General features: G+C 72.8%; 80 protein-coding genes (1 of these 80 only partly in view). 35 read left to right on the top strand and 45 right to left on the bottom strand.

The genetic code is table 11. The annotated features are described in order from the left end of the window. Positions 1-34: 34 nt before the first annotated feature. Entirely contained in the window at positions 35-1,087 is a 1,053-nt protein-coding gene (locus E0F75_RS04405; protein ID WP_187621136.1) for an iron-siderophore ABC transporter substrate-binding protein, read from the bottom strand. Between the two features lie 182 nt (positions 1,088-1,269). Next, positions 1,270-1,860, bottom strand: a complete 591-nt coding sequence (locus E0F75_RS04400; RefSeq protein WP_187621135.1) for a TetR/AcrR family transcriptional regulator — start codon at positions 1,858-1,860, stop codon at positions 1,270-1,272. A gap of 74 nt (positions 1,861-1,934) precedes the next feature. Between E0F75_RS04400 and E0F75_RS04395 the strand changes: the two genes are divergently transcribed. Then, on the top strand, positions 1,935-3,731 hold the full coding sequence (locus tag E0F75_RS04395) for an ABC transporter ATP-binding protein (protein WP_187621134.1): 1,797 nt from the start codon (positions 1,935-1,937) through the stop codon (positions 3,729-3,731). 148 nt (positions 3,732-3,879) lie between these two features. Next, positions 3,880-4,383 carry a GNAT family N-acetyltransferase gene (locus E0F75_RS04390; protein WP_229312496.1) on the top strand — a complete coding sequence of 168 codons (504 nt, stop codon included), beginning with the start codon at positions 3,880-3,882 and terminating at the stop codon, positions 4,381-4,383. A 227-nt stretch (positions 4,384-4,610) separates the two neighbouring features. On the opposite strand, the gene E0F75_RS04385 is transcribed toward E0F75_RS04390, so the two are convergent. Both E0F75_RS04385 and E0F75_RS04380 read right to left on the bottom strand, forming a co-directional pair. Further along, positions 4,611-5,354 (bottom strand): MarR family winged helix-turn-helix transcriptional regulator, encoded by a 744-nt coding sequence (locus E0F75_RS04385; protein WP_187621132.1) that lies wholly within the window; start codon positions 5,352-5,354, stop codon positions 4,611-4,613. Between the two features lie 148 nt (positions 5,355-5,502). After that, positions 5,503-6,450: a methionyl-tRNA formyltransferase gene (locus E0F75_RS04380; protein WP_187621131.1), complete on the bottom strand. Its 948-nt coding sequence runs from the start codon at positions 6,448-6,450 to the stop codon at positions 5,503-5,505. A gap of 241 nt (positions 6,451-6,691) precedes the next feature. On the opposite strand from E0F75_RS04380, the gene E0F75_RS04375 reads away from it, so the two are divergent. The 4 genes from E0F75_RS04375 (at position 6,692) to E0F75_RS04360 (ending at position 23,942) form a co-directional block, all read left to right on the top strand. After that, on the top strand, positions 6,692-8,077 hold the full coding sequence (locus tag E0F75_RS04375) for a lysine N(6)-hydroxylase/L-ornithine N(5)-oxygenase family protein (RefSeq protein WP_187621130.1): 1,386 nt from the start codon (positions 6,692-6,694) through the stop codon (positions 8,075-8,077). Positions 8,078-8,180: 103 nt separating this feature from the next. After that, positions 8,181-9,242, top strand: coding sequence for an iron-siderophore ABC transporter substrate-binding protein (locus E0F75_RS04370; protein WP_187621129.1), 1,062 nt, complete (start codon positions 8,181-8,183; stop codon positions 9,240-9,242). Positions 9,243-9,372: 130 nt separating this feature from the next. Further along, complete coding sequence (locus tag E0F75_RS04365; protein WP_187621128.1) at positions 9,373-23,736, top strand: non-ribosomal peptide synthetase; 14,364 nt, start codon at positions 9,373-9,375, stop codon at positions 23,734-23,736. Then, positions 23,733-23,942, top strand: a complete 210-nt coding sequence (locus E0F75_RS04360; RefSeq protein ID WP_187621127.1) for an MbtH family protein — start codon at positions 23,733-23,735, stop codon at positions 23,940-23,942. Before E0F75_RS04365 ends, E0F75_RS04360 begins: the two co-directional genes overlap by 4 nt. A gap of 209 nt (positions 23,943-24,151) precedes the next feature. Here the strand turns inward: E0F75_RS04360 and E0F75_RS04355 are convergent, their stop codons facing one another. After that, positions 24,152-25,981, bottom strand: coding sequence for an ABC transporter ATP-binding protein (locus E0F75_RS04355; RefSeq protein ID WP_229312495.1), 1,830 nt, complete (start codon positions 25,979-25,981; stop codon positions 24,152-24,154). Positions 25,982-26,055: 74 nt separating this feature from the next. Then, positions 26,056-27,753, bottom strand: coding sequence for an ABC transporter ATP-binding protein (locus E0F75_RS04350; protein ID WP_187621125.1), 1,698 nt, complete (start codon positions 27,751-27,753; stop codon positions 26,056-26,058). Positions 27,754-27,980: 227 nt separating this feature from the next. Between E0F75_RS04350 and E0F75_RS04345 the strand changes: the two genes are divergently transcribed. The 4 genes from E0F75_RS04345 to E0F75_RS04330 are packed head-to-tail and all read left to right on the top strand — an operon-like array spanning position 27,981 to position 32,726. Next, positions 27,981-29,078 carry an iron ABC transporter permease gene (locus E0F75_RS04345; RefSeq protein ID WP_206706113.1) on the top strand — a complete coding sequence of 366 codons (1,098 nt, stop codon included), beginning with the start codon at positions 27,981-27,983 and terminating at the stop codon, positions 29,076-29,078. Then, positions 29,075-30,205 (top strand): iron chelate uptake ABC transporter family permease subunit, encoded by a 1,131-nt coding sequence (locus E0F75_RS04340; protein ID WP_187621124.1) that lies wholly within the window; start codon positions 29,075-29,077, stop codon positions 30,203-30,205. Before E0F75_RS04345 ends, E0F75_RS04340 begins: the two co-directional genes overlap by 4 nt. Continuing rightward, a complete protein-coding gene (locus E0F75_RS04335; protein WP_229312494.1) occupies positions 30,202-31,119 on the top strand; it encodes an ABC transporter ATP-binding protein in 918 nt (305 codons plus the stop codon). The genes E0F75_RS04340 and E0F75_RS04335 overlap by 4 nt, the downstream gene beginning before the upstream one ends. Before the next feature lie 32 nt (positions 31,120-31,151). Continuing rightward, on the top strand, positions 31,152-32,726 hold the full coding sequence (locus E0F75_RS04330; RefSeq protein ID WP_187621123.1) for an amidohydrolase: 1,575 nt from the start codon (positions 31,152-31,154) through the stop codon (positions 32,724-32,726). A gap of 72 nt (positions 32,727-32,798) precedes the next feature. Here the strand turns inward: E0F75_RS04330 and E0F75_RS04325 are convergent, their stop codons facing one another. The 6 genes from E0F75_RS04325 to E0F75_RS04300 form a co-directional block, all read right to left on the bottom strand. Then, complete coding sequence (locus E0F75_RS04325) at positions 32,799-33,977, bottom strand: acetylornithine transaminase (RefSeq protein ID WP_187621122.1); 1,179 nt, start codon at positions 33,975-33,977, stop codon at positions 32,799-32,801. Further along, entirely contained in the window at positions 33,974-35,005 is a 1,032-nt protein-coding gene (gene argB, locus E0F75_RS04320) for an acetylglutamate kinase (RefSeq protein ID WP_267499329.1), read from the bottom strand. Before argB ends, E0F75_RS04325 begins: the two co-directional genes overlap by 4 nt. A 17-nt stretch (positions 35,006-35,022) precedes the next feature. Next, positions 35,023-36,174 (bottom strand): bifunctional glutamate N-acetyltransferase/amino-acid acetyltransferase ArgJ, encoded by a 1,152-nt coding sequence (gene argJ / locus E0F75_RS04315; RefSeq protein WP_187621121.1) that lies wholly within the window; start codon positions 36,172-36,174, stop codon positions 35,023-35,025. Then, complete coding sequence (gene argC, locus E0F75_RS04310; protein WP_187621120.1) at positions 36,171-37,208, bottom strand: N-acetyl-gamma-glutamyl-phosphate reductase; 1,038 nt, start codon at positions 37,206-37,208, stop codon at positions 36,171-36,173. Before argC ends, argJ begins: the two co-directional genes overlap by 4 nt. 208 nt (positions 37,209-37,416) lie before the next feature. Beyond that, the gene (locus tag E0F75_RS04305) at positions 37,417-38,151 is read right to left on the bottom strand and encodes a hypothetical protein (protein ID WP_187621119.1); all 735 of its coding nucleotides are present in this window, start codon (positions 38,149-38,151) and stop codon (positions 37,417-37,419) included. Between the two features lie 177 nt (positions 38,152-38,328). Then, positions 38,329-38,967 carry a beta-glucanase gene (locus E0F75_RS04300; RefSeq protein ID WP_187621569.1) on the bottom strand — a complete coding sequence of 213 codons (639 nt, stop codon included), beginning with the start codon at positions 38,965-38,967 and terminating at the stop codon, positions 38,329-38,331. A 276-nt stretch (positions 38,968-39,243) separates the two neighbouring features. On the opposite strand from E0F75_RS04300, the gene E0F75_RS04295 reads away from it, so the two are divergent. The 6 genes from E0F75_RS04295 to E0F75_RS04270 all read left to right on the top strand — a co-directional run bounded on the left by E0F75_RS04295 (position 39,244) and on the right by E0F75_RS04270 (position 45,245). Beyond that, positions 39,244-39,885 (top strand): TetR family transcriptional regulator, encoded by a 642-nt coding sequence (locus tag E0F75_RS04295; RefSeq protein WP_187621118.1) that lies wholly within the window; start codon positions 39,244-39,246, stop codon positions 39,883-39,885. A gap of 9 nt (positions 39,886-39,894) precedes the next feature. Beyond that, on the top strand, positions 39,895-40,698 hold the full coding sequence (locus tag E0F75_RS04290) for an SDR family NAD(P)-dependent oxidoreductase (RefSeq protein WP_187621117.1): 804 nt from the start codon (positions 39,895-39,897) through the stop codon (positions 40,696-40,698). A gap of 47 nt (positions 40,699-40,745) precedes the next feature. Further along, the gene (locus E0F75_RS04285) at positions 40,746-41,786 is read left to right on the top strand and encodes an NAD(P)-dependent alcohol dehydrogenase (protein WP_187621116.1); all 1,041 of its coding nucleotides are present in this window, start codon (positions 40,746-40,748) and stop codon (positions 41,784-41,786) included. A 176-nt stretch (positions 41,787-41,962) separates the two neighbouring features. Next, positions 41,963-43,555: an FAD-dependent monooxygenase gene (locus tag E0F75_RS04280; RefSeq protein ID WP_187621115.1), complete on the top strand. Its 1,593-nt coding sequence runs from the start codon at positions 41,963-41,965 to the stop codon at positions 43,553-43,555. Between the two features lie 92 nt (positions 43,556-43,647). After that, positions 43,648-44,436, top strand: coding sequence for a TetR/AcrR family transcriptional regulator (locus E0F75_RS04275; RefSeq protein ID WP_229312493.1), 789 nt, complete (start codon positions 43,648-43,650; stop codon positions 44,434-44,436). 116 nt (positions 44,437-44,552) lie between these two features. After that, positions 44,553-45,245 carry a hypothetical protein gene (locus E0F75_RS04270; protein ID WP_187621113.1) on the top strand — a complete coding sequence of 231 codons (693 nt, stop codon included), beginning with the start codon at positions 44,553-44,555 and terminating at the stop codon, positions 45,243-45,245. 127 nt (positions 45,246-45,372) lie between these two features. Here E0F75_RS04270 and E0F75_RS04265 read toward each other — a convergent pair whose 3' ends face one another. Then, positions 45,373-46,938 carry a polysaccharide lyase family 1 protein gene (locus tag E0F75_RS04265; RefSeq protein WP_187621112.1) on the bottom strand — a complete coding sequence of 522 codons (1,566 nt, stop codon included), beginning with the start codon at positions 46,936-46,938 and terminating at the stop codon, positions 45,373-45,375. A 477-nt stretch (positions 46,939-47,415) separates the two neighbouring features. Between E0F75_RS04265 and E0F75_RS04260 the strand changes: the two genes are divergently transcribed. After that, positions 47,416-47,790, top strand: coding sequence for a VOC family protein (locus E0F75_RS04260; RefSeq protein ID WP_187621111.1), 375 nt, complete (start codon positions 47,416-47,418; stop codon positions 47,788-47,790). Positions 47,791-47,847: 57 nt separating this feature from the next. On the opposite strand, the gene E0F75_RS04255 is transcribed toward E0F75_RS04260, so the two are convergent. The 3 genes from E0F75_RS04255 to E0F75_RS04245 form a co-directional block, all read right to left on the bottom strand. Next, positions 47,848-49,218 (bottom strand): amidohydrolase family protein, encoded by a 1,371-nt coding sequence (locus E0F75_RS04255; protein ID WP_187621110.1) that lies wholly within the window; start codon positions 49,216-49,218, stop codon positions 47,848-47,850. 141 nt (positions 49,219-49,359) lie between these two features. Then, on the bottom strand, positions 49,360-50,658 hold the full coding sequence (locus tag E0F75_RS04250; RefSeq protein WP_187621109.1) for an amidohydrolase family protein: 1,299 nt from the start codon (positions 50,656-50,658) through the stop codon (positions 49,360-49,362). Positions 50,659-50,862: 204 nt separating this feature from the next. Further along, positions 50,863-51,492 carry a GntR family transcriptional regulator gene (locus E0F75_RS04245; protein WP_187621568.1) on the bottom strand — a complete coding sequence of 210 codons (630 nt, stop codon included), beginning with the start codon at positions 51,490-51,492 and terminating at the stop codon, positions 50,863-50,865. Positions 51,493-51,834: 342 nt separating this feature from the next. Here E0F75_RS04245 and E0F75_RS04240 point away from each other — a divergent pair, with 342 nt between their 5' ends. After that, positions 51,835-53,568, top strand: a complete 1,734-nt coding sequence (locus tag E0F75_RS04240; RefSeq protein ID WP_374115367.1) for a BCCT family transporter — start codon at positions 51,835-51,837, stop codon at positions 53,566-53,568. Positions 53,569-53,673: 105 nt separating this feature from the next. On the opposite strand, the gene E0F75_RS04235 is transcribed toward E0F75_RS04240, so the two are convergent. The 3 genes from E0F75_RS04235 to E0F75_RS04225 form a co-directional block, all read right to left on the bottom strand. Then, positions 53,674-54,963 (bottom strand): sugar ABC transporter permease, encoded by a 1,290-nt coding sequence (locus tag E0F75_RS04235; protein WP_187621108.1) that lies wholly within the window; start codon positions 54,961-54,963, stop codon positions 53,674-53,676. Then, positions 54,960-55,745: an ATP-binding cassette domain-containing protein gene (locus E0F75_RS04230; RefSeq protein ID WP_187621107.1), complete on the bottom strand. Its 786-nt coding sequence runs from the start codon at positions 55,743-55,745 to the stop codon at positions 54,960-54,962. Before E0F75_RS04230 ends, E0F75_RS04235 begins: the two co-directional genes overlap by 4 nt. 111 nt (positions 55,746-55,856) lie before the next feature. Continuing rightward, positions 55,857-56,945: a substrate-binding domain-containing protein gene (locus E0F75_RS04225; protein ID WP_187621106.1), complete on the bottom strand. Its 1,089-nt coding sequence runs from the start codon at positions 56,943-56,945 to the stop codon at positions 55,857-55,859. Positions 56,946-57,220: 275 nt separating this feature from the next. Here E0F75_RS04225 and E0F75_RS04220 point away from each other — a divergent pair, with 275 nt between their 5' ends. Next, a complete protein-coding gene (locus tag E0F75_RS04220; RefSeq protein WP_187621105.1) occupies positions 57,221-57,985 on the top strand; it encodes an ankyrin repeat domain-containing protein in 765 nt (254 codons plus the stop codon). Between the two features lie 51 nt (positions 57,986-58,036). Here E0F75_RS04220 and E0F75_RS04215 read toward each other — a convergent pair whose 3' ends face one another. The 5 genes from E0F75_RS04215 to E0F75_RS04195 all read right to left on the bottom strand — a co-directional run bounded on the left by E0F75_RS04215 (position 58,037) and on the right by E0F75_RS04195 (position 66,941). Then, the gene (locus E0F75_RS04215; RefSeq protein ID WP_194480167.1) at positions 58,037-62,116 is read right to left on the bottom strand and encodes a bifunctional nitrate reductase/sulfite reductase flavoprotein subunit alpha; all 4,080 of its coding nucleotides are present in this window, start codon (positions 62,114-62,116) and stop codon (positions 58,037-58,039) included. A 341-nt stretch (positions 62,117-62,457) separates the two neighbouring features. Beyond that, positions 62,458-63,222, bottom strand: a complete 765-nt coding sequence (locus E0F75_RS04210; RefSeq protein ID WP_187621103.1) for a hypothetical protein — start codon at positions 63,220-63,222, stop codon at positions 62,458-62,460. A gap of 166 nt (positions 63,223-63,388) precedes the next feature. Next, on the bottom strand, positions 63,389-64,639 hold the full coding sequence (locus tag E0F75_RS04205; RefSeq protein ID WP_187621102.1) for a serine hydrolase: 1,251 nt from the start codon (positions 64,637-64,639) through the stop codon (positions 63,389-63,391). Between the two features lie 144 nt (positions 64,640-64,783). Then, the gene (locus tag E0F75_RS04200; protein WP_187621101.1) at positions 64,784-65,665 is read right to left on the bottom strand and encodes a DUF4436 domain-containing protein; all 882 of its coding nucleotides are present in this window, start codon (positions 65,663-65,665) and stop codon (positions 64,784-64,786) included. Between the two features lie 91 nt (positions 65,666-65,756). Next, entirely contained in the window at positions 65,757-66,941 is a 1,185-nt protein-coding gene (locus E0F75_RS04195; RefSeq protein ID WP_187621100.1) for an agmatine/peptidylarginine deiminase, read from the bottom strand. 384 nt (positions 66,942-67,325) lie between these two features. Between E0F75_RS04195 and E0F75_RS04190 the strand changes: the two genes are divergently transcribed. The 5 genes from E0F75_RS04190 (at position 67,326) to E0F75_RS04170 (ending at position 71,051) form a co-directional block, all read left to right on the top strand. Continuing rightward, on the top strand, positions 67,326-67,907 hold the full coding sequence (locus E0F75_RS04190; protein WP_187621099.1) for a TetR/AcrR family transcriptional regulator: 582 nt from the start codon (positions 67,326-67,328) through the stop codon (positions 67,905-67,907). 271 nt (positions 67,908-68,178) lie between these two features. Then, positions 68,179-68,667 carry a DUF1269 domain-containing protein gene (locus E0F75_RS04185; protein ID WP_187621098.1) on the top strand — a complete coding sequence of 163 codons (489 nt, stop codon included), beginning with the start codon at positions 68,179-68,181 and terminating at the stop codon, positions 68,665-68,667. A 49-nt stretch (positions 68,668-68,716) separates the two neighbouring features. Further along, entirely contained in the window at positions 68,717-69,811 is a 1,095-nt protein-coding gene (locus E0F75_RS04180; RefSeq protein WP_187621097.1) for a chemotaxis protein, read from the top strand. Positions 69,812-69,876: 65 nt separating this feature from the next. Then, the gene (locus E0F75_RS04175; RefSeq protein WP_187621096.1) at positions 69,877-70,518 is read left to right on the top strand and encodes an FxLYD domain-containing protein; all 642 of its coding nucleotides are present in this window, start codon (positions 69,877-69,879) and stop codon (positions 70,516-70,518) included. A 29-nt stretch (positions 70,519-70,547) separates the two neighbouring features. Next, entirely contained in the window at positions 70,548-71,051 is a 504-nt protein-coding gene (locus E0F75_RS04170) for a DUF1269 domain-containing protein (RefSeq protein WP_187621095.1), read from the top strand. A 64-nt stretch (positions 71,052-71,115) separates the two neighbouring features. On the opposite strand, the gene E0F75_RS04165 is transcribed toward E0F75_RS04170, so the two are convergent. From E0F75_RS04165 to E0F75_RS40665, 3 genes are read right to left on the bottom strand one after another with little or no spacing between them, the layout of a single operon-like run. Beyond that, positions 71,116-72,378 carry an arginine deiminase gene (locus E0F75_RS04165; protein ID WP_187621094.1) on the bottom strand — a complete coding sequence of 421 codons (1,263 nt, stop codon included), beginning with the start codon at positions 72,376-72,378 and terminating at the stop codon, positions 71,116-71,118. 59 nt (positions 72,379-72,437) lie between these two features. Then, positions 72,438-73,898 carry a basic amino acid/polyamine antiporter gene (locus E0F75_RS04160; RefSeq protein ID WP_187621093.1) on the bottom strand — a complete coding sequence of 487 codons (1,461 nt, stop codon included), beginning with the start codon at positions 73,896-73,898 and terminating at the stop codon, positions 72,438-72,440. 3 nt (positions 73,899-73,901) lie between these two features. Further along, positions 73,902-74,129: a Na+/H+ antiporter NhaC family protein gene (locus E0F75_RS40665; protein ID WP_374115374.1), complete on the bottom strand. Its 228-nt coding sequence runs from the start codon at positions 74,127-74,129 to the stop codon at positions 73,902-73,904. Between the two features lie 447 nt (positions 74,130-74,576). Here E0F75_RS40665 and E0F75_RS04155 point away from each other — a divergent pair, with 447 nt between their 5' ends. The 3 genes from E0F75_RS04155 to E0F75_RS04145 all read left to right on the top strand — a co-directional run bounded on the left by E0F75_RS04155 (position 74,577) and on the right by E0F75_RS04145 (position 78,442). Next, positions 74,577-75,986 (top strand): family 2B encapsulin nanocompartment shell protein, encoded by a 1,410-nt coding sequence (locus tag E0F75_RS04155; RefSeq protein WP_187621092.1) that lies wholly within the window; start codon positions 74,577-74,579, stop codon positions 75,984-75,986. 180 nt (positions 75,987-76,166) lie between these two features. Then, on the top strand, positions 76,167-77,543 hold the full coding sequence (locus tag E0F75_RS04150) for a family 2 encapsulin nanocompartment cargo protein terpene cyclase (RefSeq protein WP_229312492.1): 1,377 nt from the start codon (positions 76,167-76,169) through the stop codon (positions 77,541-77,543). A 14-nt stretch (positions 77,544-77,557) separates the two neighbouring features. Further along, complete coding sequence (locus E0F75_RS04145) at positions 77,558-78,442, top strand: geranyl diphosphate 2-C-methyltransferase (RefSeq protein WP_187621091.1); 885 nt, start codon at positions 77,558-77,560, stop codon at positions 78,440-78,442. Positions 78,443-78,515: 73 nt separating this feature from the next. Here the strand turns inward: E0F75_RS04145 and E0F75_RS04140 are convergent, their stop codons facing one another. Beyond that, positions 78,516-79,424 carry an adenosine kinase gene (locus E0F75_RS04140; protein WP_187621090.1) on the bottom strand — a complete coding sequence of 303 codons (909 nt, stop codon included), beginning with the start codon at positions 79,422-79,424 and terminating at the stop codon, positions 78,516-78,518. A gap of 248 nt (positions 79,425-79,672) precedes the next feature. On the opposite strand from E0F75_RS04140, the gene E0F75_RS04135 reads away from it, so the two are divergent. The 3 genes from E0F75_RS04135 to E0F75_RS04125 all read left to right on the top strand — a co-directional run bounded on the left by E0F75_RS04135 (position 79,673) and on the right by E0F75_RS04125 (position 83,248). Then, positions 79,673-80,812 (top strand): S1 family peptidase, encoded by a 1,140-nt coding sequence (locus E0F75_RS04135; protein ID WP_187621089.1) that lies wholly within the window; start codon positions 79,673-79,675, stop codon positions 80,810-80,812. Between the two features lie 124 nt (positions 80,813-80,936). Then, positions 80,937-82,025, top strand: a complete 1,089-nt coding sequence (locus tag E0F75_RS04130; RefSeq protein WP_187621088.1) for a chitinase — start codon at positions 80,937-80,939, stop codon at positions 82,023-82,025. Positions 82,026-82,384: 359 nt separating this feature from the next. Then, complete coding sequence (locus E0F75_RS04125; protein WP_187621087.1) at positions 82,385-83,248, top strand: DUF1684 domain-containing protein; 864 nt, start codon at positions 82,385-82,387, stop codon at positions 83,246-83,248. Here the strand turns inward: E0F75_RS04125 and E0F75_RS04120 are convergent. Beyond that, a complete protein-coding gene (locus tag E0F75_RS04120; RefSeq protein WP_187621086.1) occupies positions 83,238-84,545 on the bottom strand; it encodes an amidohydrolase in 1,308 nt (435 codons plus the stop codon). The two genes, E0F75_RS04125 and E0F75_RS04120, sit on opposite strands and share 11 nt — an antisense overlap. 155 nt (positions 84,546-84,700) lie before the next feature. Here E0F75_RS04120 and E0F75_RS04115 point away from each other — a divergent pair, with 155 nt between their 5' ends. Then, positions 84,701-84,871 carry a thiazolylpeptide-type bacteriocin gene (locus tag E0F75_RS04115; protein WP_030757923.1) on the top strand — a complete coding sequence of 57 codons (171 nt, stop codon included), beginning with the start codon at positions 84,701-84,703 and terminating at the stop codon, positions 84,869-84,871. Positions 84,872-84,968: 97 nt separating this feature from the next. Here E0F75_RS04115 and E0F75_RS04110 read toward each other — a convergent pair whose 3' ends face one another. The 10 genes from E0F75_RS04110 to E0F75_RS04065 all read right to left on the bottom strand — a co-directional run bounded on the left by E0F75_RS04110 (position 84,969) and on the right by E0F75_RS04065 (position 102,008). Then, on the bottom strand, positions 84,969-86,939 hold the full coding sequence (locus tag E0F75_RS04110) for a TOMM precursor leader peptide-binding protein (RefSeq protein WP_229312491.1): 1,971 nt from the start codon (positions 86,937-86,939) through the stop codon (positions 84,969-84,971). Then, positions 86,936-87,691 (bottom strand): ABC transporter permease, encoded by a 756-nt coding sequence (locus E0F75_RS04105; RefSeq protein WP_187621084.1) that lies wholly within the window; start codon positions 87,689-87,691, stop codon positions 86,936-86,938. The genes E0F75_RS04110 and E0F75_RS04105 overlap by 4 nt, the downstream gene beginning before the upstream one ends. A gap of 2 nt (positions 87,692-87,693) precedes the next feature. Then, positions 87,694-88,665, bottom strand: a complete 972-nt coding sequence (locus tag E0F75_RS04100) for an ABC transporter ATP-binding protein (protein ID WP_374115366.1) — start codon at positions 88,663-88,665, stop codon at positions 87,694-87,696. Between the two features lie 39 nt (positions 88,666-88,704). Then, entirely contained in the window at positions 88,705-89,811 is a 1,107-nt protein-coding gene (locus tag E0F75_RS04095) for a metalloprotease (protein WP_187621082.1), read from the bottom strand. Then, positions 89,808-90,992 carry a lantibiotic dehydratase C-terminal domain-containing protein gene (locus E0F75_RS04090; RefSeq protein ID WP_187621081.1) on the bottom strand — a complete coding sequence of 395 codons (1,185 nt, stop codon included), beginning with the start codon at positions 90,990-90,992 and terminating at the stop codon, positions 89,808-89,810. The genes E0F75_RS04095 and E0F75_RS04090 overlap by 4 nt, the downstream gene beginning before the upstream one ends. Beyond that, on the bottom strand, positions 90,980-93,808 hold the full coding sequence (locus E0F75_RS04085) for a lantibiotic dehydratase (protein ID WP_187621080.1): 2,829 nt from the start codon (positions 93,806-93,808) through the stop codon (positions 90,980-90,982). Before E0F75_RS04085 ends, E0F75_RS04090 begins: the two co-directional genes overlap by 13 nt. A gap of 12 nt (positions 93,809-93,820) precedes the next feature. After that, on the bottom strand, positions 93,821-95,542 hold the full coding sequence (locus E0F75_RS04080) for a nitroreductase family protein (RefSeq protein WP_187621079.1): 1,722 nt from the start codon (positions 95,540-95,542) through the stop codon (positions 93,821-93,823). 41 nt (positions 95,543-95,583) lie between these two features. Further along, on the bottom strand, positions 95,584-97,626 hold the full coding sequence (locus tag E0F75_RS04075; protein ID WP_187621078.1) for a TOMM precursor leader peptide-binding protein: 2,043 nt from the start codon (positions 97,624-97,626) through the stop codon (positions 95,584-95,586). Next, positions 97,616-99,871 (bottom strand): TOMM precursor leader peptide-binding protein, encoded by a 2,256-nt coding sequence (locus tag E0F75_RS04070; RefSeq protein ID WP_187621077.1) that lies wholly within the window; start codon positions 99,869-99,871, stop codon positions 97,616-97,618. Before E0F75_RS04070 ends, E0F75_RS04075 begins: the two co-directional genes overlap by 11 nt. Before the next feature lie 214 nt (positions 99,872-100,085). Further along, on the bottom strand, positions 100,086-102,008 hold the full coding sequence (locus E0F75_RS04065) for an AfsR/SARP family transcriptional regulator (RefSeq protein ID WP_187621076.1): 1,923 nt from the start codon (positions 102,006-102,008) through the stop codon (positions 100,086-100,088). Between the two features lie 889 nt (positions 102,009-102,897). On the opposite strand from E0F75_RS04065, the gene E0F75_RS04060 reads away from it, so the two are divergent. From E0F75_RS04060 to E0F75_RS04045, 4 genes are all read left to right on the top strand, one after another. Then, positions 102,898-103,374, top strand: coding sequence for a hypothetical protein (locus E0F75_RS04060; protein WP_187621075.1), 477 nt, complete (start codon positions 102,898-102,900; stop codon positions 103,372-103,374). A gap of 79 nt (positions 103,375-103,453) precedes the next feature. Then, a complete protein-coding gene (locus tag E0F75_RS04055; RefSeq protein WP_187621074.1) occupies positions 103,454-104,035 on the top strand; it encodes an RNA polymerase sigma factor in 582 nt (193 codons plus the stop codon). Positions 104,036-104,039: 4 nt separating this feature from the next. Further along, the gene (locus E0F75_RS04050; RefSeq protein WP_187621073.1) at positions 104,040-104,816 is read left to right on the top strand and encodes a hypothetical protein; all 777 of its coding nucleotides are present in this window, start codon (positions 104,040-104,042) and stop codon (positions 104,814-104,816) included. A gap of 197 nt (positions 104,817-105,013) precedes the next feature. Continuing rightward, positions 105,014-106,207, top strand: coding sequence for an MFS transporter (locus tag E0F75_RS04045; protein ID WP_187621566.1), 1,194 nt, complete (start codon positions 105,014-105,016; stop codon positions 106,205-106,207). A gap of 37 nt (positions 106,208-106,244) precedes the next feature. Here the strand turns inward: E0F75_RS04045 and E0F75_RS04040 are convergent, their stop codons facing one another. The 6 genes from E0F75_RS04040 to E0F75_RS04015 form a co-directional block, all read right to left on the bottom strand. Then, positions 106,245-106,637 (bottom strand): hypothetical protein, encoded by a 393-nt coding sequence (locus E0F75_RS04040; RefSeq protein WP_187621072.1) that lies wholly within the window; start codon positions 106,635-106,637, stop codon positions 106,245-106,247. 141 nt (positions 106,638-106,778) lie between these two features. Then, positions 106,779-108,401 carry an RICIN domain-containing protein gene (locus E0F75_RS04035; protein ID WP_187621071.1) on the bottom strand — a complete coding sequence of 541 codons (1,623 nt, stop codon included), beginning with the start codon at positions 108,399-108,401 and terminating at the stop codon, positions 106,779-106,781. A gap of 63 nt (positions 108,402-108,464) precedes the next feature. Continuing rightward, positions 108,465-110,402 (bottom strand): DUF2264 domain-containing protein, encoded by a 1,938-nt coding sequence (locus E0F75_RS04030; protein WP_374115365.1) that lies wholly within the window; start codon positions 110,400-110,402, stop codon positions 108,465-108,467. A 26-nt stretch (positions 110,403-110,428) separates the two neighbouring features. Next, the gene (locus tag E0F75_RS04025) at positions 110,429-112,885 is read right to left on the bottom strand and encodes a polysaccharide lyase 8 family protein (protein WP_187621070.1); all 2,457 of its coding nucleotides are present in this window, start codon (positions 112,883-112,885) and stop codon (positions 110,429-110,431) included. A 72-nt stretch (positions 112,886-112,957) separates the two neighbouring features. Then, positions 112,958-114,322, bottom strand: coding sequence for a M60 family metallopeptidase (locus E0F75_RS04020; RefSeq protein ID WP_187621069.1), 1,365 nt, complete (start codon positions 114,320-114,322; stop codon positions 112,958-112,960). 210 nt (positions 114,323-114,532) lie between these two features. Next, a protein-coding gene (locus E0F75_RS04015) for a LacI family DNA-binding transcriptional regulator (RefSeq protein WP_030312923.1) crosses the window boundary here: on the bottom strand, positions 114,533-115,343 show its 3' portion. 287 nt of this gene lie beyond the right edge of the window; the window shows 811 of its 1,098 coding nt (coding positions 288-1,098); the start codon falls outside the window, past its right edge — the gene reads right to left on this strand; its stop codon occupies positions 114,533-114,535.

Raw genomic sequence — 115,343 nt, 5'->3', positions numbered from 1 at the left:
TCTGGGAAAGAGTGGTCACGCTGGGGACCCGTGGTTACTTCCCGGCCTTGGCGACGGCCTTGTCGATCATCGGGAGGTAGCGCTCGATGCTGTACGGCACCGTCAGCGGGTTGATCATCGAGGAGGCGGTGACGAAGGGCGTGTCGTGGCTGTAGACGAGCGCGTTCTTCTTCACGGCGGGGATGGCCGCGTACAGCGGCTGGGCCTCGACGGTCTTGCGGGACTTCTCGTCCATGTAGAACGTGAAGGCGATGTCGCTCTTCGCCAGCTTGTTGGCGTTCTCCAGGCCGATGAGGGCGGAGTCGGTGCCCTCGGTCTCCGGGAAGGTGTTCACGATCGGGTCGACCTTGAGGCCCAGCTTGGAGACCATCGCGACGCGCTGCTCCTCGGGCTTGAAGACGCCGAGGGTGCCGGGGCCGGTGTTGTAGATGTACGAGAACGTGACGTTCTTGTAGTGGGGGCGGGAGGCGGCCGCGTCGGCGAGCTGCGACTCGATCTTCGACTCGAGCTCCTTGGCCTTCTCCGGCTGACCGAGCGCCTTGGCGATGATCTCGATCTGCTGGTCCCAGTTCGTGCTCCACGCCTTCTCGGGGTAGGCGACGGTGGGCGCGATGTCCTTCAGGATGTCGTACTGCTTCTGCGTCAGACCGGACCACGGGGCGAGGATGACGTCGGGCTCGAGCTCGGTGATGGCCTCGATGTCGAGCTCCTCGCCGCCCTTGAACTGCTTGGGCAGCGTGGCGCCGGACTTCTTCACCGCGTCGTGGATCCAGGGGAGGTAGCCGCTCTTGTCGCTGCCCCAGGGGTACTCCTCGATGCCGACCGGGACGTTGCCGAGGGCGATGGCGGTCTCCGCCGAGCCCTGACCGAGGGTCACCACGCGCTTGGGCTTGTCCTTGATGACGGCCGAACCGAGGGCGCTCTTGATGGTCACGGGGAAGGCGCCCGCCGGGGCCTTGCCCGCCGGCCCTGCCGCGTCGTCCTTCTTGTCGTCCGAGCCGCACCCGGTCACCATCAGGCCGAGCGAGAGCGCGGCGGCGCCCGCCACGAGAACGCGACGGCGAAGGGGGGTGAACACAGAAGGCATGGTGGATCCTTGTCTCCGGGCAGGGGGATGTACGACGCCCGGACTGACGGCCCCACAGACGGATGTCCGCGGGGCAACGATCAGCTCGGCGCTTGTTAGGTGAGCCTAACCTATTCCCGCCTGGGCTTGGGTGCCAGGGGGTTCGATCCCGATGTGATCAACACGGCACCCGGCCGGAGTCGCTACGGCGCGACGGCCTTCCGCAGGGTCCGCAGGCACAGGGAGAGGGCCGTGTGCTTGGGGGTGCCCTGGTCGCGCGCCTGCATCCAGGCGGCGTAGAGCAGTGCCCACATGACGTCCTGGAGCCAGCTGACGTCGACCTCGGGGTCGAGCGTCCCGTCCTTCTGTCCCCGCCGGATGAGGGCGAGCAGGGCCAGGTCGGTCGCGGACTCCTCCTCGATGCCGGACCACGCGACGAACTGCGGTACGTCGTACAACAGCAGCAAACGGTCGCCGAGTTCGAAGTACTCCAGACAGAGCCGCTCCAAGGCCTCGGGCGCCGGCCCGTCGTCGAGCCGCGCGCGGTCGGCCGCCGCGGCGACCCGGTCCCGCACGTCCGTGCCGATCGCGGCGAGCAGGTCGGAGCGCTCGGGGAAGTAACGGTGGACGGTGGTCCGCCCCACCCCGGCCGCCTCGGCGACATCGCCGAGCGAGGCGCTGTGGTCGGCCGTGAGCACGGAGACGGCGGCGTCGAGGATCGCACGCCGGGTGCGGGCGCGGGTGGCGCTCTCGCGGGTGGCCGCGCCGTGCGCGGGAGTGTCGTCGGACCCCATGCGCACACGGTAACCCCTCGTGCCGTTTGGGAAACCCTTTGACCTTTCTGGAACAGAGGTGTTCCATTGTGGGTATGTCATCCTCCGTTGCGCCTCGCCTGAGCGTCCTGTGGTCCTTCGCCCGCCCGCACCGGCGCACCCTGGTCAAGGGACTCGCCCTCGCCCTGGTCGCCTCCGCCCTGGGCCTCGCCACGCCCATGGTCACCAAGCACGTGCTCGACGCACTGGGCAGCGCGTCCTCCCTCACGGGACCCGTGGCGGCGCTCGTCGTGCTGCTCGTCGTCGGCGCCGGGGTGTCCTACTGGCAGTGGACCCTGCTCGGGGCGCTGGGGGAGCGGGTGGTCCTCGACGCCCGCGAGTCGATCGTGCGGCGCTTCCTGCGCGCCACCGTGCCCGGCGTCACCCGCAGCCCCACCGGTGAACTCGTCACCCGTGTCACCTCCGACACCGTGCTGCTCCGCGAGGCCGCCGCCTCCTCCTTCGTCGGCCTGATCAACGGGGCGGTGATGCTGGTGGGCAGCCTCGTCCTCATGGGCTTCCTCGACCTGGTGCTGCTCGCCACCACGATCGTCGCCGTCGCCCTGGTCGGCGTGGTCTTCGGGCTCCTCATGCCCGGCATCGCCCGGTCGCAGAAGCAGGCCCAGGAGCACGTGGGACGGCTCGGCGGCGTCCTCGAAGGCACGCTGCGGGCGATCCGTACCGTCAAGGTCAACCGCGCCGAGGAGCGCATGACCGAGCGGATCCTCACCGACGCGCGCGCCTCGGCCGAGTACGGGATCCGGGCCGTCCGCCGCGAGGCGCTGGCCTGGACGACCGCCTGGTCGGGCGTCAACCTGGCCATCATCGCGATCCTCGCCGTCGGCGCCTGGCGCGTCGGCGAGGGCCGGCTCGAGGTGTCCGGCCTGATCGCCTTCCTCCTCTACACCTTCGCCCTCATGGACCCGATCACCGAACTCAGCCAGAACGTGACCGCCCTCCAGTCCGGCATCGCCGCCGCCGAACGCATCCGGCAGGCCGACGCCCTGCCGTCCGAGGAGACCTCACCGTCCGCGGGGGCCGACGCCGGCGCACGTGTCCGGGAACCCCGGGAGCTCCAGGAACCCCACGAACTCCGGGACGACGTGCCCGTCCTGGAGCTGCGGAACGTCACCGCGGCCTACGGCCCGGACGCCGAGGCGGCCGTACGGGACATCGACCTCGTCATCCCCCGGCGCGGCCACACCGCCGTCGTCGGTCCCTCGGGAGCGGGCAAGACCACCCTGCTCTCCCTGGTCCTGCGGTTCCTGGAGCCGACCGGCGGCGAACTGCTCCTCGACGGGCGGCCGTACCGCGACCACGCCCATGCCGACATCCGGGCCCGCCTCGCCTACGTCGAGCAGGACACCCCCGTCGTCCCCGGCACCATCCGCGACAACCTGCTGCTCGCCCGACCCGACGCCACCACGGAGGACCTGCGGCGCGTCCTGCACGACGTACGGCTCACGGAGAAGGTCGACGCCCTGGAGGAGGGACTGGACACGCCCCTCGCCACCGCGAACGTGTCGGGCGGGGAGCGGCAGCGCATCGCCCTGGCACGGGCGCTGCTCGCCACCCCCGACGTGCTGCTCCTCGACGAGGCCACCGCCCAGCTCGACGGTCTGACCGAGGCGGCCGTGCAGGAGTGCGTCCGCTCCCGTGCGGACACCGGAGCCGTGGTGACGATCGCGCACCGTCTGTCGACGGTGATCGACGCGGACACCATCGTCGTCATGGAGGCGGGCCGGGTCAGGGCGCAGGGCCGGCACGAGGAACTGCTCGTGTCGGACACCCTCTACCGCGACCTGGTCGAGTCCCTGCGGATCGCCGCCGTCACCGGCGCCCCCGTGAACTGAGCGCCCCCGCCTGAGGTGATGCGAATGCTGCGATGAGACAAGTCTAGTTAGGGAAGGCTTACCTGACTCAAATATGGTGTGGTGGAGTCGAGCGACGGCGGCCCCCCGATGGGCCCGTCGCCTCCAACCCCACGGGAGTGAGAAGCCGTTGACCACAGCCACGCCCCGCCCGGGCATCCGGTCGGAGTCCGTCGCCGTCGTCCGCCCCGCCGGGCGGTCGGACGCCGCCGCCGTGCACCGGCTGTCCGTGCCGTTCGTGCGCGAGGGGGCGCTGCGGGACCGTCCCGTGAGCCGGTACGCCCGTGACGCGGCGGACTTCCTCGTCGCCGAGACCGCGGACGGAGGCCTGGCGGGATGTGTCGCACTGCACCGTCGGCAGGACGCGCGCGGCAGGGCGGCCGCCGTGCTCTACAACTTCTGTGTGGCGGCCGGGAATCAGGGGCGCGGCATCGGCTCCGCGCTCCTGCGGGCCGTGCTCGCCGAGGCGGCGACCCAGGGTGTGTCCCGGGTCTTCACTGCGACCGCCGGCAGCGGGCTGCTCTTCCTGCGCCACGGATTCGTCGTGGGCGGCGAGGATGAGGCGCCCCCGGAGTGGCGCGCCCGCCTCGACCCGGCGCGGGGCTCCCGAGTCCTGGTGCGCGCCCTGAACTGAGCGTGGGTGGGGCCGGTACGGACGCGGTCCGCACCGGCACGGTGCGACGCGCACGAGCGGCTGCACGAGCTGACGGACCTGGCCCCCGGGTACGCGATCCGGACGGCCGTCACGCTGGGTCTGTTCGACCTGGTCGACGCCGGGGTGCGTGAGCGCCCGGAGCGCCTGTGCCCCCTCGCCCGGAAGGGCGAGGGGGCACAGGTCGTCGTGGTGGATCCCGGCGGTGGTCAGGACCCGGTGCGCGGAGCCGGCGTACCGTATCCGCGCCCGCGCGCCACACCGGCCGGGGGCCGTTCGAGGTGGCCGTGTACGCGGCGCAGCAGGGAGCCGAGCTGTTCGCGTTCCGCCGCGTCGAGCGGGGCCAGGATCTCGTCGTCGGCGGAGGCGATCTCCGCGCTGAGGCCGGCGAGGTACGTCCGGCCCTCCGCGGTGAGCTCCACGACGACTCGGCGCCGGTCCGTCCGGTCGCGGACGCAGTCCACCTGCCCGATGCGGGCGAGGTCGTTGACGATCTTCACCAGGTCACTGGCGTTCATGTCGAGCCGCGACGCCAGGGCCGTCTTCATCTGGGGGCCGAGGTCCGCGAGCAGGGTCATCACGGTGAGATGCCACAGCCGCAGCCCACGGGCCTCCAGTCGCTCCGTGAGCTTCCGGCGCGCGACCTTGCCGAGCGCGTACATGAGGTACGCGTTGAGGTTCAGGACACTGGGGGGAGTCATGCTCATGGAGGGCGGGGGGACGGCGGCGGGAGTGTCGCCGCGGTCCGTTCCGCCGGCGGCCGCCTCGGCGACGGCGCGCAGCAGGGCCGGTTCGCCACCGCTGCGGCCCGCGGCCGCGTCGAGCGTCAGGTCGGTGTTGGCGAGGGAGCTGAAGACCTTCGCCCAGTCGGTCGGCATGTTCGATATGCCGATGACGGCGAACGTCGCCCCCGAGGCGTCGCACGCCACACCGTTGACGATCGGCTGTTCCATCGCTGTGCCTCACTGTCCGAGCGGTCGGTCACCAACCGCCGGGCCTCACCGATAGGTTGGGTTAACCTACCCAGATCTGACACGGGGGCCGCCATGCTGCTCGGGCGGGACCGACGACCCCCGTCGACGTGCTCGGAGCCCATGCCCGTCAGGGACGGGCGACGAGGTAGCCGCCCATGGACGTGAAGTACTCGGTCGCCGGGAGCTCGCGGCCGTCCTCCGTCCGGACGCGGGTGATCGCCAGGCCGTGGTTGCGGCCCGTGCGCGCGTCGGCGCCGGCGACGATCACGACACCCTCGCCCTCGCGGTAGAAGATGCGGCCCGGTGTGCCGCCGTACCGTCCCTCGGAGACGACAGCGGAGAGGACTTCGAGCCGCTTGCCCCGGTGGAAGGTGAAGGCGCTCGGGTAGGGCGCGGACTGGGCGCGGACCAGCCGCTCCAGAACGTCGGCGGGCCAGTTCCAGTCGATCCGGATGTCCTCCTCGGCCCGCTTGTGGAAGAAGCTGGCCCGGGAGCGGTCCTGCTGGGTGAACTCGGCCTGTCCGGAGGCGATCTGGTCGAGTGCGCCGATCGTGACCGGGGCGATGAGGTCGACCGTCTTGTGGAAGAGGTCGGTCGTCGTGTCCTTCGGCCCGACGGGGACCGCGTGCTGCTGGACGATGTCGCCGGCGTCGAGCACCTCGTCCATCATGTGGGCGGTGACGCCGACTTCGGACTCGCCGTTGATGAGGGCCCAGATGAGCGGCGAGAAGCCGGCGTACTTGGGCAGCAGCGAGTCGTGGATGTTCAGCGTGCCGTGGCGGGGCAGGTTGTAGATGTGCGGCGGGATCCACGTACGCCAGTTGTTGGCGACGATGATGTCCGGGTCCGCCTCCTTGAGGCGCGCGAACAGCTCCTCGTCGTCGGGCCGGTTGCGGATCACGACCGGGACGCCGTGCTCCTCCGCCAGGTCGGCGACCGAGTCGCTCCAGATCTTCTCGTAGGCGTGCTCGCTCTTGGGGTGCGTCACGACGAGCACCACGTCGTGTTCGGAGTCCAGGAGCGCTTGGAGGGTGCGGTGGCCCCAGGTCTGATAGCCGAACATGACGACCCGCATATGGGGTTCCTCCTCAGAAGAGCGATTGACCGTCAGCAAGTAAAGCAAGGCTTACCTAACAGTGCAACTGGCTTGATTTGTGCGGTCGTTCATGGGGTGACCTTCACCCCTTGTCCGTTTCGCCCGGTCGACAGTCGCGCTTAATCAGGTTAGCTTTACCTAAGTTACGCAGGGCCGCCGGTGACACCGGTGTGCTCGATGCCCCCGTTCCCCAGCTTCTTTCCCGCACGATGGGAGTGACATGTCGCAGGGTTCTCCTGGTGACGCACCTCTGGTCCACGACCTCATCGGTATCGGCTTCGGGCCGTCCAATGTGGCCATGGCGATAGCGCTCAGCGAGCACAACGCACGCGTCGGAAGAGCGGAAGCGGTCACCGCCCACTTCTTCGAGCGCCAGCCGCAGTTCGGCTGGCACCGCGGCATGCTGATCGACGACGCGACCATGCAGGTGTCCTTCCTCAAGGACCTGGTGACGCTGCGCAATCCGACCAGCGAGTACAGCTTCCTCTGCTACCTGCAGAGCAAGGGCCGGCTGATCGACTTCGTCAACCACAAGAACCTCTTCCCCCTGCGCGTCGAGTTCCACGACTACTTCGAGTGGGCCGCGTCCAAGGTCGACGACATGGTCTCCTACGGCCACGAGATCGTCTCGGTGGAGCCGGTCGAGCGGGACGGTGTCGTCGAGTACCTCGACGTGACCGCCCGCGCCGGGGACGAGCTCGTCGTCCACCGCGCCCGAAACCTCGTCCTCGGCACGGGACTTCGCCCGAAGATGCCGGAGGGCGTCGAGCGCAGCGACCGCGTCTGGCACAACTCCGACCTGCTCCGCAAGGTCGAGGGCCTGGAGGGCACGAACCCCCGGCGGATCGTCGTCGTCGGTGCCGGCCAGAGCGCCGCCGAGAACGTGGCCTATCTGCACCGCCGCTTCCCCGAGGCCGAGATCTGCGCCGTCTTCTCGCGGTACGGCTACAGCCCCGCCGACGACAGCGCCTTCGCCAACCGGATCTTCGACCCCGACGCCGTCGACGAGTACTTCACGGCTCCCGACGACATCAAGCGCAAGCTGATGGACTATCACGGGAACACCAACTACTCCGTGGTGGACATCGACCTCATCGACGACCTGTACCGGCAGGCGTACCAGGAGAAGGTCCTCGGCACCGAGCGACTGCGCTTCATCAACATCTCCCGGCTCACCGGCGTCGAGGACGGCCCGGACAAGGTCCGCGCCTTCGTCACCTCCCTCGTCACCGGCGAGGAGACCGTGCTCGAGGCCGACGTCGTCGTCTACGCCACGGGGTACACGCCCGCCGAGCCCCTCGGCCTCCTCGGCCCGGTCGGCGACCGCTGCCACCGCGACGACCAGGGCCGGGTCCGCGTCGAGCGGGACTACCGGCTGGCCACCGACCCCGAACTGCGCTGCGGCATCTACCTCCAGGGCGGCACGGAGCACACCCACGGCATCACCTCGTCGCTGCTCTCCAACACCGCGATCAGGGTCGGCGAGATCCTCGACTCGGTCCTCGACCGGGCCCCCGCTCCGGCCGACCCCTCCGCCTCCGTCCCCGCCCCGCCCTCCGCCGACGAGGTCAGGTCCGTGGTCGACGGCGTGGGCACGGCGCGCTAGCGTCCCCCGCTCCACCCCCCACGCGCCAATCGCCACTCCCGTCGCGCGGTTTCCCGTGCCCCGGCGGGCGTGGCAGCACTGTGAATCCCCGAAAGGAACGTCCGTGTCCGCTGGTGCACGTCCCGCTCTGGCGCGGTTCGCCAGATCCGCTCCCCGCGTAGCCGTTCTCGCCGTGGCGGCCCTCGCCCTCTCCGCCTGTGGCGGCGGGGCCGAGAAGTCCGACTCGCCGTCCCCTTCCACCACTTCGGCCGCCGCCGACGGGGGAGCCAAGCCCGCCGCGTTCCCCGTCACGGTCGAGCACAAGTACGGCTCCACGACCATCGACAAGGAGCCGAAGACGATCGTCACCCTCGGCCTCTCCGACCAGGACGCGGTGCTCGCGCTCGGCGTCACGCCGGCCGGCTCGGTCGACTGGTTCAAGGAGAAGCCGTACGGCAAGTGGCCCTGGACCAAGGAGAAGTGGGGCACGAACACCCCGCAGATCGTCGGTGAGCGCGACGAGTACAACATCGAGAAGATCGCGGCCCTCAAGCCCGACCTCGTGATCGCCCAGTACTCGGGGATGAAGAAGGAGCAGTACGACACGCTCTCCAAGTTCACCAAGGTCGTCGCCCAGCCCAAGGACCACCCGGACTACGGCGCCCCCTGGCAGCTGATGACCCAGCAGATCGGCAAGTCGCTGGGCAAGGACGCCGAGGCCGCCAAGCTGATCTCGGACATCGACGCCCGCTTCAAGGCCGCCCGCGAGAAGCACCCCGAGTGGGCCACCAAGACGCTCGCCGTCGCCGACAGCTTCGAGGCCGGCAAGTACTCGGCGTTCACGAAGATCGACCCCAAGTCGATCTTCTTCCAGGAGCTGGGCTTCAAGCTCAAGCCGGAGATCGACACGCTGTCCAAGCCGGGATTCAACGTCGCCGAGCTCAGCGCGGAGAAGCTCAACGTCCTCGACGTCGACCGGCTCGTCTGGGTCACCTCCAGCACCGAGGCCAACGACCGGATCAAGGCCGAGCCGCTCTACAAGAAGCTGAAGGTCAACCAGGAGAAGCGCGACCTGTTCGTGCCGTACCAGGACCCGGACATCGGCGCCGCGTTCTCCTTCAACACCGTTCTGTCGATCCCGTACGCCATCGACCAGATCGAGCCGCTCCTCGCGGCTGTCAAGTGACGCACGCCAGCTGACGTGCCACCAGCCAGCAGCTGACCCGACCGACGGCGTGGCGGAACTCTCGCCACGCCGTCGGCGCTTGTGCCGTCACCGTCTGCCACGCACCTCCAGGGAAAGGCCACTTCGTACGATGTTTGACGTCGAGCCGTCGGACCGGAACACCCCCTCCGGCCTCCCCGTCACCGGCGGGCAATCCGGCATCTGGCTGGCCCAGCAGATCGAACCGGACAGCTCCGCCTACAACATCGTCTTCGCGCTGCACCTCCGCGGCGCCATCGACCTCGACCGCCTGACCGCCGCCGTCCGCCAGGCCGTCGAAGAGGCCGAGTGCCTGCACGTACGGGTCACCCCCGGAGACGACGGGCCGCGCCAGACGCCCCGTACCCGCACCCTCCCCGTCGACCTCACCGTCGTGGACCTGCGCGAGGCCGCCGACCCCGACGAGGCCGCCGCCGCGTGGGTGGACGCCGACCGGGACCGGCCCGTCAACCTCGCGCTCGACCCGCTCTTCGCCCACGCACTGCTGCGGCTCGCCGACGACCGCGTCCTGTGGTGCCAGCGCTACCACCACATCGTGATGGACGGGATGGGCGTCGCGCTCGTCACCCGGCGGGCCGGCGAGCTCTACACCGCGGGCGACAAGGCGTCCGAGCCCCGCGACTGGTCGCTCTCCCGGCTCGTCGCCGCCGACCGCGCGTACCGCGCCTCCGACCGGCACGCCGCCGACCGCGCCTGGTGGCTGGAGCGGATGGCGGGCCGGACCGAGCCCGTACGGCTCGTCGACCGCGCCGCCACCCTCATGACCCGACGCCTGCGGCGGACCGCCGAGCTGTCCCCCGAGACCGTCGAGCGGCTGAACGCCGCCGCCCGGACCGCGGGCGTACGACCGTCCCGGATCCTGCTCGCGGCCGTCGCCGCCCATCTGCACCGCGCCGGCGGCGAACAGGACCTCGTCCTCGGCCTGCCGGTCGCCGCCCGCGAGGACGAGGTCTCCGCGGCCGTCCCCGGCATGGTGTCCAACATCGTCCCGCTGCGCCTCGCCGTCCACCCCGGCACGACCGGCGCCGCCCTCGTCGCCCAGGTGCGCGAGACCGTCGCCGACGCCGTCGCCCACGGGCGCTACCGCGCCGAGGACCTGGCCAGGGAACTCGGCCTCGTCGACGGCGTGCCGGAGCTCGTCGGACCGACCGTCAACATCCTGCCCCGCTCCGAGGACCTCCGCTTCGCCGGCCACCGGGCCGAACTCCGCCCGGAATGGCTCGGCCCGGTCAGCGACCTGGCGTTCAGCTTCGCCGAGGGCGCGGACGGCCGCGGATACACCGTCCACCTCGACGTGGACGCCGACGTCTGCGACGCGGCCACCCTCGCCGACCACGAGCGCCGCTTCCTCGCCCTCATCGACGCCTTCGCCGCCGACCTGGACCGCCCCGTCGGCCGCATCGAACTCACCTCGGAGGCCGAACGCGCGCGCCTCCTCGACGAGTTCGGCGTCGCACCCCGCGAGGTCCCGGAGCTCTCCTGGCCCGCCGCGTTCGAGCGACAGGTCCGCCGGAGCCCCGAGGCCGTCGCGCTCGTCTGCGAGGACCGGGAGCTGACGTACGCCGCACTCGACGAAGCCGCCGACCGGCTCGCCCGGCTGCTCCGCTCCCGGGGCGTCGGCGCCGAGGACGTGGTGGGCGTGGCCCTGCCCCGCTCACCGGAGCTTGTGGTGGCCCTGCTCGCCGTGATGAAGGCCGGCGCCGCCTATCTGCCGCTGGACGCGGACCACCCGCAGGACCGCATCGCCTACATGCTGTCCGACGCCGGTGCCCGCACCGTCGTCACCGTGCGCGACCTCGCCGGCGACCTCCCGGAGACGGCGGGCGTCGGTCATCTGCTGCTCGACGACCCGGCCACCGAGGCCGCCCTCGCCGCCGCGACCGACCCCGGCCCGGGACCGGCCGTCGCCCTCGACCAGGCCGCGTACGTCATCTACACCTCGGGCTCCACGGGCCGCCCCAAGGGCGTCGTCGTCTCGCACGACGGCGTCGGCAGCCTCATCGCCACCGCCACCGACCGGATCGGCATCACCGCCGAGAGCCGGGTCGTCCAGTTCGCCTCCGTCGGCTTCGACGTGACGGTCTGGGACCTGATCATGTCGCTGTGCGTCGGCGGCCGGATCATCGTGGTCCCCGCCGAGCGCCGTGTCGCGGGCCCCGCGCTCACCGAGTACATCGCCCGCCACCGTGCCACCCACATGATCCTGCCGCCCTCGCTGGTCTCCGCGCTCCCGCAGGAGTGCGAACTCCCGCAGGGCGCCGTCCTCGTCGTCGGCACCGAGGCGGTCCCCAGCGAGCTGATCGCCCGCTGGGGCGGCCGGCTCCGGGTCGTCGTCGCGTACGGACTCACCGAGGCCACCGTCAACTCCACGCTCTGGCTCGCCGACCCCGACCGCCCGGGACCCGCGCCGATCGGCCGGCCGGACCCCAACACGCGCGCGTACGTCCTCGACACGGCGCTCCGGCCCGTCCCCGTCGGCGCGGAGGGCGAGCTGTACGTCTCCGGGCGCGGCCTCGCACGCGGCTACCTGGGCCGCCACGGGCTGACCTCGGAGCGGTTCGTCGCCGATCCGTACGGGCCTCCCGGCACCCGCATGTACCGCACGGGCGACCGGGTCCGCTGGGGCGCCGACGGCAACCTGGAGTTCCTCGGCCGCGCCGACGGCCAGATCAAGATCCGCGGTCACCGCGTGGAGCCGGGCGAGATCGAGAGCGCCTTCATGGCCTGCGAGGGCATCGCCCAGGCCGCCGTCCTGGCCCGCGAGGACCACCGCGGAGTGAAGCGGCTGGTCGCGTACCTGGTCCCGGAGGCAGCGGCGGACGGGCGCGGCGAGGCGGCCGTGACCGCCGCACGCGCCCGCGTGACCGACGCCCTGCCCGACTACATGGTGCCCTCCGGCGTCGTCGTCCTCGACGGACCGCTGCCGCTGACCCCCAACGGCAAGCTCGACGCCAAGGCCCTGCCCGAGCCCCGCTGGACCTCCCTGACCGGCACCGACACCCCGGGCACCCCCGCCGAGACCGCGCTCGCCGCGCTGTTCGCCGACGTCCTCGGCCTGCCCACGGTCGGCGTCCACGACAGCTTCTTCGAACTCGGCGGCGACAGCATCGTCGCCATCCAGCTGGTGAACCGCGCCCGAGAGGCCGGGCTCGCGATCACCCCGCGCGACGTGTTCCGCAGCCGGACCGTGGCCGCCCTCGCCCGCACCGCCGGAGAGACCGGCGCCGCACCGGCGCGGCCGCAGGTGGAGCTCGACACGGACGCGCTGCCGGTCTCCCCGCTCCAGGAAGGTTTCTTCTTCCACGCGGAGTTCGACCACCGGGCCGCCGACCTCTACTTCGTCCAGGAAGTCCTCGACCTCGCCGGGCCCGTCGACCCCGACCGGCTCCGCCGTGCGCTCCAGCTGCTCCTCGACCGGCACCCGCTGCTGCGGGCCTCGTTCCGGCAGCTCCCCGGCGGCGAGGTCGTCCAGCGGCTCGCCGACCACGTGACCCTCCCGTGGCGCGAGGCAGACACCGCCGAGACCGGCCTCGACGACATCCTCCGCGCCGACCGCGCCGAACGGTTCGCCCTCGACCGGCCGCCGCTCCTGCGCGCCACCCTCGTCAAGGACGGCCGGCGCCACCGGCTCCTCCTGACCCTCCACCACATCGTCGCCGACGGCTGGTCGGTCTCCGTCCTGCTGCGGGAACTGACCGACGCCTACCGGGGCGCCGCACTGCCGGAGCCCGCGGCCCCGGAGCCGTACCTCTCCTGGCTCGCCGGCCGCGACCGCGACGCCGCACGCGAGGCGTGGCGGCAGGCACTCGCCGGCCTCGAAGGACCGACGCGGCTCCCCGCGCTCACCGCCCCGGGGGACGAGGCCGAAGGCCCCGCCCGCCCCGAGCACGTCGACACCCGCCTGCCCCATGACCTCACCGAAGCGCTGACCACGTACGCCAGGACCCGCGGACTCACCCTGAGCAGCGTCTTCCACGGCGTGTGGGGACTGCTGCTCGGCGCCCTCACCGGCGGCCGGGACGTCGTCTTCGGCACCACCGTCTCCGGGCGGACCACCGAGGTCGCGGGCCTGGACTCCGCCGTCGGCCTGTTCATCAACACCGTCCCCGCCCGGGTGACCCTCCGCCCCGACGAGACGCTGACCGAGCTGCTCCGACGCGTCCAGGACGAGCACGCGGCCCTCCTCGACCACCAGCACCTCGGGCTCGCCGACATCCAGCGGATCGCGGGCGGCGGCGAACTCTTCGACACCCTCGTGGTGTTCGAGAACCACCCCGGCGCCGAGGGAGGACCGGGCGCCCCGGAGCCCCTCGTCACCGGTGCCGAGGTGTTCGACGCCGTGCACTACCCGCTCGCGCTCGTCGTCGAGCCCACCGCCGACGGCCTGCTGCTGCGGTTCAAGCACCACGCCGCCCGGCTCGACCAGGTGGCCGTGGCCGTCCTCGCCAACCGGTTCACCGCCCTGCTGCGGACCGTGGTGGCCGAGCCCGACCGTCTCGTCGCCCGGACCGACCTGCTGTCCGGCCGCGAGCGCGCGCACCTCACCGACCTCAACGCCACCGCCCGTCCCGTCGCCGAAGCGACGCTCACCTCGCTCTTCGCCGACCGGGCGGCCCGTACTCCGCACGCCCCGGCCGTCGTCTTCGACGACACCACCCTCAGCTACGCCGAACTCGACCGCCGGGCCGAGGCCCTGGCCCGGCGACTCCGGGAGCGGGGCGCGGGCCCCGAGCGGTACGTGGCCGTGGCCGTCCCGCGCTCGGCCGAGCTGATGGTCGCGCTGCTCGGCGTCCTCAAGGCGGGCGCCGCCTATCTGCCCGTCGACCTCGACTACCCCGCCGACCGGGTGGCGTTCATGCTCGCCGACTCGGGCGCGCGGCTCGTCGTGACCACGGAGGAGGCCGCCGGGCGGCTGCCCGCCGTACCGGACCTCGACCACGTCGTCGTCGGCGCGGCGTCCTCGGGGGAGGAGCCGCACGCCCCCGAGGCCGCGCCCGGACGGGCCGCCGCGCCGGGCCGGGCCGCCGCCCCCGACCACCCCGCCTACCTCATCTACACCTCCGGCTCCACCGGCCGCCCCAAGGGCGTCGCCGTCACCCACCGCGCCATCGTCAACCGGCTCGCCTGGATGCAGGGCGCGTACGGGCTCACCGCCGACGACCGGGTCCTCCAGAAGACCCCGTCCAGCTTCGACGTGTCGGTGTGGGAGTTCTTCTGGGCGCTGACCGAGGGCGCGACCGTCGTCCTCGCCCGCCCGGACGGCCACCGCGACCCGGAGTACCTGGCCCGTCTCATCGCCGAACGGGCCGTCACCACCACGCACTTCGTACCGTCGATGCTGGCCGCGTTCGTCCAGGTCATGGAGTCGACCCCGGACGCTCCGGACTGGGCGGCGAGCCTGCGCCGGGTGTTCTGCAGCGGTGAGGCCCTTACCGGAGCCGACGCCCGCCGCTGGTGGGAGCTGACCTCACGCGCCGGGCGCACGCCCGTACCGCTGCACAATCTGTACGGCCCCACGGAGGCGGCCGTCGACGTCACCTTCTTCCCCTACGAGGGAGGCACCGAGGCGGCCGTCCCCATCGGCCGGCCCGTCTGGAACACCCGGCTCCACGTGCTGGACCCGTTCCTGCGCCCCGTGCCCGACGGAGTGCCCGGCGAGCTCTACCTCGCCGGCGTCCAGCTGGCCCGCGCCTACCACGACCGCCCCGGCCTCACCGCCGAACGGTTCGTCGCCGACCCGTTCGGGTCGCCGGGGGAGCGGATGTACCGCACCGGCGACCTTGTGCGCCGCCGCGCCGACGGCGCCGTCGAGTACCTCGGCCGCACCGACCGCCAGGTCAAGATCCGCGGCAACCGCGTCGAGCTGGGCGAGATCGAGACCGCCCTGGCCGCGCTCACCGGCGTGGCCCGCGCGGCCGTGGTCGTCCGCGAAGGCGCCCTCGTCGGCTACGCCGTCCCCGCCACCGGCGCCACTCCCGCCTCCGAGGCCCTGCACGCGGCCCTCACCGAGGCGCTGCCCGCCGCGATGGTGCCGAGCGCCGTCGTCGTCCTCGCCGAACTCCCGCTGACGCCCAGCGGCAAGCTCGACCAGAACGCCCTGCCCGCACCCGAGACCGCGCCCCGGACCGCCGGCCGCGCGCCGCGCGACGAGCGCGAGCGCGCCCTGTGCGCGATCTTCGACGAGGTCCTCGGCGTCCCCGGAACCGGCATCGACGACGACTTCTTCGTCCTCGGCGGCGACAGCCTCAGCTCCATCGCCGTCGCCACGCGGGCGCGTGAGCAGGGCCTGACCCTCAGCCCCCGCGACGTGTTCGAGCACCGCACCCCCGCCGCCCTCGCCGCGGCCGCAGCCACCCACGGGGACGCCGAGGCGCCCCCGACCGCCGACTCCACCGAGGTACCCGTGCACTCCGACGGCGTGACCGTCTCCGCCTCCGACGCCGGGCAGGCAGCCGCCGCCCTCCAGGCCGTCCTCGCCCTCCAGCAGCAGTCCGGCGCCGCCGTCGACCCCGCACTGCGGGCCCTCCTCGACCAGCTGACCGCCGCCGCGCCGCCCCCGGCCCCGGAACCCCCGGCCCCCGCGCCGCTCGCCGGACCGGAGCTCACCCCGGAGGAGACCGCCCGCGTCCACGCCGCCGCCGGGCTGCCCGTCGCGGACATCTGGCCGCTCTCCCCGCTCCAGGAGGGCATGTACTTCCACGCCACCTACGACGCGGGCGACGCGCTCGACGTCTACCAGTCCCAGGAGACCCTGGACCTCGACGGCCGGATCGACGCCGACCGGCTGCGCGCCGCCTGCCGCACCCTCCTCGACCGCAACACCGGCCTCCGCGCCGGATTCACCAGCGACGGCCTGCCCAGCCCCGTCCAGTTCATCGTGGACGGCGCCGAGATCCCGCTCGTCGAGGCCGACCTCTCGGGGCTGCCCGCCGACGAGCAGCGGACCCGGACCGAGGAACTCCTCGCCGCCGACCGCAGGCGCCGCTTCGACCTCTCCGCCGCGCCCCTCTGCCGACTGCTCCTCATCCGCCTCGGCGACGGCCGGGACAAGCTCGTCGTCACCCACCACCTCATCCTCTGGGACGGCTGGTCCGCCTGGCTGTTCCTGGAGGAGCTGTTCACGCTGTACGAGCGGGCCGGTGACCCCACGGGCCTCCCGCTGCCCGGCTCGTACCGCGACCACCTCGCCTGGCTGGACGCCCAGGACACCTCCGTCGCCCTCGACGCCTGGCGCGGGGCCCTCGCGGGCTTCGACGAGCCGACGCTGCTCGCCCCGTCCGGGCGCGACACCGGGCCCGTCATCCCGGTGGACTTCGACGCCCACCTCACCCAGGAGGCCGGCGACCGGCTCCGTACCGTCGCCCGCCGGCACGGACTCACCCTGAACACCGTCCTCAACGCGGCCTGGGCCCTGGTGCTCTCGGCCATGACCGGCCGCGCCGACGTCGCCTTCGGCACGGCCGTCGCCGGACGCCCGGCGGACGTCCCCAACGTGGCCGGCATCATCGGCATGTTCCTGAACACGATCCCCGCCCGGGTCGCCTTCACCCCGGACGAGCCCCTGCTCGACGTGCTGCGCCGCATGCAGTCCGAGCGCGCCGCCGTCATGCCGTACGAGTACGTGGGCCTGGGCACGCTCCAGCAGGAGTCCGGCCACCGCCGCCTCTTCGACACCCTCTTCGTGCTCCGCTCGGCCGACGGAGAGGACCGCGCCGCGGCCCTCCGCGAACGCCACGGCATCACCGACGTGTCGAACGTGGACGGCACCCACTTCCCGCTCACGCTGATCGTCACCCCCGGCGCACGCCTGAAGGTCACCCTGGCCGCCCGGCCCGACCTCTTCGACGCCGACGCCGCGGGCACGATCCTCGCCCGGTTCACCACGGTCCTCGACCGCCTCGGCGAGGCCCTCGCGGGGCCCGCCGTCGCCTCCGCGCGCACCGTCGGCGTGGACCTGCTGCTCCCGGAGGAGAGCGCCGCCCTGCGCACCGCCCGGGAGTCGGGGCGCGAGCCGGTGCCGGACGAGACCGTCGCCGACATGCTCACCGCCCAGGTCGCCCGTACTCCCGACGCGGTCGCGCTGGTCTTCGGCGAGCGCGCCCTCACGTACGCCGCACTCGACGAGCAGGTCAACCGGCTGGCCCGGCTGCTGCTCGCCCGGGGCGCCGGGCCCGAGAAGGTCGTGGCGCTCGCGCTGCCCCGGTCCATCGAGATGGTCGCCGCGCTGTTCGCGGTCCTGCGGACCGGCGCCGCCTACCTGCCGCTCGACCTCGATCACCCCGCCGACCGGCTGCGGCTGATGGCCGAGGACACCGGGCCGCTCTGCCTGGTGTCCACCACCGCCGTCGCCCCGACGCTGCGGCGCGAGGACGGTCCCGTCGCCCTCGAAGTCCTCCTCGACGACGAGGCCGTGCTCGGCGAGCTCGCCGCGCTGTCCGGGGACGGGATCACCGACGCCGAGCGCCCCGCGTTCGCCCACGGGGTGCCCGACCGCCTGGAGTCCCCGGCGTACGTCATCTACACCTCCGGCTCCACCGGCCGCCCCAAGGGTGTCGTCACCCCCTACCGGGGCCTGACGAACATGCAGCTCAACCACCAGAAGGAGATCTTCGACCCGGCCATCGCCTCCGCCGGCGGCCGACGCCTGCGCATCGCGCACACCGTGTCCTTCGCCTTCGACATGTCGTGGGAGGAGCTGCTCTGGCTCGTCGAGGGCCACGAGGTGCACGTCTGCGACGAGGAACTCCGCCGCGACGCCGAAGCACTGGTCGCCTACTGCGACGAGCACCGCGTCGACGTCGTCAACGTGACGCCCACCTACGCCCAGCTCCTCATCGAGGAGGGCCTCCTCGACCAGGACGAGGCCGAGGGCAAGCACCGGCCGGCGCTCGTCCTGCTCGGCGGCGAGGCCGTCTCCGACACCGTGTGGACGCAGCTGCGCCGCACCGAGGGCACGTACGGGTACAACCTCTACGGCCCCACCGAGTACACGATCAACACCCTCGGCGGCTCCACCACCGAGAGCGCCACCCCGACCGTCGGCCGGCCCATCCGCAACACCCGCGCCCATGTCCTCGACACGATGCTGCGGCCCGTCCCGCCGGGCTGCCCCGGCGAGCTGTACATCGCCGGCACCGGCCTCGCCCGCGGCTACCACGACCGGGCCGCGCTGAACGCCGAGCGGTTCGTGGCCGACCCCTTCGGGGAGCCCGGCGAGCGCATGTACCGCACGGGCGACCTCGTCCGGCAGCGCCCCGACGGACTGCTCGACTTCCTCGGCCGCACCGACGACCAGGTCAAGATCCGCGGCTACCGCATCGAGCTCGGCGAGATCTCCACGGCCCTGTCCGCCCATCCCGAGGTCGCCCACGCGGCCGTCGTCGTCCACGAGACCGCCGGAACGAAGCGCCTCGTCGGCTACTTCGTACGGGAGGACGGCACGGTCGCAACGGAGGACGGCACGCTCGTACGCGAGGACACCACCTCCGGCGGCGAGGACGTCGACGACCTCGTCCAGCGGCTCCGCGAGCACCTCAAGTCCCGCCTCCCCGACTACATGGTCCCGTCGGCCCTGGTCCCCGTCGCCACCCTGCCGCTGACCGTCAACGGCAAGCTCGACGTCAAGGCCCTGCCCGCCCCCGACCTCACCGGCACGGGCCGGAGCCGCGCCCCGCGCACCCCGCGGGAGGAGACCCTGTGCGGGCTCTTCGCAGAGGTCCTCGGCCTGGCCGCGGGCAGCGTCGGAATCGACAGCGACTTCTTCGACCTCGGCGGACACTCGCTCCTCGCCACCCGGCTCGTCAGCCGGGCCCGTACCGCCCTCGACGCCGAGCTGGCGATCCGCGACCTGTTCGAGGCGCCGACCGTCGCCGAACTCGTCGAGCGGGCGGCCGCCTCGCGCGGCGCCGCCCGCCCGGCGCTCGTCGCGGCCGAGCGCCCCGACGAACTGCCGCTCTCGCACGCCCAGCAGCGCCTGTGGGTCATCCAGCAGATCGAGTGCACCTCCGCCGCGTACAACTTCCCCCTGGTCATGCGAGTGCGCGGCACCTTCGACCGCGCGGCGTGGAGCGCCGCCCTCACCGATGTGACCGACCGTCACGAGGCCCTGCGGACGCTCTTCGCCGAGCGCGAGAGCGACGGCCAGGCGTACCAGCGGATCCTGCCCGCCGGTACGGCCGCCCCGGTCGTGGAGCATCTGCGCGCCACCGAGGACGAGGTGCCCGGCATCGTGGACGCCGCCGTGCGGCGGCCGTTCGACCTCGCCTCCGAGCTGCCGATCCGTGCCACCGTCGTGGAGGTGGCGCCCGACGAGCACGTCGTCGTCCTGCTGCTCCACCACATCACCACCGACGAGTGGTCCGACCGCCCCTTCCTGCGGGACCTCACGACCGCCTACACCGCCCGCCTCGCGGCCGCCGCGCCGGACTGGGAGCCGCTGCCCGTCCAGTACGCCGACTACGCCCTCTGGCAGCAGAAGCTCCTGGGCGACCCGGCCGACCCCGAAAGCCTCGCCGCCCGGCAGCTGGAGCACTGGCGCACAACCCTGGCCGGCGCCCCCGAGGAACTGGAACTCCCCACCGACCGGCCGCGGCCCGCGCGCCCGGCCTTCACCGGCGCCGAACTCGACATCACCTTCGACCGCACCGTCCACGAGGGCCTGCGGCGGCTCGCCCGCGACACCGGCGCCAGCATGTTCATGGTCGCCCACGCGGCGGTGGCCGCCCTGCTCCACCGCCTCGGCGCCGGCACCGACATCCCCCTCGGCGCGCCGATCGCGGGCCGCGGCGACGAGGCCCTGGACGAGCTCGTCGGCTTCTTCGTCAACACCCTGGTGCTCCGCACCGACCTCGGCGGAGACCCGTCCTTCACCGAACTCCTCGGCCGGGTCCGGGAGGCCGACCTCGCCGCGTTCTCCCACGCGGACGTGCCCTTCGAGTCGGTCGTGGAGAAGCTCAACCCGACCCGCTCGCTCTCCCGGAACCCGCTGTTCCAGGTGATGGTCGGATACCACGCCCGTACGGACGAGGCCCTGCGACTGCCGGGACTCGAGGCCGGCTACCTGCCGCACCGGATCGGCACCGCCAAGTTCGACCTCGTGTTCAGCTTCACCGAGCACACCTCGGCGGACGGCGCCGCCGACTCCCTCGGCTGCCGCCTGGAGTTCGCCACCGAACTCTTCGACCAGCAGACCGCCGAGAGCATCGGCGACCGCCTCGGCAGGCTGGTCGCGACCCTGGTCGCGGCCCCCGACCGGCCGCTTTCCGAGGCCGGGATCCTCACCGACGAGGAGCACCGCCTCGTCCTCGAAGGCTTCAACGGCCTGCCCCGCGAGGTCGACGAGGAGACCCTGCCGGCGCTCTTCGCCCGGTGGGTGGCCGAGCGCCCCGACGCCGTCGCCGTCGTCGAGCGCTCCCGCTCGGTGACGTACGCGCAGCTCGACGCCCGCGCCAACCGGCTCGCCCGGCTGCTCGCCGACCGCGGTGTCGGCGCCGAGAGCGTCGTCGGCGTGGCCGTCCCCCGCTCGGTCGACATGATCGCCACGGTCGTCGCCGCCCTGAAGCTCGGGGCCGCGTTCCTGCCGCTCGACCTCGTCCACCCCGGCGACCGCCTCAGCTACATGATCGAGAACTCCGGGGCCGCAGTCGTGGTCGGCACCGAGCCCGTCGCCGGGAAGATCCCCGGCGTCGACGGAGTCCCGGTGCTGCTGCTCGACGCCCCGGACGTCGCCGCCGAGCTCGACGCCCTGCCCGCGACCCCGCCCGCCGGTGGTCCGGCGGGCCTCGACCAGGCCGCGTACGTGATCTACACCTCCGGCTCCACCGGCCGCCCCAAGGGCGTCGTCGTCCCGCACGAGGGCATCGCCAGCCTGGTCGCCACGGCGGTCGACCGGATGGGCCTGGAACACGACAGCCGGGTCCTCCAGTTCGCCTCCATCGGCTTCGACGTCTTCGCGTTCGAACTGGCCATGGCCCTCTGCCACGGCGGACGGCTCGTCCTCATCACCGACGAGGCCCGGGTCGCAGGACCCGCCCTCACCGACTTCCTCGAAGACCAGCGGATCACCCACATGATCCTGCCGCCGTCGCTGGTGTCGGCCCTGCCGCCCGGCTGCCGACTGCCCGAAGGGTCGACCGTCCTGGTCGGCACCGAGACCGTGCCGCCGGACCTCTTCGAGCGCTTCGGCGCCACCGCGAACCTGATCTGCGCGTACGGGCTCACCGAGGCGACCGTCAACTCCACCCTGTGGCCCGCCAACGAGCACGGCGGCCGCGCCGGCGGCCGGGTGCCCATCGGCCGCCCGGACCCCAACACCCGCTGCTACGTCCTCGACGAGCACCTCCGGCCCGTCCCGCCGGGAGTGATCGGCGAGCTGTACGTGGCCGGGCGCGGTCTCGCCCGGGGCTACCTCGGGCAGGCCGGGCTCAGCTCGGAACGGTTCGTCGCCGACCCGTACGGCGCCCCCGGCAGCCGTATGTACCGCACCGGCGACCGGGCCCGCTGGCGGGCCGACGGCAACCTGGACTTCCTCGGCCGGGTCGACACCCAGGTCAAGATCCGGGGCTTCCGCATCGAGCTGGGCGAGATCGAGGCCGCCCTCGCCGGGCACCCGTCGGTCGCCCAGGCCGCCGTCCTGCCCGACCGCGACGGCGACATCGTCCGGCTCGTCGGCTACGCCGTACCCGAACCGGGCGCGGACCTCGCGCTGGACGCGCAGGAACTCCGCGCCCACGTCGCCGCGGTCCTGCCCGAGTACATGGTCCCCGCCCTCGTCGTCCCGCTCGACGGCCCGCTGCCGCTCACCCCGAACGGCAAGCTGGACCACAAGGCGCTGCCCGCTCCGGACTGGTCGGCGATGACCGGTGACGCCGCTCCCGCGACCGAGACGCAGGCGCGGATCGCGGAGCTGTTCTGCGAGATCCTCAAGCTGGACGCCGTCGGCGTGCACGACAGCTTCTTCGCCCTCGGCGGCCACTCCATGGCCTCCATGCGTCTCCTGGGCCGCATCCGCGCCGAGTTCGGCGTCGAGCTGAGCATCCGCGACGTCTTCGACGCACTCACCGTCGCCGGCATCGCGGGCAAGCTGGAGGGCGCGAGCGCGGCACGTCCCGCCCTGCGCCCGGCCGAGCCCGGGGCCGCCGACGGCACGGAGCCGCCGGTGGCGCCCGTACAGCGGTGGCAGTGGCAGGCCTACCGGCGCAACCCCGGCTTCGACCACGCACTCGTCCTGCGTTCGCCCGGCGGCCTGGACACCGACGCGCTCGCCGCGGCGCTCGCCGACGTGACCGCCCGCCACGAACCGCTCCGCACCGCCTTCACCGACCGCGACGGAACCCTGGCCCGCCGGGCCGTCGAGGCGCCGGACCTGGCCGTGGAGCGGTGCGCGGACCTCGACGTACGGCTCGGCGAACTCGCGGCCGCCGCACCGGACCTGGAGCGGGAGGCCCCGCTGCGGGCCCGGCTCCTCACCGGCGCCGACGGCGCCCAGGCGGTGCTGCTCACCCTGCACTACCTGGCCGTCGACGAGTGGTCGGTGGTCCCGCTGTTCCGCGACCTCACCACCGCCTACGGGGCGCGGACGGCCGGGCGCACGCCCGACTGGCAGCCGCTGCCCGTGAGTTACGGCGACTACGCCCGCTGGGCCCGCGACGTCCTCGGCGATCCGGCCGACCCCGAAAGCCGGGGCGGACGCCAACTGGCGTACTGGCGACGGACGCTCGCCGACGCGCCGCGCGAGCTGGCCCTGCCGACGGAGGCCCGGGCCGCCGTGCCCGCACAGCGGGGGAGCCGGACCGCCGGAGTCGTCGAGTTCACGCTCGACGATCGGCTGCACGCGGACGTGGACCGGCTCGCGCAGGCCACCGGCACCAGCATGTTCATGGTGCTGCACGCGGCCCTCGCCGCCCTGCTCACCAGCCACGGGGCGGGCACCGACCTGCCCATCGGCACGATGGTCGCCGGGCGCGGCGACGACCAGCTCGCCGACCTCGTCGGCTGCTTCTTCAACACGGTCGTGCTGCGCACCGACACGGCGGGCGACCCCTCCTTCGCGGAGCTCCTGACCCGCGTGCGGGAGACCACGCTGAGTGCCCTCGACCGCCAGGACGTGCCCTTCGACGAGGTCGTCCGCACCGCCGGCCTGCGGCCGGAGGGCCCCCAGGTGATGGTGATCCACCACGAGCAGGCAGACCTGGAGCGCCTCCAGGGGGGTGTCGGCGACCTGATCGCCGTGCCGACCGGATCCACCCGCGCGGAGCTGACCCTCAGCTTCTACGAGCCCCGCGGCGAAGGGCCCGTGCACTGCGGCCTGATCCACGCGACGGAGCGGCTCGGGGCGGAGAAGGCGCGACGGCTCGCCGAGGAACTCCAGACCCTGCTGCGCACCGTGACAGACGACTCCGAACAGCCCCTGTCCCAGCTGTTCGGCGTGACACACAAGAGGAGTGAGAACGCATGAGCACCAACCCGTTCGAGGACCCGCAGGGCCGCTTCCTGGTTCTGGTCAACGACGAGAACCAGCACTCGCTGTGGCCCTCCTTCGCCGAGGTCCCCGCCGGGTGGCGGACCGTCTTCGGCGAGGACACCCGCGAGGGGTGCCTGGCCTACGTGGAGACCCACTGGACCGATCTGCGCCCGGCGAGCCTCATCGCCGTCCAGGACTGACCCGGCGCCACCGGCCCTGACACCGACCGCCGCCCGCGGGGGAGTTCCCCTCGCGGGCGGCGGTGTGCGTGGGCCCGGGGCCGCCCGTAGCACCCCCGGACGACGGGGACCGGGCACGGCGCGGGGAGCACGAAGGGGGCAGCACGAAGGGGGGCAGCACGAAGGGGGCGGTACGACTCTCGTCGTACCGCCCCCTTCGGCCGGTCGTCTCAGACGACCGCTGAGGCCTGGGCGTCGGGGTCCGGAGCCGGCCGCGGCACCTGCTCCCCGGGCTCCTGGCGGCTGGCCGACCACGCGGCCCACAGGACGGCGTACCGGCCGCCCGCCGCCACCAGTTCCTCGTGCGTGCCGGTCTCCACGACGCGGCCCTGGTCGAGGACGACCACCCGGTCGGCGGCCGCGGCCTGCGGCAGCCGGTGCGCGACGAGCAGCCCCGTGCGGCCCTCCAGGGCCCGCGCCGCCGCCTCCTCCAGGACGCGCGCGCCGGCGCTGCCCGCGTCGGCGGTGGCCTCGTCGAGGATCGCGATCGGCGGGTCCGCAAGGACCAGCCGGGCCAGGGCCAGGTGCTGCGCCTGCGTCACCGTCAGCCGGTGGCCGCCCTCCCCGACGACCGTGGCGAGGCCCTCGGGCAGCGCCTCGGCCCACTCCAGCGCGTCGACGCGGTCGAGCGCCGCGCGAAGCTGCTCGTCGTCGGCCTCGGGCCGGGCGAGGCGCAGGTCGTCGGCGAGGGTTCCGGCGAAGACGTGCACCTCCTGGCTGATGAGCGCCACCGAGCGGCGCACCCCGGCCGGGCCCAGGTCCCCGGTGTCGACTCCGCCGAGGGCGATCGAGCCCCCGGTGGGGCTGTGGACGCCGGCGATGAGCTTGGCCAGGGTGGTCTTGCCGGCGCCGCTCGCGCCCACCAGGGCCACCCGCTCCCCGCTCCGTACCCGCAGGTCGACCTCGTGCAGGACCGGTGCGCCGGAGCCGTACGCGTGACTGAGCCCGGACACCTCGACCGAGCCGTCGGCGAGGGCGTGCGCCTCGCTCTCGGCGCGCTCCGCCGGAAGGTTCGAGACGCCGACGAGGCGGGCGAAGCTCGCGCCCGCCGACTGGGCGTCGTCCAGGAGGTACAGGGTCGCGTTGATCGGGTTGAAGAGGCTGTGGAAGTACAGCGCGGCCGCCGTGGCCGTACCGATGCTGACCGAGCCGTTGTCGACCAGGACGAACCCGGTCGCGAGCATCGCGGCGAGGCCGATGAACTCGGCGAGGTTGAGGCGGGAGAAGAACCCGGTGACGATGTGGATGCCCCGCAGGCCCAGGTCGCGGGCGGCCGCGGACCGCTTCTCCAGCAGGTCGGTGTGGGTGTCGTCGAGGCGGAACGCCCGTACGGTCCGGACGCCGCCGACGCTGTCGAGCAGCTGGTGCTGCAGGGCCCCGGTGGCGACGCGGTGCTCGCCGTACACGGGCGCGGCCCGGCGCATGTACCAGCGCACCGAGACCACCTGGACCGGGGACGCGAGGAGCGCCGCGATCAGGAAGCGCCAGTCGAGTACGGCGAGTCCGACGAAGGTGAGCAGGATCGTCAGGGCGGAGCGGCTGAACTCCGGCAGGGCCTGACGCACCGACTTGCCGATCACCGACACGTCGCTGGTGACCCGGGAGACCAGGTCGCCCGAGCCGGCCGCCTCGACCCGGTCGAGCGGCAGCCGCAGCGCCCGCTCGATGAACTGCTCGCGCAGCGCGGCCAGGACGGTCTCGCCCAGCCGGGCCACGAGGGTGCTGCCGACGGCCGCCGCCGCGCCCCGCGCGACGGCGACGACGACGAGCAGGACCAGGGGGAGGGTGAGTGCCGCCGCGCCCTTCTTGTCGACCACGAGGTCCACGATGTGTCCGAGCAGGGGAGCGGTGAGCAGTCCGACCGCGGTGCCGACGACGAGGACGGCGATCGCCGCCACGGCGAGGAGGCGGTGGCCGTGCAGCATGGTGCGGAGCGCCGCGACGGACTCGGCGCCGGTGGCGGTCGGCAGGAGCACGCGGTCCGGGCTGGTTCCGCTCATGGTCTGTTCCGTCTCTCTCGTCCGTCCTTCGTCCCGCTGCGGCCGGCTGTCGGTCCGTGTCTCGTCGGCGAGTGTCATGCGAGCACCGCCGCACGGTACGCCGCGTCGGCCGCGAGGAGATCGGTGTGGCGCCCGGTCGCCTGTACGGCGCCGTCCTCCAGGACGATCACGCGGTCGGTCACGGCGAGGAGAGCGGGGCTGGTGGTGACCAGGATCGTGGTGCGGTCGCGGCGGACCTCACGCAGCCGGGCGGCGATGTGGGACTCGGTGACGGTGTCCACCGCGGTCGTCGGGTCGTGCAGCACGAGGACGGGCCGGTCGGCGGCGAGCGCGCGGGCGAGGGCGACGCGCTGGCGCTGACCGCCGGAGAGCGAGCGGCCGCGTTCGGCGAGGAGGGTGTCCCCGCCGTCCGGGAGGAGCCGGGCGACGTCGTCGGCGGCCGATGCCGTGAGCGCCCGCTCGACGGCCGAGGTGTCGTCGGCGGCCCCGGCCCGGACGTTGTCGAGCAGCGTGCTCTCGAACAGGTCGGCGTCGTGGTGGGCGACCAGGACGACCCGGCGCAGCGCGTCGGGGTCGAGCGAGGTCAGCGGCGTGCCGTCGAGCTCGACGGCGCCCTCGGAGGGGTCCGCCTCGCGGGCCAGGCAGACGAGGAGGTCGTTGGCGGCGGCAGCGTCCCGGGCGACGATCCCGGTCAGGCTGCCCGCCGGGAGTTCGAGGTCGACGCCCCGGAGCGCGCCGAGCGTCACCCCGCGCAGGGCCACGTGTCCGGCCGTTCCGTCGGCGGGCACGTCGTGTCCGGTCCCGACGGCCTCGGGCGAGGCGAGTACTTCGGCGATCCGTTTGGCCGAGGCGCGGCCCTGGGCGAGCTCGGCGTTCACGTAGCCGAGCAGCTGGAAGGGGCCGAGGAGGAACTGCGCGAGACCGACGGCGGCGACCAGGTCGCCGACGCTGATGCTGCCGTCCATGGCGAGGTACGCGCCGACCACGCCGATGACGGCGATGAAGACGCCGGTCAGGGCGAGGACGGCGCCCTCGTGTCCGGCCCGGCTGCGCGCGGCGCGCAGGGCGGCGGACAGCGAGTCCTGGCTCGTGGTGCGGTAGCGGGCCACGGCCGCCGACTCGGCGCCCATGCCCTTGAGGACGCGGAGTCCGGAGACGAGGTCGGCGGCGACGCCCGAGGCGTGGGCGGCCCGCTCCTGCTCGGCCTCGCTGCGCTGTTCGAGCGGCCGGCTGATGCGGTGCCCGAGCCACAGCAGCGGCGGGATGCCGAGGAGGACGAGCAGGCCGAGGGGGACGGAGATCCTGAGGAGTGCGACGGCGCTGATCACGAGGGCGGCGACCGCCGACACCCCGTACGCGATGACGGTGGCCACCGAGCCCACGCGGCGGGCGTCGTTGGTGGCGATGCTGGTCAGCGCGCCGGGAAGGCGGTTCGCGTCGGCGCCGCCGCGGGGGTCGAGCACCCGGGTGGCCAGGTCGAGCCGGAGCCGGTGCGCGGCGAGTTCGCCGCTGCCCTCGGTGATCCGCGCGCTGATGCGGTAACAGGTCGACAGGACCAGGAAGAGCACGGCGAGGACGATGAGCAGGCGCAGCAGCGCCGAGGAGGAGCCGGTGGCGACCGCCGTGTCGATGGTGGCGCCGATGACCACCGGCACCAGGGCCTCGCAGCCCTGGTGGGTCATACCGAGCAGAGATGCCGTGATCACTCGGCGGCGTTGTCCTCTGATCGCCTGGCGGAGGACAAGTCCCCCCGTCGGTCCGCCCGTTGGCATGAGACTCCTTCACGGAGGTAGATGGTTGGTTAGGTAAGCCTACTCTGAGTTCGGCCGGGGTCGGGGCGGGTCACGGGGAGGTCCGGGGGCCCCGGGCGAGGTGTCGGACGCGTCCTGTTCCGCGCGTTGACCTCAAGACACGGTTCGGTTAGCCTCACCTAAGTCGTGATCCTTCGGTCTCGCGCCGCCAGGTTCCCGCCGTACATCTGTACCGCCGCCAGGGGGAGTTGTCGTTGTCCGTCGAATCCCGGGTGGTGCAGGGACAGCAGCCCCAGGAGCAACCCGCGGAGAAGACCACGGGTCCCGGCGCGCGCGGGTCGGGCCGCACCGGGGCCGCGTTCCGGGGACTGGGACTGGTCGCCGGCCTCGCCGCCCTCGTCCTGGTCGGACTGCTCAGCGTCTGGGTGGGCACCCGGGGCATCCCCTTCACCGCCACCTGGGACGCCCTGTGGAACCCCGACGGGTCGGAGACGTCGGTCATCATCCATGACTACCGCATCCCCCGTACCCTCCTCGGCATCCTCGTCGGCCTCGCCCTCGGCCTGGCCGGCGCCCTGATGCAGGCCCTGACACGCAATCCGCTCGCCGACCCCGGCATGCTCGGCGTCAACCTCGGCGCCTCCGCCGGCGTCGTCGTGGCCATCGCCTTCTTCGGCGTCGCGGCCCCGCTCGGCTACGTGTGGTTCGCCCTCGCCGGCGCCGCCGCCGCGTCCGTCGGCGTCTATCTGCTCGGCTCCTCCGGCCGGAAGCTCGCCTCGCCCGAGCGGCTCGTCGTCGCAGGCGCCGCCGTGACCGCCGTGCTGTACGCCTTCAACTGGGCGGTCCTGCTGCTCAACCCGAGGGCCTTCGACCAGTTCCGCTTCTGGACCGTCGGCTCCCTCGCCGGCCGCTACTACGACATCGTCGTGATGGCCCTGCCCTTCATCGGCATCGGCCTCGTCCTCGCCCTCGTCCTCGCCCCCTCGCTCAACGCCCTGGCCATGGGCGACCAGATGGGCCGGGCCCTCGGCGTGAACGTCGGCCGGACCCGTGCCCTGGGCGCCGTCGCCGTGATGCTCCTGTGCGGAGCCGCCACCGCCGCCGCCGGACCGATCGGCTTCGTGGGTCTCGCCGTACCGCACATCGCCCGGTTCGTCGTCGGACCCGACCAGCGTTGGGTGTTCGCGTACTCGATGCTGATCGCCCCCGTCCTGCTCCTGGGCTCGGACGTCCTCGGCCGGGTGCTCGGCGCCCCCGGCGAACTCCAGGTCGGCATCGTCACCGCGTTCATCGGCGCCCCCCTGTTCATCGCCCTGTGCCGCCGCCGGAAGCTGGTCATGCTGTGACTGCCGTACGGGAGGCGAAGCCCTCCGCGCCCGACCCGACGCCCCGCAAGGGGCCCGGCGCGGCGACCGTGCCGCAGCTGCCCCGTGTCATCACCGGCCGGGTCGTCCGTACCCGCTCAGGACGCGTCTCCCTGCGCGTCCAGGGCCGTACCGTCGCCGCCACCGCGGCCCTCCTCGTCGCCCTCCTCCTCGTCGCCGGCATCACCCTGACCACCGGCGACTTCGACCTCTCCGTCGGCGAGGTCGTCCAGGCGCTCACCGGAAACGGGACCGGGATCGCCGACTTCGTCGTCAACACCCTCCGCATGCCGCGCCTCGTGACCGCGCTGTGCGTCGGCGCGGCCCTCGCCGTCAGCGGCGCCATCCTGCAGAGCATCACGGGCAACCCCCTGGGCAGCCCCGACATCATCGGCTTCACCAACGGCTCCGCCGTCGGCGCACTCGTCGTCATCGTCATGCTGCACGGCAGCATGACCGAGATCGCGCTCGGCGCCCTCGCCGGCGGCCTCGCCACCGCCCTCGCCGTCCATCTCCTCATGATCGGCCGCGGCATCCAGGGCTTCCGCCTCGTCGTCGTCGGCATCGGCGTCAGCGCCCTGCTCCTCGCCGTCAACTCCTACCTGATCACCCGCGCCACCTTCCAGGAGGCCCTGGAGGCCCAGTCCTGGCTGATCGGCAGCCTGGGCAACCGGCTCTGGATCCACGCCCAGGCCATCGGCATCGCCGTCGCCGTGCTGCTGCCCCTCGCCTTCTTCCTCTCCCGCCGCCTCTCCATGGTCGAGATGGGCGACACCACCGCCAAGGCCCTCGGCGTCAACGTCCCCCGCACCCGCACCGTCCTGCTCGTGATCAGCGTCGCCCTGGCCGCGTTCGCCACCGCCGTGACCGGACCCATCTGGTTCGTCGCCCTGGCCGCGCCCCAGGTGGCCCGCAAGATCACCGGCTCCTCCGGGCCCGCCCTGCTGCCGTCCGCCCTCATGGGCGCCGTCATGCTCGCCCTGAGCGACCTCGCCGTGCAGCGCCTCTTCGCCCCCGCGCTCCTCCCGGTGGGCACGGCGACCGGCTGCGTCGGCGGGCTCTACCTCATCTGGCTACTGGTCACCGAGTCGCGAAAGAGCCGCGCATGACAGCAACGAACCGTCCGGCCTCCCGCCTGCGCGCCGAGAACCTGACCCTCTCCTACGACCAGCGGACGGTGGCGACCGACCTCGACGTCGAGATTCCCGACCGCTCCTTCACGGTCGTCATCGGACCCAACGCCTGCGGCAAGTCCACCCTCCTCACCGCCCTCGCCCGGATGCTCAAGCCGCGCGCCGGACAGGTCTACCTGGACGGCGCCGCCATCGCCTCGTACCGCTCCCGCGAGGTCGCCCGCCGGCTCGGACTGCTCCCGCAGTCCTCCACCGCACCCGGCGGCATCACGGTGGGCGACCTCGTGGCCCGGGGCCGCTACCCCCACCAGGGCCTCCTGAAGCAGTGGTCCGCCGACGACGAGGCGGCCGTGGTCGAGGCGATGCGGCAGACCGGCGTGCTCGAACTCGCCGACCGCCCCGTCGACGACCTCTCCGGCGGCCAGCGCCAGCGCGTCTGGCTCTCCATGGTCCTGGCGCAGCAGACCGAGATCCTGCTCCTCGACGAGCCGACCACCTTCCTCGACATCGCCCACCAGGTCGAGGTCCTCGACCTGTGCGCCGAACTCCACGCCCGCCGCGGCCACACGATCGTGGCCGTCCTGCACGACCTCAACCAGGCCTGCCGGTACGCCACCCACCTCATCGTGATGCGCCCGGGCGGCATCGTCGCGGCCGAGGGCGACCCGTCGACCGTCATGACCGCCGAGCTGGTCGAGGACGTCTTCGGCCTGCCCTGCCGGATCATCCCCGACCCCGAGACCGGCACACCGCTCATGGTGCCCGCCGCACCCAAGGGGTATGCCCGGGCCGAGGAGACGGGCACGACCGATGCCGACGCGGACGCCGAAGGGAAGGCGAGCGGGAACGGGCCGGCCACGGCCGACACCGTGATGGCCAAGACCTCCTGACGACAGCGACAGCGACCGGGAACGGACTGCCCATGCTCTGTACGAGGCTGACGAACGCGCGCATTCTCACCATGGACCCGGACCACCCCGTCGCCCACGACCTCGGCATCTGGCGCGGGCGGATCGTGGGCCTGGACGAGGCCGTGACCTCGCTCCCCGCCCGCGAGGTCGTCGACCTCCAGGACGCCACCGTGCTGCCCGGCTTCATCGACAGCCACGTCCACCTGGCATGGGCGGGACTGAAAGCCGACACCCCGAGCATCGCCCCCTGCGAGCGGATCGAGGACGTCCTCGCCGTCATCGGGGAGGCCGCCTCCCGGAAGGCCGAGCCCGGCGCCTGGGTCGACGTCGCCGGCTACGACCAGCGGGCCCTGGGACGCCATCTCACCGCCGCCGAGATCGACCGGGTCAGCCAGGGCCGCAAGATCTTCCTCATGCACGACTCCGGACACGCCTGCGTCGTCAACAGCGCGGTCCTCGACCTCCTTCCGGCCGACGTGCCGCACCAGGACGGCTTCCTCGCCGAGAGCGCCATGACCGCCGTACGGCGACTCCGGCTGCCGTACTCACAGGAGGAGATCGCCGACGCCGTCGAGCGCGCCGGCCGCACCTGCCTCGCCGAGGGAATCACCGCCTGCGCCGAGGCCGGCATCGGCGGCGGCCTCCTCGGACACAGCCCCGTCGAACTCGGCGCGTACCAACTCCTCAGGGACCAGGGCCGACTGCCCCTCCGCGTCCAGCTCATGGCCGCGGGCGACACCCTCCGCCCGCGCGCCGCGCACCGGGACGACGGCATCCCGCGCGCCCTCGACCTCGGGCTGCGCACCGGCTTCGGCGACGACTGGCTCTCCCTCGGAGCCCTCAAGATCTACACCGACGGCGGCATGATGGCCCGTACCGCGGCGCTCACCGACCCGTACGAGGGCATGTCCCACACCGGACAGTTCCAGGACGAGCCCGAGCGGATCGCGGACCTCATCGTCGACGGCCACCTCGCCGGATGGCAGCTCGCCGTCCACGCCATCGGCGACCGCGCCGCCGACCTCGCCCTGGACGCCCTGGAACGCGCGCAGCGGCTCCGGCCCCGCCCGGCCGCCCGGCACCGCGTGGAGCACGCGGGCCTGATCCGCCCGGACCAGCTGCCGCGCTTCGCCCGGCTCGGCGTCAGCGCCGTGATCCAGCCCAACTTCCTCCGCTACTTCGGCGACGACTACGCGGACGTCATGGGGGAGCGGCGGGCGCCCTGGATGTACCGGGGCCGGGGCTTCCTCGACCACGGCGTCACCCTCGTCGGCAGCTCCGACCGGCCGGTCACGGACGGCTCGCCGCTCCGCGCGATCCAGTTCATGGTCGAACGCGCCTCCACCTCCGGCCGGGCGATCGGCCCGGACGAGGGCATCACCGTCGACGAGGCCCTGCACGCCTACACGGCGGCCGGCGCGTACGCCTGCCACTGGGACGACAGCGCGGGCAGCCTCACGCCCGGCAAGCGCGCCGACCTGGTGGTCCTCGGGGACGATCCACGGGCCGTCGAGACCTCGCGGATCGGGGACATCGAGGTCGTGGCGACGTACGTCGACGGGCGGACCGAGCCGGGGAAGGAGTGACCCCCGAAACGGCCGGCCGGTGAGGCGAACTCGTCGGCCGGCCGTTTCGGGGGGACATGAGCCGCTCCCGAGCTAGCGCGGGTCCAGGATCCCCGGCAACGCCGCCACCAGTTCCTCGACCTGACGTGCCGACACGGTCAGCGCCGGAGCCAGGCGTACGGTCCCGGGGCCGGCGGCATTGACGAGGAACCCGGCCTCCTGCGCCGCCTCCTGGACCCGCACGGCGACCGGCTCGGTCAGGACGACGCCGAGCAGCAGCCCCGCGCCCCGGACCTCGGCCACCAGGGGGTGCTTCAGTGCCTCCACCCCCGTCCGCAGGAGCTCACCCATCCGTACGGTGTGCTCCAGGAGGCCCTCCGCCGCGATGGTCTCGAGGACGGCCGAACCCGCCGCACAGGCCACCGGATTGCCGCCGAAGGTCGACCCGTGGTGGCCGGGGCCGAGCAGCTCGCCGGCCGCTCCGAACGCCACCGTGGCACCGATCGGAAGACCGCCCCCCAGCCCCTTGGCCAGCGTCACCACGTCCGGGTCCACCCCCGGCTCGGCCTGGTGCGCGAACCAGTGACCGGTCCGGCCGATCCCGGTCTGCACCTCGTCGAGGACGAGCAGGCTGCCCGCGGCGCGGGTGATCGCCCGGGCGGCCCGCAGATACCCGTCGGGCGCGGGGATCACGCCCGCCTCGCCCTGCACGGGTTCGACGAAGACCGCCGCCGTGTCCTCCGAGACCGCCGCGCGCAGGGCGTCGACGTCGCCGAACGGCACGTGCGTCACGTCCCCGGGCAGCGGGAGGAACGGCTCGCGCTTCGCCGGCTGGCCCGTGACCGCCAGGGCGCCCATGGTGCGGCCGTGGAAGCCGCCCTCCATCGCGACGACCCGCGGGCGCCCGGTCCGCCGGGCGGCCTTGAAGGCCGCCTCGACGGCCTCCGCGCCGGAGTTGGAGAAGAAGACCCGGCCGCCCGGCCTGCCGAAGAGCCCGAGGAGCCGTTCCGCGAGCGCCACCGGGGGCTCGGCGACGAACAGGTTCGAGACATGCCCGAGCCGTGCGACCTGGTCGGTGACGGCCGCGACCACGGCGGGGTGGGCGTGCCCGAGGGTGTTGACCGCGATCCCGCCGGTGAAGTCCGTGTACGCACGGCCGGCCTCGTCCCAGACGGTGCAGCCCTCGCCACGGACCAGGGCCAGCGGGGGAGTGCCGTAGTTGTTCATCATCACGGCACGCCAGCGGTTCCTGAGGGGAACGGTCACGGTCATGCGGGGGTCTCCTCCTCGTGCGGCGCGGCGGCCGGGGCGGCGCCCCGCGTGCTCTCCCCCGCCTCGTCGGGCAGGACCGTGGTGCCGGGGTTCTCCTCCGTGAGGACGCCCCGGAGGACGGCGTGCGGCGTACGCCCGTCGAGGACGTGCACCCGTCCGACTCCCGACCGGACCGCCCGCAGACAGCCCTCCATCTTGGGCAGCATCCCGCCCGCGAGCCCGGGGAGCAGCGTCTCCAGTTCTTCGGCCGTCAGCAGGGGGATCACCTCGGTGCTCCGCGGCCAGTCCGCGTACAGGCCGGGGACGTCGGTGAGCATCACGAGCCGGTCGGCGCCGAGGGCGACGGCCAGGGCCGAGGCCGCGAGATCGGCGTTCACGTTGTAGATCTGCCCGTCGGCACCGCGCGCGACGGGGGACACGACCGGGATACGGCCGCCGGCGAGGAGGTTCCGAACGGTGTCCGGGGCGACGTCCACGATGTCGCCGACGAGACCGATGTCGACGGGCCGGCCGTCCACCCAGGCCGGTCGGCGTACGGCGGTCAGGGTGTGGGCGTCCTCGCCCGACATGCCGACGGCGAAGGGCCCGTGGGCGTTGATGGCGCCGACCAGGTCCCGCTGGACCTGCCCGGTCAGCACCATGCGGACCACGTCCATGGCCTCCGGGGTGGTCACCCGCATGCCCGCCTCGAACCGGACCTCCAGGGCGAGGCGGTCGAGCATCGAGCTGATCTGGGGACCGCCGCCGTGCACCACGACCGGGTGCAGGCCCGCCTGCCACAGTTCGACGACGTCCTGGGCGAACGACCGCCGGAGCGCGGGGTCCTCCAGGGTGCTGCCACCGCACTTGACGACGACGGTCCGGCCCTGGAGCTCCTCGGACCACGGAACGTCCGTGGCCGGGAGGCCGACGGTGCCCACACCTGCTCGGGCGCTCACACTCCTGGCGGCGCCCACGCGCTGCACGACGTCCGCCCGCTGTACGGCGTCCAGGCCTCCCACGGCGGGCTGCTCGCCGAGCGTCCTCATTCTCGTACTCCCTCGGCTCATGAGCTGTAGGCGCTGTTCTCGTGCACGTACTCGGCGGTCAGGTCGTTGGTCCAGATCTCCGCGGACGCCTCTCCGGCGCGCAGGTCGACCGTCACGGTGATCCGGCGGCCGGACATGTCGACCTTCTCCCGGGGCTCCCCGGCCGCGCCGTCCCGGCAGACCCACACGCCGTTGATGGCCACGTCCAGGTGGTCGGGGTCGAACTCCGCGTCGGTGGTGCCGATCGCCGACAGCACCCGGCCCCAGTTCGGGTCCTCGCCGTGCAGGGCGCACTTGAGGAGGTTGTTCCTGGCGATCGAGCGGCCCACGGTCACGGCGTCGTCCTCGGACGCGGCGCCGACGACGGCCACCTCGATCTCCTTCGACGCGCCCTCGGCGTCCGCGACGAGCTGGCGGGCGAGGTCGAGGCAGACGGCGTGCACCGCCTCGGCGAGGTCTCCGTCCTCCGGGGTCATCCCGGAGGCGCCCGAGGCGAGCAGCAGCACGGTGTCGTTGGTGGACATGCAGCCGTCGGAGTCCACCCGGTCGAAGGTGGTCCGTACGGCCGCGCGCAGCGCGGAGTCGAGCGACGGGTCGGCCGCCACGGCGTCGGTGGTGAGGACCACGAGCATGGTGGCGAGACCGGGCGCGAGCATGCCGGCGCCCTTCGCCATGCCGCCGACGGTCCAGCCGTCCCGGGCCACGACGGCGGTCTTGTGCACGGAGTCGGTGGTCTTGATCGCGACGGCCGCGTCCTCGCCGCCGTCGGAGGTGAGCTGTTCCGCCGCGCGGGCGATGCCGGCGGTGACCCGCTCCATGGGCAGGGGTACACCGATGAGTCCGGTGGAGCAGACGGCTACGTTGCCCGGGGTCGCCCCGATCGCCACGGCGGTCCGCTCGGCCATCGTCCGCGCGTCGTGGGCGCCGGAGGGGCCCGTACACGCGTTGGCGCCGCCGGAGTTGAGGACGACCGCGGAGACCCGGCCGTCGGCGAGGGCCCGCCGCGACCAGCGGACCGGTGCGGCCTGGATCCGGTTGGAGGTGAAGACTCCCGCGGCGGCCGGTACGGGGCCCTGGTTCACCACCAGGGCGAGATCGGGATCGCCGGACGCCTTGATGCCGGCGGCCACCCCGCTGGCGAGGAATCCTCGGGCGGCGGTCACGGTCACGGAGCCACTCCATTCATGGGCAGGCCGAGCCCTTCGGGCAGGCCGAGGGCGACGTTCATGCTCTGCACCGCGCCACCGGCGGTGCCCTTCGTCAGGTTGTCGATCGCGCTCACGCAGATGAGGCGGCGGGCGGCCGGATCGAGCGCCACCTGCACCTGCACCGTGTTGGATCCGAGCACCGAGGCCGTGGACGGCCACTGGCCCTGCGGTAGCAGCCGGACGAACGGTTCGGTCGCGTACGCGGCCTCGAAGACCTCACGGACCTCGTCGAGACCCCCGTCGGCCACGTCCGGGCGCAGCCGGGCGGAGCAGGTGGCGAGGATGCCGCGGGGCATCGGGGCGAGGGTGGGGGTGAAGGACACGGTCACCGGCTCGCCCGCCACGAGGGACAGGTTCTGGGTGAGCTCGGGGGTGTGCCGGTGACCGCCGCCGACGCCGTACGGGGTCATGGACCCCATCACCTCGGAGCCGAGCAGATGCGGCTTGGCCGCGCGGCCGGCCCCCGAGGTCCCGCTGGCCGCCACGACGACGACCTCGGGTTCCACGAGGCGGGCGGCGTGTGCGGGGTAGAGCGCGAGGGTGACGGCGGTCGGGTAGCACCCCGGGACGGCGATCCGCGTGGCCCCCTTCAGGTCGTCCCGGGCGCCGGGCATCTCGGGGAGCCCGTACGGCCAGGTGCCCGCGTGCTCGGAGCCGTAGAAACGTTTCCACTCGACCGGGTCGCGCAGGCGGAAGTCCGCCCCGCAGTCGACGACCAGGGTGTCGCCGCCCAACTCCCGGGCGAGCGCGCCCGACTGCCCGTGCGGCAGTGCCAGGAACACGACGTCGTGTCCGGCGAGTGCCTCCGCCGACGTCTCCGTGAGCACCCGGTCGGCGAGCGAGGTCAGCTGGGGCTGCACCTGGCCGAGGGTGCGTCCGGCACTGCTGTGCGCGGTCAGGATGCCGACTTCGACTTCGGGATGAGAGGCGAGCAGGCGGAGGATCTCCCCGCCGGCATAGCCACTGGCGCCGGCCACCGCGACCCGTGTGGTCATGTTCTTCCGTCTCTCCTGACGCGTGGGGGACGTCGGTACACCGGCGGGGTGACACCCCAGGTCGGCACACCGAAACTTAACTTAGCCTAACCTAAGTAGTCCTGTCGGCGGAATCGCGGATGTGTGGCGCCGCATCAGGTGAGAGGTTTTCAACGGCTCTGCCTTGGAGCCGAGTTGGAGGGGCTGTGGGAAGGGAGCAGCCCCGTCGTCAGGCCGGCGACCCCCACGCCGTCGTCAGCCCGTCCAGCCAGGCCGGCGGGAGTTCGGCCGCGTCCCATTCCTCGTGCAGGGCCGACGGCGTCTCGGCCAGGCGCTCCAGCACGGCCACGCTGGTGGGGGAGTGGACGAGGGAGTAGCGGCCGTGGATCGCGATCGGGCTGCCCGGGCCGTACTCCGCGTACAGCCGCTCCAGGTGCGCGTGGTGGGCGGACGCGAACTGCGTCAGCCGCCCCGGATATCCGGCCCGTTGCCGCGGGCTCATCGTGCGCAGCACGGCGCCCAGCACCTGCTCGGTGACCTCCGGGTCGAGGTCGGAGACATCGGCGAACGAGAGGTAGAGCGGTGTGACGGCCACCTTGGCCCGCTCCATCTCCGCCCGTCCGACGGGGGAACGCTCGTCGGGGGAGTCGGCCGACGGGCCGGTGGTGACCGCGCGGATCAGCGCCCGCTCGGCGACGGCGCCGAGGTCGTCGGTGACGGCCAGGGCGCCGTCGGACCAGCCCGACGCGTAGGCCTCCCCCTTCTCCTGCGGAGCGCTGCTCCGGGCTTCGGTGATCTCCGTGTGCGCGAGGGCGAGCGCGCCGGCCTCGACGAGCCCGATGAGTTCCTCCGCGTCGCCGGTGTAGACCCCCGCCCGGGCGAGAAGCTGGAGGAGGGTGGTCTTCGCGTTGAGCACGCTGGCCACGTCCAGCTGCTGCTGCCGTCCCTCGTCGGCGGTGTTCATGGGAGGGTCCTCCTCGTCGTACGGGCGGCGCGGTGCGGGCGCGCGGAACGCTCTGTTCGAGCCTACGCAACGCCCGTTCCTCGGGGGCGCGCATCCCCCCTCCTCCCGCGCGCGTCGCCGACGACCCCGTGGTTCACGAGCCGTCACGACCCGTCTCACCGGCCCCGTGTGGCGGGGTCAGTCCCGGTATACGCGCAACTGCGCCACCTCGTACGACATCTCCGACACCCCGGGGTCCGGCGCGGGGTGGTAGCGGCCCGCGCAGACCGACAGGTTCACGATGAGGTGCGCCCGCCAGGAACGCCCCACCCCGCGGCGGTCGTCGAAGACCCGCGCGCCGTTCACCCACCACACCACGTTGCGGGCGCCGAACTCGACCCGTAGGTCGACCCAGGCCCCCGGACGGATCGCCGCGTTCCGGTAGTACAGGTGGCGTCCCCTGATCCGGTTCGACAGTTCCAGGAGGTCGGGATTGTCGGGGTGGTACTCGAAGACGTCGATCTCCTGCCCGCCGTCGAGCCAGGTCCAGACGGCCGGCCACGCACCCGTCTCCACGGGCAGACGCACCCGCGCCTCCAGGACGTCGTCGGCCTGCACCAGGAAGGCCTCCGCGCTGCCCTCCGTCGTGAGCAGTCCCGCGTCCCAGTTGCCGTCGGGCCGACGGGTCGCCCGGAAGGCCCCGGTCCTGCTGTAGGAGGGATCCTCCACGAGATGGTCGAGCTTGTTGTCGCCCGGATTGGTCGGCCCGCCGCCGGGATAGGCCCAGGAGTGGCCGGCGACCCACTGCTCGGCCGAGGAGAAGTCGGCGTCGAGCACGACCGTCCCCGGTGTGCGCGCGGGTCCTCGGGGGCCCGTCCCCGGGCGGCCGTAGGAGCCGCGGCGTCTGAACAGCCGGTCGAAGAGGTCGGACAGCACGGCACACCCCTCTCGCGTGGGCGCGGTCGGCCCGCGAACGATCTGCCCCGCCCAGCTCAGTCCATGCGGGGAATAAGGCCTATTGGCGATAAGTCGTCACAAGAGCCGGTGTGCCGTGTGACACCGGAATCCGCTCTGAATGTCCCACTGGGACAATAATAGGTGTACGGTGCAGGTATGAGTACGGAGCGAGGAAGCCGCATCCCGCGGCGCGGCTCGAAGGGGACGCGGACCCGTGAGGCGCTCAGCGAGGCCGCACTGTGGCTCGTCCTCGAACGGGGACCGGCCGGAGTCTCCGTCGAGGACGTCACCGACGCCGTCGGCGTCTCCCGGCGAACCTTCAGCCGGTACTTCGGCTCCAAGGAGGAGGCCGTCCTCGACGGCTTCCGTGCCGACTGTGAACGCATCAACGCGGCGCTCGCCGCGCGCCCGGCGAGCGAGACCCCGCTGACCGCCTACCGGGCGGCTGTGCGGAGCTGGCTCGCGGACCCGGTCTCCCCGGCCTGGCACCGCCGCGACGGGGTACGCGAGGTCCTCCGCCTCGCCGAGGCAGAGGCCCCTCTCCGCGCCGTCCTCCGTCGCGTCCTCCTGGAAGGCGAGGCGGCGTCGGTCCGGCTGGTCGCGGCCCGCATCGGCACCGACCCGGAACACGATCTGCGGCCCGCCGTCGCCGTCGGGTCGGGCGCCGCCACGCTCCTGGCCGCCACCCGCGCCTGGGTGCTCGGCGGCCCCCGGGAGGCCCTTCCCGCCCTCGTGGAGGAGGCCTTCGGCCTGCTGGCGACGGAACCGCCGCCGGTGGAAACCCGTACAACCGTCTGAGGAACCACCATGACGCACCCCCGCACTCCCGACGCCCACACCTCCCACGCCCGGACCGCCGACTCCCAGGAGTTCGCCGGCAGGGCCGCCCTCGTCACCGGCGGCGCCTCCGGCATCGGACTCGCCGTCGCCCGCCACCTCGCGTACGCCGGTGCCGCCGTGGCGGTCGCCGACTTCGACGCCGACCGCGCGGCCGCCGCCGTCACCGAGCTGACCGAGCGCGGTGCCAAGGCAGTCGCCGTACGGATGGACGTCACCGACGACAGCTCCGTCCGGCAGGGCGTCGAGGCCACGGTCGCCGCCTTCGGCGGCCTCCACCTGGCGGTCAACAACGCGGGCGTCGCCGGTGCGCGGGTCCCGATCGCCGAGACCCCGGCCGAGGAGTGGCGGCGCGTCGTCTCCACCAACCTGGACGGCGTGTTCCACTCGCTCCGCCACGAACTCCCCGCGATCCTCGCCTCCGGCGGCGGCGCGGTCGTGAACATGTCCTCCATCCTCGGGACCAACGGCTCCGCCGGCAGCGCCGCCTACGTCGCGGCCAAGCACGGCGTCGTCGGTCTCACCAAGACGGCCGCACTCGAGTACGCCTCCCAGGGGGTACGTATCAACGCCGTCGGCCCCGGCTACATCGACACACCGCTCCTCTCCGGCATCGGGCAGGAGGCGTACGACGCCCTGGTCGCCCTCCACCCGGCGGGCCGGCTCGGCCGCGCCGAGGAGGTCGCCGAGCTCGTCGCCTTCCTGCTCTCGGAGCGTGCGTCCTTCGTCCACGGCAGCTACCACCTTGTCGACGGCGCCTACGCCGCCCGCTGAGTCACGCGGCCGCGGGTGAAGGAAAAGGAACTCGAAAGGAAAACGTCATGAAGGCACTGCAGTACCGCACGGTGGGTGCCCCGCCGGAGGTCGTCACCGTCCCCGACCCGGAACCCGGCCCCGGTCAGGTGCTCCTGAAGGTCACCGCCGCCGGTGTCTGTCACTCCGACATCGCGGTCATGAGCTGGTCCGCCGACCAGCTGCCCTTCCCGCTGCCGCTGACCCTCGGCCACGAAGGCGTGGGCACGGTGGCGGCCCTCGGTGCCGGCGCCGAGGGCTTCGCCGTCGGTGACGCCGTCGCCGTCTACGGTCCCTGGGGCTGCGGCAGCTGCTCCAGGTGCGCCCAGGGCAAGGAGAACTACTGTCTGCGGGCCGCCGAACTCGGCATCAGGCCGCCGGGACTCGGCGCCCCCGGCGCCATCGCCGAGTACATGATCGTCGACAGCCCCCGTCACCTCGTCCCGCTCGGCGGCCTCGACCCCGTCCAGGCCGTACCGCTCACGGACGCCGGCCTCACTCCGTACCACGCGGTCAAGCGCTCCCTCCCCAAGCTGGTTCCCGGGAGCACCGCCGTCGTCATCGGTACGGGTGGGCTCGGCCACGTCGCCATCCAGCTGCTGCGCGCCATGACCGCGGCCAGGGTCGTGGCCCTGGACGTCACGGAGGACAAGCTGGCCCTGGCTCGCGCCGTGGGCGCGCACGAGACGGTGCTGTCGGATGCCGCGTCGGCCGCCGCGGTCCGCGAACTGACGGGCGGACGCGGCGCCGAGGTGGTCCTCGACTTCGTGGGCGTCCAGCCGACCGTGACGGCCGCCGGTGCGATGGTCGCGGTCGAGGGCGACGTCACCATCGTCGGTCTCGGCGGCGGCACCCTGCCCGTCGGATTCGGCGCCCTCCCGTACGAGGTGTCGGTCACGTCCCCGTACTGGGGAACCCGGGCCGAGCTGATCGAGGTGCTCGACCTGGCCCGTGCCGGCGGGGTCGACGTCCACACCGAGACGTACAGCCTGGACGAGGCTCCGAAGGCCTACGAGCGGCTGCACGAGGGGCGCGTCGACGGGCGAGCGGTCATCCTCCCGAACGGCTGAGCCGAGCCGAGCCGAGCCGAGCCGGGTCGAGCCGCGTCGAGCCGCGTCGGGCCGGGTCGAGCCGCGTCGAGCCGCGTCGGGCCGGGGACCCTCGTTTCGGATACGCTGTATCCGAAACGGTCGATCGAGGTGCGCGTACCCGTTCGCGCACCCGGGGGCGGCGAGGAGCATCGGACATGCCGGAATCGAACGACACAGGCAAGGCGGCGGGCGCGGTCGACACCGCCGTCACCGTCATCGGCGCGGGGCCCGTGGGCCTCGCGCTCACACTCGACCTGGCCCGCCGAGGGGTCCCGGTACGCGTGGTCGAGCGCGACGAGAGGCGCTTCGAGGGCTCACGGGCCAAGGGCATCCAGCCCCGCACGCTCGAAGTCCTCGACGATCTGGGCCTGGCCGACGCCGCCCGCGCGGCAGGCGGTGCCTACCCGCCGATGGGTCTCCATGTCGGTCCGTTCACCAAGGCCTGGCAGATGCACGCCACCGCCCCGGCGGGCATCGGCACCCCCTACCCCGACGTCCTCCTGCTCCCTCAGTACGCCACCACTGCCCTCCTCCACGACGCCGTCGAACGCCTCGGAGTGCGCGTCGACTTCGGCGCCCGCGCCGTGGAGATCACCCAGGACGACGAGGCGTGCACGGTACGCCTGGAGGACGGCCGCGTACTCGGAAGCCGGTACGTGGTCGGGGCCGACGGCGGCTCCAGCATCGTCCGCAAGGCCGCGGGCATCACCTTCGAGGGCACCACGGACGAGACCGACCGGATGATCCTCGTCGACGCCACCGTCGACGGACTGTCCCACGACCACTGGCACATCTGGCCCCGGCTGCGCGGGCGCAGCATCGCGGCATGCCCTCTGCCGGGCGCCGGCGGCCGCTTCCAGATCATGATCAAGATCCGTCCCGACGACCCCGTCGACCTCACCGGCACGGCCCTCGCCACCCTCCTGCGCCGCCGTGCGGGCGCCTCCCTCACCCTGCGCGACATCACCTGGTCCTCGGTCTTCCGCCCCAACATCCGCCTCGCCGAGCGCTACCGCAGCGGCCGGCTCCTGCTGTGCGGCGACGCCGCGCACGTCCACACGCCCGCCGGCGCGCAGGGCCTCAACACCGGTGTCCAGGACGTCCACAACCTCGGCTGGAAACTCCAGCAGGTCCTCGCCGGCGCCGACGACGCACTCCTGGACAGTTACGAGCTGGAGCGGCGCCCCGTCGCCGCGCAGGTGCTCGGCCGCTCGACCGAGCTGTACGAGGGCCTGCGCCGCACCCGTCCCAGCGGGCTCACCCGAGGCCCCGACGAACACCAGCTCGGCATCTCGTACTTCGGCGGCCCGCTGGCCCCGGCCGACGCACCCCGCACGGCGAACCTGCGCTGCGGCGACCGGGCGCCGGACGCGGCGCTGCCGGAGGCGACGAAGAGGACCGGGGCGACGGCGGCGACGGGCACGACGGCGGCGACCGGGTCGGCGAGCCGCCTCTTCGACCTCTACCGGGGCCCGCACTTCACCGCCCTCGCGTTCGGCGCCGGTGCCGCCACCGCGCTTGACCGCCTTCCCTGGCCGCCCGGCGGTGTCCCGCTGCGCCGCCACACCGTGCTGACGCACACCACACCGCGTACGACGGACGAAGCGGCCCTGCTCTCGGCGTACGGAATCACCGAGGACACGGTCGTGCTGATCCGCCCGGACGGCTACATCGGCGACATCCGCCACACGACCGAAGCGACCGGCAACGGCAACGGACCGGCGATCGCCCGCCTGACTCCCGGCTGAGTCGGTGCTACGGAGGGGCGGGCGCCCGGCGGCCCCGCCCCGCCCCGCCCGGCCCGTGCACGCACGACCGGTACCGTGGCACCGCACCACAGATGGCCGCCGGGAGCCGTGACGCGCAGGGCGGCGACGACCCGGCACAGCGAGAGAGGGCCCAGCGCATGGCCGCCACCCCGCCACCCCCCGGCAGCCCGGCCTGGTGGGCCGCACGCCCGGACCCCACGGCCCCGGCCGCTGCCGCCGAGCCGAGGCGCGGCCGTCCCTCGCTCGACACCGCGCACATCGTCGGCACGGCGCTGCGGCTCGTCGACGAGCACGGCACGCAGGCGTTCTCCCTGCGCATGCTCGCCGAGGCCCTGAACTCCGGTACGGCCACGCTCTACCGTCACTTCGACGGCAAGGACGAGATCATGGCCTACGTCGTGGACCGCGTCCTCGGCGAGGTGAACCTGGGCGCCCTGACCACGTCCTCCGACTGGCGCGAGGCCCTCACGGTGACGGCCCACGGGTTCCACGACGCCCTGCGCCGCCACCCGAACACCCTGCCGCTGCTCATGGCGTACGTCCCCGTCGGTCCCCACGGACTCGCCCAGCGCGAACGCGTCCTGGCGGCACTGCTGGAGCACGGCCTGCCGGCCGCCCTGGCCGCCCGCGCCTTCACGGCCGTCGCGCACTACGTCGTCGGCTTCACCGCCCAGCAGTACGGCCCTGCGGCCGCCCCCGACCACAGCACCGAGGTCGCGGCCTTCTACGGCGGACTCGACCCGGAGTCCTACCCCGCCCTCCTCCAGGCCGCCCGGTCCCTCACGTCCGTAGCGGTGGACGAGGAGTTCGAGTTCGGCCTCACCCTCCTCGTCCGGGGTCTTGCACACCTTGCTCCGTGAGGCCGGCCGCGAGGCTCACGAGACCATGATCGTCCAGGCGCCGGCCAGCGAGGCCACGTACCGAACGACGCCGATCGGGGGCGCAACGATCACCTGCCGGACTCGTTGGGCACGCCATGCATCACGTCACGCACCGCACGAGGCGCCGACTCCGCGTCCCGGTCACCGGCCTCGCCACCCTCGCCCTCCTCCTCGGGATCACCGGCGCGCAGAGCATCCACGCGAGCCCCGTCGACCAGGACTGTCCGGCGGCGGAGATCTTCGCGACCGACAACACCGCGGTCATCACGGACCCGGACGATCCCCGGCTCACGACCCGCCTGACCCGTTTCGACCACGAGGTACGCGCGATCATCCGCGCCCACGGCGCCCGCCCGACGGCCTCGACGCTGCTCGACGGCGTCTTCTGGTCCGAGGCCGGGCAGCAGGCCACGTACGAGCGGTCGCGCGAGTTCGACGTGAACAGGGTCGGCCGCGACGGGCTCAACCACATCGCGGGCGTCATCGCCAAGGAGTACGACCAGGAGGCCGTGCTCACCTTCCGGTGCCTGCCCAGGACGTCGCCGGAGACCGACGCGGTCGAGATCGAGGTGCCCGGCGTCAGCGCGAGCCGGCTGAGTGAGGCGCTCGTCGGGGACCCCGAGGCCCGGGAGAAGCTCGGCGGCGGCTCGGTCACCCTCGACGGGCGGCTCGTCCTGGTCGCCGAGATCGCTGATCTGGACCGTGCGCGAAAGTTCGCGGTCTCGCTCGGCGCCGACTGGAACGAGGCTCGACTGAACTACGGAGACCGGGAGTTCGTGAATTCGTGAACTGTTCGGGCGGCTGGCGCGCGACGCGCGGCCGGTCCGGGTCCGGGGCGTTCACCCCGAACCCGGACCGGTGCCGGTACCGCCGGCGACGGGGTCGGTGCACCGGGCCGCTGCCCGACCCCGCTGCCTACCCGGCGTAGGTCTCGAACTCGGCGACGCGGGGGGTGCCGGTCGAGCCGACGATCTCGAAGGTGATCTTCTTGAGCGCGGTGCGGGGGACGGCGATGGCCCCGGCCCCGCTGCCGGAGGCGAGGACGGCTCCGGTGTCACCGTTGAGGACGCGCCAGGACCCGATGGCGCCGGCGGAACCGGCCGCCTCACGAATGGTGATCGCGGACACGGTGGTGGCCGAGCCCCACTTGACGGACACCGAACCGGTGGAGCCGGCGGGCGACCAGTAGGTGGCGAGGTCGCCGTCCCGGACGTTGCCGTAGCTCGTACCGTCGGCCTTGGAGGAACCGTCGGCGCCGGCCCCGATGCTGAGGTTGGTCCCCGTGGGATCGGTCGGTCCGGGCGTGGGAGTGGTGGGAGCCGGAGTGGGCGACGTGGAGGTCGGCGTCGGAGTGGGCGTGGGGCTCGGAGTCTGCGGAGAGCAGCTGCCGTTCGACACGAGAAGTCCCTTACCCGCACCGGCCGTTCGGCTGACGACGTCCGGCACGCAGGCGGCGGAGTCGAGGGTGTGGGCGTACGGGATGGCGACCGTGGTGTTGGACTGCGGGTCCGGTCCCGCGGGGTTGTTCTCGGCGCTGCGCGCGGACCAGGTCACGTTGTCGAAGATGTTGCCGCCGACCTGCCAGTACCCGGCCGCGTCGGTGTAGAAGGTGCCCAGGACGTCCTTGGAGTCCTCGAAGTAGTTGTTGTCGACCTTGGCGCGGGCGCCGGCGCGGGAGTTGATGCCGGACTCGTTGATCCGCAGGTAGTGGTTGTTGTACATGTGGGCGGTGCCGCCGCGCAGCAGGGGGGCGCGCGAGTCGATGTTCTCGTAGAGGTTGTGGTGGTACGTGATGAAGCTGTTCGAGAGCTCGGTCTCGCTGGAACCGACGAGGCCTCCGCGGCCGGAGTTGCGCAGGATGCTGTAGGACAGGGTCACGTACTGGGTGTTGTCCTTCATGTCGAAGAGACCGTCGTAGCCCTCCGCCTCGCCGCCCGACGCCTCCAGGGTGGTGTGGTCGACCCAGACGTTGCGGACGTCGCTCTCCATGCCGATGGCGTCGCCGCCGTTGGAGAGGGGCGAGCCCGACTTCTTGACGTTCCGGACGGTCACGTTCTGGATGATGATGTTGCTGGACTCGCGTATGTGGATGCCGAGTTGGTCGAAGACGGCGCCGGAGCCGACCCCGACGAGGGTGACGTTGCTGATCTGCTTGAGTTCGATCACGCCGGCGGCGGTGTTGCAACTGCTGCCGGACACCTTGGTGGTGTTGGCGTGGTTGATCGTCCCCTCGACCTCGATGGTGATCGGGGTGCTGCTGTCGGCCCGTGCGCACAGGGCCGCGTGGATCGCGGTCCCCGTGGTGGCCCGCACGGTCTGGCCACCGGCACCGCCGGTGGTGCCGCCGTTCTGGGTCGCGTAGCCGGTGGCGCCGGCGGTCGCCGCCGATGCCTGCGGCATCGACAACACCACGCCGGTCGCGGCCGCGAGGGCCAGGGTGGCCGCTGCCGCATGGAGCCGAAGTGCGACTGGTCGTCTCATGCTCGCCGTCCTTCTCGTCTTCGAACGCTGGGGGTTGGTTCCTGGATGCGGTGCTGTGCGGAACGTCGTTCGGTGCAGCGGAAACCGCGCATGGGCAAGCCGTTGGAGGGGTCGACCACGCATAGAAAGAAAGCGCTTTCTTCAGCGGACGATAGGGCGCCCCCCGGAGCGTGGCAAGGCTCCGCGCAAGACCTCCGTGGAACGTGGACTCTCCGGCTCAGGTGTCGACTCGCTGTAGCCGTGCGGCCGTACCGGCCGCAGTCGTCACCTTGTCAGTGCGGAAACGATCAAGTAACGTCCTTCGACGTGAACACCGGACCGGCGATTCGACGCCATACACAGACGGGCCATCCGGTGGACGACTGATCGCTCCGTGGGTGCGTCGAAAGCACCCCCACGGTTCGGCACGCGGACCCCCCAGTGCTCAGGCACTGCGACGAGTCCATTTCGTGTCGAATCAACAGCGAGGTCATCCACATGGCAGTCACGTTCAACCACACCATCATCGCCGCCAAGGACCGCCACGAGTCGGCGCGGTTCTTCAGGGAGTTGTTGGAACTCCCCGAAGCACCGTCCTGGGGCCCCTTCGTCAACGTCCAGCTCGCCGACGGCGTGCTCATCCAGTTCGCCGAGCCCCCGGTGGACATCCAGATGCAGCACTACGCCTTCCTCGTCGACGACGAACTGTTCGAGCGGGCGTACCGGCGACTCTGCGACCAGGGCGTCGAGCACTGGGCCGACCCCCAGATGAAGCGGTCCGGCGAGACGAACACCGAGCACGGTGGCCGCGGGGTCTACTTCAAGGACCCGGGCGGTCACGCGTTCGAGCTGATCACGCGGCCCTACCTGTAGAACGAGGCGAGTCCGGCCGGGCCCCTGCGTGGTGCCCGGCCGGCCATCGGACCTACCTCAGGCCAGGAACTCGCCGTCCCGGGCCACCACGACACCGCCGTGAACCACCATGTCGCGGCGAGGCATGTCCACGACCACCTGCGGCAGGCACTCACCCCGGACCAGTACGAAGTCGGCCGGGGCGCCGGCCTTGAAGTCCGCGTGCGCCAGGCCCATCACGTCCGCGCCCCCGTGCGCCGCGACGTCGTAACAGTCCCTCAGTTCGTCGTCGAGGCGAACATCCGTCACCCAGCCGAGGATGTGCGCCCGGTGCATCATGTCGGCGTTGCCGAACGGGCTCCACGAGTCACGCACACCGTCCGACCCGAGCCCGACCCGCACCCCGTGTTCCCGCAGGCGCGCGATCGGCAGGACCAGCGAGTCGGACGGCGCGACCGTGGTCAGAGCGATGTCCTGGTCCCCCAAGTCAGCAGCTATCGAGCCGAGTTCACGGTCCGTCAGGCCCGGCAGACAGAACACGTGGCTCACCGTCACCTTCCCCGCGAGGGACAGCGCCCGCGTGCGGTCCACGATGCCGCGCATCGCCTTCATGCCCTTCTCCCCGCGATCGTGCAGGTGGATGTCCACGCCCACACCATGGCGGTCCGCGATGCCGAACACGACGTCCAGCTGATCGTCGAGGGCGTTGTCGAACCCGATCGGGTCGATGCCGCCGATCATGTCGATGAGACCCTCGCGCGCCGCCTTCTCGAGGAGCGCGGCCGTTCCCGGTGTCCGGATCACCCCGTGCTGCGGGAAGGCCACGATCTGGACGTCGAGGGCGTGACGCAGCCGCTCACGCGCCTCCGCGACGCCCTCCACTCCCGCAAGGCCGTACGCCGGTGCCACGTCCGCGTGGGCACGCATGCCGCGCGTGCCCCGGGACACGGCGTGCGTCATCAACCCGTACGCCCGCTCGACCACCGGGCGCCGCTGGCTGCGGAACAGCTCCACGTCCTGCGCCACGTAGTCGGCGATCGCGCTCGCCGGCCGCCGCGACACCCACGAGCCGCCCCAGGTCGTCTTGTCGGGGTGGATGTGCGCGTCCACGAGCGACGGCAGTGCGATCCGGCCGCCCCCGTCGACCACCTTCGCGCCGTGCGGAGCCGGACGGTCCGAAACACGGCCGTCGACGACCACGAGGTCCCTGGCCTTCGCCGCGCCGAACGGGCGGACGTTGCGGAAGACGACCGTCCTGGCCCTGCGCCCCGAGGCGCTGGAAGCCGCCGCTTCGGCGGCGACCGGGGCCGCTGCCGTCGCGGGCCCGGCCGTGGCGGCAGCGGTGGCCGTGGCGCCCGCCAGTGCCGCGGCTCCCGCCAGCATCGTGCGACGGGACAGCGCGCCGGGGGAGGCGGGAGCGGACGAGTGCGAGGACGAGGGTGACTGCATGGGGGCTCCTTGTGGGGATGGGGCGGCGAGGTTCTCGTGGTGAGGGCAGGCGGCACGGATCGCGCCGCATGCCCGATGAGTCCGATGGGTCCGATGAGCGGCGATGCCGGCTGAGGGGGACGGGGAAGGCCTCGGGCCGTCTCAGGCCGCCATGACTCCCGCTCGTACCACTGCCACCGGCCGCTTCAGCACCGTCAGGTCCGTCAGCGGGTCGCCCGACAGCAGGAGGGCGTCGCCCGTGTACCCGCGGGTGAGGCGGCCCGCCGTGCGGGTGAGGCCCAGGAGACGGGCCGCGCCCGTCGTCGCCGTGCGGATCGCGTCGAGGGGGGAGAGTCCCGCGGAGTGCATCAGTTCGACCTCACCGCCGATCGGGTCCACCACCCCGCCCGACGAGTCGGTGCCCGCGGCCAGCGGGACCCCGAGTTCGTGCGCGGCGAGGACCGCGCGCTTCAGGATCGGGAGGTACGTGCGTCCGCGCTCGGCGAGGATCGGGTCCGAGGACTCCGCAAGGCCGGCGATGGCGGTGAGGGTGGGCGTGAAGTACGTTCCCCGGCGCCGCATCTCGTGCAGCGTGCGCTCACCGACGAACGCGCCGTGCTCCAGGGAGCGGATGCCCGCCGTGACGGCGTCGTGGCAGCCCTGCTCGCTGTAGCTGTGGCAGAGGACGCCCTTGCCTCGCCGCCCGGCCGCCGCCACGATCGCGGCGAGCTGTTCGCGTGAGTAGACCTGCGCCAGCGGGTCCTGTTCCGGGAGCCCGGCGCGTTCGTTGACCCGGGTCTTGATCACGTCCGCGCCACGGGCGAGGTTCACCTCCACCACACGCCGCAGCCCCTCCGCCGAACGCACCCCGTCCTTGAGGCGGGCGAGCGGGGTCAGGTCGGGGTCGGCGAGCACGGTGTCGCCGAGGTTCGGGGTGACGAACACACCGGCGGCCTTCAGCCGGGGCGCGAGCGCGGGGCTGTGCCGGGCGAGTTCGCGGACGGCGATGTCCTGGTAGAAGGAGGTCGATCCGCTGCGCGCGCTCGTCGCGCCCTTGCGCACGGCGTCGCGCGCCTCGGCGGCGGTACTGAGGTGGATGTGCGCGTCGACCAGGCCCGGCAGGATCCAGCGGCCGTGTGCGTCGAGCACCTCGACGCCCTGCGGCACGGCGACGGCGCCCCGGCGGCCGGCGGCCCGGACGGTGCCGTCCGCGATGACGACGACGGCGTTCTCGGTGACCTCGCCGGTGGCCGGGTCCAGGAGGGTGCCGCCCTGGATCACGAGGTGTCCCACGCGCGCGGTGGTGCCGGGGGCACGGCGACCGGAGGAGGCGGCGCGGTCGCCGACGGCGGCGGTCGCCCCGCCCGCCGCGGCCATGGTGCCGGCGAGAGCGGCCGCTCCGGCGAGGATGCCGCGGCGGGTCAGCCTGCTGGAAGGCGGTGGGGTGGCTTCGACGCACATGGGTGCTCCTTGGGGGAGTGGGCCGACGGCTTCCCCGTTTTGTATACCAAGCGCAAGGTGGCAGACAAGAGCGATGATCCAGGGAATCGGAAACACCCGTTCCGGGACGGTTATGACCCGGTTGAGGCCGACGTCGTCGCATTCGAGGGTGCGTGATCGGTCATCTTGGTATACGAATGGTGCGACGCCCGGCCACCCTCATCCTCAGGCCTCGCCGAAGAGAGACCGCAGCGCCACCGCCCGGCTGTCCCGCACGTGCAGCAGCGTGCTCGCCGCGGCCGCCTCCGCGTCCCCCATGGCGATGTGCCGGTACATTTCGGCGTGCTGGGCCCGCATGTGCGCGGGCTCCTCGCGCAGGCCGAACACGAGCCGCAACTGCCAGCTCAGCTGCTCCATCGTGCGGGCAAGCAGCGGGTTGCCCGCCATGGCCACCATGCTCTCGTGGAACGCCGTGTGGGCGGCCACCTCGCGTGTCGCCTCGTCCGCGGCGGCCGCGGACTCCGCCTGGTGCAGCGCCGCTTCGAGGGTGGCGAGTCCCTCGGTGTCGCCCGCCGCGCGCGCCCGCGCCGCGAGCCGGGATGCCTGGATCGTGAGCGGCTCCCACACCTCGTACAGGTGCTCCACGTCGGCGCGTTCCAGGCGCCGGACGCGTACACCGCTGTGCGGAAGCAGCTCCAGCAGGCCCTCGGTGACCAGGGCGCGCAGTGCCTCGCGCACCGGCACGCGCGACATCCCGAGCTCCTCCGCGACCTCGCGCTCGACGAGGCGGGCGCCCTGGGCGTACCGCCGGTCCACGATCCGTTCAAGGACCGCCTCACGCGCGCGCGTGCTCAGCGGGGGCGAGGCAGGGGCAGGGGCTGGGGCCGAGGTGGCGGCGGGGGTGGGGGCTGAGCCCGTTCCCGGTCCGGTGCTCGTGCTCGCGGTCCCGTCGCCCGTGGCCGTCGAGTCGGTCCGTCGTCCGTCCGTCACTCGCCCCGACCTCTTCCCTGCTCCGCCGTGCTGTCCGTCCCCCGTTCGGGGTGCCCGGGGCGAGGATACGTCGGCCCGCCGACGGCCACCGGTCAAGCCGTCGGGGTCTGTTGGTCCACACTCTTCGGCCCCGGCTGTGGTAATGCCTTACAGAGACATCGTCAGGTTTGTGTTGAAATACCGCTTTGCCGGTGAAAGGTGCCATCTGTGTCGCAGGAAGATCAGGGGCCGGACGGTCGCCGAACAGGCGCCGAACGGGGCGGGCGGGAAGGGCTGCCGGTGACGGCGGACCTTCCGGGCCGCCCCGACCACCACCATCGCGCCCGTACCGACCGGATCGTGTTCGGTGTCACCGCCGTCCTCACCGTGGCGTTCGTCGTCTGGGGCGCCACGGCCACGGACAGCCTGGAGAACGCGTCGAGCGACCTCCTCGACGGGCTCATCCGCAACGGCGGCTGGGCGTTCATGCTGGCCGCGTCCGGCTTCGTCGTCTTCGCGCTCTGGCTGGCCATCAGCCGCTACGGCCGGATCACGCTGGGCCAGGAGAGCGAGGGCCCGGAGTTCCGGACGGTGTCATGGATCGCCATGATGTTCAGCGCCGGTATGGGGATCGGCCTGATGTTCTACGGGGTGAGCGAGCCGCTCGCCCACTACGGCACCCCGCCGCCCGGCACCCACCCCGTGGACTCGGCCGAGCGCATGCAGACCGCCATGGCCACCACGCTCTTCCACTGGACGCTTCACCCGTGGGCGATCTACGCGGTCGTCGGTCTCGCCATCGCGTACTCCACGTTCCGGCGGCGCCGCCGGCAGACCATCAGCGCCGTGTTCGTCCCGCTGATCGGTGAGAAGGCGGCGTACGGCGGGCCCGGGCGGGTCATCGACATCCTGGCCATCTTCGCCACGCTGTTCGGCTCCGCCGCCTCGCTCGGTCTGGGCGCGCTCCAGATCGGCAGCGGCTTCGAGGAGCTGGGCTGGATGGAGAAGACCGGCACCGGGCTGCTCGTCGCCATCATCGCCGTACTGACCGTGGCCTTCGTCTTCTCCGCCGTGTCCGGTGTGGAGAAGGGCATCCAGTGGCTCTCCAACATCAACATGGTGCTCGCCGGGGTGCTCGCCCTGTTCGTGTTCATCGCGGGCCCCACCATCATCGTGCTCGATCTGCTGCCCACCTCGATCGCCGCCTACATCGACGACCTGCCGCAGCTCGCCGGCCGCACGGAGGCGACCAGCGGTGCGGAGATCCATGACTGGCTGGGCAGTTGGACCGTCTTCTACTGGGCCTGGTGGATCTCCTGGACGCCCTTCGTCGGCATGTTCATCGCCCGGATCAGCCGGGGCCGCACCATCCGCCAGTTCGTCGGCGGCGTCATCCTGGTGCCCAGCACCGTCAGCCTGGTGTGGTTCGCCGTCTTCGGCGGCACGGCGATGAAGCTCAGGGAACAGGGCGATCTGGCGGGCGAGTCGACCCCGGAGGGGCAACTCTTCGGTGTGCTCCAGGAGTTCCCGCTCACCGGCACCATGAGCCTGCTCGTGATGGTCCTCGTCGGGATCTTCTTCGTGTCGGGCGCGGACGCCGCCTCGATCGTCATGGGCACGCTCTCCCAGCGCGGCGCCTTCGAACCCACCCGCCCCGTCGTGGTGTTCTGGGGCGTCGTGACCGGCGCGGTCGCCGCCATCATGCTCCTCATCGGCGACGGCCAGGGCGACGCCCTCGCGGGCCTGCAGAACCTCACGATCCTGGTGGCGGCACCGTTCGTCCTGGTGATGATCGGCATGTGCGTGGCCCTGATGCGGGACCTCCGCAAGGACCCGCTGATCGTCCGCGGCGAGGTGGGCGTGGAGGTCGTCGAACTCGCCGTGATCGCCGGCCACGAGCAGTACGACGGCGACTTCGAGCTGAGGATCGGCCCCGGCACCCAGGACACCGACGGGCCCTGAATCACGCGCGGACCGGCCCCACGCGGACCGGCCCCACGCGGACCGGCCCCACGCGGACCGGCCCCACGCGCACCGGCCCCACGCGAGCCGGCCACACCCGACCGGTCACGCCCTGCCCGCCGCCTTCTGGGTGCGGCGGGACAGGGAGTCCACGACCACGGCGGCCAGCAGGACCGAACCCGTGATCATGAACTGGACGGCGTTGCTCACGCCCATGATGTTCATGCCCGACTGGATGGAGCCGATCACCAGCGCACCGAGCAGCGCCGACCAGACGGTGCCGCGGCCGCCGAAGAGGCTCGTACCGCCGATGACGGCCGCGGCGATCACGTTCATCAGGAGGTTGCCGCCGCCGGAGGTCTGGCTCGCGGACTGGATCTGCCCGGCGAGGAAGATGCCGCCGACCGCCGCCATGGTCCCGGCGATCGAGAAGACGGACATCCGGACGAACGGCACGCTGATGCCCGCCCTGCGCGCGCCCTCGATGTTGCCGCCCACCGCGAAGATCCGGCGGCCGTACGTGGTGCGCCGGAGCACGAAGTCCAGCAGCACCAGCACGATCAGGAAGATCAGCAGGGCCAGCGGCAGACCCTGGTACTGGTTGAGGATGTACGCCGTGGCGAACGCGAGGGCCGCGATCACGACGGTCCGCAGGACGATCTCGGCGATCGGACGGAACGGCACCCGGGCCCTCCGGCGGCGCCCGGCGTCCAGGAGCGAGGCCGTCAGGAACAGCCCGACTCCGACGGCGGCCGTCACATAGGCGGCCGCCGGGCTGTGGTAGATCGTCGAGTACAGCTTGGACACGATGCTCTCGCTCGGGATGTTGACCGTGCCGCTGCTGCCGAGCACCTGGAGCATGAGTCCGTTCCAGGCGAGGTTTCCCGCCAGGGTCACCACGAACGCCGGTACGCCGACTTTCGCAAAGAAGAACCCCTGGATGAGCCCGACGGCGGCGCCGCCCGCGATGGCGACGAGCAGCGCGAGCCACTCGTTCATGCCGTTCAGGACGTTGAGCACGGCGAAGATCGCGGCGCACAGACCGCTGACCGAGCCGACGGAGAGGTCGATCTCGCCGAGCAGCAGGACGAAGACGATCCCGACCGCGATCATGCCCGTGCCGACGATCTGCTGGCTGAGGTCGGACAGGTTCTGGGCCGAGAGGAACGTGCTGTTCAGGCTGCCGAAGACCGTCCAGATGATGATCACGGCGAGCACGACGGGCAGCGAACCCAGTTCGCCGCTGCGCATCTTGCGCCGGAACTCGCCGAGGTACCCCTTGATGCCCTCCTCGCGGACGAGGAGACGGGTGTCGACGGCGGGCACGGCACCCGGTGCCGGTTCCTGGCCGGCGTCGTCGGCGCCGGAGGGGCCGCGGCCTCGGTCGCGTCTCATCGCTCCTCCTCCTGCTCCCGCTTACGGGCCTGGCGGCGGGTGACCGCGCTGTCGGTGGCCCCCGTGATCGCGGAGATGATCTCCTCGGTGGTCGTCGAGCGCTTGTCGAAGAAGCCGTTGTTCCGGCCGAGGCGCATCACCGCGATCCGGTCGGCGACCGCCATCACGTCCACCATGTTGTGGCTGATCAGGATGGTGCCGAGGCCCTGCTCGCGGAGCCGCTCGACCAGGTCGAGGACCTCGGCCGTCTGCTCCACGCCCAGGGCGGCGGTGGGCTCGTCCAGGATGACGACCTTCGGCGCGCCGATCAGCGAGCGGGCGATCGCCACCGTCTGGCGCTGACCGCCGGAGAGGGAGGCGACGGGGATGCGGACACTCGGGATGCGGATGGACAGGGTGTCGAGCAGCTCGCGCGCACGCTGGTCCATGCGGACCTCGTCGAGCACGCCGAAGCGCCGCAGCTCCCGGCCGAGGAACAGGTTGGCGACCACGTCGAGGTTGTCGCACAGCGCCAGGTCCTGGTAGACGGTGGCGATTCCGAGGTTCTGGGCGTCGTGCGGCCGGTTGATGCTGACCGGCTTCCCCTCCCAGGTGATGACGCCCTCGTCGGGCGGGTTCACCCCGGCGATCGACTTGACGGCGGTCGACTTGCCGGCGCCGTTGTCGCCGACCAGCGCGACCACCTCACCGGGGTGCACGTCCAGGTCGAAGTCCTTCAGCGCCTGGACCGCGCCGAACCGCTTGGAGATCCCCCGCAGTGAGAGCACGGGTGGCTCCGGCAAAGGAACCGCCTCCTCCGCTCGCCCGCTCGCGCGGGACCGGGCCCCGCCGGGACGCAGTCGCCCGGGCGGGACGTCCCGGGCCGAAGCGCCCGGGACGGAAACGCCGTACCGCTACTGGAGGCCGGCCTCCTTGCAGGCAGCGGCGTACGTCGGCGTGCAGATCTCCTGAACCGTGTACAGGCCGTCCTTCACGACGGTGTCCTTGATGTTGGTCTTGTCGACCACGACCGGCGTGAGCAGGTTGGCCGGGACCTTCTGGCCACTGCCGCTGGTGACGGTGGTGGGTACCAGATCGGACGGCAGCGGCTTGCCCTCGGCGAAGTCGACCGCCATCGTGGCCGCGATGTCGGCCTCCGGCTTGTACGGCTTCATGACGGTGATCGTCTGGGTGCCGAGCAGGATCCGCTGGATCGCGTCGAGCTGGGCGTCCTGGCCGGTCAGCGGCACGTTGATGCCCGCCGACTTCAGCGCGGTGGCGATACCGGCCGCCAGTCCGTCGTTGGCCGAGTAGACACCGACGATGTTGTCCTTGCCCAGGGCGCTGATCGCGCCGGACATCTGCTGGTTGGCGTTGTTCGGGTCCCAGTTCGGCGTGTCGTACTCCTTGCCGATCTTGACCTTGCCGTCCAGGACCGAGTGCGCGCCGGCCTTGAACTCCGCCGCGTTCGGGTCGGTCGGCGACCCGTTGTGCATCACGATCTGGCCGCTCGCGGCCTTGTCGCCGAGCGCGTCCAGGAGGGCCTTGCCCTGCAGCTCACCCACCTTGCGGTTGTCGTACGAGACGTACGAGTCGACCGGGCCCTGCGCGAGGCGGTCGTACGCGACGACCTTCACGCCCGCGTCATGGGCCTTCTGCACGGAGGACTGGATCGACTTGGCGTCCACGGCGTCCAGGATCAGGACCTTGTCGCCCTTGGCGAGCGCGGTGTTCACCTGTTGCTGCTGGGTGGTGGCGCTCTCGGCGGCGTTGTAGTAGTCGATCTGGGCGTCGGGCGCCAGTTCCCTGATCTTGGCCTCGATGTACGGCCGGTCGAACTTCTCGTACCGCGTGGTCTTGCTCTCCGGCAGCAGCAGGCCGATCCTCACGTCCTGCCGTGCCGACTCCGCGCCCGGCTGGACGGCCCCGCTGGTCGCCACGGCGCCCAGGCAGAGGGCGGTGGCTCCGGCCAGGGCTATCGCGCCCCGCAATGTACGGGTCATGGGAGGCTCCTTCCGTACTCCGCCTTCCCGCCGCCTGATGAGTGCGGGACGCAGGAGGCACATGTCGCCTATACATCGACATTAGCGTCAAGCTGGGGACCGGCAAGCGGGTGAACCGGCTCCGGCCGGACCCCCGTACCACCCCGGGCACGGGACCGCAGGTCGGGCCGGTGCGCGCCGCCTCCGGACGCGGACGTGCAGGTCGGGGCCGGTCCGTGCGCCCCGCCTCGGGCCCGGTCCGTGCGCCGCCCTCCCCGGTGCGGCACCCTGGCGGCATGCCGAATCCACGTACGCTCAGCTCCCAGGATCCGGTGGCCGTCGCCGTCACCGCGGCCATCGTCACCGGCGACCTCGACGCCCTGCGCGGGCTGCTCGCCGAGCACCCCGGCCTGGCCGGCGCCCGGGTCGTCGAGGACCGGGAGGGCTGCGGGCCCGGCGGCCGGAGCCTGCTGCACCTCGCCACCGACTGGCCAGGACACCGGCCGCGCGGCCCGGAGACCGTCGCCGTCCTGGTCGAGGCCGGGGCCGACCCGGCCGCCCGCTTCACCGGAGCCCACCGGGAGACCCCCCTGCACTGGGCGGCGAGCAACGACGACGTCCCGATGATCGACGCGCTCGTCGCCGCCGGAGCCGACATCGAGGCCGACGGAGCGGTCATCGCCGGCGGTACGCCGCTGGCCGACGCCCGCGCCTTCGGACAGTGGCGCGCGGCCCGTCGGCTGCTCGCACTCGGCGCCCGCCCCACCTTCCAGGACGCCGCGACCCTCGGCCTCCTCGACCTCGTGGAGTTCCGCCTCGCCGCCGACCCCGCCCCCTCGCCCGAGGAGATCGACCAGGCGTTCTGGGGTGCCTGCCAGGGCGGCCGGCTCGCCGTCGCCGTACGGCTCCTGGAATCCGGTGCGGACATCGACCGGATCGGCTGGGACGACCTCACCCCGCTCGACATCGCCCGCGCCGAGAAGGCGGACGAGGTCGTCGGCTGGCTGACGGACCGGGGGGCGCGGACGGCTGCGGAGCGCCGGGCGGCCGACGGCGGGTGAGCCCGTTCGTCTCCCGAACCGTGGGCCTCGGTCCACGGCTCGGTTCACCTCTCAGTACACGTCTCGCACGTACCGCTTGTCGGCGGCCAGTTGCTTGACGTACACCCCCGCCGACTCCTCGTCGAGCCCGCCGTGCGTCACGGCGATGTCGCGCAGCGCACGGTCGACGTCCTTCGCCATCCGGGCCGCGTCACCGCAGACGTAGAAGTGCGCGCCGGACTGGAGCCATGACCACAGCTGCGGCCCCTGCTCGCGCATCCGGTCCTGGACGTAGACCTTGGCGCGCTGGTCGCGGGAGAAGGCCGTGTCGAGGCGGTCGAGGGTGCCGTCGGCGAGGAGGGCAGCGAGCTCCTCCTCGTAGTAGAAGTCCGTGGCGCGGTGCTGCTCGCCGAAGAAGAGCCAGTTCGGGGCCCGGTGGCCGAGCGCCCGGCGCTCGTCGAGGAAGCCGAGGAACGGCGCCACACCCGTGCCCGGTCCCACCATCACCATCGGGGTCGAGGGGTCGGCGGGAGGCCGGAAGTGCGGGGCGCGCTGGACGTGCACGGGGACGGGGGCGCCGGGTTCGGCGTCGGCGAGGAACGGCGAGCAGACGCCCTTGCGGGGGTGCCCGCGACGGTTCTCGTAGCGGACCACGGAGACGGTCAGGGACACCTGATGGGGGTCGGTGAGCGGACTCGAGGAGATCGAGTACAGGCGCGGCCTGAGGCGGCCCAGGAGCTCGGCCCACTCCTGCGCGGAGGCGCGCACGGGGTGCTCGGCGAGGATGTCCACGGCCTGCCGGCCCCATGTCCACTGGGCGAGCCCGTCCTTGTTGTCGGGACGGAGGAGTCGCTTGAGATCGCGGTCGCCGGTCCGCTCGGTGACGAAGCCGAGGAGCGCGGGCGTGGCTCGGGTGATGTCGAGGTGGCGGTGGAGGGCCTCGCCGAAGGGCACCGGGCCCTGGCCGGGCAGGTCCACGGGGGAGTCCGCGTCGAGACCGGTGACGGCCAGCCATTCGGCCACGAGCTCCGGGCAGTTGACCGGATGGACGCCGAGCGCGTCGCCACTCTCGTAGCCGAGCGGCGCCCCGTTCTCGCTGGTGTCGAAGGTGAACCGCCGGACCTCCTTGCCCGCGCCCGGCAGGCTGAGCAGCCGGTTGCCGACGAGCCGGGCGGGGGTGGCGACCGGGCCGGAGCGACGGGCCGTGGCCGGTGCGGGAGAAGACGCGGAGACGGCCGCCGGGGCGTAGGCGGGTGCCGTGGACAGTGCCTTCGGCTCGTCGGACAGCCCGGCCAGGACCTGGTCGAGCCAGGCGAGGGCAGAGGTCTCGTAGTCCGGTTCGCAGTCGGTACGGGGTGCCAGACGGACGCCCCCGAGCTCGTCCAGGCGCTGGTCCAGACGCCGCCCGTGCCCGCAGAAGTCGCCGTACGAGGAGTCCCCGAGGGCGAGTACGGCATAGCGGCGGCCGTCGAGGCGCGGGGTGTCGGGCGCGGCCAGCGCGTCCCAGAAGCCGGAGCCGTTGTCCGGCGCGTCCCCGTCGCCGAACGTGCTGGTGATCAGCAGCAGGTCGGCGGCGGGCGGCAGCGCCGTGAGGTCGGTCTGGTCCATGCCCGCGAGCGCGGCCCGGTGCCCCGCGGACAGGAGCCGCTCGGCTGCGGCGGCCGCGAAGTCCTCGGCGTTGCCGGTCTGGGAGGCCCACAGCACGACGACCTCGCGTCCCGCCGCGCCCGCGCCACCGGCGGGAGCGGCCTGCGGCGCGCGGGAGTACAGGCCGGCCAGCACCCCGTTCACCCACTGCGCGTGATCCTCCCGGAAGGGTGCGCCGGGCGGCAGGACGGGCACCCCTGGTGCGCCCGACTCCAGACCGGCGAGGAAACCGACGAGGTACTGCCGTTCTTCGGCGGAGAGGACGGGGGGCGGGGTGGGGTCGAGGCCGAAGGCGGCCGCGGGACCGGGCGGCGGGCCGCCGCTCGGGATGACCACCTTCGGGACCACGGGGACCACGGGGACCACCGGGGCCTGCGCGGCCGACGCCGGGACCGCGGAGTTCGTCCGCGCCGGGACCGCGGCCTTCGCCAGCGCCACCGCGCAGACCTTCAGCTCGGGCTGGAAGGAGAGCGGGTCGACGGCGTCGTTGGTCACGGCGTTGACACACAGGTCAGCGCCGAAGAGGTCGTTCCAGTGGAACGGCGCGAAGCAACTCCCCGGCGCCACCCGGTCGGTGACCACGGCGGGCAGCACGGCCTTCCCGCGCCGCGAGGCGATCTCCACGGGGTCGCCCTGCGCGATGCCGAGCCGCGCGGCGTCCTCTGGGTGCAGTTCGACGAACGGCGCCGGGTTGAGCCTGTTGAGCTTGGGAACCCTTCCGGTCTTGGTGAGGGTGTGCCACTGGTGCTGCAGACGCCCGGTGTTGAGAACGAACGGATAGGTGTCGTCGGGCATTTCGGCGGGGTCGATGTGCGGCCGGGCGTGGAAGACGGCCCGGCCGCTCGCGGTCGGGAAGACGGGTCCCTTCCCTCGCCCGTCGCCGTTCCCCTCCACGTACCGGATCGGGTTCCGTGCCGGACCTCCGCTCGCGGCCGGCCACTGGACGGGGGTGCCACGCAGTCGCTCGTACGACACTCCGCTCAGGTCGTAGCCGGTCCTGGGGTTCCCGGCGCGCCTGATCTCCTCGAAGATCTCCTCGGCGCTGTCGTACGAGAACGCCTTCTCGTACCCCATCGCGCACGCGATACGGGCGATGATGCGCCAGTCGGCGAGCGCTTCTCCGGGCGGGTCGACGGCCGGCCGGGTGAGGGTGAGGCTGCGCTCGCTGTTGATCAGTACGCCCTCGGTCTCGGTCCACAGGGCGGCGGGCAGGACGACGTCCGCGTACGCGTTGGTCTCGGTGTCGGCGAACGCGTCCTGGGTGATGACGAGTTCGGCGGCGCGCAGGCCCTCGACGACGGTGCCGCGGTTGCCTACGGAGGCGACCGGGTTGGTGCAGATGATCCAGCAGGCCTTGATCTCGCCGTCCGCCATGCGCCGGAAGAGGTCGACGGTGCCCTGCCCGGAGCCGTCCTCGCGGAGCGTGCCGGGCGGGAGGTCCCAGAGTTCCTCGGTGAAGGCCCGGTCCTCGGCGACCAGGACCGAGCGCTGGCCGGGGAGCCCGGGGCCCATGTAGCCCATCTCGCGGCCGCCCATCGCGTTGGGCTGGCCGGTCAGGGAGAAGGGGCCCGAGCCGGGGCGGCAGATCGCTCCGGTCGCCAGATGCAGGTTGACCAGGGCGTTGGTGTTCCAGGTGCCGTGGGTGGACTGGTTGAGGCCCATGGTCCAGCAGCTGGTCCATTCGCCCGCCGTGCCGATCCACTCGGCGGCGGTACGGATGTCGGCCTCGGGTATCCCGGTGACACGGGCGACGGCGGCGGGCGGATAGTCGGCGAGGAACGGGGGCATCGCCTCCCAGCCCTCGGTGTGCGCGGCGACGAAACCGGGGTCGGTGTGGCCGTTCTCGTGCAGCAGGTGCAGAAGCCCGTTGAGCAGCGCGAGGTCGGTGCCGGGCTTGATCCGCAGGAAGAGGTCGGCCTTGTCGGCGGTGGCGGTGCGGCGGGGGTCGACGACGATCAGCTTCGCCCCGGCCTTGACCCGCTCCATCATGCGGAGGAACAGGATGGGGTGGCAGTCGGCCATGTTGGAGCCGATGACGAGGAAGACATCGGCCCGGTCGAGGTCGTCGTACGAGCCGGGCGGGCCGTCGGCGCCGAGGGACAGTTTGTAGCCGGTGCCCGCGCTCGCCATGCAGAGCCGCGAGTTGGACTCGATCTGGTTGGTGCCGATGAAGCCCTTGGCGAGCTTGTTGGCGAGGTACTGGGCCTCCAGGCTCATCTGGCCGGAGACGTAGAGCGCGAAGGCGTCGGGCCCGTGCTCGTCCACGATCGCGCGCAGCCGGCGGGCGGTCTCGGTGAGGGCCCGGTCGGTGTCGGCCGGGACGGGATCGCCACCGCGCTCCTCCCGTACGAGCGCGGTGGCCAGGCGTCCGGGGGCGGCGAGCAGATCGGCGGTGGTGGCGCCCTTGGTGCACAGGCGTCCCCGGTTCGCGGGGTGGTCCTTGTCGCCCGTCGCCTTGAGGACGGTACGGCGCCCGTCGGGCCCGGTGCCGATGTCGAGGAGCATGCCGCACCCCACGCCGCAGTACGAGCAGACGGTCCGCACCTGGTCGGGCGGACCGGCCGTACCGGCCCGGGGGGTCGGCGTGTCCTGTCGGGTCACCGGGGCGCCTCTCTGTGGAACCGTTCGAGCCCCGACCGTACGAAATGACCGTTACACCTGTGTCAACCCGGCGGATCTTGGTCCGTAACACCGGTCACACAGCGGCGCCGGGCGCGGTGTGAGAACCGCGGGTACGCGCGCGTGGTGCGGTGCGGTGCCGGTGCAGAGCGGGCGCCGGCGCCGAGCCGGTGCCGGGGCCGAGCCGGTGCCGGGGCCGAGCCGGACCGTCGAGCGAGGCCGCGACGTCACGAAGCGGCGGAGCCTCCGGCGACGTCGGTGGCCCGCAGCAGGCGCAGGAAGGCCTTCAGGCCGGTGATGATCTCCTCGTTGTCGGTGAGGCGGTTCACCGTCGACTCGAACTCCCGCGCCAGCGCGGCGATCCTCCGGTCGGTCTCGTCGGCCCGCTGATGCGAGGAGAGCGCGACGGCATCCACCGTACGGCGCAGCTCGGCAAGGGCCCGGTACTGCTCCTCCGCCTTGCTGTCGAGGACCGAGGCCCCGCTCTCCAGGGCGGCGACCCGCCCGGTCAGCGCCACCACGTCGTCACGCGGGAACGTCACGTCCCTGAGCAGGACGCCGAGCCTCCGCCGCAGCTGGCCGAAGTACGCCCCGGCCGGTCTGAAGAACGTACTGAGCAGGAAGAACCCTGCGAACCAGTAGCCCGCCTCGCGGCCGGTCGCCGCGGCCACGGCGAGCGCCACGCCGGCCGTCACCACGTGCCCGGCGACCGCGGCCCGCAGCATCACGCGCGCGATGCGCCGTGCCTCGGTGTCCCGCTCCTCGGAGACGACGATGCCCTTCTCCCGGCTGAGCGCGATCTCGGCGAGGACCGCGTGCGCGCGGAAGTACAGGTTCCACGGAGCGGTGAGGAGCAGCAGGAGCCAGAGCAGTCCGAGGGCACCCGCTCCCACGGCGAGCACCGTGCCGGGCGGCACCCCCACCGCGTACGCCAGAACCAGCGCGCCGACCGCGAGACCCGCAGCCACGAACACACCCACGACCTTGTTCATGCCGCCCCCTCCGAGCCCGTTCACACCCTGGCGCCATGGTCCCGCCCGGCCCCGCTCCGGGCCATGAGTACCGCTACTCAGATCGGTCGCCGTGCTCGAAGGGCCGCGGCCGTGAGGCTCCGCCGGTGGGCGGCGGAGCCTCGGTCCGGGCGGCGCGGTCCGGGGATCAGCCGATCGCGAGCGGGTCCCCCGGGGCGAGCGCGGCCGCGATCCGCTCGGCGACCACCTCGGCCTGGTTGCCGTCGGGCGTGGTCGCCGTCTTGGTCGCCGAGACCGCGATGGCGAGACGCTTGGAGGGAAGGTACGCCTGGATGGCCGCGTAACCCGAGAACGACGGGTTCTGCAGGATCCAGCCGTTGACCACGATGACGCCGAGACCGAAGTGCGCCGCCTCGGTCTGCTTCAGACAGATCGTCGCGGGACAGGTCGCCGTCCCGCCGCCGAGTCCGACCGTGCCCGGGTTGAGCAGAGTGCGGTACGAGCGGGGCGAGAGGAGCTCGCCGCTGCCGATGGCCTGCGCCGAGCGCGCCAGGTCACAGATGTCGGTGGTGATCACAGCCCCGGGCGCGGTGGTCCACGACGGGTTCCAGAACGTGGACTCCTCGTAGAGGCCGCGGTCCGAGGTGAAGGCGTGCAGGACGGGGCGCGGGATCTCGGGCGTGAAGTTGTTCTGCGTGTTCCTGAGCTCCAGCGGCCCCGTGACCTTCTCCCTCACCAGGCGGTCGATCCGTACCCCGGTGATCTTCTCGAGCGCCTCGATCAGGTAGACGTAGTTGGCGTGGGAGTAGCTCCAGCTCGTGCCCGGCTCGTACCAGAAGGAGTGGCGGAGCGGATACGCGACCAGCTGCTCGGGGGTCCACGCCCGGAAGGGGTGGGCCTCCAGTTCCTTCAGGAACTCCGGGTCGGTGACGTAGTCGTGGAGGCCCGTGGTGTTGGACGCCAGCATGCGCAGGGTGATCCGGTTCGCCTTGGGCAGGTCGGGCAGCCAGCGCTCCACGGTGTCGTCGAGCCGGACCCGCCGCTCCTCGACCAGCTTGAGGAGGGCCGTCGAGATGTGGGCGAAGGCCACGGAGCCGGCGCGGAAGTGCATGCCCGGCTCGGCCGGGACGCCGGTCATGGACTCGCCGAGCGCGTCCGTGAGGACCTCGCGCCCGTCGACCGTGACCCGCACCTGCACGGCGTTCAGCCGGAGGTCCTTCTTGGCCTTGCGGGTGATGTCCAGGACCTTGCGGGCCTTCCCGTCGAGGTGGCCCTCGGTCCGCACGCAGTCGGACCCGCCGCGGCCGCCGGGACCCCCGGCGAGCGCGGGTGCCACGGCCGTCGTCTGGACGGTGAGGGCGAGGAGGGCTGCGCAGAGCAGAGCTCTGCGGGATCGCGCACGCGTGCGCGTGCGCGGGGACAGGGGGGTGTGCGTCATGCCCCGCACTATGTCCGGGCGGGTGGGCGACCCGGTGCGAACACTCCGCAGACCGCGCGAGACCCGCCCGTGTGGGGCAGACGGCGGCGCCGTCCGGCCGCGTCACGGGACGGCCGGCACAGGCTGCCCACGTCCGGCTTCGCGTCAGGAGCCGGACGCGCCGCGCGGTGGTGGCGGGTCCTCCGCCCGTACGGCCCGGACGACCACCACGACCACGCAGAACGCGATGAGCGTCTCGGCCCAGAAGAACGCCAGGTAGTCGAGGAGGCTGCCGATGGGAGGCGCCCCCGGGGCGGTGTTCCGGAAGGCGGCCAGGGCGAACAGCGTGGCCGCCATCCAGCCGAGCGCCGGCCAGGTCAGCCCCATGCGCCGCCGCACGAGGTGCCGGCCGCCCATGAGGACGGCGACGGCGAGCGCCCACATCGCCAGCATCATGAACACGGAGAAGACGAGCACGCTGCGGGAGCGGGCCACCTCCGCCGAGAACACGGCCGCACCCTTGATCTCCGAGGTGTCGACGGCGAGGGAGAACAGGGCGTCCCGGTTGGTGAGCGTCATGTGTACGGGGACGCTCTCGCCGCCCTGTACGGCGCCGAACTCCATGTCCGTCTCGTACGCGTCGAACGGATAGTCCGTGATCGGGCCGCCGGTCAGCGTGACGGGCACGTCGACGGTCGCGATCCGGCTGTGGGCCGGGAACGTGAGGTCCCCGCGTACGGACGACGAGGTCTGGAGCGTCAGGTTCTCGGCGGGAGAGATGCCGCCCGCCTCCGCGAGCTCGCCGCGGGGAGTGACGAGGACCCGCAGGACCAGCTCCTGGCCGCCGGCGTCGACGCGCTGCACGGAGGCGTCGATGTCGATCCGGTCGGGAGCCTGGCCTCCGGCGGTGTAGCGGGTGTCCAGGTCCTGGCGCTCGCCGAACTGGAGCCAGAGCCCGCAGAGAGCGGCCGCCGCGACGGCCAGGAGTACGAGTCCCACGCTCAGCGGCCCGCCGGGGGACCGTGGTTGACGTCGCTTGACGGACACGCACGTGCTCCAGAGGGAAGAGGGAAGAGGGGAGAGGGAAGAGGGGAGGAAGGAAGAGGGCGAGGGAAGAGGTGGCGAAGGGGGCGGGCGGTCAGGCGGCGGGCTTGCCCGGCTGGTCGTGGGTCGCGCAGTGGATGCCGCCGCCACCGGACGCGATGGTGTCGATCTGCACCTGCACGACGTCCCGCTTGGGGAACTGCTCCTGGAGGATGCCCCGGGCGCGGTCGTCGGCCGCCCGGTCACCGAACCTGGGCATGAAGACCGAGCCGTTGGCGACGTAGAAGTTGGCGTACGTCGACACGAAGTCGTCGCCCTCGCCGGTGATCCGGTCGAGGTCGGGCTGCGGCAGGTCGATGATCTCGAAGCGCCGGCCCCGCGCGTCGGTCGCCTTCTCCAGGACCGAGCGGGCCTGGTCGGCCGAGCGGGACCAGGAGTCCGGGGGAGAGCCGGGGAACGCCTGGTCCAGGAGGACCACGCCGGGGGCGGTGAACCGGACGAGGCTGTCCACGTGCGCGTCGGTGATGTCCTCGCCGCGGACGCCCGCCAGCCAGACGACCTTCTCGACGCCGAGCGTCTCGATCAGCTCGTCCTCGATCTCGTCCCGGGTCTTCCCCCGGTTGCGGTTGTCGTTGACGATCGAGCTCTCGGTGACGAGGAGGGTGCCCTCGCCGTCGGTTTCGAAGGAGCCGCCCTCGGCGACGAGGGGAGCCACCTCGCGGGGGATGCCGTACTTGCGGAGCAGCAGTCGGCCCACCTGGGAGTCGTTGGTGTGCTCCTGCTTGTTGCCCCAGCCGTTGAAGTTGAAGTCCACCCCGATGAGCTCGTCGCCGTCCTCCACGAAGACCGGCACGGTGTCACGGGCCCACAGGTCGTCGACCGGCATCGCGATGACCTCGACCTCCGAGCCGCACGCGCGCTGGGCCGCGGCGACCTGGGCCGGCCGGGCCATCATGACGACGGCCTCGTACCCGGCGACGGCACGGGCGATACGGGCGATGTCCTCGCGCACGTAGGGCAGGTCGTCCCCCCAGACGGAGGCGAGCGCGGGCCACGACATGAACGTGCGGGTGTGGCTGTCCCACTCGGCGCCGAAGCGGCGCGCGCCGCCCTCGGAGGCGGGGCGGGCCGAGCCGGTCACCGGGCGGGTGGAGGCGCCGGTGGCACCGGCCGACGTGGAGTCACCGGGGCCGCAGGCCGCGGCGCCGAAGGCGAGGGCACCACTGATGCCGGCGAAGGCGCGCAGGGTCGTGCGGCGGGTGGGAGAGGGGTGGGACACGCTGTGCTCCGATCATGGGCTGGCGAGACTATCCAGCGGCGGCGGACGGATCGTGACGAAACGCGCGCGGCGCGGCGGATTCGCGGGCCTGGGCTTCACACGGGTGACCGGCGTGCGGAGACGGTCGGAGTACCCGGACGTGAGTGGGGGTGGGCCGTGGCGTCACTCTGGCACTGACTGGATTTTCAGTCAAGCGTATGCCGACCAGGGCGTGCCCGGGTCTATCCTGGCGGCGCCGCATGCGGGGCCCCGGTCGCGCAGCTCTTGGTCCCTGCGGGCTGAAAATTCGGTCAATGATGCGATCGGCCGGCGAGAGACAGTGCCTCCCCGGCCCGCGGACCACGGCCGGACGGCCGGAAGAAGGGAGCGGATAGGGTTCGGGGCATGTCGTCTCGCAGTACTCAGATCCTGGAAGCGGCCGCCCGGGTGATCGCCCGGCGCGGAGTGCGCGGCCTGCGCGTGGAGGAGCTCGCCGCGGAGGCCGGGGTCTCCACCGGCCTGATCTACTACCACTTCAAGGACCGGACCGGGATCCTGCGGCACACGCTCGAGTTCATCAACGACCGCGCCGAGCGGTACACCACGCAGCGCGACCCCGCTGAGGAGCCCCTCAGCGCCCGCGAGGAGCTCGACGAGGTCCTCCTCCTGGAACTCCAGGACACGCCGGAGGTGCGGGAGAACAGCTCGGCCTGGGGCGAGCTGCGGGCGAGTGCCGTCTTCGACCCGGTCCTGCGCGAGGACCTCGCGCGGGCGACCCTGATCTGGGTGCAGGAAGTGGCCGCGCTCCTGGGTCAGGTGCAGCCGATGGCGCCCGCGGCCACGCTCGCCGCCGCCGCGGAACGGCTCACCGCCCTCCTGGAGGGCCTGAGCATGCGCTGGCTGAGCGGCGGCATCGCGATCGACCACGCGCGCACGCTGCTGCGGGAAGCCGTCGATGTGGAGCTGGCCTCGCTGAACCGGCCGTAGGGGGATTTTCGGTCAGGCCGGGCTCGCGGCGTCTGGCTCCGCTCCCCCGAGCTCTTCGAGCAGGGGCGCCCCCGGCCGCGTCGTCGTCGGTCGGCATGCCCTCCCGTAGCCCTTCGGGCGCGGGAGGTGCCCCCACCGCCGCCGGCCGCCGGGTCGCGGGGCTGTGCGCCCTGGTGAATCCCCTACGCCCGTTGAGGGGAACACCGAGTCGCGAGGGTGGACATATCGGGACACGATGACACTTCATGGCCCCTTCTCCCAGGAGGCGGGAATGGCTGAGCTCATCGTCATCGGATACGACGACCCCCGGGTGGCCGGGCAGGCGTACGACACGGTGCAGGAGCTGCAACGCGACTACGTCGTGCATCTCAACGGACTCGCGATCGTCTCCGTCGACGCCGACGGCAGCACCCACGTCGACACCGACAGCCGCGTCGTCGGTGTCTCCGCCACCTCCGGTGCCGTGTGGGGAGCCATCTTCGGCCTGCTCTTCCTGCTCCCCGGTGTGGGACTCCTGACCGGAGCCGCCCTCGGCGGCCTCGTCGGGAAGATCAGCAAGTCCGGCGTCGACGACCGGTTCCGCCAGCAGGTGGAGGACCTCCTCAAGCCCGGTTCGGCCGCCGTCGTGATCATGGCCTCGAAGGTCACCGACGACAAGTTCACCGTGGCCATGCGGCCCCACGGCGGAACCGTCCTCAAGACCTCGCTCAGCGACGAGGACGAGAAGGAACTGGCCGAGCAGCTCGCCGGCCCCCAGTAGCCGGCCGCCCCACCGCGGTACCGCCGGAATTCGTCAGGAAGGCTTCCTCATGGACCCCGCGCTCAGCAGCGACGTACTCGCGAAGCTGCGACAGCCCCGCCCGTACCCCGCCCTGTCCCTCGTGATGCCCACCCACCGCCGTGAGCCGGACAACACCCAGGACCCCGTACGGCTCCGCAACCTCGTGGCCGCGGCGGAGAAGGCGATCCAGGACGACCCGGCGGTGACCCGCGAACGGCGTGCCGACGTCGTGGACCAGCTGAGCCGTGCGGTGGCCGAGGCCGACCTCGCGCATGCCGAGGACGGCCTGGTCATCTTCGTGGCCCCGGGGGAGCACTACGTGTGGAAGGTGGCCCGCTCGGTTCCCGAGCGCGTCGTCATCGCCGACACCTTCCTCACCCGGAACCTCGTCGCCGCCCAGGCCGCCGAGCAGCCCTCCTGGGCGCTCGCGGTCTCGGCCGACCGCGTCTCGCTGTGGAGCGGCAGCCCCGAGCGGGTCACCGAGCACACCGGGGACGGCTTCCCGCTCACCCGCAGCCTCGAAGACCCGGACGCGGAGCGCAAGGAGCGCATCGGCGACCTGCCCAGCACCTTCCAGGACGAGGCCACCCGCCAGTTCCTGCGCGAGGCGCACACGGCCCTGCGCGCGGTCCTCGCCTCGGCGCCGCGCCCGCTGTACGTGATCGGTGAACCCGCCGCCCTCGCGCTCCTCGAGGACACCGGACCGCTCCAGCCGGGCGCGACACCCGTCCACCACGGAGGGCTCGCGAAGGGTCCGGCCACCGCGGTCCAGGAGGCCGTCGAGCCCGCCCGCATCGCCCGCGAGAACGCCGCGGCGACCACCGTCCTGGCCGAGCTCGACGCCGCGCGGGGACGCCGCGAGTTCGCCGGCGGCATCGACGAGGTGTGGCAGGCCGTGAAGGAGGGCCGGATCCGGCTGCTCGCCGTCGAGGACCACTACCGGACCGTCGTACGCGACGAGGGCGGCCATCTGGAACCCGCCGAGCCCTCCGAGCCCGGGTCACGGGACGACATGGTCGACGAGATCGTCGAGCGGGCCCTCGACACCGGCGCCGAGGTCCAGTTCGTCCGCGACGACACCCTGCTCGACATGGGCCGCATCGCCGGCGTCCTGCGCTACTGACGACGAACCCACCGAGACCGCACACCGACCGTACGACGAACGCTCACGAGAAGAGGACGCATCCTGTGAACCCCACATCGGCGCGCGCGAGACGGGCGGTCCGCGCACGGGCGGTGAGCGCGGCCGCGGCCGTCGTCGTCACGGCCCTCGGCGCGGCCGGCCTCGTGTCCTGCGACACCGGGAACGACGACACCGGCGGCCCCGCCTTCAGCGAACGCCCCACGGCCCCCGACACGGCCGGCTTCTCGGGCGAACTGCCCTCCTCCGTCGCCTCGTCGGGCGCGGCGGCGGTCGAATCCGCCCGCGCGTCCGCCTCCTCGGCGGCGGCCTCGGCCTCCGCACGGGAGGCCGAGCGCAAGGCGTCCATCGGCGCGGAGATCGAGCGCAGGCGCCAGGAGGCCGAGGACGAGCTGAAGGACGTGAAGGCCCCGGGCAACGCGCTGAACGAGGTCGCGATGACCGGCAAGCCCCGTGCGGACACCGGCGGCGTACTGACGGTCGTCCTGAACATCACCAACACGACGGACGAGGAAGCCTCCTACGCCGTGCAGGTCGACTTCCTCGACCCCTCGGGCAAGGTCGTCGAGACGCAGTTCGTCGGCGTGGAGGATCTCGAACCGGGCGAACGCCAACAGCCGTTGGTGATCAGCCGGCAGCCCCCCGAGCCGGTGCTGACCCCGAGGCTCACCAAGGCACAGCGGTACTGACGCCAGGACTGACACAGGAGGAGAGCCGTATGTCCGAACTCATCGTCCTCGGCTACGACGATCGCGCCGTCGCGAACAGGGTCTTCGCGGAGGTGCAGAAGCTCGGGGACAGCCACGCGATCGAACTGACCGGACTCGCCGTCGTCTCGGTGGACGCGGACGGCAAGACCCATGTGGACACCCCGGCGAGGAGGAAGGGGGAGGCCGCCCTCTCGGCCACCGCCGGCGCCCTCTGGGGCATGGTCTTCGGCATGATCATCCTCACGCCGGGGATCGGCGTGGTGGGCGCCGCCGTCGGCGGACTCATCGGCAAGCTGAACCAGATGGGCGTCGACAACAAGTTCCGCGACAAGGTCCAGTCGCTGCTGACGCCCGGTTCGTCCGCCGTCGTGGTCATGGCGTCGGCGGTCGCCGAGGACAAGTTCGCCGCGGCCGTGGAGCAGTTCGGCGGAACCGTGCTCAAGACCTCGCTGTCGGAGGAGAGCGAGCGGGAGCTCGCCGAGCAGCTGGCGGGCCCCGACTCGACCGGCTGACCTGCCCGTGACGCGCCGAACCGGCCATCCCTTCCACGGGGGTGGCCGGTTCGTTCGCGCGTGGTCAGAACTCGACGGCGTCCCGGATCAGCGGGCACGTCATGCAGTGGCCGCCGCCGCGCCCCCGGCCGAGTTCGGCGCCCACGATGGTGATGACCTCGACGCCCGCCTTGCGCAGCAGCGTGTTGGTCTGGGTGTTGCGGTCGTACGTGAAGACGACGCCGGGTTCGAGGGCGACGGCGTTGTTGCCGCTGTCCCACTGCTGCCGCTCGGAGGCGTACACGTCGCCGCCGGTCTCGATGACCTGGAGCTTCGGCAGACCGAGGCCCTTGGCGACCACGTCCACGAACGGGGTGCCGCCCTCGTCGGTGATGTCCACGCCGGGCGCCTTGTCGCCGGGCCGCAGCGTGAAGGTGTGGACCGAGTCCATGATCTTCGGGTAGAGCGTGACGATGTCCCGGTCGGCGAAGGTGAAGACGGTGTCCAGGTGCATCGCGGCGCGCAGTTTCGGCATGCCCGCGACGATGACCCGGTCGGCCGCGCCTCTCTCGAACAGCGAGGCGGCGACCTGGGTGATGGCCTGCCGGGAGGTGCGTTCGCTCATGCCCATGAGGACCACGCCGTTGCCGACGGGCATGATGTCGCCGCCCTCGAAGGTGGCCTGTCCCCAGTCCTGCTCGGGGTCGCCCCACCAGACGGTGGCGTCCTTGTAGTCGGGGTGGAAGGTGTAGATCGCCTTCATGAGCAGGGTCTCGCCGTGCCGCGCCGGCCAGTACAGCGGGTTGAGGGTCACGCCGCCGTACAGCCAGCAGGTGGTGTCGCGGGTGTAGAGCGTGTTCGGCAGCGGCGGCATCAGGTACTCGCGTACCCCGGTGGCCTCGCGGGCCAGGGAGACGTATCCGGAACGGAACGCGTCGGGCAGGTCGGCCGTCGACAGGCCGCCGATCAGGTACTCGGCCAGATCACGGGACGCGACGGAGTCCAGGAAGGCGCGGGTGTCGTCGATGAGGCCCAGGCCGACCTCGTTGGCGATGATCTTCCGGTCGAGGAGCCAGGCGCGCGCCTCGGGGATCGCCATCGTCTCGGTGAGCAGATGGTGCAGCTCCACGACCTCGACGCCCCGCTGGGTCAGCTTGTTGACGAAGTCGGCGTGGTCGCGCTGGGCGTTCTCCACCCACATCACGTCGTCGAACAGCAGGTCGTCCGAGTTGGTCGGGGTCAGCCGGCGGTGGGCGAGCCCCGGGGAGCAGACAAGGACCTTGCGGAGCCGTCCGACCTCGGAGTACACGCCGAGCGCGGGCTTGGCGGAAGCGTCGTTGCTGGTCATGCGGGGCCTTTCGGGTACGGGGTGACGAGGGGACCGGGTCGGAGGACGACGCGGCGGGCTCAGAGGCTGATCCAGCCGGCCGCGAGGGCCACGACGCCCATGACGGCGCCGGCGATCGAGACGACGAGGATCACCAGCTCGCGCGGGGAGAAGAGCTGTCTGCCCTGCTCGCGCCGGGCCTTGACGAACAGGAAGGTCGCGGGCGCGTAGATGATGAAGGAGACCAGGACGAACTTGAGCCCGGCCGCGAACAGCAGGAACGCCGTGTACACCGTGGCGAGGGCGGCCATGACCAGCTCGGCCCGGGTGCTCCGGCCCGCCACCTTCTCCCGCTCGGGTCTCACCGCGATCTTCACCGCGAACGCGGCGGCGAGCAGGAACGGGATCAGGCTGAGCGCGCTGGTCAGGTCGAGGGCGAAGTTGAAGGCGTCGTCGGAGAACGCCGTGACGACGAGGACGACCTGGCTGAGGGCCGTGGTCATCAGCAGGGCGGGCACGGGCACGTCGTCGCCGCTGGAGCGCCCCAGGAAGCGCGGCATGTCCTCGTCCTTGGCCGCCACGAAGAGCACCTCGGCGGCCATCAGGGTCCAGGCGAGATAGGCGCCGAGGACGGAGATGATGAGGCCGACGCTGACGAAGACCTTGCCCCAGGTGCCGACGGCCGCCTCCAGGACCCCCGCCATGGAGGGCTGCCGCAGCTCGGCGATCTCGCTCATCGGCATGATGCCGTACGACACGATGGTCACCGAGGCGAAGACGGCGAAGACGCTGAGGAAGCCGAGGATCGTCGCCCGGCCCACGTCCTCGCGGCGCTTGGCGTGCCGGGAGTAGACGCTGGCGCCCTCGACCCCGAGGAAGACGAAGACGGTGGCGAGCATGGTGCCGCGGACCTGGTTGAAGAGCGAGCCGGCGTAGTCGGCGCCACCCCAGTTGTCGGCGAAGACGGACGCGTCGAAGAAGAAGAGGGCCAGGATGACGAAGACGATGATGGGCACGACCTTGGCCGCCGTCACGATCCGGTTGATCGCGGCGGCCTCCTTCACCCCGCGCCGGATGAGCAGGAAGAACGCCCACAGCCCGGCCGAGGACAGGATGATCGCGAGGGCGGTGTCGCCGTCGCCGAGCGCCGGCCAGATCGCGCCGATCGTCGACATGATGAGTACCCAGTACGTCACGTTGCCGACGCAGGCGCTCGCCCAGTAGCCGAACGCCGAGAAGAAGCCCAGGTACTCGCCGAAACCGGCCTTCGCGTACGCGTAGACACCGGCGTCCAGGTCCGGGCGGCGCACCGCGAGCGCCTGGAAGACGAAGGCGAGCATCAGCATGCCGAAGCCGGCGATCGCCCAGGCGATCAGTGCGCCCGCGACACCCGTCTCCTGCGCGAACCGCCGGGGCAGCGAGAAGACGCCGGCGCCGACCATGGAGCCGACGACCATCGCGGTCAGGGTGACGAGCGTCAGTTTGGCCGCCGGAGGGGACCCGGCGGCGGTGGCGTCTGTTCCGGTATCAGCGTTCGACATGACCTACCTCGCGTAGTCGAAGATCGCGGAGGGGGCGTACGACAGGGTGTGGACGCCGAGGGCGGCGCTCACGAACGCCCCGCAGGATTTCCACGGCACGAGGGCCGGGGTGACCGTGCCGCTGTCCGCGGCCGGCCGGGAGAGGTCGGTCGGGGCGGGCCCCCGCTTCTCTCCGTTCGTCTTCGGCGGGTTCGCCGGCCTGCATGCCCACCCCTTGGAGCGACGAGAGATGACTGGAAGTCGAATCTAGCCGGAGAGGACTGGTTTGTCTCAAGAGAGATCGATTTGCGCCCGTTGTGAACGGGTGCACGGAAGTCTCCGTCGGGGACGGGCCGAACGTTGACGCGATTCTCGAACGGGAAGTGGACGGAACGGCGGTTCGAGCCATGGGCTCTCGGCCACATGGCCCGAATGTCGCAGATCACCGGGTTAAACCTCGAAAAGAGCAAGATCCCCGTTTCGAGGTAATGCCCTCGAACCGATGAGGTGTACGGGGGTCACCGGCCGTTACTGTTCCCCGGGATCTGGACGGATTCCCAGAGCTTCATCCTTCTTTCTCCCCTTTCACCGCTTTTCCCTGTCTTCACCGGCTTCACTGCGTTCTCGATTTCCTCCTCCCTCACTGACCGGGGCACCCGTGTGCCGGTCACCACCCCCCTGCGAAGGAGAGCCCGCCCCATGACCGTTGACACGAGCCCGGAAGCACAGCAGGACACCCCGAAGCAGTCCAGCCTCAGTACCGCCGCTGCCCGGAACCTCGCCACCACGACCAAGTCCGCCCCGCAGATGCAGGAGATCAGCTCCCGCTGGCTGCTGCGGATGCTCCCCTGGGTCGAGACCAAGGGCGGTGCCTACCGGGTCAACCGCCGGCTGAGCTACACCGTCGGGGACGGGCGCATCGAGTTCGTCCAGGACGGGGCGCACGTCCGGGTGATCCCCCGTGAGCTGGGCGAACTCGCCCTGCTGCGCGGCTTCGAGGACGAGGAGGTGCTGAACGCGCTGGCCGGCCGGTGCGTCCAGCGCGACTTCGGTGCCGGCGAGGTCCTGGTCACGCGCGGCACCCCCGCCGAGGAGATCCACCTCGTCGCCCACGGACGCATCAACCAGACCTCCCTCGGCAAGTACGACGACGAGGTGGCCGTCGCGGTGCTCGCCGACGGCGACCGCTTCGGCGAGAACGCCCTGCTGGACGCCGACGCCCGATGGGACTACACCGCCACCGCCGAGACCGCCGGCACGCTGCTCACCCTCTCCCGCGCCGAGTTCGCCGCGGTACTCGCCTCGTCGTCGGCCCTCCAGGCCCACATCGAGGAGTTCAGCTCACTCCCGCTGCAGCGCCAGAACAAGCACGGTGAGGCCGAGATCGCGATGTCGGCCGGTCACACCGGCGAGGTCGCGCTGCCGGGCGCCTTCGTCGACTACGAGCTCAAGCCGCGCGAGTACGAACTCTCCGTCGCCCAAACCGTCCTGCGGGTCCACACCAGGGTCGCCGACCTCTACAACGGGCCGATGAACCAGACCGAGGAGCAGCTCAGGCTCACCATCGAGGCGCTGCGCGAGCGCCAGGAGCACGAGCTGATCAACAACCGGGAGTTCGGCCTCCTCCACAACGCCGACTTCAAGCAGCGGATCCAGACCCACTCCGGCCCGCCCACCCCGGACGACCTCGACGAGCTCCTCTGTCGCCGCCGCGGCACCAAGCTCTTCCTCGCCCACCCCCGGGCGATCGCCGCGATCGGCCGCGAGTGGAACGCCCGCGGCCTCAACCCGGGCACCGTGGACCTCGACGGTCAGCAGGTCCTGAGCTGGCGCGGAGTCCCGCTGCTGCCCTGCAACAAGATCCCGATCACCAAGGAGAACACCAGCTCGATCCTGGCCATGCGCCTCGGCGAGGACAACCAGGGCGTCATCGGCCTCCGCCAGACCGGACTTCCGGAGGAGTACGAGCCCGGCCTCTCGGTGCGCTTCATGGGCATCAGCGAGCAGGCGATCATGTCGTACCTCGTCACCACGTACTACTCCGCCGCCATCCTCGTGCCGAACGCGCTGGGCGTGCTGGAGAACGTGGAGATCGCCCGCAGGCACTAGGGCCTGTCCCACGGATCATGGCCGGGGCCGCGGCCTATCCGACCCTGATCCGCCGGACACCCCCTGGGGCCTGTCCCGCGGCCGCCACGACGGCCGCGACGGGTCCGGATCGTCCCGGGCCGGCCGGCCGACCGTGCCCGGGACCCCGGACAGCCCATCACCCTCACCAAGGAGTCACGGATGCCCGAACCCGGGCCTTCCCCTCTGCAGTCGAGCCTGCCCACCGCCGCCGCCCACTTCGGGATCCATGTCCTCGGACGGGCGGCCGCTCCCACCGAAACGGCCGGGGCAGCCGCTCTCACGGCCGTGGCCGCCGCCGCGACCGGTGCCGGCACCGCGCCCGTGGTCGCTTCCGCGCCCGGCACCGCGCCCGTGGTCGCCGACGCGTCCGTCGTCGCTCCAGCCGTGGTGGCCGCTCCCGCGTCGCCGGCCGGCGCCGCCGTGACCGCGCCGCCGGTACCCGCGCCGGGGTTCGCCCTGCCCGGGCCCACCGGCCTCGGCACGGCAGCACTGTCGCTGGCCCGGCGCGCGGCGGTCCCCGAGCTGCCGGAACCCCCGGCGCCCGCGGCACCGGTGGAGGGCCGGCCGATCCCGGGCCTCTACTTCCACCCCGTACCCGAACCCGACTCCGTACGGGTGGACGAGGTCAGCCGCAGGATCAAGGCCTGGGCGCTCGACGAGGTGCAGCTCTACCCCGAGGACTGGGAGGGCGAGTTCGACGGATTCTCCGTCGGGCGCTACATGGTCGCCTGCCACCCCGACGCCCCGACCGTCGAGCACCTGATGCTCGCCACGCGCCTGATGGTCGCCGAGAACGCCGTCGACGACTGCTACTGCGAGGACCACGGCGGCTCGCCCATCGGCCTCGGCGGACGGCTCCTCCTCGCGCACACCGCGCTGGACCCGCTCCACACGACGACCGAGTACCAGCCGCTGTGGGCGGAGTCGCTCCACGCGGACGCCCCGCGGCGCGCCTACCGCTCCGCCATGGAGTACTTCGTCAACCAGTCGACCCCCTCGCAGGCCGACCGGTTCCGGCACGACATGGCCCGGCTGCACATGGGCTACCTCGCCGAGGCCGCCTGGGCCGAGACGGACCACATGCCGGAGGTGTGGGAGTACCTGGCGATGCGCCAGTTCAACAACTTCCGCCCCTGCCCCACCATCACCGACACCGTCGGCGGCTACGAACTCCCCGCGGACCTGCACGCCCAGCCGGCCATGCAGCGCGTCCTCGCGCTCGCCGGGAACGCGACCACCATCGTGAACGACCTGTACTCGTACATGAAGGAACTCGACAGCCCCGGCAACCACCTGAACCTGCCCGTGGTGATCGCCGACCGCGAAGGCGTCTCCGACCGCGAGGGCTATCTGAAGGCCGTCGAGGTCCACAACGACCTGATGCGCGACTTCGAGGCCGAGGCCGCCGCCCTCGCCGCGGCCTGCCCCGTCCCGGCCGTCCAGCGCTTCCTGCGGGGCGTGGCCGTGTGGGTCGACGGCAACCACTACTGGCACCAGACCAACACCTATCGCTACAGCCTGCCCGATTTCTGGTAAGAAATGGATTATCTGTGACCAGCACCGAGTACACCACCGTCACCGGCACCTCCGCGTTCGTCCCGTCCCCGGCGACGCCGTACCAGGGTGACATCGCCCGTTACTGGAACGACGAGGCCAGGCCCGTCAACCTGCGCCTGGGCGACGTCGACGGGCTCTACCACCACCACTACGGCATCGGCGCCGTCGACCACGCCGCCCTCGGGGACAGCGAGGACAGCGAGTACGAGAAGAAGCTGATCACCGAACTGCACCGGCTGGAGTCCGCGCAGGCCGAGGTCCTCCTCGACAACCTCGGCGCCATCGGGCGTGACGACACGCTCGTGGACGCCGGCTGTGGCCGCGGCGGTTCGAGCGTCATGGCCCACCAGCGCTTCGGCTGCAAGGTCGAGGGCGTCACCCTCTCCTCCACGCAGGCCGATTTCGGCAACAAGCGCGCGAAGGAGCTCGGCATCGACGACCACGTCCATGCCCAGGTCTGCAACATGCTGGACACCCCGTTCGAGAAGGGCAGCATCGCCGCCTCGTGGAACAACGAGTCGAGCATGTACGTCGACCTCGACGACCTCTTCGCCGAGCACTCCCGCTTCCTCGAGGTCGGCGGCCGCTACGTGACCATCACCGGCTGCTGGAACCCGCGGTACGGCCAGCCCTCGAAGTGGGTCTCCCAGATCAACGCGCACTTCGAGTGCAACATCCACTCCCGCCGCGAGTACCTGCGCGCGATGGCCGACAACCGTCTCGTGCCGCAGGCCGTCATCGACCTGACGCCGGACACCCTGCCCTACTGGGAGCTGCGCGCCACGTCGTCCCTGGTCACCGGCATCGAGGAGGCGTTCATCAACTCCTACAGGGACGGCTCGTTCCAGTACGTCCTGATCGCTGCCGACCGGGTCTGAGCCGGCTGATCCGGTGGGTACCGAAGGGCCCGGTCCGTCGCGCGACGGACCGGGCCCTTCCGGGCGTTCCCGCTCAGCCCCGCGCCGCGGCGACCTCGTCGAGCAGCCGCGCGCGGTCGATGGCGTCGCTGCCGGTGGCCGGCACGGTGCACGCGTAGGCGCCCGCCACCGCGCCGTAGAGCGCGCACCGGTCGAGGTCCTCGCCGGTCAGGCGGCCGAAGAGGAAGCCGGCGGCGAAGGCGTCGCCCGCGCCGTTGGAGTCGACCACCGGCTCGCGGGGCGTGACGGCGGGTACGTGGACCAGCCCGGCGGCGGTCAACAGGGAGGCGCCCTCGGCCCCGGCGGTGGCGATCACGACCTCCGCCCGGCCCCGCTCCAGGATGCGGCGCATGGTCCGCTCCCTGTCCGTGAGGGCCGCGGCCGAGACGAAGACGATGTCCGCGCCGTAGGCGAAGGGCTCGTGATACGGGTTCTCGCCGTCCCAGTCGTGCAGATCCGTGGAGAGGGTGAGGCCCGCCTCGCGCAGCAGCGGAAGGGCGAACGCGCAGGGGTACGTGATCGAGACATGGGCGTGCCGGCTCGCCGAGGCCAGGGGGCGGAGCAGCTCATCGGGCAGCCGGTCGGACTCCCGGGAGCGGCTGTCGTCGTAGAGCGAGAGCCGGCGGCCGTCGGGGCCGACGAGGTTGACGGCCCGCTTCGTCCCGCCGGGCAGGGGCACCTCGGTGAACCCGATGCCCCGGTCGCGGTGGAAGGCCCGGACGAGGTCGCCCGAGGGGTCGTCGCCGATCAGGTCGATGTGGTGCGTCCGCAGGCCCAGTGAGCTCAGGCCGAGGGCCACGAAGTCGCCGGTCTGCCCGGCGCGGGTCTCGATTCCCGGCCGGATCATGTAGCTGTCGGCGTACGGGAGGGGGAGCTCGGGCACGTACACGATCGTGTCGACGCCCGACCCGCCCAGGACGAGGACGTCGTACCGACTGCTCATCACAGTTCCTCTCGTGCGCGTGGGGCGGCTCAACTGCCCGTGATCACAGGCGAGTCAAGCAGTCCGTGACGCCGGTCGGCAAGATCTTGCAGGCGGTTGCGGGAAGAGATTGCGGCGATTCGGCCCCCATCACCCTCCGGCTCGAATGGCCGATCGTGGTCTGGACCTGACAAGTGGACTGTCGATACGGTGACGTGCGCGCTCGCCTGAGAGCGCTCTCAGTGTCTGCCCCCCACTAGGAGGCTCCTGTGAAACGTACGTCCGCCCTGCGCGCCGCCGCCGCGGCCCTGCTGCTCACCGTCGGACTCGGCGCCGCCCAGGCGATGCCCGCGAGCGCCGTCCCCACTACCACGCCCACCTCCTCGGCGGGACTCCTCGACGCCATGCGCCAGGACCTCGGGCTCACCGCGCGGCAGGCCGAGGAACGGCTGGCGGCCGAACGCACCGCGGCCCGCGTCGAGTCCGAGGCCAGGAAGGCCGCCGGTGGCTCGTACGGCGGCTCCTGGTTCGACGCGGGCTCCGGACGGCTCGTGGTCGCCCTCACCGACCGCGACGAGGAGGCCGAGGTCAAGGCGCTGGGTGCCGACACCCGGATAGTCCGGCACAGCGCCGGCGCGCTCGACCGGGCCAAGGCGCGGCTCGACGCCCGCTCCGCCCCGAGCGGTGTCGCCGGCTGGCACGTCGACCCCCGCTCCAACAGCGTCGTCGTCACCGTCGTCCGCGCCGACCGGAACGCCCCCGCCGTACGGGCCTTCGTCGAGCGGGCCCGCGGGGCCGGGCCCGTGACCGTCGCCGAAACGGCGACCGCGCCCCGTACGTACGCCGCCGGAACCGTCGGCGGCGACCCGTACTACACCGGCAACGTCCGCTGTTCCATCGGCTTCTCCGTGCACGGCGGCTTCGTCACCGCCGGGCACTGCGGCGGGGCCGGAGCGGCGGTGCGGGGCTGGGACGGATCCGCGATGGGTACCTTCCAGGGCTCCTCGTTCCCCGGGAACGACTACGCGTACGTGAGCATCCACAGCGGCTGGTGGACGGTGCCCGTGGTGCTCGGCTGGGGCGCGATACCGGACCGGCTCGTCAAGGGCTCGGCCGAGGCGCCGGTCGGCGCGTCGATCTGCCGCTCCGGCTCCACGACCAAGTGGCACTGTGGCAGCGTCCTGGCCAAGAACGAGACCGTGAACTACAGCCAGGGCGCGGTGCACCAGATGACGAAGACCAGTGTGTGCGCGGAGGGCGGTGACTCCGGAGGTGCGTTCATCAGCGGCGACCAGGCCCAGGGCGTCACGTCCGGCGGCTGGGGCAACTGCTCGACCGGCGGAGAGACCTGGTTCCAGCCCGTGAACGAGATCCTCAGCCGCTACGGCCTCACGCTGCACACGGCCTGACGGGCTGACGGGGACCGGCAACACCCGTGCCCGCGAGGGTGGTTGACGAATGGTCTGGACCAACCTACGGTCTGCTGGAGCGCGCGCCACACCTAGGACCACCCCCACGTCCCCAGGAGCACGCATGCCAGCGCCCCGGATCGCTCGTCTCCTCGGAGCAGGTCTCGCCACCCTGCTCGCAGCCGCCGCCCTCGCGGCCCCCGCCGCCGTGGCCGCCCCGTCCGCCGCCGTGGTCTCGCCGTCCGCCGCGGCGGCCGACACCTGCGCCCTCAAGCAGAAGCCCGCGGGCAAGGTGCTCCAGGGCTACTGGGAGAACTGGGACGGCGCGGCCAACGGCGTCCACCCGCCCTTCGGCTGGGCGCCCATCGACGACCCGCGCTTCGCCGCCCACGGCTACAACGTCATCAACGCCGCCTTCCCCGTGATCCGTTCGGACGGAACGGTGCTGTGGGCGGACGGCATGGACAGCACCGTCCGGGTCTCCACCCCGGCGCAGATGTGCAACGCCAAGGCGGCGGGGGCGACGCTCCTCATGTCCATCGGCGGAGCCGCCGCGGGGATCGACCTCAACTCCCGTGCCGTCGCCGACCGGTTCATCGCGACCATCGTGCCCATCCTGAAGACGTACAACTTCGACGGGATCGACATCGACATCGAGACCGGTCTCGTCGGCAGCGGCAGCATCGGCACCCTGTCGGCGTCGCAGGCCAACCTGGTGCACATCATCGACGGCGTCCTCGCCCGCATGCCCGCCGGGTTCGGACTGACGATGGCGCCGGAGACCGCGTACGTCACCGGTGGCAGCGTCGCCTACGGCTCGATCTGGGGCGCGTACCTGCCCATCGTCAAGAAGTACGCCGACAACGGGCGCCTGTGGTGGCTCAACATGCAGTACTACAACGGCAGCATGTACGGATGCTCGGGCGACTCCTACTCGGCGGGCACCGTCGCCGGGTTCGTCGCGCAGACCGACTGTCTGAACCGCGGCCTCGTGATCCAGGGCACCACCATCCGGGTGCCGTACGACAAGCAGGTCCCCGGCCTCCCCGCCCAGCCGGGCGCGGGCGGTGGCCACATGTCGCCGTCGCTCGTGGCGCAGGCGTGGAACCACTACGGCGGGGCGCTCAAGGGCCTGATGACCTGGTCGGCGAACTGGGACGGGTCGAAGGGCTGGACGTTCGGCGACAAGGTGAAGGCCCTCCAGGGCCGCTAGGGGGTGTCTTGCCGATCAGGCCGGGTCCGGCCCGAGCGGTGCGTGCCGTGCTCCGGACCGGTGATCCAGAACCTGGGATCACTGGTCCGGAGCACGGCAGTTGTGCTTTGCTGGCCGTATGACCCTGCTCGTGACGCGCCGACACGTGGACTACGTGCGCGTCACGACCACGTCCTGTTCCGGCTGACCCCGAGGCCCTCGTCCCGGCAGCCGGCCGTCGCCCGCGCGACCACCGTGCCCCCGTCGCACCCCTGAGCGTCACCCTCCGACCGGCCCTTCGGGCCCCGTCGGCACGGGCGGGCGCGAGCGGCCTCGGTGCAAGCCCCGCACGCGACGCGCAGACGACATCAGGAGGACCCATGACCACCCGCAACGTCCCCGTTCCCACGCCCGAGGCCGGCGTCGACGCCGACTCCGGAGCGAAGGCCTTCACCGCCGATTGGGAGGAGTGGCACCGCGACAAGGACGCCCGGCTCGCCGCCGAACACGGCTTCCTCGCCATCACCGGCCTGCACTGGCTCACCGACGAGCCGCAGCGCGTCACCGACGCCCCCGGGCTCTGGTCGACCGGACCCGACAGCGTCACCGTCGAACTCGACGAGGGGACCGAACTCGTCGTCGACGGCACGGTCGTCCGTGGACGGTACGACTTCGGCGTCATCCCGGAGCGCGGCGGCGTCGACGCCGTCTGGGGAGACACCGTGATCGAGGTCGCCAAGCGCGGCGGCCACCACATCGTCCGGCCGAGGCGCCCCGGCCACCCGCTGCGGGTAGCGTTCGCCGGGACACCCGCGTACGCGCCCGATCCGCGCTGGGTCGTCACCGGCCGGTACGTCCCCTTCGCCGAGCCGCGACCGACCACCGTCGGCGCCTCCGTCGAGGGGCTGCGGCACGTCTACGACGCTCCGGGCAGGATCACCTTCCGGCTCGACGGCCGGGAACTGAGCCTGACCGCCTTCAACGGATACACCCCCGGCGGCTTCACGGTGCTCTTCACCGACGCGACCTCGGGCGTCACCACGTACGCGGCCAACCGCAGCCTGCGGATCGACGCGCCCGGCCCCGACGGCGACGTCGTGCTCGACTTCAACCGCGCCACCAATCTCCCCTGCGCGTACACCGACTTCGCGACCTGCCCGCTGCCGCCGGCCGAGAACCGGCTGCCCCTCGCGGTCGAGGCCGGGGAGAGGATCCCGCACGAGCGCGGCCCGGTCACCCCGTAGCCGCTCGGCCCGGCATCTCCGGCCCCGCCAGTGTGCTGAGGGCCGCCGCCGCGAGCGCGGTGACGGCCGGCGGCAGGGCCGTACGCACGTCGGGCGCGAAGAGAGGGGAGTGGTTCGGCGGGAGCCGGCCCGCCGAGGCCGCCCACTGGCGGGGGCTCGCGGTGCCGGCCATCCAGTAGACGAGGGGGACGTCCTTCTCGCCGTGGAGCGCGTCGCCCGCGCCGCCGTACAGCGGGAAGTCCTCCGAGGCCAGCGACGGCGGCCAGTCGGCGACCCGGGCGGAACCGAAGAGCCCGGTGTGGGCGGCGCGGACCGTCCGGGTCGCGGCCGGATCGCCCCACAGGGCCGGAGTGCGGGAGACGACCGTGATCTCGGGCTCGCGCGGGCAGGCGGAGGCGGCGCACTCGGCCCGGACGATGCGCTCCACCGCCGCGAGCGCCCGGTCCAGGGACGCGTCCGTGAGCGCCCGCAGGCCGATGCCCAACTCCGCCGTGTCCGGCACCACGTTCACCGCCGTGCCCGCCCGCAGGGTGCCGACGGTCAGCGTGAGCTGGTCGGCGGGCGCGCTCTCGCGGGAGACGATCGTCTGCAGCCGGGTGATCACGGCCGCCGCCGCCACCACCGGGTCCACGGCCAGGTGCGGCGTCCCCGCGTGACCCCCGCGCCCGTGCACGACGACGTCGAGCGCCGTGCTCGCCGCGGTCATCGGAGCGTGCGGGGTGCCGTGCGCGACCATGCCCGCGGGCAGCGGCGCCGCGTGCTGGGCGAGGACGACGTCCGGCCTGCCGAACCGCTCGTACAGACCGTCCTCCAGCATCGCGCGCGCACCCGTCAGGGTCTCCTCGGCCGGCTGGCCGAGGACCACGAGGGTGCCCCGCCAGTGCGCGGCCCCGCGGGCCAGGACGTCCGCCGCCCCGGCCGCGGCGGCGAGGTGGAGGTCATGGCCGCAGGCGTGCATCGCGCCGTTCCCGCTGGCGTACGGCAGCCCGGTCCGCTCCTCCAGGGGGAGGGCGTCGAGTTCGGCCCGCAGGTACACCCGGGGGCCCTCGCCGTTGCGCAGGACGCCGACCACGCCGTGGCCGCCGACGCCCCGGGTGACGTCGAGGCCCAGGGCCGTGAGCCGGTCCGCGAAGAGCCCGGCCGTGCGGCGCTCCTCGCCGGACAGCTCCGGGGTCCGGTGGACGTCCAGGTAGAGGGTGAGAGCGGGACGCAGCGCCTCGCCGGCCGAGGCGAGGACGGGGCCGAGGGGCTCGGGTGGGCTCGCCGCGGCTGGGCCGGGGGGTTGGGGCTGGTTCACGGGGCTCTCCAGAGGGAGGGAGGGGTGCCGCTGGCGTCGCGTGCCAGCGATGTGCGTGCGGGAGGCATGCCGATCGGTGAGCGGGTGGCGGTGGAATGGGAGACGTACCCACCCCCGGGCGGTCCCGTTCGGGACCGTGGTCAAGAGGAGGCGCCATGAACAAGGACCTGAGCACGCTCGCCGACGAGATCCTCGAGCTCGAGGCCGAGACGTTCGAGATCTCCGACTACTCGGACGCCAGCGAGGTCGTCCTCGCCGGTTCCACCAGCACCAGCTCGACCTCGACCTGCAGCTCCACCACCAGCACCACCTCCTGCTCGGCCTGATCCACGTCCCACCGGCCGGATCGCGGCCGGAGGCGCGCCCGGTGTCCGTTCCTCGGACACCGGGCGCCTTCCGTTGCGCCGCTGCCGGGCCCTTCGGCTACGGGAACGGGTGCGGGACCCGGCGGATCTCGGCGTCGGTCAGGTCCGTCGCCCGGTGGCCGCCCCGGCGCAGGGCCGTCCGTAGCCGGGGCAGCAGCGGCGCCCGCTGCCGGTTCCAGCCGAAGTCGATCGGCAGCAGACCCGGTACGAGGGTGCTCACCGTGCACAGCCCCATCCGCTCCTGCTCGGGGGTGGTCTGGTCGACGACGATCACGTCGTGTCCGGCCCCCGCGAGCATGTCGGTCACGGCCCGGACGTCGTCCCGGAGATCGTCCGTACGGGGCCGGCCGGACGACTCCCAGTCCCGGTAGACCTCGTCGAAGGGGCGTACCGCCAGGGGCTCCAGATAGCCCCGGGCGTGCACCGCCATCCGCGGCAGCCCGTACAGCTGCGCGTGGTCCTTCAGATGGCGGACGAGGTCGAAGTCCTCGGCCATCGCCTCCAGTTCGGACCTCCGCTCCTGCGTCTGGCGGGAGAGGTGCGGGATGTAGGTGAGCACCTCCGACAGCGCGCCCTCCACCGCGGACCGGGGGTCGAGCGAGGCCGCCGCCGCGAACGAGAGGGTGCCGGGGCCGCCGTCCCGGCGTACGGCCACCGCGGTGACCACGGGGACCGGCAGGTCGATGCGGTTGTCCAGGACGTGGACGTCGTACCCCTGGAGCGCCGCACGTTCCGCCATGGCCGCGGACGTCCGGCCGCCGACGGTGGCCAGATCGATCTCGGTGAGCCTGGCGTCGCCGTACCAGGCGTTCAGGAAGGCGTCCCGCTCGACGAGTTCCAGCAGCCCGCCGAGGACCGCCTCTTCGAGGCTGCCGCCGATGGCGCAGCCGTTGGAGCACTCGAAGACGAAGTTGTCGGCGGCGAGACCCGCGCTGTAGTACACGAGCCGGGAGGGGACGAGGACCGGACGCGCGTCGCGGAGCGACCAGCCCCACTCCCAGGGGATCGCGCGGTCCGGGTCGAACGGGTCGACCAGCGGATCGTCGCGGTAGGTGCGCGGATCGTAGAAGCCGCAGGAGGCGGGGTCGACGGCGTCGTCCCGGAGTTCGTTCCAGGATCCGGTCACGGGGGTGTGCCCGCCGCGCCGGTGGGTTCCCGCGTACCGTTCGAGGCCCTCCAGGAAGGCCAGGGTGCGACTGGTGGCGAAGGTGTTCTCCTGGCCGCTCCATGTGACGTCGTTGAGACCGGCGTAACCACGGACGAAGACGCTCCCGGCGACCGGCGCCGTCGTCGGCGAGGTGACGCTGATCCACGTGCCGCCGCCGAGTGCGCCGCAGACCGGGTTGGCGAGCGCCTCGCGCGGCAGGGGGTACGAGGACGCGGCACGCAGCCGGTACGTGCCCGGGTCCGGTTTCCGCCGCTCGGCGAAGGCCATCGGGCGGGGCCCGGCCGGGGCGGGGTCGGGGGCGCAGTCGGGGCAGAGCGGATCGGCGAGGAGCGGGTACGTGCGGACCGCGAGCGTCGTCAGGTCGATACGGGACACCTGCGGGAGCGCCCGGTCGGCGGGGTCCGACGAGGCGGGCTCGGCGCCGGGGCGGCCGTCGAGCACCGCCTGGTGGAGGGCCGCGACCGCGTCGTACACATGGTCGGTGAGCAGCGGCCACACCCCGGCCGGGCGCGGCCCGTCCGGACCGCCGGTCTCCAGCGCGTCGCGCTCGCTGCGGCTGCGCAACCGCTGCCAGCGCAGGGCGAGACAGCGGCCGCAGGCGGACGCGGTGCCGTCGCCGCCCCAGGGGCCGACGAGCACCGCGGAGGCGGTGAGGTGGACGCGGGCGGCGGCGCGCTCGGCCGCCCACGGATCCGGGGCTCCCCGGCCGCCGAGCGGTGCGCCGGCGTCCGTGACCCCGACCGGGACGACGGGCACGTCCCGTCCGAGACGCGCGGCGAGCGCGGCCCGGAGGCCGGCCCGCGCCGCGTCCAGCGGCAGGGGCGGCGCGGTCCCGCCCGTGGTGCTCCCGGCGGCGCTCACGACGACCTGGTCCAGCGGAAGGTCTTCACCGCGACCGCGCCGAAGACCAGGGCGAACACGAGCAGTCCGAGGCATCCCACCCACACGTCGGAGGAGTCGCCGCGGCCGGCGAGCGCGTGGGACACGGCGTCGTTGAGATAGCGCAGCGGCATGGCGAGCGAGACGTTCTGCAGCCAGGACGGCATCGAGTCGAGCGGGAAGAAGGACCCGGACAGGAACGCCATGGGCAGCATCAGGAAGTTGGCGACGGCCGCGACCGACTCGGGCGTGTCGGCGAAGGACCCGATGATCACCCCGAGCAGCAGGAAGGTGGTGATGCCCAGGATCAGGACCGGGATCAACAGCGGCCAGCCGGGGGCCGGTTCGAGGCCGAACACCGGCAGCATCGCGACCCCGACGAAGAGCAGCGACTGGACGGCGCCGACGACCAGCGCGATCGCGTAGCGGGAGCCGATCACGGCCGAGAGCGGCGCCGGGGACATCCGGATCAGCCGCAGGATGTCGTCGGTCCGCCACTGCATGAGGGTGAAGGCGATGCCGAACACGGCGGCGTTCGCCACACCCCAGGACAGCACGCCGGACGCGGTGTACGAGAGGTAGGACAGGCCGCTCTCCTCGACGGCCTGGCCGCGGAAGATCAGCCCGAAGACGACGAGGAAGAGAAGGGGGAAGGCGAACGTGAAGAAGAGGGTGGTCTTGTCACGGACCTGGGCCCGGTAGCCCGCCCCGGTCAGTGCGGCGTAGGCGCTCATGGTCAGGACTCCGTGGTCTCGGCGTGCGGGTGGGCGGACCGTCCGGCACCGGCGAGGCGGGCGGTCAGGTCGAGGTAGACGTCTTCCAGGCTGGCGGAGCGGGTCTGGACGCCGTCGAGTCCGACGAGCTTGTCCACGGCGGAGAGGACACGACCGGACGCGTGAGTCTCCAGGACGAGCGAGCCGCCCTCGACGCTGACCCGTTCGACGCCCTCGATCGCCGCGGCCCGTCCCTCGTCGAGACGGCCCAGGGGAAGCAGCAGACGGCTCGGAGCCCGCGAGGCGCCGACCAGGTTGTGCGGGGAGTCGGTCACGGCGATCCGGCCGTCCACCAGGATGGCGATCCGGTCGCAGAGCGCCTCCGCCTCGTCGAGGTGGTGGGTGGTGTGCACGATGGTGCGCCCCTCCGCCTTCAGGCCGCGGAGCACCTCCCACAGGGCGCGGCGCGCCTGCGGGTCGAGGGCGGCGGTCGGCTCGTCGAGGAAGATCAGCTCGGGACCGTGGACGAGCGCGGAGGCGATCGCAAGCCGCTGCCGCTGACCACCCGAGAGGTTCTCGACCTGGATGCCCCGCTGTTCGGTGAGGCCCACGGAGTCGAGGGTGGCGTCGACGGCGCTCCGGGGCGCCCCGTAGAGCGCGGCGACGGTCCGCAGATGCTCGTGGGCGGTCTGCCGGACGAAGAACGCCGAGCTCTGGGTCTGCACGCCGAGCCGGGGGAGCAGTGCGGTGTTGCGGGGCCAGGGCGACTCGCCGAAGACGGCGACCGTGCCCGCGTCGGCCCGGCGCAGTCCCTCCATGATCTCGATCAGGGTGGACTTGCCCGCACCGTTGGGGCCGAGGAGGCCGAAGAACTCGCCCCGGTGGATCTCCAGGGAGACGTCGTCCACGGCCTGGCGGTCCCCGTACCGCTTGGAGACTCCCCGGACCTGGACGGCGGCGGTCGGCGAACCGCCTGCGGCGGATGTGGTTGACATGGCCTGTACCTCACTCATGTGGTGCGTGGTTCCTTCGGGTCAGCCGAGCAGGTGGAGGACGAACGTGATCGTGGCCGCCGCGGCGAGCAGGACCAGGACGGTCGATCCGAGCGCGTACGCCGTGTAGATCCGCCGGGCCCGTGCCGAATAGCCGGCCAGGGCCTCGGCCCCCGCGGCCCCGCGGCGACGCAACGCCAGATAGGTCCGGGTCTCGGGGGCGAGGTGAGCGGCTCCGATGGCGTGTCCGAGCATCCGGTACCCGTCGAGCGGCGGCAGCGGTACGAGGTTGCTCAGTGCCTGGATCGTGCCGAGCACCAGGAGTCCGGCCAGTGGGGAACGCTCCGGCGCGTCGGCGGGGAGCAGGAACCACCAGACGCCGAAGGGCAGCAGGAGCAGCATGTTGAGGTAGGCGCCCGCCCCGGCGATGACCAGCTTGGCCCACCGGCCCGGCAGGAAGAGGTAGTTGTCCACCGTGCAGTAGAGGAGGGCGGCCGGGAACCGCCAGCGGAGGCCGATCTCGGCGACGTGCCCGCCGTAGTGCTGGGCGGCGACCCCGTGCGCCAGCTCGTGGAGCGTGATGCTCGCCCAGAGGAAGAGGGCGACGCCCATCAGCGCGAACGGCTGCCGGACCAGTTCGGAGGTGCCGTCCAGCAGCGCCCCCGACCGCCACACGAGCGCGCCGATGAGGACGAGGACGGCTGCGAGAAGCGGGAGTTGCACGGCCCGGTGGAGGAGGGGACGCAGCAGGCGGTGGAGTCGGGCGGTGGTCGCGGCGGCGTCCGCGACCATCGGACGGGTGCCGTGCCAGAGGGAGTTGGGGCGTCGAGGCGCGGGGGTCGGGGCGGCCGGATCGGGCGCCCCGACGAGGAGGCCCCGGGTGCCGAGGAGGCCGAGGAGCCGGTTCCAGTGCTCCTCGCCGAGCCGGCGGCCGAACTGTTCCGCGTACACGGGTGCCAGGTCGTCCAGGTTTCGCGTGCCGTCGAGACGCGACATGAGGAAGTGCTCCTTGATCCCGACCTCGAACGCGGCCCCGCTGACGGGGTGTTTGACGAGGTGCACGGTCCGGGGGCCGCGCAGCAGGGGCGGGCTGAGGAGCACACCCGGCCGGAGGGCGGGGCGATAGGCACGCGCGGCGGTGGCGGTCACGCGTCCGCCGCCGCGACGCGCGGGTCCCTCAGGACCTGGCCGAGGACGAAGGACAGATAGGCCTCGTCGCGGATCGTCACATGCAGCCGGTTGTTGGTCATGTGCATGTACGGGGAGAGGAGCCGGGGGAGGACCGACGGCAGATGGGTGAGCGGCGCCGTCGGGACGGCATCCGCCGGCTCCGCGCGCACCTGCCCGGTGTCCTCACGGGCGGGACCTTCCCGGAGCGGGAACAGGAGCTCACCCCGGCCCGTCAACTCCTCGATACGAGAACGCAGTTCCAGGCAGTGCTCGGCCCAGCCCCGCAGGAAGGAGGGGAGCCGCTCCAGCTCGCCGCTCGCGATCGCGGCCCGGACGGCGGCGAACCGGCGGCCCAGGACGGGCGCCATCTCGGCGTAGTTCCGCTCGTACTCCTCCGAGCCGATGAACCCGGTCCCGGGGAAGGCGCGGTGCCAGAACTCGTAGTAGCCGTCCAGGTAGTCGGCGAGCCGGTCCTCCTCCGGCAGGAAGCAGCTCGCCATCACCATCATCAGCTGCGCCGAGGTGCCGAGCAGCACGGTGCGGAGGTGGAGGTTCATGGTGCGGAAGGCGCCGACGACCAGCTCGCTGGAGTGGCGGAAGTGCCACTCGGCGAGCTCGACACCTGCGGGGCCGCCGTACTTGGCGTATTCGGGGGCGTACGGCTCCTCGCTGAAGGTGTTGTTCGGCCGCAGCCTCATCCGGCCGTCGTCGCCCATGTATCGCCCCCGGTCCGCCCCGGGGAACTCTATGTCGAACAGGTCGTTGTAGAAGTCCTTGAGGAAGCCGGAGTCGACCTCGTACAGCGCGGGACGGGCCTTGAGGAAGGCGCTGAGCGCCTCCTCGGCCCGCCGTCTCACCTCGGGCGCCGCGGCCGGGCTCGCGGGGCGCAGCCGCAGCCGCACGTGCGGGCCCTCCAGCCAGTAGTTGATGAAGAAGTGACCCGCGAGCAACCCCTCCTCGGTGAGCCGGGCGACGAGCGGCCGGACGCAGTCCACCAGCATCGGCCGTGGGCTGGCGGCGTAGAAGACGTGCAGGGCGATCCACTCGCCCGGTTCCTGGGCCGGGGCGCCGGAAGCACCCGCGCCGGGGCCGGGCGTGAGGTGGGGCGCGGCGACGGGTGCGGCTGTGGGTGTGGGGTGCGGGGAGATCAGTTCCGGCATGTCGGGCCGTCCTCGGTGCGGTGGCGGGAAGTGAAGGTCTCCACGGCCAGTTCGGCCACGTGCCGGCCCTGGGGGGACGTCAGATGCAGCGCGTCCTCGGCCGGGAGCATCTCGCGCAGCGCCACCCCGGTGCCCGGCTCCCGGTCCACCAGGGCGTCGAACGAGGTCAGCGACAGGGGACTCGCGAAGTCCACGTACACGGGCTTGGCGCCCAGGGCCCTGCGGCCCTCGCGGAGCACCGTGGCGAAGACCTGGTCGGGCAGGCCGTGCCGGTGCTGCCAGCGCCGCCACTCCAGGTACCACGACGCCTCGTCCGTGCCGGGGCGGCGGACCGGCAGCACGGCGGCGTCCGCCGTCCAGTCGCGACGGCTCAGCACGATGTCGCCGTGGACCACCCGCGGCCTGCGCGTGACGCCGTCGACGGCCGGACCCTCGGGAACACCGCCCCACACATCGGTCGGGGTCATGGAGCTCGGCGAGAGCAGCAGCAGGGTGCGGGGGATCTCCGGCAGGGCCACCGGAACGAGGTACCCGAGGTAGACCGGCACGACCTCGCGGTCGAGCCGGCGCGAGCGCAGGACGAGACGGTCGGTCCGCTCGTCGTGCTCCAACGAGAGGTCGCTCAGGTCGAGTCGGGCCTCTTCCGGAACCGTGGACGTCTCGCCGGGGCAGACGATCTGGTAGTCCGTCAGCCGGCCGTGCAGATTGAGGTTGCTGGTGACGGGACCACCGGTCAGCTCGGCGAACACCGCCCCCCGAGGCCGACGGTCGCGCAGCTCGGCACGCAGCCGATCCGAGAGTCCGGCCCCGCCGGGCGGCCCGGACGCGGCCACCCCGTCAAAGGCGTGGGTGAAACGGCTGAAGGGGAAGGCGAGTCCGCCGTACGAGCGGTTGAGGACCACGCGGGGCCGCGCCTCGCCGTCCGGGGTGGGCAGGACCACCTGGAGGTGATGGCTCTGGGGGACGAAGTCGCCGACGAGCGGCTCCAGTTCTTCCGCCACGGCGGCGAGCAGCCGGGCGGGAAGCCGCAGTTCGTCGTCCTTGCCGTTCCGCTCCCACGACTCCCACAACTCGCGCATTCCCGCGATGAAGTGGCGGCGGGCGTCGTCGAGGCCGCGCAGCGCGGGCTGGCCGAGCCAGTTCTCCTCGGGTACGTACTCCCCGTTCGCGTCGAACGTCGTGCGCTTCGCGGCGAAGGAGACGTACTGGTCGAAGAAGTCCTCGTGGAAGTCGTGCACGAGGCCGAGCAGGTCGTCGCAGCGGCCGCCGCGCCCGTAGCGGGCCAGGAAGAAGCCGTGCAGGGTGATGCGGTGGGGCAGCGTGAGGTCGAACATCGGCAGGACGCCCTCGATCGCCCGCAGGGCCTCCCCCGTCGCACCCGACAGAAGTCCCGTTCCGCAGGGCAGGTCGGTGCCCGCGCCGACGTCCTCGTAGAGAAGTGTGCGCGGCAGCGTGGGCTCCTCGGCTCCCAGCTCGCGCTGGACGTCGAGGAGTTGTTCGCGGAGGGTCCGCAGGAGCACGCGCCGTTCGGCGAGACCGGCGGCGGGGTACGCGGCCAGGCAGGCGGCCGGTCCGTGCAGGGCGTCGGCCACCGAATCGGCCCACGGGGCCGACAGGTCGCGCAGGGCGAGCCGGAACGACTCCAGCGGGTCGGGGCTGTGCACGTCGGTGCGCAGGCACGGGACCTGGACCATGCCGAGCTGGAGCAGCGCCGCGGCGTACCGCTCGCACTCGGCGGGGTCGGCGCCGTGCTCGGTCCCGAGCCACTCGACCAGGTCGCGGTGGCGCAGCCCCGCGCGCTCGTCGAGGAAGGCGAGCAGACGCTCCAGGGTGCCGCTGCCCCGGAGGTAGAACAGCCGGTCGCGGACGGAGTCGAAGGTGACGGACGCGTCGTCGTCGCCGCTCGTCACCCACTGCCGTACGTAACGGATCCGGTCCTCGTCGCGGCCCCAGCCCGGGGACAGCGCGACGGGGAGGTCCTGGCGGCGCACGGGGTCGGCGAGGATCAGCTCGGCGAGCCGCCCCAGGGCGACCACATTGAGCCGTACGTGACCGGTCCAGGCCTCCGGCCCGCCGATGCGGAGGTCCGCGCCCACGTCCGCGCCGGCGTCGAAGACCCCGGTCGCGACCGGGGTGAGCGTGCTGAACGGGCTGGTCTTGCACGCCGTGCGGTAGAGGTACGCGAGCGCCGACCGCTCGATCTTGCGCATCCGCTTGCCCGGGTCGGCACGGGTGTCGCCCAGGTAGGCGTCGAGCCGGCTGTCGAGCACCGGTGAGGCCAGGAGCAGGCCGCGACGCAGCGGCTCCCGGGAGAGCGCGGTCTGCAACTCACCGCGGGCGGTGCGCAGTTCCTCCGCGAGGAGGGCCGGTCCCGCGCCGAGGAGTTCGCCGTGCGCGACCCGGTCGTCCAGCCAGGCGGAGACCCGCGCTCCGGCCGGCTCGTCGAGTCCGGTCACGAGCCGCACGGCCGCCGCCGGGTCGGCGGGCAGCCGGTTGTTGAAGATCTGGCGGCGCAGGGAGAGGAGCGCCCGGCGGGCGTCGTCGCCGACGGCGTCGGCCGCCTCGACCAGGGCATGGAGCTCCTGGCTCAGGGCGGCGCCGCCGTCGGCGAGACGCTCCTCGCGGGTCAGGGCCTCGTCGGCCCAGGCACGGGTCCGCGGGCAGCGCAGCCGGTGCACGGTCTCCACGGGCAGTCCGGCGGCGCGGAGCAGGAAGCGCCGGCCCACCTCCCAGGTGGCCGGACGGGGGAGCGGGGTGTCGGTGCCGGTGTTCGTGTCGGCGCTGTCGCCGGTCCCGGTGCTGGTCAGCAGTGTCATCGCGGGTCCCCCTCAGGCGATCTCGTGGCGGAAGTCGGCGGGCTCCGGGCGTTCGTTGCCGAGCGGCATGATCAGCAGGGGCGCCTCCGCGGTGCCCTCGAGACCGAGCCTCTCGACGAACGACACGTTGTCGAAGCCCAGTGCCACACCCGCTCCGAGCGACAGGGCGGACGCCGCCAGGTAGAACGTCTGGGCCACGGCGCCCGCCGTGCCGACGGCAAGCCGGTAGCCGCGGTCCCCGACCGCGTCCAGGACGGCCTTCGTCCGCACCGTCGGCACGAGGACGACGCCGGCCTGCTCCAGGTTGTAGTTGGCCAGGAAGTAGTTCTCCTGGAGGAACGCTCCCTGCGGGCCGGGGACGACGAGCGCGAGATCGCCCGCCTCGGGGTCGTAGACGTACGCGCCGGGCACGATGTCCCGGACGTGGTTGACGAAGGCGTACAGCCGGACCTGCCGGAGCGCGCCGTCCGGATCGGCCTCCCCGCCCAGGGAGGCCGCCGCGCAGGCCGCCAGCACGGACGACAGCTGGCCGGGCGTGACGGGGTCGGCCGCGTCGAAGCGGCCGAAGCTGCTGCGCCGGCTCCGCAGGACGCGGCGCACCGGCACCTCGGGGAAGGCGGGCGCGGGCAGCGGGACCCGGGTGGCGCCCGCGGGGACGGACCGGGCGGCCGCCGGGGCGAGCGCGCCGGGCGCGGGCCGGTCGGCGGCGCCGGCCACGGCCGCCGCGTGCATCGCGAGGACCGTGGGGAACTCGATGACGGTACGGGAGCGCTCGACGTCGCGGTGCCGTACCCCCGGATCGGGGCCGTCGACGCCGGCGACCCGGGCATACGGCCGTACCGCCGGGTCGGGTCCCGCGCCCACCGCCGTACGCGGCACGGTGCCGTCGCCGTCCCAGCGCAGGGGCACCACGGCGAACACGCCCTCCTCCTCGCCGACCGTGCCGAGCAGGCCGTTCAGCCGGGGCTCGTCGAACCACAGGACGGGCGCGGTCCGCAGCCCGTGGGCGGCGGCCCAGATGCGCCAGGTCTGCACGAGCGTCCCGACGTCGGTGCAGACCACGTGGTAGCCGAAGCTGTTGTACTTGAAGGCCGTCTGCCAGTACTTCACGCCGAGGATCAGGTACTGGTCGGTCTCGAGGGCCTCGGCGGGGGCGTCCCGCCCCAGCGCCTCGCGCACCCGCGCCGTCACGTCCCCCGTCAACAGCCGCTGCACGGCGTGCCGCTGGACGTCGTAGTAGTGGATGCCGGGCGTGAGCGGGCCCGAAGGACCCGAGGCCCAGTAGACGCCGACCGGGTAGAGACCGCCGCCGCCCGCCGTGCCGCGGGACCAGTTGGCGTGGGTGTAGAACGGCAGCCCGGACAGGTCGCTGTTGGCCTGGATTCCGAGCCGGCGGCCGGTCAGCCCGTACGAGTCCTTGAGCATCGCGGACAGCAGGGGGAGGGTGAAGCCGCCGGGCGACCCGGGCGATCCGGCCGACCCGGGTGATCCGGCCGGACGGGGCGATCCGGCCGGTCCGGCGGCCGCGGGCCTGCCGCAGGACCGCGGGAGAAGACCGGCCCACGCGGGCGCGTCGGCCAGGTCGTCCCCGTCTGGCAGGGCGTAGGACTCCACACCGGGGTAGAACTTTCCCCTGCGCGGCCCGTCGGGCCAGTCGGGGACGAAGTCGGCGGGTTCCATCGGAACGCGGCCGCGGTACAGGACGGCATCGGCGTACTCATGGGCGTACCCCATGGGGTCGGCCTCCTTTCGGACGGCGTACGGGACGGGCGCCGCTACGGGAAGGGATGGGGCGCGGGGTGGAGTCCGGCGGTGCCCAGGGCCGCGCGCATCCGGGGCATGTGGCGGGCCCGCTGCCGGGACCAGCCGAAGTCGATGGGCAGGAGTCCGGGCACCAGGACCTTGACGGTGTGCAGACCGAGCGCGCGCTGCTCCGGCAGGGTCTGGTCGACCACCACCACGTCGAAGCCGGCGGCGGTCACCGCGCCCACGACCCGCAGCAGGTCCTCGCGCAGGTCCGTGGCGACGGTGGCGCCGTCGGCGTCCGGCCACGCGAGGTCGGCGACCGCGAGGGGCGGTTGGCGGTCTGGCTGTCGCAGCAGGAAGTCGGCGTGCCGACCCATCTCCGGAACGCCGTAGACCAGCGGATGGTCGTGGAGCGTGGTGACCCGGTCGAAGTCGGCGGCCATCGCCCGCAGCCGCGCCTCGTCGCGCCGGGTCCGGCCGACGAGGTTGACGGAGTCGGTGGCGATCTCGCAGAGCGCCGAGTCCAGGGCCGACTCGGGGTCGAGTCCCGCGCCCGCGCCGAAGCACATGCGGCCCACGCCCCCGTCGAACCGCTCGGCGCACGCGGTGACCACCGGGACCGGGAGGTCCGCTCGGGTGTCGAAGAACCGCGCCCGGTAGCCGTACATGGCCAGCCGGTCGACCATGTGCCGGGTGCTCGCCCGGGCACTGGTCGACGGGTCGATCTCGCGCAGCGGCACCTGCCCGTACCAGGCGCGCAGGAAGGCGTCCCGCTCGATGACCTCCATCAGGCCGAAGTAGACGGCCTCCTCCGTACTGCCCCCGGACGCACACCCGTTGGAGCTCTCCTGCACGAACCGGTTCTCCAGGCCCGGCGCGTGGTAGTACGCCAGGATCTCCGGCACGGCGCGCGGCGCCGCGTCGCGCAGCGACCAGCCCCACACCCAGGGGATCTCCCGGTCCGGGGCGAAGGGCCGCACCCGGGGGTTGTCCCGGTGGAACTCGTCCGCGTACAGCCCGGTCTCGCGCGGGTCCACCGCCACCGGGCCGAGGTCGTCGAACGACGCACGCAGACGCGCCGTCCGGGTCCGGGCGCGCATCCCCGCGTAGCGCTCAAGACCTTCGAGGACCCCGATGCGCTGGCTGCGCGCGTAGCTGTCGGCGTGGCCGCCCCAGAACGTCTCGCGCAGATACTCCCCGGAGCGGGACGAGAAGCAGCCGACGGTGGCCGAGGTGGTGGTCGAGGCGACGTCGCAGACGACGGACGGGCCGATGGCGCCCCAGTGGGGGTTGGCGAACGCGTCCACGGGCAGCCGGTAGTCCTCGATCCGGCGGACCCGGAAGACACCCGGCCGGTACTTGGGTGCCGGACGCAGCGTCAGCGTGGCGGCCCCGGCGGTGTCCTCCTCGGGAGTCCCGCAGGAGGGGCACTCCGGGTCGGGCACGAGCGGATGGCTCCGCACGGTCAGGGTGTCGAGGTCGATCAGATGGACACGGGGGTAAGGGCCGGGCGCCGGCCCCTGTTCCGCGAGCCCCGCGACCAGGGCGGCGACGGCGGTGGCGGCGAAGGGGACGCCGTACGGCCAGCCGCCCGCGGACCGGGTCTCCGACCCGAGCTCGAGACCCTCACGCAGGGGGACGGAACGAACTCCCTGCCAGCGACGCCGGAGACAGGTCGCGCAGCCGGCGCGGTGCGTGCGGTCGGTTCCTCCGGGCACCGAGGGCCACGGACCGACGATGACCTGACGTCCGTAGAGGTGCACGGGGAGCGGGCGGCCGGCGACGCTGGAGTTACGGAGGGGGCCCTGCCCGTCGGTGGTGCCGGCGTACGCGTCCCGTACGCCGAGGGGGGCGACCGCCACGGCCGGTACGGGGCCGCCCGAAACGGCTCCGATCTCGTCGAGCGCCGCACGCAGGGCGACGGCGAACCGGGACGAGGAACCGGCGCGGGCGCCCGCGTCGGGGGCGACGGAGGAACCGGCGGCACTGGAGGAACCGGCGGCACCGGAGGTATCGGCGTGCGGCGCGGGCGCGGTCCGGCCTTCCGGCGGCGCCACGGTCTCAGCGCGCATCGGGGGCCGCCCGGGTGAGCAGGACACGCACGGTGTGGATGCCCGCCGTCGGCAGGTCGGTGGCGTGCGTCGGGACGACGAACGCGTCCCGGCCCGCGGCGGCGAGGCGCTCCAGGACGTGGGGCCACTCCACGGGGTCGCCCGGCGCCCGCGCGGACTCGTCGCCGGTGACCGGTACGAGGGCCGCGGCCAGGTCCCGCAGCAGCGGATCGCCCTCGTCCGTGCTCCGCCCCTCCCCGGCGAGCTGGACCTCTCCGAGGAGGTCCCGTACCGCGTCGACGGCGGCCGAGGTCAGGTCCAGGGCGGCGCCTACCGCCCAGCGGCCGGGGTCCGGGTCACCGGCAGCCGTCCTCGCCAGGACGACCGACGCGCCGGAGTGCGCCCGCTCGCCGAGGTCGAGGAGCTCGACGGTGAGGCCGAGCAGGGTGGCCGACCGGAGGAGGAACGTCGTCTCCGGGTCCGCGCCGAAGACCTCGGGTGCGATCGGGGTGGTGTCACCGGAGCCCGTCACGGCCCGGCGCAGGGCGTCGTGGGCGAGGGCCGACAGCAGCCCGGCGGCCGCCGCCGCCGGAAGGTCCGACCCCGCCCCGGCTCCCGCCCTGGTCGGCTCGAAGCGACGGTCGGCGTTGTCCGGGCCGAAGGGACGCACGGCGCCTGAGGGCACCCGTACGACCTCCTTGGTGAGGAGCGAGGTGGCCGCGGTCCAGCTCGTCGCACCACCCGAGCCGCCCGTGCCCGACGCGACGGTCAGGGTGTCGGGGCCCACCGACGGCAGGGCGTCGAGTGGCTCCGCGAAGGCGGCGGCCGGGACCACGTGCTCGGCGTAGACCACCGCCGCCGCGTTGAGCGCCCGCAGTCGGGCACCGGCGGTGTGGTGCACGTCGAAGGCCGTGATCGTACGGGTGCCCCGCGTGCCCAGACCGAGGACGACCGAGCCCACCTTGAGGGGCGTCTGCGTCAGCGGCTCGTCGGCGTACGACGTGAAGACCCCCGTGAAGGGGCGGACGAGCGCCGAGCGCCGCTCCAGCTCGGCGAGCGGTCCCTGGGCGGCGTCGTCGTCGGGGGCCGTGGCGACCGTCGGCAGGAACACGGGACGCGCCGGCGCCGACGTCACGTCGACCGGTTCGGGCAGGCCCACGGCGGACGAGCAGAACGGACAGTGCGGGTGGGCGAGCAGCGGCTCCGACGCGACGTCGAGGCTGGCCATGGACTGGACGAGCACCCGGTCCCGGGTCTCGGCCGGCAGGGCCCCGGTGACCAGGCGGAACACCTCGTACCCGAGCAGGTTCCCGAGCATCGCCGCGAGCGGCCCGGCCGGCTGGATGCTCGGCGTACCGGTGCCGAGGGCGAGACCGCTCCACAGCTCGGCGGCGTCCGACGCGGCGGCACCGCCGGCCGCGCCGAGCCGGAGCGCGGCGCAGGACCAGCACGACGCCGACTCCGCGGTCGTCGCCGGGCCGACGACGGCCGAGCCGCCGAACGTCCAGGCGGGCAGCAGCGTACGACCCCGCGGCACACCCTCCCGCAGCAGCGGCAGCACAAGCCCCGGGACGTCGGACCCGGCGGCGGCCACCACCACGTCGTACCCCTCGTACGCGGACCAGGCCTTCCGGCCACGGACCGTGTCCCGCCCCGGCAGCAGCGGCAGTTCGACGGGGCAGCCCTCCTCGGCGAGGGCGGCGACCTCCTCGCGGACGGCCGCGAACTCCTCCGGTGTCACACCGGCGGTGCCCTCGGCCAGGGAGCGGTCGACTCCGACGGCGGCGCAGCCGTTCCGGACGAGGGAGAGCACGCACCAGCGGGCCACCGGACCGTCGCCGAGGACCGCCACCCGGGTCTCCCGGAAGCGCGCGAAGCGGCTCGTGGCGGCGTCGGCGTAGTGGTCGATGTACGCGATCTGCGGGGCGAAGCGGGCCGCCGCCTCCGGAGCGGGCGCGGGCTCGGCGGCCGTCTCGTCCGGCGCCGGTACGGGGCGGGCGAAGCCGCGCCCGTACAGCGCCTGGACCAGCTCACCCACCATGGCCTTCTGCGTGTCGCCGAATCCCGCGCATATCTCCTCGACCGCTCTGCTGCCGTCCAGATACGGCATGAGGAGCGTGGCGAAGCGGTAGCCGGACTTGGCGGTGAGCTGGAAACCGCCGTCGGCGTTGTGGAAGATCACGCCGTTGGGGGTCTGGGTGAACAGGACATCGCGACGGACTCGGGGCCGGGTTCCGGCGATCTCCGCGTACGACGTAAGGGTCATGCGTGCGTCACACCTCTCGTTACGGGGTGGCGAGATGGAGCCCGGGGTGATGGGCCGACTGCTCTGGGGGTGCGGGGTGCGGGTGCGGGGTGCGGGGTGCGGAGTGCGGGCGTGCGGGTCGGGCTGGGACGGTCGGGTGTGCGGGGTGGGTGGTCGGGTGCGCGGGGTGGGTCGGGCGTGCCGGGTGCGGCGAACGGGGGATGTGCCCCCGTCGTCACCTCAGAGCGGCCGGCCTGGTCCCGTCCAGCTGCGGGAACTCCCCGTGCCGGGGCGGGCGCAGCAGCGCGGGGGCGTGGTCGACGGAGGAGCCGGCCGCACGGCGGGCGTGCGCCCGCAGCAGATCGTGCGTCCAGAAGGCCCCGGGCTGACCCTCCTCCAGGAGACCGGCGTCGAGGAGACGCTCGATGACCTGCTCCGCCGTGTCCTCGGGAAGGCCGAGGAGACCGGCTGCCCCGGAGGTGGTGAGCGGGTCGTGGGGTGACGCGGCGAGGCGCAGATGAGCCTCGGCGAGCACCGGAGGGAGCCGCTTGAGGGCCTCGTCGAGCCGCTGCGGCACCGACATGCGGGGATCGTCGGCGAGGCTGAGCCGGCCGACGGGGTCGTGCCGGAGCCAGTCTGCGTAGTCGGCGAGGCGCAGCCGGGGCCGGGTGAGCAGCCGGGCCGCGGCGATCCGGAGGGCGAGCGGATGGTGGCCGCAGGCGGTCGCGAGGGGGAGCGCCGCGGTGGGCTCGGCGGCGATCCGCTCCCGGCCGAGGACGGCGGTGAGCAGCGCCTGCGACTGCTCCGGATCGAGGGCGCCGAGCCGGTGCACGGTCCCGCCGTGGGTGGCGACGAGCGCGGCGAGCCCCATCCGGCTGGTGACGATCGCCGCGCCGCAGGCGTACGCGGTCAGCAGCGGGCGGACCTGGTCGGGGTGGACGACGTCGTCCAGGACGAGAAGGGAACGGCCCCGGCCCGTTCCGGGCCCTGCGGGCAGCGCCCGGCGGAGCTCGTCGGCGGCCTCCTCCGCCGGGCGGGGGCTGCCGTCCGGACGGGTCAGCGGCACCAGGAGGCAACCGTCCGGGAAGTGACGGCTCACCAGGTGGGCGACGTGCAGGGCGAGGGCGGTCTTGCCGATGCCGGGCGCTCCGGAGAGGACGGCGAACGGCGCCCGCTCGGAGTCACCGCCGGGTCTCTCGGTCGTCAACTGGCTTACCAGGGAATGGACTTCGTGCTCCCGTCCGGTGAATCCGGGGACGGAGGGAATGGGCGGGAGTGGGAGTGGGAGTGGGTGCGGGGCGGCGAGGGCGTCCCGCCCCGCGGAAGCCGGAGAGTCCTGAGGGTCCTGAACGCCAGGGGCCGCGGTCCGTTCCGTCGCATGCCCGGCGAGCGCGGCCCGTCTTCGCGCCACCTCGACGCGGCCGAGGTCCTCACCCCGCAGGATCGCCAGTTCCAGGCCCTGGAGTTCGGCCCGCGGATCGACGCCGAGCCGTTCGCGCAGATGGCCCTTGATCCTGCGGTACTCCGCGAGCGCCTCGGTCTGCCGGCCCGTCCGGTACAGGGCCTCGATCAGCTGCTCGGCGAAGCGCTCGTGGGCCGGGTATACGCGCGTAACCTCCCAAAGATCAACGAGTGCTTCGCGACATCGGCCGTCTTCCAGTTCGATGTCACAGACCCGTTCCAGCACCCTCAGCCGCTCCTCCGTGAGACGGGGTACCTCGTCCCGGTGCAGCAGGTCGGAGGGGACGTTGGAGAGCAGGCCCCCCTGCCACAGGGCGAGGGCGCTGCGCAGCGTGTACAGCTCGGAGTCGTTCCCGGACGCGGCGGCCTGCTCGACGAGCCGGCGGAAGTGGAGCAGGTCGAGCGTCTCGGCGTCGGCGTCGATGCGGTAGCCGCCGGCCACCGCGACGACGGCCTGGTGCTCGATGCCGTACTTGGCGAACAGCCGCCGCAGGCGCAGAACGCAGCTCTGCAGGGCGGTCTTGGCCGTCGTGGGGTGCTCCTCGCCCCAGACGATGTCGCGCAGACGGTCGGCGGAGACGATCGAACCCGGCCGGATGAGCAGCGCGGCGAGCAGCGCCGTCGGTTTGGAGGGCGGGAGCATCACGAGGTCCCGCCCGTCGGTGACGCTCAGGGGCCCGAGTAACTGGAATCGCACCGTTGTTGTCCGCCTTCCTCGTCCGCTGGTGCCAGGTGGGTCCCTAGAGGCGGCCGGAGTCGTGCGGCCGGGGGCGGGGAGTCGGGGGCCGGGCGGGTGCAGCGGGCATGGCGAACCACCGGGGAAGGCAGAGGGAGGCACGGGGGGAGGTGCGACGCGCTGGACTGCTGCGGCCGCCGGGGCGGCCTGGGTGGGGGCGAGAGCGTGGGTGACCCCGGTCGGCGTCAGGGTCAGGAGGAAGGTACAGCGGCGGTGCCGGAGAGGGGACGGGGCGGGAGCCCTTCCGGACATCTGCCGGTGCGTGGTTGACGGTTCGCGGCGGGGCGTGCAGCGGCGCGGGAGTGCGCGGGCCAGGGAGGGCGGTGATGAGGTCATGACACTCTCCGTCCGGTATGCGGACGACCGTCAGGAACGAGCCGCCGCCCCCGGGAGATCGTCGACGGGGCATGTCCGAGGCGAAGAATGGCCACTTTCCGACCGTCCGACATCGGCCCCGGTGGCCGTGAACGGCGGCGGCCCCGGGAGTTCCCGGGCCCGGCGTCTCACCGCCCCCGTCCGGCTGCCCGGCCCGCGGCCCGTGACCAGCGTGAACGACGCATCTCGACGGAACGTCCCCCACGCGAACGGTGGATGAGCCGGGACCGGTCTCTGTCGAAGGTCCCGTCACGTCACCGGCCGCAAGGCGAGCCTGGTGACTTCCGGCCAACGCGACGAGAACGCTCCGAAACGCGGACGGCCGCCGCGTCGACCGGCCGGCTTCGCCCGCGGCACCGGAGCCGTGCAGCGGTGTGTGATCAGCGTCACGCGCGCCCTCCGTGATGTTTCCGGACCGGCTTCCGCTTGATCATCCGGCGAATCACGCCGCTTCGAAGGGGAAGGGCGATCACGTATGGACCGCGAAGACCTGACGCTGTCCGCGGCCGACATGGGGCGTCACGCAGCCGAGTTCGTGGGGCGTGCCACCGCCAGGGCGAAGCTTCCGCTGGACTACACCGCGGCGAGCCTGCGCGTCGTCGACCGGCTCATCGACGGACTCCGGCAGGGCGGCGCCGGACGGGAGGGCGTGGAGGGGCCCCTGATCGGCATCGGCGCCTACGTCGGCGAGGTGCTGGTGCGCGAGGCGGGCGCGGTCTGGGTCGACATCCCCCCGGAGCACCTGCTCCGCTCCGTCTTCGCCCACCCCGTCGGGTCGCGGATGCCGGACGGCCGGGTGTGGAACCCGCTCGGCCGGACCGTGAACCGCTTCGAGATCGGACCGCAGGAATCCCTCCAGACCTACTTCCTCACCCTGCACGGGCGGCGGCCGCCCCGTACCCGCAGACGGCCGGTCCAGGCGCCGGACGGCCTGGCGGCGGGCATGTGCTGACGGTCTGACAGGATGACTGCCTTCCGGTACACCGCGGCAACCGGAGGTCCGTGAACGTACCGGTGGTGAAGAGGATCGTGTGGACGAGGGGACGGGGCAGGCGCCCACCACGGCACGCGATTCCGAACTCGGCCCGGCCGTCGCACGGGCGCAGGAGGGCGACGAGGAGGCCTTCGCGTACGCGTACCGGACCGTCTACCCGGGGCTCCTCGGCTATCTGAGGGGCATCGTCGGCGAGGACGCCGAGGACGTGGCCTCCGAGGCCTGGCTGGAGATCGCCCGTGACCTCGGCCGGTTCCGCGGCGACGGCGTGGGCTTCCGCGGCTGGACCGCGACCATAGCCCGGCACCGGGCACTCGATCATCTGCGGCGGGTGCGGTCCCGTCCCCGGCCGGCCCTGCTCGAACAGGACGTGCTCGCACTGCCCGCCGCCGCCGACACGGCGGGGGACGCCCTGGAGGCCCTCTCCACGGAGCAGGCCCTCGCGCTGGTCATGGGCCTGCCGCGGGAACAGGCCGAAGCCGTGCTGCTCCGGGTCGTCGTCGGCCTCGACGGGCCGACGGCCGCCCGGGTTCTGGGCAAACGCCCCGGTGCGGTACGGTCCGCCGCACACCGTGGACTGAAGCGGCTGGCGCGGGAACTCAGGGGAACAGGGAGGTGATGGGATGCCCGACGAGCATCGGTACGAAGGCCTGGAGCGGTCTCTGCGGTCCGCGCTGCGCGGCGACCGGCAGGCGACGGACGCGGCCACCACGGGCGGGGTCGCGACGGGCGGCGTCGCCGCGGGCGGGACGGCCGGGGAAGCGGTCGGCGGGGCGGAAGCGGGCGCCCGAGCCGCCTTCCGTGCCGCGCGTGACGCCGGCCTGCACGTCCCCGGCCGCACGCGCCGGACCCGCCGCCGCGACGTCTGGACTCCCGTCGCCGCGCGGCGACTTCGCCGGCGCTCCCTGAGGACGGCCCTTGCCGCGGCCCTCGCCAGCGTGACGCTGGGCGGAGTGGCCATCGCCGCCGCGGACCTGCCGAGCCCCTTCGCGGACGAGCCGACGCCCGTCCGGACGACGCCCGTTCCCACGCTCGGCGGGACCACCGCCCCGGCGGCCGGCACGACGACCCCGCCAGGTGCGGCGACGTCCGCATCCCTGTCCCTGAGCCCGGCCACGCGGCCGGCGACGCACCCGGGCCAGGGACAGGGCAGGGAGCACGGGGAGAGGAACGGGTCGGACAACGGCCTGAAGAACGGCACGAAGAAGGGGCCGGGGAACGGGCGCGCGTCCGGACACGCGAACGGACACGCGAACGGCCATGGGAGCGGCCACGGGAGCGGTCCGGGGACCGGCCCGAAGCCCGCATCGAGCAGAGCATCGAGCCACGCACCGACCGACGCACCGACCGACGCTCCGAAGAAGGGGCCGAGGAACGACCCGGGCCGCGACAGGCCCTGACGTTCCGACGCCCCCTCGCCCGGGGGCACACCGTCGGGCGCGGGCCTCGTCGACCGGGTGACGTCCACTCCATTGCCGCAGTTCGCGCCCCTGGGGCGGCGGTCGGCGGAGATACGGTCCGCTGCATGGAAGGTGACCGGGGCGCGGAACGCGAACGTGGTGTCGAAGGCGACCGTGGCGTGGAGAGTGACGCCGACCTGCGGGGCGACCGTCAGGGCTGGCTGCGGTGTCTGCTCGCCGGAGCCGTGTTCGTCGTGTGCATGGCCGGCACCACACTGCCGACCCCGCTCTATCCCCTCTACCAGGAGAAGTTCGGGTTCTCCGAGCTGACGGTGACCGTCGTCTACGCCGTGTACGCCTTCGGGGTCATCGGCGTACTCCTCCTGGCGGGCAACGCCTCGGACACCGTCGGCAGACGCCCGACCCTGCTCTGCGGCCTCGGGTTCGCGGCGGCGAGCGCCGTGTGCTTCCTGCTTGCCGACGCCCTCGGCTGGCTGTACGCGGGCCGGCTCCTCTCCGGTCTGTCGGCCGGTCTCTTCACCGGAGCCGCCACCGCGTACGTCATGGAGCTCGCCCCGCGCGGCGGCGGGTCACGGGCGACGCTCGTGGCGACGGCCGCCAACATGGGAGGGCTCGGTTGCGGGCCGCTGCTCGCCGGACTCCTCGCGGAGTACGCCCCCGACCCCCTGGTCCTGCCGTTCGCCGTGCACCTCGGTCTGGTGGCGGTCTCCGTCGGCGTCCTGCTGTGGCTCCCCGAGACCGTACGGGAACCGCGCGGACCGGCCGCCGTACGACCGCAGCGGCCCGCGCTGCCGCCACAGGTGCGGGCCGTGTTCGTGCCGGCGGCGATCGCCTCGTTCGTGGGCTTCGCCCTCTTCGGGGTGTTCACCTCGGTGAGCCCCGCGTTCCTCGCCCGGTACCTGCACGTCGACAATCACGCCGTGAGCGGCCTGATCGTGGCGCTCGCCTTCTTCGCCTCCACCGCCGGGCAACTCGCCGTCGACCGCGTCGGGGTGGCGCGCTCGCTGCCCCTGGGCTGCGTGGTGCTCTTCGGCGGTCTCGTCCTCCTCGGGGCGGCGCTGTACACGGACCTTCTGGCGCTGGTCGTCCTGTCGGCCGTGGTCGGCGGCGTGGGCCAGGGCCTCGCGTTCCGCGCCGCCCTGGCCTCCGTCGCCGCCGCGGCGCCGCCGGACCGGCGCGCGGCGGTGATCTCGACGCTGTTCGTGGTCGCGTACACCGGCATCTCGATCCCGGTGATCGGCGTGGGACTGCTGGCCGATCCGCTGGGCCTGGAGGGGGCGGGGCTGGTCTTCATCGCCTGCATGCTGGTGCTCGTCGCCTCCGCCGCCGCGTATCTGATCCGGCGACCGGTGCCGGCGAAGGGACCGTGACCGGCCGTGTCGGAAGGCGACGAAGACGTCCCTTGCCTCAGACGGCGACGAAGACGTCCCCCGCGGTGTCGCGGAGGACGAATCCGTTGTCGAGCCGGACGCGGACCCGCACCGGGATCTCCGCCTCCTGGTACGCGATCCACGCCGGTTCCAGGGCCGCGACCTGCTCCTCCAGCTGCGCCCTGCTCCCCGGCGGCATCTGGTGGCCGAAGTCGTCGAGGAGCGACTTGAGCCGGGCGTACTCGCGGACCTCCTTGCTCTCCCGGCGGTCGTCGTGCACCTCTTCGACGGTTCCCTCGGTGCCCGCCGCCAGGGCCAGGAAGCCCACGACGGCGGCCGGCTCCGTCGGGGATTCCTCGGCAAGGGCGACCTGACCCGTCAGGGCGAGTTCCACCGCCAGCTGTACGCGCCGGCCCACTTTCAGCGTCATCGGTCCTTCGTCTCTCCGCTCGGCCGGGCCACGACCACGTACGTCCGCGGAACGGCCCGGGGGTTGCCATTGTCCCGGGCCGTTCCGGTGCGGACGGACAGGGGCTCGCCGCCCCGCCGCCCCGGCGCGACTCCGCCGGGTTCAGCAGGCGGGAGGCGTCGTGCCGCCCACCGCGATGCGCAGGTCCGCGCCCTGGGCGCCCACCGAGCACACCGTGACGGCCGCGTCGGCGTCCTCGTCCACCAGCGTCCGGCCCGCGGCCAGCGGTGCGTCGTCGGTGGTCGACGTGCCCGGGGTGGCGTCCACGAGCCGGTTCCTCACGGTGCCGCCCGTGGTCACGATACGGACGATCACGCCGTTGACCAGCGGATCGGTCGCGACGTAGTCGTCGTAGGGCGGGGTGGCCCGCCGGTACTCCAGGGACAGGAAGCCGCCGTCGGGGCGGGCCACCCGGAACTCCTGCGTGCCGCTCTCCCCCAGCACGCCCAGCCGGTAGCTCCCGGTGGCGGTGACGCGCGGCACCTGGGAGTCCGGCACCCAGCCGGCGAACTGCCGGTAGTCGACCGGGTAGAGGTGCATGCCGCCGCCGCCCATGGTGTCGGTCGGGTCGTCGCCCCCGGAGACCGTGCACGCGCCGCTCACGGTCGTGACGCTGCCCGCGGCCGGGCAGGCCTTGAGCGTGTCGGAGTGCTGGAAGCCGGAGGAGTGGCCGAACTCATGGGTCCACATCCACGTCTTGTGGCCCACACCGTTGGAGAGGATCCAGTTGCCGGGCATGGCGGCGAGCCCCTCCCAGGCACACGCCGAGTGGCGGGAGATGTCGACGAAGAGGTAGTCGTACGCGTCCGGCTCGACGCCCCGCGCCCGCGCGGCCGTCCGGGCGGCGCTCAGGATCGCCGCCGACTCGCAGCCGGCCGGTCGCGCCCCGAGATCCACGCCGGTCAGCATGTCTCCCGTGAGGGAGAGCGACCCGCCGGACACCTCCTGGAGATACGTCCTGAGGGACGGTGCACCGGCCCCGAGGGTCGCCTGCTCGACGGGCGCGGGATCGACCGGCGCGGCGTCGTTCCAGTGGGTGGCCATCACCAGCGCCCGCTTCTGACCGGTCACCGGACGGGTCGGCCAGCCCGTCGCGAAGGCGGCCGCGTTCCAGAGGCGCATGGAGGTGTATTCGCCGGCGGCGGGGGTGCAGGCGCCGGCCTGGACGGTGTCGTTGCTGCTGAAGGTGCGCAGGCAGTCGCCGAGTGCGGCGTCGGTGCGGTACTTGTTCTTGATCAGGACGTATCCGTTGCCCTGGTCGACGGCCTTCCAGAGGCGCATGGAGGTGTATTCGCCGGCGGCGGGGGTGCAGGCGCCGGCCTGGACGGTGTCGTTGCCGCTGAAGGTGCGCAGGCAGTCGCCGAGTGCGGCGTCGGTGCGGTACTTGTTCTTGATCAGGACGTATCCGTTGCCCTGGTCGACGGCCTCCCACTGACGCATGGAGGCGTACTCGCCGGCGGCGGGGGTGCAGGCACCGACCTGGACGGTGTCGTTGCCGCCGAACGTGCGGAGACAGTCGCCGAGTCCCGCGTCCGCGCGGTACTTGCTCTTCAGCGGTTGTGCTTGCTGCGCCTGTACTGACTGTCGCGTCTCCTGCGTCCCTTGCGTCCCTTGCGTCGGCGCCGCGGTCGCCGGCGTGTACGAGAACGCGGATACCAGCGCCAGAAGGGCGGCCGGGGCGGCCCAGGATCTCACCGAGGACAAGGGGGCGAACCGTCGTGTCATCTCTCCTCCAGAGGCGTGCTGTCGATGTCGTGTCGCAGACGTGCTGTCGGATGTGCGGCGCCCTCAGGCCGTGAGCACCTCGCCGTCCGGGAACGTGATCCGGATCCGGTCGTCGTCCCCCTGCTCGCAGTGGATCGCCGCGCGCAGGGCCTCGGGGTGCACGGCGTCCCGGGTGAGGACCACCAGCGTCACCTGCACGCGCGCGCGTGCGGGGTGCCCGGGGGTGACCGGACCGGAGGCGAGGAGGTACGGCGTCGCCGAGTGCGGACCGAACGCGTTGGCCTCGACCTCCCGGGCGATCTCGCCCTCCTCGTCCCAGCCGTGGAGGCCCACCACCGCGCTCGTGAGCCCCGCCTCCGTCCGCGCCAGCGCCCAGCCCGGACCCCTGAGGACCTGCGGCGGGTCCGGGTCCGCGACCGCGTACCCGCCCTCGCGCACCCGGACCCCCTCGGGGGGACGCACCCGGTGCACGCGGATCTCCCAGGGGCCGTGCAGGAGACTCGTCGACTCGACGGGGAACTCCTCCTCGTACCCGGGGAGTCGTGCCGTGTGGCGGGACGAGGCCCGGCGGCCCTCGCAGGACACCGGGACGATGCGGCTCCGCCGGGACGGTGTGCCGTCCGTCGCGAGCAGCGCCAGATGGCCGTCCACGGTGCGCGCCCAGGCGTGGGCGGCCGACTCCGGTGCCGTGGCCGTCGAGTACGCGAACTTCGCGTAGTGCGGGTCGTCCTCGCCGGGACCGTCGGGCGGATTGTGGTCGCTGCCGTGGTTGACGAGCCGGACGATGCCGTCGTGCGGGGTGCCGTGGAGCAGCCAGCCGGGGGCGGGCAGCGCCGTGTACCGCGTGCCCTCCTCCACGGGCAGGGGCTGCTCGCGCTCCGTCCACACGGGATGGTCCGCGGGCAGCAGCAGACCGAGGAAGGCCTTGCTCGCCCAGTACGGGGAGGCCGGTCCCGAGTACGGCTGGGTCGTCGGCAGATGGGTGCCGTACCACCCCAGGGGCAGCAGACCCCGCTCGTCCGGCACACCGCGCTCCACGAAGTGCCGCGCCGTGCCCGACGCGAGGCGCCGGGTGAGACCGGGGGCCAGCGGAGTGCAGTCGGCGAGGGCGCCGAGCCACACCGGCGCCGTCGCGGCGAACCGGTACGTCAGGGAGCGCCCCTGGTGGACGGGCGCCCCGTCGGCCCCGAAGAACTCCGGGTACGTGGACAGGAACAGGGCCAGCCGCTCCCGGTAGACCGCGCCCCTGCCGCCGTCCCCGTCCGGCCCGGCCATCCGGGCCCACAACAGCGGGTACAGGTGCATGGCCCAGCCGATGTAGTAGTCGAAGTTGCGGCCGTCGCCGTCGCTGTACCAGCCGTCGCCGACGTACCAGTCCTCGATCCGCTCCAGGCCGCCCTCGATGTCCTCCCGGCGGTACGGCGCGCCGACGGAGGCGAGGAACTGCTCCGACACCACCTGGAAGAGACGCCAGTTGTTGTCCCAGGTGCGGGCCCCCACGAAGCCCGAGAGCCACTCGACCACCCGCTCCTGGACCGCGGTGTCGAGCGTGTCCCAGATCCACGGGCGCGTCTCGTGCAGACCGATGGCGACGGAGGCCGCCTCCACCATCTGCTGCGAGCAGTCGGTGAGCACCGGCCAGGCTTTGGGCCCGTCACGCAGAGTGCCCGCTGTCAGACCCCGCGTATACCTTTCGATGAGGTGCGGGTCGACCTTTCCGTCCGCGCCGGCGATCCGGAAGGAGGCGAGCAGGAATGAGCGTGCGTACCCTTCGAGGCCGTCCGAGACGACGCCCGACCAGCTGGTGCGCCCCGGCAGGCGGTACTGCGCGAACCCGGGAGTGGCGTACGGGACGAGGGCCTCCAACTGCCGGTCGGCGAGCGCCTCCCAGTGGGCCCGCGTCCAGCCGGTACGGGGGGACAGGACGCGGTCGGTCGGTGGCAGGCGCAGATGCGGGGCGGGCGGGGACACGGACGGGGGTGCGGGCGGGGACGGCGGCACGAGGGCTCCTTTCGGGGGCCGGACGGTCACTGGACCAGTTCGGCCGTGTGGCTGTGGCCCCGTGATCCGCCGACCCGGACCGTGAGCACGGTGCGGCCGCCCGGTGTGACGGTCACCGTGTCGTCGGCGCGGACCACGCGGCGGACGCGGAAGGGGAGTTCGACGGTGAGCTCCGTTCCCGTACGCCCGGGGTCGGCGACCGCCACCGACACATGACGCCCGGCGCGGCGTACCAGCACGGTGCCGGGGCCCGAGGAGGAGAGGCCGCCCGCGGTTCCGGCCTGCCAGAAGTGCGCGGCGAGCAGCCCGTGCCGGTGGGCCTCGACGGCCTGCGCGGTGGCGTTGTTGGCGACCACGACGACGGGGCGGGAGAGCGACCAGACGCCGGTCGCGACGGCGCTCGCGCCGGGGAGCAGGACGTAGGAGTAGGACGCGGACGAGGGGGAGGGGCCGTGGTCGAACCAGAGGGTGAGGTAGCGACGGGTGACGGGGGTGCTGCTGCCGCCGGTGTCCGCGCCGGTGTTGAGCGCACGCCAGGTGCCGGTGCGTTCTTCTCGGAGCGCGTTCAGCGAACCCGCCGCGGCGACCTCACCACGGGGCGGGCGAGGGAACACGAAGCCGCCGAAGCCCTCCAGATGGGCCCAGCGGGCGCCCGAGAGGTCGGCCCGCCGGCCCTGTTCGTCGGGCTGCCGGCGGCCGTCGACGGTGAAGCGCTGCCGTCCGTCGGCGTGGAGGTTCCGGTTCTCGACGACGGTCTCGACGGTCCGGCCGTCGCTCGCCGTGATGTCCGCGCCCAGCGCCACGACGGCGTCGTCGAGGAAGAACCACGCCTTCCGGGCCCGCAGCGTGCTGTCCTGGGCCGCCAGTTCCATGGCCGCCGCGCCGAACCGGCCGTCGAGCGCGGCACCGCCCGCCACGGCGTTCGTGGGGCGGTACGTGCTGGTGCCGGGGCTCGTCCCGAGATCCGCGCGGACGCGGGTGTCCACGGTCGTACCGGGAAGGCGGTACGGGTCGACGGTCGGCCAGAAGCCGTCACCGAAGGTCGAAGGGTCGTCGCCGTCGTAGAGACAGGTCATGCCGTCACCGGTGTACCAGCCGTGCAGGTTCTCGCCGTTGCCCGCCTCGTACGCGGCGATGCGCCGCGACGACAGGGACAGCGCGCAGGCCCAGCCCGGCCGCCGGTGCACGACCCGGTCCATGTCGGCGAGGACCACGTGCCCCGCCGGCCGCGCGGCCGGTCGCACCGCGGGGTCGTCGAGGACGGCCTTGGCACGCGCGAGCGCCGGAATGCCCACGAGCCCCTTGTAGGGAGTCGCCTCGTTGCGGAGGATCCAGCCCTTCGCGAGGGACCGCCAGCGCTCGGCGTGGCCGGCCGGCGCGCCCGCGGCGAGCTGGAGGACGCGGCTGACGGTGGCCGCCCCGTCGTGGTGGTCCCGGGACCGCTCGCGCGACACCGCCCGGCCACGGACGGCGTCCATCATCACCCCGTCGAAGACCACCGGGGCGAACGACCGCTCCACCGCCTCGTACAGCACGGTCACCGCGGGGTCGGACACCGCCCACTCCGAACCGGCGAGCAGCGCGATGAGCTGTCCCGCACCGCCGAGGAGGACACTGCCGTACGTCCCCGTGTAGGCGACGCTGCCGTGCTGGACGAACGACCCGTCCTCGTAGAAGCCGTCCCCGGACGTGACGTACCGGAAGAGACTGTTGCGCCCGCCGTCCCGCACGTCGGAGAGGCCGTCACGGGCGAGGACCAGTGCGGCGGGGTCCCGGGCGAGGAGGCCCCGCAGCGCCACGATGACGGCCTTGTCGGCCCGGTTGGCGCCGGTCTCGGCCAGGGACGGGATGTTCGTACGGCGGTCGGGGTTCGCGCAGAACCGGGCCACGGCGGCGACATACGCGGCGAGGTCGGCCGGCGACAGACGGGCGCGCAGCAGCACACAGGTGTCCATCAGCGCGCGGGGCGCACCGATCTCCCAGAACCACCAGTTGCCGGTCTCGGCGCGCCCCGGGTGGTAGCCGACGGTGCCCAGGAACCGCAGCGCCTCCAGGAGGGTGTCGAGTACGTCACCGCGGCCGGTCAGCGTGGTGCCGGGGGTCGCCCAGGCGGTCGCGATCGTGCGCAGTCGCGGATAGCTCTGGCCGAACATGCCGGGGTCGGAGGCGGGGGAGAGGTCGGCCCAGAGCGCCTTCCGGCCCGGCGTGGTGTCGAGCCGCTCCCACCAGGTGGCGGCCTCGGTCTCCAGGGCGGCGAGCGCGGCGGCGAAGTCCGGGTCCGCGGGGTCGAAGGCGCCGCCGGTGAGCTCCTGTTCGGCCCGGGCGAGGAGGGAGTCGTACGGATCGGTGGTGTCCCCTGCACCCGTGGGCCCGGGGCCGGCCCCCTCCGTGGGCGGCGGCGCCGCCGCGGCGGTTCCGGGAAGGAAGGAGAGGACCGGTGTGGCACCGGCGAGGGCGAGCATCTGTCGTCTGGGGAGAGCCATGACCGGTGCGCCTCCTGCTGATCGGGAAGGGGAAGGGGGAGGGGAAGGGAGCGGGGAGGGGAAGGGGGTGCGTCAGTCGGTGAGGGCCGAGGGGTCGACGGCCGGCTGCGGCAGGCCGAGCGCCGCCAGCTCCGCGAGGCCCTGCGCGTCGACGGGAAAGGCCCAGCGGTTCACGAGGAAGTCGGTGAGGTCGCGGCCGGCCACCCGGCTGGCGTAGAGGGCGAGGTGGCGGTACCGCTTCGCGGTCTCCGTGTAGTCCGACGCGGGGTTCTCCTCGCGGACCAGCCGGTGCATCCGGGGCCAGAAGTCGGCGCCGAAGGCGAGCTCCAGCTGGCGCAGCGGGACGAGCTTCTCGTACGCCCCGAAGGACTTCTCGTAGACGAGGCCGGGTCCGCCGAGCTTGGGCAGGGCCGACTGGAAGGGGGTGAGGCCAGTCTTGGAGTCCGGGAGGAGGAGGTTGGAGGTCTGCCCGAGCGCGCGCTGGACGGCGAGGGAGTAGATGTTCACCGTGACCTCGGTGAGGCCGGTCGGCTTGTACGCCATCTGCTGGTGGGTGTGGCCGAGTTCGTGGTACAGCCCCCATCCGCGGGTGCGCAGGCCCTGGACGGTGGTGGCCCGGTCCAGGTAGGCGCGCGGGAAGCCGTTGTAGCCGTGGGTGGCGAAGGCGCCGACCCCGGCGGGGACCACCGACACCTCGGTGAAGTGGAAGCGGCCGGACTTGGGGCGGTGCAGCGGCGAGGAGCCGTCGAGGCCGCTGATGTCCTGCTCGGCCTGGATGATCTCTTCGAGGAGTGACAACAGAGCCGCGTGGTCCTCGCCCCGGTGGAGGAGGGCGCCGTCGCGGGTCAGCGTGACGAGGGTGCGCGGACCGTGGAGTTCGACCACCGGCACGTCGGTGAGGGTGTCGAGCCGGTGCTGGAACTCCGCCTCCGTGGTGCGACCGAGGGTGAAGACGGGCATCGGGCGGCAGCCCTCCCTGAACCGCACGCCGGCCCGCTCGCCTTCTCCCTCCAGAGTGAAGTACACCGGTCCGCCGTGCGGATCGGTCACGGTGTTGCTGCCGGGCTTGAGCGCGTACGGGCGGGGCTCCTTGACCGTGCCGTAGTAGTCCCAGTGGCCGATCCACAGCGTCGGCACCAGACCGTCGAAGGGGAGGACGGTGAACCGCAGCGGGGTGTTCGCGGGGGCGTACCGGCCGGTGGGCTGGAACTCGCTCGCCCGCAGGGCGGACGCGAGGCGCAGCCGCTCGGCCTCGGCGGAGGGGCGCGCCGTGAGGGCGACCGTCGGGCCGCCGTGTCCGGCGGCCCGGGCCGTACCCGAACCGACGGCGAGCACGGCACCGGCCGCGGTCATCGTGGCGAGGACCGAACGACGGGACGGGGCGGACCTGTGCGCGGAGGAAGCGGAGGGAAGCGAGGAGAACGGGGGGATCTGCATCGGTGTCATCTCCTGGGGGCGAGGAGGTGCAGAAGGCGGGGTGTGCATCCCGGAGGCAGCCCTGAGCTCGGCTCGGAACGAGGCGAGCTGCACGGCGCGAGGCTCGGGAGCTGCGCGCCAGCATGTAAGCGTTTGCTGTCCGTCCGCAAGGGGTCAGGGCGTGTTTCTGTTCGTTACTGCGTCAACAGACCCTCGTACACGCGGAATCGCTCAGGATCGGCGGCGTTTCGCGGCGCGTGGCGGCGCCACCGAGTCGCGCACGACGATATGGGTCCCGAGCCGCAGGGTGCCGGTCGTCGGCGCGCGCCAGTCGTCCTCGTCGCCCCCGTCGACGGCCACGCGCACGGCCTGCCGCCCCAGTTCCTCCAGCGGTACGTGCACGGTGGTGAGGCGCGGTCGCAGTTCCTGGGCCACGGGCACGTCGTCGTACCCGACGAGCGAGACGTCCTGCGGCACGCCGATCCCCGCCTCTTCGAGCGCCTGGGCGGCGCCTGCGGCGACGATGTCGTTCGCGGCGAAGACGGCCGTGAACCGCAGTCCTTCCCGCAGGAGTTCGTTCATCCGGCGGTAGCCGAAGGCCCGGCTGAACGCGCCCGGCTGCACCAGGTCCGGGTCGTGCGCCACCCCGCGCAGCTCCAGGGCACGCCGGTGCCCGGCGATGCGGTCCCGCGTGGTGGAGAGGCCGGGAGGGCCGCCGAGATAGAGGATCCGCTCGTGTCCCTGGGTGAGCAGATGGTCGGTGATCGCGAAGGCGCCGCCCTCGTTGTCGTACTCCACGCCGACCGTGGGCACGTCCTCGCCGAGGGAGGGCCGGCCGCACAGGACCAGCTTGGAGCCGCCGGCGTCCAGATCGTGGGCGCGGCGGGCGAGTTCCGCCCGGTAGGTGCGGTCGGCGACGCTGCCGCCGACGAGGATCACGGCATCGGCGCGCCGCTCGTGCATGAGCTCGATGAAGGCGAGTTCGCGCTGCGGGTCGCCCTGGGTCGTACAGACCAGGCAGAGCCGGTCGCCCGCCGCCGCC

The organism is Streptomyces sp. CB02980 (assembly GCF_014451325.2).
GTDB lineage: Bacteria > Actinomycetota > Actinomycetes > Streptomycetales > Streptomycetaceae > Streptomyces.
The sequence above is the reverse complement of the archived record's forward strand: the minus strand, read 5'-3'. Positions and strand labels throughout refer to the sequence as shown.

Coding starts and splice junctions, on each gene's coding strand:
- E0F75_RS04170 (WP_187621095.1), top strand. CDS start 70,548: ATGTCCGAACTCATCGTCCTCGGCTACGACGATCGCGCCGTCGCGAAC.
- E0F75_RS04035 (WP_187621071.1), bottom strand. CDS start 108,401: ATGACACGACGGTTCGCCCCCTTGTCCTCGGTGAGATCCTGGGCCGCC.
- E0F75_RS04185 (WP_187621098.1), top strand. CDS start 68,179: ATGGCTGAGCTCATCGTCATCGGATACGACGACCCCCGGGTGGCCGGG.
- E0F75_RS04350 (WP_187621125.1), bottom strand. CDS start 27,753: ATGCCAACGGGCGGACCGACGGGGGGACTTGTCCTCCGCCAGGCGATC.
- E0F75_RS04395 (WP_187621134.1), top strand. CDS start 1,935: ATGTCATCCTCCGTTGCGCCTCGCCTGAGCGTCCTGTGGTCCTTCGCC.
- E0F75_RS04355 (WP_229312495.1), bottom strand. CDS start 25,981: ATGAGCGGAACCAGCCCGGACCGCGTGCTCCTGCCGACCGCCACCGGC.
- E0F75_RS04085 (WP_187621080.1), bottom strand. CDS start 93,808: ATGACACTGCTGACCAGCACCGGGACCGGCGACAGCGCCGACACGAAC.
- E0F75_RS04140 (WP_187621090.1), bottom strand. CDS start 79,424: ATGAGCAGTCGGTACGACGTCCTCGTCCTGGGCGGGTCGGGCGTCGAC.
- E0F75_RS04210 (WP_187621103.1), bottom strand. CDS start 63,222: ATGAACAAGGTCGTGGGTGTGTTCGTGGCTGCGGGTCTCGCGGTCGGC.
- E0F75_RS04060 (WP_187621075.1), top strand. CDS start 102,898: ATGGACCGCGAAGACCTGACGCTGTCCGCGGCCGACATGGGGCGTCAC.
- E0F75_RS04025 (WP_187621070.1), bottom strand. CDS start 112,885: ATGGCTCTCCCCAGACGACAGATGCTCGCCCTCGCCGGTGCCACACCG.
- E0F75_RS04160 (WP_187621093.1), bottom strand. CDS start 73,898: ATGTCGAACGCTGATACCGGAACAGACGCCACCGCCGCCGGGTCCCCT.
- E0F75_RS04165 (WP_187621094.1), bottom strand. CDS start 72,378: ATGACCAGCAACGACGCTTCCGCCAAGCCCGCGCTCGGCGTGTACTCC.
- E0F75_RS04290 (WP_187621117.1), top strand. CDS start 39,895: ATGACGCACCCCCGCACTCCCGACGCCCACACCTCCCACGCCCGGACC.
- E0F75_RS04280 (WP_187621115.1), top strand. CDS start 41,963: ATGCCGGAATCGAACGACACAGGCAAGGCGGCGGGCGCGGTCGACACC.
- E0F75_RS04400 (WP_187621135.1), bottom strand. CDS start 1,860: ATGGGGTCCGACGACACTCCCGCGCACGGCGCGGCCACCCGCGAGAGC.
- E0F75_RS04335 (WP_229312494.1), top strand. CDS start 30,202: ATGACAGCAACGAACCGTCCGGCCTCCCGCCTGCGCGCCGAGAACCTG.
- E0F75_RS04365 (WP_187621128.1), top strand. CDS start 9,373: ATGTTTGACGTCGAGCCGTCGGACCGGAACACCCCCTCCGGCCTCCCC.
- E0F75_RS04100 (WP_374115366.1), bottom strand. CDS start 88,665: ATGTCAACCACATCCGCCGCAGGCGGTTCGCCGACCGCCGCCGTCCAG.
- E0F75_RS04090 (WP_187621081.1), bottom strand. CDS start 90,992: ATGCCGGAACTGATCTCCCCGCACCCCACACCCACAGCCGCACCCGTC.
- E0F75_RS04225 (WP_187621106.1), bottom strand. CDS start 56,945: ATGACCCGTACATTGCGGGGCGCGATAGCCCTGGCCGGAGCCACCGCC.
- argB (WP_267499329.1), bottom strand. CDS start 35,005: ATGAGGACGCTCGGCGAGCAGCCCGCCGTGGGAGGCCTGGACGCCGTA.
- E0F75_RS04260 (WP_187621111.1), top strand. CDS start 47,416: ATGGCAGTCACGTTCAACCACACCATCATCGCCGCCAAGGACCGCCAC.
- E0F75_RS04050 (WP_187621073.1), top strand. CDS start 104,040: ATGCCCGACGAGCATCGGTACGAAGGCCTGGAGCGGTCTCTGCGGTCC.
- E0F75_RS04125 (WP_187621087.1), top strand. CDS start 82,385: ATGACCACCCGCAACGTCCCCGTTCCCACGCCCGAGGCCGGCGTCGAC.
- E0F75_RS04265 (WP_187621112.1), bottom strand. CDS start 46,938: ATGAGACGACCAGTCGCACTTCGGCTCCATGCGGCAGCGGCCACCCTG.
- E0F75_RS04155 (WP_187621092.1), top strand. CDS start 74,577: ATGACCGTTGACACGAGCCCGGAAGCACAGCAGGACACCCCGAAGCAG.
- E0F75_RS04150 (WP_229312492.1), top strand. CDS start 76,167: ATGCCCGAACCCGGGCCTTCCCCTCTGCAGTCGAGCCTGCCCACCGCC.
- E0F75_RS04375 (WP_187621130.1), top strand. CDS start 6,692: ATGTCGCAGGGTTCTCCTGGTGACGCACCTCTGGTCCACGACCTCATC.
- E0F75_RS04130 (WP_187621088.1), top strand. CDS start 80,937: ATGCCAGCGCCCCGGATCGCTCGTCTCCTCGGAGCAGGTCTCGCCACC.
- E0F75_RS04235 (WP_187621108.1), bottom strand. CDS start 54,963: ATGAGACGCGACCGAGGCCGCGGCCCCTCCGGCGCCGACGACGCCGGC.
- E0F75_RS04360 (WP_187621127.1), top strand. CDS start 23,733: ATGAGCACCAACCCGTTCGAGGACCCGCAGGGCCGCTTCCTGGTTCTG.
- E0F75_RS04180 (WP_187621097.1), top strand. CDS start 68,717: ATGGACCCCGCGCTCAGCAGCGACGTACTCGCGAAGCTGCGACAGCCC.
- E0F75_RS04215 (WP_194480167.1), bottom strand. CDS start 62,116: ATGCTCCTCGACATCGGCACCGGGCCCGACGGGCGCCGTACCGTCCTC.
- argC (WP_187621120.1), bottom strand. CDS start 37,208: ATGACCACACGGGTCGCGGTGGCCGGCGCCAGTGGCTATGCCGGCGGG.
- E0F75_RS04275 (WP_229312493.1), top strand. CDS start 43,648: ATGGCCGCCGGGAGCCGTGACGCGCAGGGCGGCGACGACCCGGCACAG.
- E0F75_RS04020 (WP_187621069.1), bottom strand. CDS start 114,322: ATGCAGATCCCCCCGTTCTCCTCGCTTCCCTCCGCTTCCTCCGCGCAC.
- E0F75_RS04105 (WP_187621084.1), bottom strand. CDS start 87,691: ATGAGCGCCTACGCCGCACTGACCGGGGCGGGCTACCGGGCCCAGGTC.
- E0F75_RS04205 (WP_187621102.1), bottom strand. CDS start 64,639: ATGACGCACACCCCCCTGTCCCCGCGCACGCGCACGCGTGCGCGATCC.
- E0F75_RS04270 (WP_187621113.1), top strand. CDS start 44,553: ATGCATCACGTCACGCACCGCACGAGGCGCCGACTCCGCGTCCCGGTC.
- E0F75_RS04080 (WP_187621079.1), bottom strand. CDS start 95,542: ATGGGGTACGCCCATGAGTACGCCGATGCCGTCCTGTACCGCGGCCGC.
- E0F75_RS04115 (WP_030757923.1), top strand. CDS start 84,701: ATGAACAAGGACCTGAGCACGCTCGCCGACGAGATCCTCGAGCTCGAG.
- E0F75_RS04380 (WP_187621131.1), bottom strand. CDS start 6,450: ATGCGGGTCGTCATGTTCGGCTATCAGACCTGGGGCCACCGCACCCTC.
- E0F75_RS04190 (WP_187621099.1), top strand. CDS start 67,326: ATGTCGTCTCGCAGTACTCAGATCCTGGAAGCGGCCGCCCGGGTGATC.
- E0F75_RS04040 (WP_187621072.1), bottom strand. CDS start 106,637: ATGACGCTGAAAGTGGGCCGGCGCGTACAGCTGGCGGTGGAACTCGCC.
- E0F75_RS04220 (WP_187621105.1), top strand. CDS start 57,221: ATGCCGAATCCACGTACGCTCAGCTCCCAGGATCCGGTGGCCGTCGCC.
- E0F75_RS04305 (WP_187621119.1), bottom strand. CDS start 38,151: ATGAACACCGCCGACGAGGGACGGCAGCAGCAGCTGGACGTGGCCAGC.
- E0F75_RS04075 (WP_187621078.1), bottom strand. CDS start 97,626: ATGCGCGCTGAGACCGTGGCGCCGCCGGAAGGCCGGACCGCGCCCGCG.
- E0F75_RS04255 (WP_187621110.1), bottom strand. CDS start 49,218: ATGCAGTCACCCTCGTCCTCGCACTCGTCCGCTCCCGCCTCCCCCGGC.
- E0F75_RS04295 (WP_187621118.1), top strand. CDS start 39,244: ATGAGTACGGAGCGAGGAAGCCGCATCCCGCGGCGCGGCTCGAAGGGG.
- E0F75_RS04070 (WP_187621077.1), bottom strand. CDS start 99,871: ATGACCCTTACGTCGTACGCGGAGATCGCCGGAACCCGGCCCCGAGTC.
- E0F75_RS04330 (WP_187621123.1), top strand. CDS start 31,152: ATGCTCTGTACGAGGCTGACGAACGCGCGCATTCTCACCATGGACCCG.
- E0F75_RS04385 (WP_187621132.1), bottom strand. CDS start 5,354: ATGGAACAGCCGATCGTCAACGGTGTGGCGTGCGACGCCTCGGGGGCG.
- E0F75_RS04405 (WP_187621136.1), bottom strand. CDS start 1,087: ATGCCTTCTGTGTTCACCCCCCTTCGCCGTCGCGTTCTCGTGGCGGGC.
- E0F75_RS04325 (WP_187621122.1), bottom strand. CDS start 33,977: ATGACCGTGACCGTTCCCCTCAGGAACCGCTGGCGTGCCGTGATGATG.
- E0F75_RS04285 (WP_187621116.1), top strand. CDS start 40,746: ATGAAGGCACTGCAGTACCGCACGGTGGGTGCCCCGCCGGAGGTCGTC.
- E0F75_RS04250 (WP_187621109.1), bottom strand. CDS start 50,658: ATGTGCGTCGAAGCCACCCCACCGCCTTCCAGCAGGCTGACCCGCCGC.